This is a genomic window from Streptomyces sp. NPDC107454, from assembly GCF_055582885.1.
On sequence record NZ_JBVJPA010000025.1, the window covers coordinates 1 to 115,343 of the forward strand.

96 protein-coding genes and 2 pseudogenes (1 of these 98 running past the window's edge) are annotated in these 115,343 nt (G+C 71.0%); 47 read left to right on the forward strand and 51 right to left on the reverse strand.

Annotation, left to right across the window (positions count from 1 at the left end; translation table 11 throughout):
- The 4 genes from ACZ69M_RS44440 to ACZ69M_RS44455 all read right to left on the reverse strand — a co-directional run.
- Window positions 1-200, reverse strand: a 200-nt coding sequence (locus ACZ69M_RS44440) for a phosphoadenosine phosphosulfate reductase domain-containing protein (RefSeq protein WP_470059241.1), incomplete at its 3' end; no start/stop codon positions are given.
- Window positions 197-748 (reverse strand): adenylyl-sulfate kinase, encoded by a 552-nt coding sequence (cysC, locus tag ACZ69M_RS44445; RefSeq protein ID WP_266629758.1) that lies wholly within the window; start codon window positions 746-748, stop codon window positions 197-199. The genes cysC and ACZ69M_RS44440, both read right to left, overlap by 4 nt.
- Window positions 749-861: 113 nt before the next feature.
- Complete coding sequence (locus tag ACZ69M_RS44450; RefSeq protein WP_470059243.1) at window positions 862-1,683, reverse strand: PaaX family transcriptional regulator; 822 nt, start codon at window positions 1,681-1,683, stop codon at window positions 862-864.
- Window positions 1,684-1,698: 15 nt separating this feature from the next.
- Window positions 1,699-3,381 carry an AMP-binding protein gene (locus ACZ69M_RS44455; protein ID WP_470059245.1) on the reverse strand — a complete coding sequence of 561 codons (1,683 nt, stop codon included), beginning with the start codon at window positions 3,379-3,381 and terminating at the stop codon, window positions 1,699-1,701.
- A 193-nt stretch (window positions 3,382-3,574) separates the two neighbouring features.
- Between ACZ69M_RS44455 and ACZ69M_RS44460 the strand changes: the two genes are divergently transcribed.
- Entirely contained in the window at window positions 3,575-5,017 is a 1,443-nt protein-coding gene (locus ACZ69M_RS44460) for an acyl-CoA dehydrogenase family protein (RefSeq protein ID WP_470059247.1), read from the forward strand.
- Window positions 5,018-5,039: 22 nt separating this feature from the next.
- On the forward strand, window positions 5,040-5,438 hold the full coding sequence (locus ACZ69M_RS44465) for a RidA family protein (RefSeq protein ID WP_470059248.1): 399 nt from the start codon (window positions 5,040-5,042) through the stop codon (window positions 5,436-5,438).
- A gap of 46 nt (window positions 5,439-5,484) precedes the next feature.
- Here the strand turns inward: ACZ69M_RS44465 and ACZ69M_RS44470 are convergent, their stop codons facing one another.
- A complete protein-coding gene (locus ACZ69M_RS44470) occupies window positions 5,485-5,679 on the reverse strand; it encodes a DUF5999 family protein (protein ID WP_054234032.1) in 195 nt (64 codons plus the stop codon).
- A gap of 289 nt (window positions 5,680-5,968) precedes the next feature.
- On the opposite strand from ACZ69M_RS44470, the gene ACZ69M_RS44475 reads away from it, so the two are divergent.
- Window positions 5,969-6,415: a DUF6299 family protein gene (locus tag ACZ69M_RS44475; RefSeq protein ID WP_470059250.1), complete on the forward strand. Its 447-nt coding sequence runs from the start codon at window positions 5,969-5,971 to the stop codon at window positions 6,413-6,415.
- Window positions 6,416-6,509: 94 nt separating this feature from the next.
- Here the strand turns inward: ACZ69M_RS44475 and ACZ69M_RS44480 are convergent, their stop codons facing one another.
- Complete coding sequence (locus tag ACZ69M_RS44480; RefSeq protein ID WP_352048029.1) at window positions 6,510-8,039, reverse strand: helix-turn-helix domain-containing protein; 1,530 nt, start codon at window positions 8,037-8,039, stop codon at window positions 6,510-6,512.
- A gap of 393 nt (window positions 8,040-8,432) precedes the next feature.
- The gene (locus ACZ69M_RS44485) at window positions 8,433-9,293 is read right to left on the reverse strand and encodes a helix-turn-helix transcriptional regulator (RefSeq protein ID WP_470059251.1); all 861 of its coding nucleotides are present in this window, start codon (window positions 9,291-9,293) and stop codon (window positions 8,433-8,435) included.
- A 163-nt stretch (window positions 9,294-9,456) separates the two neighbouring features.
- Here ACZ69M_RS44485 and ACZ69M_RS44490 point away from each other — a divergent pair, with 163 nt between their 5' ends.
- Both ACZ69M_RS44490 and acnA read left to right on the forward strand, forming a co-directional pair.
- Window positions 9,457-9,960, forward strand: a complete 504-nt coding sequence (locus ACZ69M_RS44490) for a GNAT family N-acetyltransferase (protein WP_470059449.1) — start codon at window positions 9,457-9,459, stop codon at window positions 9,958-9,960.
- A 214-nt stretch (window positions 9,961-10,174) separates the two neighbouring features.
- Window positions 10,175-12,889, forward strand: a complete 2,715-nt coding sequence (gene acnA / locus ACZ69M_RS44495) for an aconitate hydratase AcnA (protein WP_470059252.1) — start codon at window positions 10,175-10,177, stop codon at window positions 12,887-12,889.
- Here the strand turns inward: acnA and ACZ69M_RS44500 are convergent.
- Window positions 12,835-13,959: a helix-turn-helix transcriptional regulator gene (locus ACZ69M_RS44500; protein ID WP_470059253.1), complete on the reverse strand. Its 1,125-nt coding sequence runs from the start codon at window positions 13,957-13,959 to the stop codon at window positions 12,835-12,837. The two genes, acnA and ACZ69M_RS44500, sit on opposite strands and share 55 nt — an antisense overlap.
- Before the next feature lie 45 nt (window positions 13,960-14,004).
- Here ACZ69M_RS44500 and ACZ69M_RS44505 point away from each other — a divergent pair, with 45 nt between their 5' ends.
- The 5 genes from ACZ69M_RS44505 (at window position 14,005) to ACZ69M_RS44525 (ending at window position 23,048) form a co-directional block, all read left to right on the forward strand.
- Entirely contained in the window at window positions 14,005-14,691 is a 687-nt protein-coding gene (locus tag ACZ69M_RS44505) for a response regulator transcription factor (RefSeq protein WP_470059255.1), read from the forward strand.
- A complete protein-coding gene (locus tag ACZ69M_RS44510) occupies window positions 14,688-16,250 on the forward strand; it encodes a sensor histidine kinase (RefSeq protein ID WP_470059256.1) in 1,563 nt (520 codons plus the stop codon). Before ACZ69M_RS44505 ends, ACZ69M_RS44510 begins: the two co-directional genes overlap by 4 nt.
- A gap of 483 nt (window positions 16,251-16,733) precedes the next feature.
- Window positions 16,734-18,092 (forward strand): DUF3500 domain-containing protein, encoded by a 1,359-nt coding sequence (locus ACZ69M_RS44515; RefSeq protein WP_470059257.1) that lies wholly within the window; start codon window positions 16,734-16,736, stop codon window positions 18,090-18,092.
- Between the two features lie 263 nt (window positions 18,093-18,355).
- Window positions 18,356-19,426: a lytic polysaccharide monooxygenase auxiliary activity family 9 protein gene (locus ACZ69M_RS44520; RefSeq protein ID WP_470059259.1), complete on the forward strand. Its 1,071-nt coding sequence runs from the start codon at window positions 18,356-18,358 to the stop codon at window positions 19,424-19,426.
- 337 nt (window positions 19,427-19,763) lie between these two features.
- Window positions 19,764-23,048, forward strand: coding sequence for a GH92 family glycosyl hydrolase (locus tag ACZ69M_RS44525; RefSeq protein WP_470059260.1), 3,285 nt, complete (start codon window positions 19,764-19,766; stop codon window positions 23,046-23,048).
- Between the two features lie 68 nt (window positions 23,049-23,116).
- On the opposite strand, the gene ACZ69M_RS44530 is transcribed toward ACZ69M_RS44525, so the two are convergent.
- The gene (locus tag ACZ69M_RS44530) at window positions 23,117-26,878 is read right to left on the reverse strand and encodes a GH92 family glycosyl hydrolase (RefSeq protein ID WP_470059262.1); all 3,762 of its coding nucleotides are present in this window, start codon (window positions 26,876-26,878) and stop codon (window positions 23,117-23,119) included.
- Window positions 26,879-27,428: 550 nt separating this feature from the next.
- On the opposite strand from ACZ69M_RS44530, the gene ngcE reads away from it, so the two are divergent.
- The 10 genes from ngcE (at window position 27,429) to ACZ69M_RS44580 (ending at window position 41,327) form a co-directional block, all read left to right on the forward strand.
- Window positions 27,429-28,880, forward strand: coding sequence for an N-acetylglucosamine/diacetylchitobiose ABC transporter substrate-binding protein (ngcE, locus tag ACZ69M_RS44535; RefSeq protein ID WP_470059264.1), 1,452 nt, complete (start codon window positions 27,429-27,431; stop codon window positions 28,878-28,880).
- Window positions 28,881-28,939: 59 nt separating this feature from the next.
- Window positions 28,940-29,863: a carbohydrate ABC transporter permease gene (locus tag ACZ69M_RS44540; protein WP_067375431.1), complete on the forward strand. Its 924-nt coding sequence runs from the start codon at window positions 28,940-28,942 to the stop codon at window positions 29,861-29,863.
- Between the two features lie 2 nt (window positions 29,864-29,865).
- On the forward strand, window positions 29,866-30,786 hold the full coding sequence (locus ACZ69M_RS44545) for a carbohydrate ABC transporter permease (RefSeq protein WP_352048042.1): 921 nt from the start codon (window positions 29,866-29,868) through the stop codon (window positions 30,784-30,786).
- 537 nt (window positions 30,787-31,323) lie between these two features.
- The gene (locus ACZ69M_RS44550; protein ID WP_352048043.1) at window positions 31,324-32,523 is read left to right on the forward strand and encodes an ROK family transcriptional regulator; all 1,200 of its coding nucleotides are present in this window, start codon (window positions 31,324-31,326) and stop codon (window positions 32,521-32,523) included.
- Window positions 32,524-32,656: 133 nt separating this feature from the next.
- Complete coding sequence (locus ACZ69M_RS44555) at window positions 32,657-33,757, forward strand: sugar ABC transporter substrate-binding protein (RefSeq protein ID WP_470059451.1); 1,101 nt, start codon at window positions 32,657-32,659, stop codon at window positions 33,755-33,757.
- A 202-nt stretch (window positions 33,758-33,959) separates the two neighbouring features.
- The gene (locus ACZ69M_RS44560; RefSeq protein ID WP_266629808.1) at window positions 33,960-34,751 is read left to right on the forward strand and encodes an ATP-binding cassette domain-containing protein; all 792 of its coding nucleotides are present in this window, start codon (window positions 33,960-33,962) and stop codon (window positions 34,749-34,751) included.
- Window positions 34,748-36,040 carry a sugar ABC transporter permease gene (locus ACZ69M_RS44565; RefSeq protein WP_470059268.1) on the forward strand — a complete coding sequence of 431 codons (1,293 nt, stop codon included), beginning with the start codon at window positions 34,748-34,750 and terminating at the stop codon, window positions 36,038-36,040. The genes ACZ69M_RS44560 and ACZ69M_RS44565 overlap by 4 nt, the downstream gene beginning before the upstream one ends.
- A gap of 140 nt (window positions 36,041-36,180) precedes the next feature.
- Window positions 36,181-38,112 (forward strand): 1-deoxy-D-xylulose-5-phosphate synthase, encoded by a 1,932-nt coding sequence (gene dxs, locus ACZ69M_RS44570; protein ID WP_470059270.1) that lies wholly within the window; start codon window positions 36,181-36,183, stop codon window positions 38,110-38,112.
- 153 nt (window positions 38,113-38,265) lie between these two features.
- Entirely contained in the window at window positions 38,266-39,786 is a 1,521-nt protein-coding gene (locus tag ACZ69M_RS44575) for an amino acid permease (RefSeq protein WP_470059272.1), read from the forward strand.
- Between the two features lie 74 nt (window positions 39,787-39,860).
- Complete coding sequence (locus ACZ69M_RS44580) at window positions 39,861-41,327, forward strand: ArnT family glycosyltransferase (protein ID WP_470059274.1); 1,467 nt, start codon at window positions 39,861-39,863, stop codon at window positions 41,325-41,327.
- Window positions 41,328-41,430: 103 nt separating this feature from the next.
- On the opposite strand, the gene ACZ69M_RS44585 is transcribed toward ACZ69M_RS44580, so the two are convergent.
- Entirely contained in the window at window positions 41,431-41,805 is a 375-nt protein-coding gene (locus ACZ69M_RS44585) for a PIN domain-containing protein (RefSeq protein WP_470059275.1), read from the reverse strand.
- Window positions 41,806-41,984: 179 nt separating this feature from the next.
- On the opposite strand from ACZ69M_RS44585, the gene ACZ69M_RS44590 reads away from it, so the two are divergent.
- Window positions 41,985-43,109 (forward strand): PLL family lectin, encoded by a 1,125-nt coding sequence (locus ACZ69M_RS44590; protein ID WP_470059276.1) that lies wholly within the window; start codon window positions 41,985-41,987, stop codon window positions 43,107-43,109.
- 433 nt (window positions 43,110-43,542) lie between these two features.
- Here ACZ69M_RS44590 and ACZ69M_RS44595 read toward each other — a convergent pair whose 3' ends face one another.
- Entirely contained in the window at window positions 43,543-44,646 is a 1,104-nt protein-coding gene (locus ACZ69M_RS44595; RefSeq protein WP_470059277.1) for an LCP family protein, read from the reverse strand.
- Between the two features lie 447 nt (window positions 44,647-45,093).
- On the opposite strand from ACZ69M_RS44595, the gene ACZ69M_RS44600 reads away from it, so the two are divergent.
- From ACZ69M_RS44600 to ACZ69M_RS44625, 6 genes are read left to right on the forward strand one after another with little or no spacing between them, the layout of a single operon-like run.
- Window positions 45,094-46,758 (forward strand): stealth family protein, encoded by a 1,665-nt coding sequence (locus tag ACZ69M_RS44600; RefSeq protein WP_470059279.1) that lies wholly within the window; start codon window positions 45,094-45,096, stop codon window positions 46,756-46,758.
- A gap of 15 nt (window positions 46,759-46,773) precedes the next feature.
- Window positions 46,774-48,387, forward strand: coding sequence for a sugar phosphotransferase (locus tag ACZ69M_RS44605; protein ID WP_470059281.1), 1,614 nt, complete (start codon window positions 46,774-46,776; stop codon window positions 48,385-48,387).
- Window positions 48,384-50,147, forward strand: coding sequence for a stealth family protein (locus ACZ69M_RS44610; protein WP_470059283.1), 1,764 nt, complete (start codon window positions 48,384-48,386; stop codon window positions 50,145-50,147). Before ACZ69M_RS44605 ends, ACZ69M_RS44610 begins: the two co-directional genes overlap by 4 nt.
- Window positions 50,144-52,240 (forward strand): glycosyltransferase family 4 protein, encoded by a 2,097-nt coding sequence (locus tag ACZ69M_RS44615; RefSeq protein WP_470059284.1) that lies wholly within the window; start codon window positions 50,144-50,146, stop codon window positions 52,238-52,240. The genes ACZ69M_RS44610 and ACZ69M_RS44615 overlap by 4 nt, the downstream gene beginning before the upstream one ends.
- Entirely contained in the window at window positions 52,237-54,198 is a 1,962-nt protein-coding gene (locus ACZ69M_RS44620; protein ID WP_470059286.1) for a hypothetical protein, read from the forward strand. Before ACZ69M_RS44615 ends, ACZ69M_RS44620 begins: the two co-directional genes overlap by 4 nt.
- A gap of 28 nt (window positions 54,199-54,226) precedes the next feature.
- Window positions 54,227-55,243, forward strand: a complete 1,017-nt coding sequence (locus ACZ69M_RS44625; RefSeq protein ID WP_470059287.1) for a PLL family lectin — start codon at window positions 54,227-54,229, stop codon at window positions 55,241-55,243.
- A 157-nt stretch (window positions 55,244-55,400) separates the two neighbouring features.
- Here the strand turns inward: ACZ69M_RS44625 and ACZ69M_RS44630 are convergent, their stop codons facing one another.
- From ACZ69M_RS44630 to ACZ69M_RS44650, 5 genes are all read right to left on the reverse strand, one after another.
- A complete protein-coding gene (locus tag ACZ69M_RS44630) occupies window positions 55,401-57,527 on the reverse strand; it encodes a 3-hydroxyacyl-CoA dehydrogenase NAD-binding domain-containing protein (RefSeq protein WP_470059288.1) in 2,127 nt (708 codons plus the stop codon).
- Window positions 57,524-58,750 carry a thiolase family protein gene (locus ACZ69M_RS44635; RefSeq protein ID WP_352048059.1) on the reverse strand — a complete coding sequence of 409 codons (1,227 nt, stop codon included), beginning with the start codon at window positions 58,748-58,750 and terminating at the stop codon, window positions 57,524-57,526. The genes ACZ69M_RS44630 and ACZ69M_RS44635 overlap by 4 nt, the downstream gene beginning before the upstream one ends.
- A gap of 255 nt (window positions 58,751-59,005) precedes the next feature.
- Window positions 59,006-60,283: a ribonuclease D gene (locus tag ACZ69M_RS44640; protein ID WP_470059291.1), complete on the reverse strand. Its 1,278-nt coding sequence runs from the start codon at window positions 60,281-60,283 to the stop codon at window positions 59,006-59,008.
- A 122-nt stretch (window positions 60,284-60,405) separates the two neighbouring features.
- Window positions 60,406-61,068 (reverse strand): response regulator transcription factor, encoded by a 663-nt coding sequence (locus ACZ69M_RS44645; RefSeq protein WP_054234007.1) that lies wholly within the window; start codon window positions 61,066-61,068, stop codon window positions 60,406-60,408.
- A 345-nt stretch (window positions 61,069-61,413) separates the two neighbouring features.
- Window positions 61,414-62,040 (reverse strand): DUF3000 domain-containing protein, encoded by a 627-nt coding sequence (locus ACZ69M_RS44650; RefSeq protein ID WP_470059453.1) that lies wholly within the window; start codon window positions 62,038-62,040, stop codon window positions 61,414-61,416.
- A gap of 204 nt (window positions 62,041-62,244) precedes the next feature.
- Here ACZ69M_RS44650 and hemE point away from each other — a divergent pair, with 204 nt between their 5' ends.
- Complete coding sequence (gene hemE, locus ACZ69M_RS44655; RefSeq protein WP_470059293.1) at window positions 62,245-63,315, forward strand: uroporphyrinogen decarboxylase; 1,071 nt, start codon at window positions 62,245-62,247, stop codon at window positions 63,313-63,315.
- 54 nt (window positions 63,316-63,369) lie between these two features.
- Here the strand turns inward: hemE and ACZ69M_RS44660 are convergent, their stop codons facing one another.
- Window positions 63,370-64,188: a rhomboid family intramembrane serine protease gene (locus ACZ69M_RS44660; RefSeq protein ID WP_470059295.1), complete on the reverse strand. Its 819-nt coding sequence runs from the start codon at window positions 64,186-64,188 to the stop codon at window positions 63,370-63,372.
- 124 nt (window positions 64,189-64,312) lie between these two features.
- On the opposite strand from ACZ69M_RS44660, the gene ACZ69M_RS44665 reads away from it, so the two are divergent.
- Complete coding sequence (locus tag ACZ69M_RS44665; RefSeq protein ID WP_082417462.1) at window positions 64,313-64,648, forward strand: hypothetical protein; 336 nt, start codon at window positions 64,313-64,315, stop codon at window positions 64,646-64,648.
- A 21-nt stretch (window positions 64,649-64,669) separates the two neighbouring features.
- On the opposite strand, the gene ACZ69M_RS44670 is transcribed toward ACZ69M_RS44665, so the two are convergent.
- Together ACZ69M_RS44670 and ACZ69M_RS44675 are read right to left on the reverse strand one after the other, a co-directional pair.
- Window positions 64,670-66,058, reverse strand: coding sequence for an FAD-dependent oxidoreductase (locus tag ACZ69M_RS44670; protein WP_470059297.1), 1,389 nt, complete (start codon window positions 66,056-66,058; stop codon window positions 64,670-64,672).
- A gap of 27 nt (window positions 66,059-66,085) precedes the next feature.
- Complete coding sequence (locus ACZ69M_RS44675) at window positions 66,086-67,072, reverse strand: DUF4349 domain-containing protein (protein ID WP_470059299.1); 987 nt, start codon at window positions 67,070-67,072, stop codon at window positions 66,086-66,088.
- Window positions 67,073-67,251: 179 nt separating this feature from the next.
- On the opposite strand from ACZ69M_RS44675, the gene hemG reads away from it, so the two are divergent.
- A complete protein-coding gene (gene hemG, locus ACZ69M_RS44680) occupies window positions 67,252-68,712 on the forward strand; it encodes a protoporphyrinogen oxidase (RefSeq protein WP_470059301.1) in 1,461 nt (486 codons plus the stop codon).
- A gap of 4 nt (window positions 68,713-68,716) precedes the next feature.
- Window positions 68,717-69,448: a hydrogen peroxide-dependent heme synthase gene (gene hemQ / locus ACZ69M_RS44685; RefSeq protein WP_470059303.1), complete on the forward strand. Its 732-nt coding sequence runs from the start codon at window positions 68,717-68,719 to the stop codon at window positions 69,446-69,448.
- Here hemQ and ACZ69M_RS44690 read toward each other — a convergent pair whose 3' ends face one another.
- The 10 genes from ACZ69M_RS44690 to ACZ69M_RS44735 form a co-directional block, all read right to left on the reverse strand.
- The gene (locus ACZ69M_RS44690) at window positions 69,449-71,113 is read right to left on the reverse strand and encodes an alpha/beta hydrolase (protein WP_470059305.1); all 1,665 of its coding nucleotides are present in this window, start codon (window positions 71,111-71,113) and stop codon (window positions 69,449-69,451) included. It abuts the gene before it with no gap.
- A gap of 120 nt (window positions 71,114-71,233) precedes the next feature.
- Window positions 71,234-72,022, reverse strand: coding sequence for a TIGR04222 domain-containing membrane protein (locus ACZ69M_RS44695; protein ID WP_470059307.1), 789 nt, complete (start codon window positions 72,020-72,022; stop codon window positions 71,234-71,236).
- Between the two features lie 121 nt (window positions 72,023-72,143).
- Window positions 72,144-72,899 carry a DUF4142 domain-containing protein gene (locus tag ACZ69M_RS44700; protein WP_470059309.1) on the reverse strand — a complete coding sequence of 252 codons (756 nt, stop codon included), beginning with the start codon at window positions 72,897-72,899 and terminating at the stop codon, window positions 72,144-72,146.
- 282 nt (window positions 72,900-73,181) lie between these two features.
- On the reverse strand, window positions 73,182-74,543 hold the full coding sequence (locus ACZ69M_RS44705) for an MbnB/TglH/ChrH family RiPP precursor modification enzyme (protein WP_470059311.1): 1,362 nt from the start codon (window positions 74,541-74,543) through the stop codon (window positions 73,182-73,184).
- Between the two features lie 187 nt (window positions 74,544-74,730).
- A complete protein-coding gene (locus ACZ69M_RS44710) occupies window positions 74,731-75,519 on the reverse strand; it encodes a DUF4142 domain-containing protein (protein ID WP_470059313.1) in 789 nt (262 codons plus the stop codon).
- A gap of 118 nt (window positions 75,520-75,637) precedes the next feature.
- Window positions 75,638-76,276: a TIGR03086 family metal-binding protein gene (locus ACZ69M_RS44715; RefSeq protein ID WP_470059315.1), complete on the reverse strand. Its 639-nt coding sequence runs from the start codon at window positions 76,274-76,276 to the stop codon at window positions 75,638-75,640.
- An 80-nt stretch (window positions 76,277-76,356) separates the two neighbouring features.
- Entirely contained in the window at window positions 76,357-77,001 is a 645-nt protein-coding gene (locus ACZ69M_RS44720) for a TetR/AcrR family transcriptional regulator (protein WP_470059316.1), read from the reverse strand.
- A 36-nt stretch (window positions 77,002-77,037) separates the two neighbouring features.
- Complete coding sequence (locus ACZ69M_RS44725; protein WP_470059318.1) at window positions 77,038-77,793, reverse strand: peptidyl-tRNA hydrolase; 756 nt, start codon at window positions 77,791-77,793, stop codon at window positions 77,038-77,040.
- A 73-nt stretch (window positions 77,794-77,866) separates the two neighbouring features.
- A complete protein-coding gene (locus tag ACZ69M_RS44730; protein WP_352048076.1) occupies window positions 77,867-78,055 on the reverse strand; it encodes a hypothetical protein in 189 nt (62 codons plus the stop codon).
- Between the two features lie 31 nt (window positions 78,056-78,086).
- The gene (locus tag ACZ69M_RS44735) at window positions 78,087-78,968 is read right to left on the reverse strand and encodes a polysaccharide deacetylase family protein (RefSeq protein ID WP_470059320.1); all 882 of its coding nucleotides are present in this window, start codon (window positions 78,966-78,968) and stop codon (window positions 78,087-78,089) included.
- Window positions 78,969-79,212: 244 nt separating this feature from the next.
- Between ACZ69M_RS44735 and ACZ69M_RS44740 the strand changes: the two genes are divergently transcribed.
- Entirely contained in the window at window positions 79,213-79,746 is a 534-nt protein-coding gene (locus ACZ69M_RS44740) for a hypothetical protein (protein WP_470059322.1), read from the forward strand.
- Window positions 79,747-79,777: 31 nt separating this feature from the next.
- On the opposite strand, the gene ACZ69M_RS44745 is transcribed toward ACZ69M_RS44740, so the two are convergent.
- From ACZ69M_RS44745 to zapE, 7 genes are all read right to left on the reverse strand, one after another.
- Entirely contained in the window at window positions 79,778-80,611 is an 834-nt protein-coding gene (locus ACZ69M_RS44745; protein ID WP_470059455.1) for a PPK2 family polyphosphate kinase, read from the reverse strand.
- A 513-nt stretch (window positions 80,612-81,124) separates the two neighbouring features.
- On the reverse strand, window positions 81,125-82,390 hold the full coding sequence (gene thrS / locus ACZ69M_RS44750; RefSeq protein WP_470059324.1) for a threonine--tRNA ligase: 1,266 nt from the start codon (window positions 82,388-82,390) through the stop codon (window positions 81,125-81,127).
- Window positions 82,391-82,593: 203 nt separating this feature from the next.
- On the reverse strand, window positions 82,594-83,529 hold the full coding sequence (locus ACZ69M_RS44755; RefSeq protein ID WP_470059326.1) for a slipin family protein: 936 nt from the start codon (window positions 83,527-83,529) through the stop codon (window positions 82,594-82,596).
- Window positions 83,530-83,628: 99 nt separating this feature from the next.
- On the reverse strand, window positions 83,629-85,083 hold the full coding sequence (locus ACZ69M_RS44760) for a SulP family inorganic anion transporter (RefSeq protein WP_470059327.1): 1,455 nt from the start codon (window positions 85,081-85,083) through the stop codon (window positions 83,629-83,631).
- 26 nt (window positions 85,084-85,109) lie between these two features.
- Window positions 85,110-85,688 (reverse strand): carbonic anhydrase, encoded by a 579-nt coding sequence (locus ACZ69M_RS44765; protein WP_470059329.1) that lies wholly within the window; start codon window positions 85,686-85,688, stop codon window positions 85,110-85,112.
- A 70-nt stretch (window positions 85,689-85,758) separates the two neighbouring features.
- A complete protein-coding gene (locus ACZ69M_RS44770) occupies window positions 85,759-86,097 on the reverse strand; it encodes a hypothetical protein (protein ID WP_470059331.1) in 339 nt (112 codons plus the stop codon).
- Between the two features lie 123 nt (window positions 86,098-86,220).
- Window positions 86,221-87,363: a cell division protein ZapE gene (zapE, locus tag ACZ69M_RS44775; protein WP_470059333.1), complete on the reverse strand. Its 1,143-nt coding sequence runs from the start codon at window positions 87,361-87,363 to the stop codon at window positions 86,221-86,223.
- Between zapE and ACZ69M_RS44780 the strand changes: the two genes are divergently transcribed.
- From ACZ69M_RS44780 to msrB, 4 genes are all read left to right on the forward strand, one after another.
- Window positions 87,362-88,198: a pyrimidine reductase family protein gene (locus tag ACZ69M_RS44780; protein ID WP_470059335.1), complete on the forward strand. Its 837-nt coding sequence runs from the start codon at window positions 87,362-87,364 to the stop codon at window positions 88,196-88,198. The genes zapE and ACZ69M_RS44780 overlap by 2 nt on opposite strands.
- 162 nt (window positions 88,199-88,360) lie before the next feature.
- Window positions 88,361-88,834: an indole-3-glycerol phosphate synthase gene (locus ACZ69M_RS44785; protein WP_403701088.1), complete on the forward strand. Its 474-nt coding sequence runs from the start codon at window positions 88,361-88,363 to the stop codon at window positions 88,832-88,834.
- 213 nt (window positions 88,835-89,047) lie between these two features.
- Window positions 89,048-90,433, forward strand: coding sequence for a UDP-N-acetylmuramate--L-alanine ligase (gene murC / locus ACZ69M_RS44790; RefSeq protein ID WP_470059337.1), 1,386 nt, complete (start codon window positions 89,048-89,050; stop codon window positions 90,431-90,433).
- 28 nt (window positions 90,434-90,461) lie between these two features.
- Window positions 90,462-90,869 carry a peptide-methionine (R)-S-oxide reductase MsrB gene (gene msrB / locus ACZ69M_RS44795; protein WP_470059339.1) on the forward strand — a complete coding sequence of 136 codons (408 nt, stop codon included), beginning with the start codon at window positions 90,462-90,464 and terminating at the stop codon, window positions 90,867-90,869.
- A gap of 371 nt (window positions 90,870-91,240) precedes the next feature.
- Here the strand turns inward: msrB and ACZ69M_RS44800 are convergent, their stop codons facing one another.
- The 4 genes from ACZ69M_RS44800 to ACZ69M_RS44815 form a co-directional block, all read right to left on the reverse strand.
- Complete coding sequence (locus tag ACZ69M_RS44800; RefSeq protein ID WP_470059341.1) at window positions 91,241-93,694, reverse strand: ABC transporter permease; 2,454 nt, start codon at window positions 93,692-93,694, stop codon at window positions 91,241-91,243.
- Window positions 93,688-94,425 carry an ABC transporter ATP-binding protein gene (locus ACZ69M_RS44805; RefSeq protein WP_470059343.1) on the reverse strand — a complete coding sequence of 246 codons (738 nt, stop codon included), beginning with the start codon at window positions 94,423-94,425 and terminating at the stop codon, window positions 93,688-93,690. The genes ACZ69M_RS44800 and ACZ69M_RS44805 overlap by 7 nt, the downstream gene beginning before the upstream one ends.
- A 14-nt stretch (window positions 94,426-94,439) precedes the next feature.
- Window positions 94,440-94,730 carry a hypothetical protein gene (locus tag ACZ69M_RS44810; protein WP_470059345.1) on the reverse strand — a complete coding sequence of 97 codons (291 nt, stop codon included), beginning with the start codon at window positions 94,728-94,730 and terminating at the stop codon, window positions 94,440-94,442.
- A 123-nt stretch (window positions 94,731-94,853) separates the two neighbouring features.
- Window positions 94,854-95,033, reverse strand: coding sequence for a hypothetical protein (locus tag ACZ69M_RS44815; RefSeq protein ID WP_470059347.1), 180 nt, complete (start codon window positions 95,031-95,033; stop codon window positions 94,854-94,856).
- A gap of 173 nt (window positions 95,034-95,206) precedes the next feature.
- Here ACZ69M_RS44815 and ACZ69M_RS44820 point away from each other — a divergent pair.
- Window positions 95,207-95,335 (forward strand): annotated as a pseudogene (locus ACZ69M_RS44820) (AfsR/SARP family transcriptional regulator); the annotation flags it as partial.
- A 42-nt stretch (window positions 95,336-95,377) separates the two neighbouring features.
- On the opposite strand, the pseudogene ACZ69M_RS44825 reads toward ACZ69M_RS44820, so the two are convergent.
- Window positions 95,378-95,524 (reverse strand): annotated as a pseudogene (locus tag ACZ69M_RS44825) (BTAD domain-containing putative transcriptional regulator); the annotation flags it as partial.
- A 196-nt stretch (window positions 95,525-95,720) separates the two neighbouring features.
- Here ACZ69M_RS44825 and ACZ69M_RS44830 point away from each other — a divergent pair.
- Both ACZ69M_RS44830 and ACZ69M_RS44835 read left to right on the forward strand, forming a co-directional pair.
- Window positions 95,721-96,992, forward strand: a complete 1,272-nt coding sequence (locus ACZ69M_RS44830; protein WP_470059457.1) for a sensor histidine kinase — start codon at window positions 95,721-95,723, stop codon at window positions 96,990-96,992.
- A complete protein-coding gene (locus ACZ69M_RS44835) occupies window positions 96,965-97,624 on the forward strand; it encodes a response regulator (RefSeq protein ID WP_470059459.1) in 660 nt (219 codons plus the stop codon). Before ACZ69M_RS44830 ends, ACZ69M_RS44835 begins: the two co-directional genes overlap by 28 nt.
- A gap of 165 nt (window positions 97,625-97,789) precedes the next feature.
- Here ACZ69M_RS44835 and ACZ69M_RS44840 read toward each other — a convergent pair whose 3' ends face one another.
- The gene (locus tag ACZ69M_RS44840) at window positions 97,790-98,803 is read right to left on the reverse strand and encodes a lysylphosphatidylglycerol synthase transmembrane domain-containing protein (protein WP_470059349.1); all 1,014 of its coding nucleotides are present in this window, start codon (window positions 98,801-98,803) and stop codon (window positions 97,790-97,792) included.
- A gap of 287 nt (window positions 98,804-99,090) precedes the next feature.
- Here ACZ69M_RS44840 and ACZ69M_RS44845 point away from each other — a divergent pair, with 287 nt between their 5' ends.
- Complete coding sequence (locus ACZ69M_RS44845; RefSeq protein WP_470059351.1) at window positions 99,091-99,657, forward strand: cysteine hydrolase family protein; 567 nt, start codon at window positions 99,091-99,093, stop codon at window positions 99,655-99,657.
- Between the two features lie 52 nt (window positions 99,658-99,709).
- Here the strand turns inward: ACZ69M_RS44845 and ACZ69M_RS44850 are convergent, their stop codons facing one another.
- Complete coding sequence (locus tag ACZ69M_RS44850) at window positions 99,710-100,303, reverse strand: TetR/AcrR family transcriptional regulator (RefSeq protein WP_470059353.1); 594 nt, start codon at window positions 100,301-100,303, stop codon at window positions 99,710-99,712.
- A gap of 137 nt (window positions 100,304-100,440) precedes the next feature.
- On the opposite strand from ACZ69M_RS44850, the gene ACZ69M_RS44855 reads away from it, so the two are divergent.
- On the forward strand, window positions 100,441-101,193 hold the full coding sequence (locus ACZ69M_RS44855) for an NADPH-dependent F420 reductase (RefSeq protein WP_470059355.1): 753 nt from the start codon (window positions 100,441-100,443) through the stop codon (window positions 101,191-101,193).
- Here ACZ69M_RS44855 and ACZ69M_RS44860 read toward each other — a convergent pair.
- From ACZ69M_RS44860 to ACZ69M_RS44885, 6 genes are all read right to left on the reverse strand, one after another.
- Window positions 101,123-101,674 carry a mannosyltransferase YkcB-related protein gene (locus tag ACZ69M_RS44860; RefSeq protein WP_470059357.1) on the reverse strand — a complete coding sequence of 184 codons (552 nt, stop codon included), beginning with the start codon at window positions 101,672-101,674 and terminating at the stop codon, window positions 101,123-101,125. The two genes, ACZ69M_RS44855 and ACZ69M_RS44860, sit on opposite strands and share 71 nt — an antisense overlap.
- A 140-nt stretch (window positions 101,675-101,814) precedes the next feature.
- Window positions 101,815-102,417 (reverse strand): GTP-binding protein, encoded by a 603-nt coding sequence (locus ACZ69M_RS44865; RefSeq protein WP_351700811.1) that lies wholly within the window; start codon window positions 102,415-102,417, stop codon window positions 101,815-101,817.
- The gene (locus ACZ69M_RS44870; protein ID WP_099920165.1) at window positions 102,404-102,760 is read right to left on the reverse strand and encodes a DUF742 domain-containing protein; all 357 of its coding nucleotides are present in this window, start codon (window positions 102,758-102,760) and stop codon (window positions 102,404-102,406) included. Before ACZ69M_RS44870 ends, ACZ69M_RS44865 begins: the two co-directional genes overlap by 14 nt.
- A 1-nt stretch (window position 102,761) precedes the next feature.
- Window positions 102,762-103,193: a roadblock/LC7 domain-containing protein gene (locus tag ACZ69M_RS44875; protein WP_352048101.1), complete on the reverse strand. Its 432-nt coding sequence runs from the start codon at window positions 103,191-103,193 to the stop codon at window positions 102,762-102,764.
- Between the two features lie 11 nt (window positions 103,194-103,204).
- The gene (locus ACZ69M_RS44880; protein WP_470059360.1) at window positions 103,205-105,652 is read right to left on the reverse strand and encodes a sensor histidine kinase; all 2,448 of its coding nucleotides are present in this window, start codon (window positions 105,650-105,652) and stop codon (window positions 103,205-103,207) included.
- A 115-nt stretch (window positions 105,653-105,767) separates the two neighbouring features.
- A complete protein-coding gene (locus ACZ69M_RS44885; protein ID WP_470059362.1) occupies window positions 105,768-106,787 on the reverse strand; it encodes a substrate-binding domain-containing protein in 1,020 nt (339 codons plus the stop codon).
- Window positions 106,788-107,099: 312 nt separating this feature from the next.
- On the opposite strand from ACZ69M_RS44885, the gene ACZ69M_RS44890 reads away from it, so the two are divergent.
- Entirely contained in the window at window positions 107,100-107,564 is a 465-nt protein-coding gene (locus tag ACZ69M_RS44890; RefSeq protein WP_470059363.1) for a cupin domain-containing protein, read from the forward strand.
- Window positions 107,565-107,588: 24 nt separating this feature from the next.
- On the opposite strand, the gene ACZ69M_RS44895 is transcribed toward ACZ69M_RS44890, so the two are convergent.
- Together ACZ69M_RS44895 and ACZ69M_RS44900 are read right to left on the reverse strand one after the other, a co-directional pair.
- On the reverse strand, window positions 107,589-109,979 hold the full coding sequence (locus ACZ69M_RS44895; protein WP_470059365.1) for a SpoIIE family protein phosphatase: 2,391 nt from the start codon (window positions 109,977-109,979) through the stop codon (window positions 107,589-107,591).
- A 167-nt stretch (window positions 109,980-110,146) separates the two neighbouring features.
- The gene (locus tag ACZ69M_RS44900; RefSeq protein WP_470059367.1) at window positions 110,147-111,115 is read right to left on the reverse strand and encodes an AraC family transcriptional regulator; all 969 of its coding nucleotides are present in this window, start codon (window positions 111,113-111,115) and stop codon (window positions 110,147-110,149) included.
- A 161-nt stretch (window positions 111,116-111,276) separates the two neighbouring features.
- Here ACZ69M_RS44900 and ACZ69M_RS44905 point away from each other — a divergent pair, with 161 nt between their 5' ends.
- The 5 genes in view from ACZ69M_RS44905 to ACZ69M_RS44925 are tightly spaced (each overlapping or abutting the next) and all read left to right on the forward strand, a layout consistent with a single transcriptional unit that may run on beyond the window.
- Window positions 111,277-112,731: an ATP-binding protein gene (locus ACZ69M_RS44905; RefSeq protein ID WP_470059369.1), complete on the forward strand. Its 1,455-nt coding sequence runs from the start codon at window positions 111,277-111,279 to the stop codon at window positions 112,729-112,731.
- Entirely contained in the window at window positions 112,728-113,141 is a 414-nt protein-coding gene (locus ACZ69M_RS44910; RefSeq protein ID WP_067375890.1) for a roadblock/LC7 domain-containing protein, read from the forward strand. Before ACZ69M_RS44905 ends, ACZ69M_RS44910 begins: the two co-directional genes overlap by 4 nt.
- Window positions 113,138-113,497, forward strand: coding sequence for a DUF742 domain-containing protein (locus ACZ69M_RS44915; RefSeq protein WP_470059371.1), 360 nt, complete (start codon window positions 113,138-113,140; stop codon window positions 113,495-113,497). Before ACZ69M_RS44910 ends, ACZ69M_RS44915 begins: the two co-directional genes overlap by 4 nt.
- Window positions 113,475-114,080, forward strand: a complete 606-nt coding sequence (locus ACZ69M_RS44920; RefSeq protein WP_120985597.1) for a GTP-binding protein — start codon at window positions 113,475-113,477, stop codon at window positions 114,078-114,080. Before ACZ69M_RS44915 ends, ACZ69M_RS44920 begins: the two co-directional genes overlap by 23 nt.
- Window positions 114,077-115,343 carry the 5' portion of a cytochrome P450 gene (locus tag ACZ69M_RS44925; protein ID WP_470059373.1) on the forward strand. It continues 131 nt past the right edge of the window, so only the first 1,267 of its 1,398 coding nucleotides appear in the window; it begins with the start codon at window positions 114,077-114,079; the stop codon falls past the right edge of the window. Before ACZ69M_RS44920 ends, ACZ69M_RS44925 begins: the two co-directional genes overlap by 4 nt.

Below are 115,343 nucleotides of genomic sequence, written 5' to 3' on the forward strand. Positions count from 1 at the left end.
AGCAGGGTGAAGGGGATCGTGGCGGGGGCGAAGGCCTTCAGGGCGAGGTGCAGCATGACGATGGAGTCCTTGCCGCCGGAGAAGAGGATCACCGGCCGTTCGAACTCGCCCGCGACCTCACGGAAGATGTGGACGGCCTCCGACTCCAGGGCGTCCAGGTGCGACAGCGTGAAGGCCTGTTCGACCGTCGCGGAGGTCATACGAGCCCCCTCGCCGCGAGCACCGCGTGCACCGAGTCCGCGGACTCCTCCGGGGTCTGCAGATGCGTCTCCAGCGTGAGCGCCGGGTCCAGCGGCGGCTCGTAGGGGTCGTCGACGCCGGTGAGCCCGGTCAGCCGGCCCGCGGCCTGCCGGGCGTACAGCCCCTTCACATCGCGCTCGCTGCACACCTCGACCGGGGTGGCGACATGCACCTCGATGTACGGCGTCCCGCTCGCCTCGTGCCGCTCCCGGACGGCGTCACGGCTGTCGGCGTACGGCGCGATGACGGGCACCACGGCGAGGACGCCGTTGCGCGCGAGCACCTCGGCGACCAGGCCGATGCGCTGCACGTTGGTGTTGCGGTCCTCGCGCGAGAAGCCGAGACCCGCGGAGAGGAACCGGCGGACCTCGTCGCCGTCGAGGACCTCCACCCGGTGCCCCTCCGCCTTCAGACGGGTCCCGAGTATCCGGGCGATGGTCGTCTTGCCCGCGCTCGGCAGGCCCGTGAGCCAGACGGTGGCTCCCTGAGCCCTTGCCGTGGTGGTCATACGTGCGGTCCTCTTCCTGTCCTGGCGTGCGGCTCACGACGCTAGGTAAGAAACATGAGAAGAGGGACGGAAGAGGCTGAGGGTTCCCTTAGCGCCTCATGATGTAACCGAGATCACACGCCGGTGGGTTCGGTGAAGCTCGCCCCCGTGTCCCGCAGCCGCGCGTGCAGCGCCCGGAACACGGCGGCCGAGCGGACGCCCGGCCAGTCCTCGGGCAGCAGCGCGGCGGGCAGCCCCGGGTCGGCGTACGGGAGGTGGCGCCAGGTGTCCAGGGCGAGCAGATAGTCGCGGTACGCCTCCTCGGGCGGGGTGTCCGCGCGCCGCCGCCAGTCGCGCAGCACGGTCGCGTGCTGGTCGAGGAAGGCCTCGTGCTGCTTGGCGATCGCCGCCAGGTCCCACCAGCGCGCGACCGCGTCCGCCGTCGCCGCGAAGCCCAGGTGCTCCCCGCGGAACAGCTCCACGTAAGGGTCGAGCCGCAGCCGCGCCAGGGTGTGCCGGGTCTCCTCGTAGAGCCGCGCGGGGGCGAGCCAGACGCCGGGGGCCGCCGTCCCGAAGCCGAGACCGGCGAGGCGTGAGCGCAGTACGTGCCGCTTCTGCCGCTCGGACTCCGGCACGGAGAAGACGGCGAGCACCCAGCCCTCGTCCTCGGGGGGCGCCGTCGCGTACACCCGCCGATCGCCGTCCTCCAGCAGTTGGCGGGCGTCGGGCGACAGCGCGTACCCCGCGCCGCCCGCCGCCGTACGGGCCGGTTCGAGCAGCCCGCGGCGCTTGAGCCGGGACACCGACGAGCGTACGGAGGGCGCGTCGACGCCGACCGCGGCGAGGAGCCGGATCAGCTCGGCCACCGGCACGGGGCCGGGCATGAAACGGCCGTACGCGCCGTAGAACGTGACGATGAGGGACCGGGGGGCGTGCTGCTCTGACACGTTGATCACTCTAGTGCGCGAAGATCACTTGGGACCGCCGCCGGTGGACAACTCACCCTCCGGCGCGGGCGGCGACAGGGTCTCCCCGCTCGTCGGCGCAGCGTCCGCGCGCAGCCGGAAGCGCTGCAGCTTTCCCGTCGCCGTGCGCGGCAGCGAGTCCAGGAAGACGAACTCGCGAGGGCATTTGTACGGCGCCAGCTCGGACTTGAGGAAGGCGCGCAGCGGCTCGGCGTCCTTGCGTGCCCCCTCTCTGAGGACCGCGTACGCCACCACCACCTGCCCGCGCGCCTCGTCGGGCCGCCCCACGACCGCCGTCTCGACCACGTCCGGGTGGCGCAGCAGAGCGTCCTCGACCTCGGGCCCGGCGATGTTGTACCCCGCCGAGACGATCATGTCGTCGGCGCGGGCGACATAGCGGAAGTAGCCGTCGGGGTCGCGCACATAGGTGTCGCCGGTGATGTTCCAGCCGCCGCGCACGTACTCCCGCTGCCGTGGGTCGGCGAGATAGCGGCAGCCCACCGGGCCGCGCACCGCGAGCAGTCCGGGCTCGCCGTCCGGCACCGGCGTCCCCTCGGCGTCGACCACCCGCGCCTGCCACCCCGGTACGGGGACGCCCGTCGTACCGGGGCGGATGTGCTCGTCGGCCGCGGAGATGAAGATGTGCAGCAGCTCGGTGGCGCCGATGCCGTTGATGATGCGCAGTCCGGTGCGGTGGTGCCAGGCCCGCCAGGTCGCGGCGGGCAGGTTCTCGCCCGCGGACACACAGCGCCGCAGCGAGGTCGTGTCGTGCTCGTCCAGCTCCGCCAGCATCGCCCGGTAGGCGGTCGGCGCGGTGAACAGCACCGAGACGCGGTGCTCGGTGATCGCGGGCAACAGCTGCTTGGGGCCCGCCTGTTCGAGCAGCAGGGAGCAGGCTCCGGCGCGCATCGGGAAGACGACGAGGCCGCCGAGCCCGAAGGTGAAGCCCAGCGGGGGACTGCCGGTGAAGACGTCGTCCTCGTGCGGCCGCAGCACGTGCTTCGAGAAGGTGTCCGCTATGGCCAGCACATCGCGGTGGAAGTGCACACAGCCCTTGGGGCGGCCGGTGGTGCCGGAGGTGAACGCGATCAGCGCGACGTCGTCGGCGGCCGTGTCGACCGCCGTGAACGGTTCGTCCGGGGCGCCCGTGATGCGCAGCAGCAGGTCGTCGGGCGCGTCCCCGCCGTACGTCGTGATCCGCAGCCCCGGGATCTCCGCCTTCGCCAGGTCGCCGACCGACCGTACGTCGCACAGCGCGTGGGTGACGTGGGCGATGGCGCACATGGTGGTCAGCTCGTGCGAGCGCTGCTGGGCGAGCACCGTGACGGCGACCCCGCCCGCCTTCAGGACCGCCAGCCAGCACGCGGCGAGCCAGGGTGTGGTGGGCCCGCGCAGCAGCACCCGGTTGCCGGGCACGACACCCAGTTCGGTGGTCAGGACGTGGGCGATCCGGTCCACCCGGGCGAGGAGGTGCCCGTAGGTCCACAGGTCGCCGGACGGCGTGCGGAAGGCGGGGCGCTGCGGTGGCTTGCCGGCGAGGAGTTCGGCGGCGCAGTTCAGCCGTTCGGGGTAGTGCAGCTCGGGCAGGTCGAAGGGGAGTTCGGGCCACTGATCGGGGGGCGGGAGGTGGTCGCGGGCGAAGGTGTCGACGTGGGCCGAGGTCGTCGGCTCCAGGGTGTCGCCGTCCATGGAGGTTCGCCCCCTTGTCGTGGTGGGCTCGCAGCGCTCAGCTCGTGGCTCTCGGTGTTCTCGGTGCTCGGCTCTCGGTGCTCTCGGCTTGCGTCTCGCGTCTCGCACAAGGAGCGTATCGTGTTGGTGACGACAGTCAACGTCTCGCGATAGCCTGGGGTCCCGCAGTCCGACGGCGGAGAGGGAACCGGCAATGACCGCATTCTCGCTCGATCCGGCACAGACCGCCTGGTGTGCCGAGCTGCGCGCGCTGGCCGAGGAGCGGTTGCGCCCGCTGGCGGAGAAGGGCGAGCCGGGTCACGTCAACCGTGCACTTGTCGCCGAGCTGGGCCGGCTGGGGCTGCTCGCCCGCCTGTTCACCTCGGGCGCGCTCGATCTGTGCCTGATGCGGGAGTCCCTGGCGCGCGGTTGCACCGAGGCCGAGACGGCGCTCGCCCTACAGGGCCTCGGTGCGCATCCGGTGCACGCGTACGGCACCCGGGCGCAGCGCGAGCGCTGGCTGCCCCGGGTCGCGGACGGCAGTGCGGTGGCCGCGTTCGCGCTCAGCGAGCCGGGCGCGGGCTCGGACGCGGCGGCGCTGGCGCTCCGCGCGGACCGGGACGCCCCCGGGGCGCCCGCTTCCGCACCGGCGCCCGGCGAAGCCGCACCCGCGGCCCGCGGGGCCTCGTCCGCGACCTCGGGAGCGGCGCCCGGAGTCCCCGGAGCCGTGCCTGCGGCCCCCGGATCCGTGCCTGCAGTCTCCGGCGCCGTGCCTGCGGTCCCTGGAGTCGTGCCTGCGGCCCCCGGGACCTTGCCTGCGGCCCCCGGAACCTTGTCCGCGGAGCCCGGTGCCTCGCCCGGGGTCCCCGGTTCGTTGCCCGCCGACCCCGTGCCATCAGTCGTCGAGGCGCAGGAGTCGCCCGTTGCCGAACGTGACGGCTCGGGGAGCTGGCGGCTCAGTGGGGAGAAGTGCTGGATCTCCAACGCGCCCGAGGCCGACTTCTATACCGTCTTCGCGCGTACCACCCAGGGCGCCGGAGCCCGTGGCGTCACCGCCTTCCTGGTGCCCGCCGACCGGCCGGGCCTCACCGGCACCCCGCTCGACATGCTCTCCCCGCACCCCATCGGCGCCCTCGTCTTCGACGCCGTACCGGTGACGGCGGACGACGTGCTCGGCGAGCCCGACCGCGGTTTCCGGGTCGCGATGCACACCCTCAACCTCTTCCGCCCGAGCGTCGGCGCCTTCGCGGTCGGCATGGCGGAGGCGGCCCTCTCGGCGACGCTCACGCACACGGCCGGGCGTGAGGCGTTCGGCGGCAGGCTGAAGGACCTGCAGACGGTGGCTCACCAGGTCGCCGAGATGGCGCTGCGTACGGAGGCGGCCCGCCTGATGGTCTACGCGGCGGCGGCGGCGTACGACGAAGGGGCCCCGGACGTGCCCCGGCGCGCGGCGATGGCGAAGCTGCTGGCGACGGAGACGGCCCAGTACGTGGTCGACGCGGCCGTCCAACTGCACGGCGCCCGTGCCCTGCGCCGCGGTCATCTCCTCGAACACCTCTACCGGGAGGTCCGCGCGCCCCGTATCTACGAAGGCGCCAGCGAGGTCCAGCGGGCGGTCATCGCCAAGGAGCTGTACGCGTCGGTGGAGGCCCAGTGAGCGTCGAGAGCCTGGAGGTCCAGTGAGCACCGAGCGCGTCAACCCGCCCGAACTCTCCCCGCCCACCGGCTTCTCGCACGCCGTCGTCGCGACCGGCACCCGCGTGGTCTTCCTGGCGGGCCAGACCGCGCTGGACACGGACGGGAAGGTGGTCGGCGACACCCTCCCGGAGCAGTTCGAGAAGGCGCTGACCAATCTGCTGACGGCACTGCGGGCCGCGGGCGGCACCCCGGCCGACCTCGCGCGGGTCACGGTCTACGCCACCGATGTCGCGGACTACCGTGCGCGGGCCCCCGAACTCGGCCGCGTCTGGCGGCGGTTGGCGGGACGGGACTATCCCGCGATGGCCGTCGTCGGCGCCGCCCGCCTCTGGGACGAACAGGCCCTGGTCGAACTCGACGGTTTCGCGGTGCTGCCGTAGCACCCCGCCCCCGGAACTGCCGGAACTGCCGGAACTCCCGGAGGGACTAGGCGGCGACGGCCAGCCGCTCGGCGAACACCCGGTGCGGAGCGACCACGCTGCCGTCGGGGAGCAGTTCACCGCTGTCGTCGAAGACGATCGCGCCGTTGCACAGCAGGCTCCAGCCCTGCTCGGGGTGGGCCGAGACGATGTGCGGAGCCTTGGAGTCCGCGGACGGGCACAGAGTTTGGTGGGAACACATGACGCACCTCCACGTCGGATGCGATGAGTGTCGACGGCACTGTCGCCGCCTCGCATAGGTAAGACCATGCTCCCGCGGCGAACTCATCGGAACCGCCGGTCGAGAAGCGTGACAACACGCGGACAACTCTCGAACGTTCCCATGACGCACGGACTCGACCCGCGACGGACCGGACCCGCCGTCTACCGAACTCGCCGTACACCGGACTCGCCACCAAAGGGGTGACGATCACCGCCTCGGGCCCGTGCGCCCGGTACCTGTGGAGCCCCCACGTTCCAGGAGGTACCTCATGCCGTTGCGCCAGGTCTTCGGCACGGCGACCGGCGCCGTGCTCCTGCTGCTGTTCGCCCCGTCCGCCGTCGCCGTGTCCGTCGGCGCCCTGTCGGCCCCGTCCGAGACGGTCACCGTCGACCCGACCGGTCACCTCGCCGCCGACGGAACCGTCACCCTCTCCGGCACCTACCGCTGTCTCAGCGGTACGGGGCCGGTGCTCGTCTCCTCGTCGGTGTCGCAGGGCGACCCCCGGTTCCGCTACGGCATCGGCGGCAGCGCGGCGGTCTGCGACGGCGCGGAGCACCGCTGGACCAACTCGGAGAAGCGCACACCCGGCACCCTCGCACCGGGCGCCGCCCATGTCGAGGCCACCCTGATGGAACTGAGCCCCGCCCTGGGCGGTCTGCCGCTGCCGCTGTTCCACGCGCTCCAGGAGCAGGACATCACCCTCATGGAGGGCTGAGCCGGCACACGGGCGGGACGGGACGGCACGCGGCGGGCTCGCCAAGGATGACGCGAAGTCGTCCCCCGGCGAGCCCCACCACCTTCCGGTCGCCCTAGATGTCCCGGAACGTCTCGATCTGCGCTCCGATCGAGTTGAGCCGCTCGGCCAGGTCCTCGTAGCCGCGGTTGATGACGTACACGTTGCGCAGCACGGACGTGCCGTCGGCCGCCATCATCGCCAGCAGCACGACCACGGCGGGGCGCAGTGCGGGCGGGCACATCATCTCGGCGGCGCGCCAGCGGGTCGGGCCCTCGACCAGCACGCGGTGCGGGTCGAGGAGCTGCAGCCGGCCGCCGAGCCGGTTGAGGTCGGTCAGGTAGATGGCCCGGTTGTCGTAGACCCAGTCGTGGATGAGGGTCTTGCCCTGTGCGGAGGCCGCGATGGCCGCGAAGAACGGCACGTTGTCGATGTTCAGGCCCGGGAACGGCATCGGGTGGATCTTGTCGATCGGCGCCTCCAGCTTGGAGGGCCGTACGGTCAGGTCCACCAGCCGCGTACGGCCGTTGTCGGCGAAGTACTCCGGCGTGCGGTCGTGGTCGAGGCCCATCTCCTCCAGTACCGCGAGCTCGATCTCCAGGAACTCGATCGGCACCCGGCGCACCGTCAGCTCCGACTCGGTGACCACCGCGGCGGCGAGCAGGCTCATCGCCTCGACCGGGTCCTCGGAGGGCGAGTAGTCCACGTCCACGTCGATGTTCGGCACGCCGTGGACGGTGAGCGTGGTCGTACCGACGCCCTCCACCCGTACACCGAGCGCCTCCAGGAAGAAGCACAGGTCCTGGACCATGTAGTTGGAGGAGGCGTTGCGGATGACGGTCACGCCGTCGTGGCGGGCGGCGGCGAGCAGCGCGTTCTCGGTGACGGTGTCCCCGCGCTCGGTCAGCACGATGGGCCGGCCGGGGGAGACGGCCCGGTCGACCTGGGCGTGGTAGAGCCCCTCGGTGGCGGCGATGTCGAGCCCGAACCGCCGCAGCGCGATCATGTGCGGCTCGATGGTCCTGGTGCCGAGGTCGCAACCGCCCGCGTACGGCAGCTTGAAGGTGTCCATACGGTGCAGCAGCGGGCCGAGGAACATGATGATCGACCGCGTCCGGCGGGCGGCCTCGGCGTCGATCGCCTCCATGTCCAGCTCGCTCGGGGGCACGATCTCGAGGTCGACCCCGTCGTTGATCCAGCGGGTGCGGACGCCGATCGAACCGAGCACCTCCAGAAGGCGGTAGACCTCTTCGATCCGGGCCACCCGGCGCAGCACCGTGCGCCCCTTGTTCAGAAGCGTCGCGCACAGCAGTGCGACGCACGCGTTCTTACTGGTCTTGACATCGATCGAGCCGGACAGACGACGTCCGCCGACCACGCGCAGATGCATCGGACCCGCGTAGCCCAGAGAGACGATTTCGCTGTCCAGGGCTTCACCGATTCGGGCGATCATCTCAAGGCTGATGTTTTGGTTGCCGCGCTCGATGCGATTGACGGCGCTCTGACTTGTGCCGAGTGCCTCGGCGAGCTGCGACTGTGTCCAGCCCCGGTGTTGCCGGGCGTCACGGATGAGCTTGCCGATGCGTACGAGGTAGTCGTCTGCCATGGCGCGACCGTATATCTGATGTGAGATAAAGAGAAACGGAGCGCACCCGTCCGAGTAGTGGCCTACAGCACACCGCACCCGTAGGGGAGTTCGGGTGCGGGGCCGTAGCGGCACGGCGAGTTCACTCAGCGCTTCCGCCGACGCGTGGTCCGCCGCCAGCCGAAGGGGCCCGGCAGATCCCCCCCACTCTCGACTTCGCTCGAGCGGGGGCACCCCCGTCGTAGTGCGGCGTCCACTGCTGCTGCGGGTGTGGTGCGGCCCGTGCCGGCCGCCCGTGATGGTCCCCCTTGGGGAAGTTCGCGGCGTTTCTGTCGTTTTGCTGCGCCGGCTGTGGCGCGTTCCGTTCCCAGTACCCCGAAGCGGGCGATGGTTGCCTGCGAACTCCCGGCGTGTTCAGCCTCGTTCGGCCGTCCCGCGCTCCACGAGCATCTGGGTGCCGATGACCCCGAGGAGGGCGACCTGTTCGGCGTCCCGCGTTCCCGGCTCGGCCGTGTAGACCATGATGTGCAGGTCGCTGCCCGCGACGCTGAGCACGTCGCAGTCGAGCGTCACGGGGCCCAGCTGTGGATGGTCGATGGTCTTGCGCGAGGCCTCGTGGTGGCCCACGGCCTCGGACTTCCACAGCTCGTCGAACCGGTCGCTGTTCGCGCGCAAATCCTCGATCAGGCGCCGCAGCCGCTGGTCCGTCGGATACCTGCGCGCGGTCGCGCGCAGGTCGGCGACCACGGTGGTCTCGAACTCGCGCCGGGCCTCGGGGGTGTGGCGGACGTGGGTGCCCGGGCCCACGAGGTTGCGCCACACCGCGTTGCGCTCGTTGCCGCGCCAGCCGGACGGGTCGCCCATCAGGGCCGCGTACAGCGGGTTGGCCAGCAGCAGGTTCCATGCCGCGTCGAAGACCGCGACGGGCGTTGCGGTCAGCCGGTCCAGCATCCGCTGTACGCCGGGGGTGATGTGGGCGGGCACCGTGCCGCGTCCCGGTGGGGCCAGCCCGGCGAGATGGAAGAGGTGTTCGCGTTCGGTGCCGGACAGCCGCAGGGCCCGGCCGAGCGCCTCGACGATCTGCTCCGAGGGGTTGCTCGCCCGGCCCTGTTCGAGACGGGTGACATAGTCGACCGAGATCCCGGCCAGCAGGGCCAGCTCCTCGCGGCGCAGTCCGGCCGCGCGCCGGTGCCCGCCGACGGGGAGCCCGGCCGCCTCGGGGGAGACCCGGTCCCGCCAGCGCCGGACCGTCCGCCCGAACTCCGTACTCGCCATGCCTCCACTGTGCACCGGTCGGCCCGCCCGTGCCTGGTACTGGCAGTGCCAGGCACGGGCGGCCGGACCCGTGACCGCCCGCCCCGCCCCGCCCCGCTCCGAGCGGGGTGTTCCCCGCCCCGGGCGCCGTCGATAGGGTGTCGCCGTGCCCGCGTATCCGCCGATGCCGTCACTCCTCGAGACCGCCCGGCTGACGCTGCGGCCGTGGTCCGACTCCGACGCCGAGGGTCACAGCGCGCTCTTCGCGGAACGGGGCGACCGGCCGCTCCCGGTCGAACGGAGCCGCGAGATCATCGCGGCCCAGCTCGCCGCGGCGGCGTCGACCGGTATCGCTCTGCTGCCCGTCGACCGCCGCGACACGGGCGCCTTCATCGGCTACTGCGGGCTCCTCGTCGGCCGGGCCTCCCTCGCCGAGCCCGAGATCGCGTACGAGTTGTTCCGGAGCGCGCACGGGCACGGCTATGCGACCGAGGCGGCCTCCGCGGTGCTCGCCGCCGCGGGTGCGACCGGGCGCGGGCGGGTCTGGGCGACCGTGCGCACCTGGAACGCCCCGTCGTTCCGTGTCCTCGAAAAGCTCGGGTTCGAGCGCGACCACGTCTCGGCCGACAACCGCGGCGAGCTGGTGTGGCTCACGCGCGCGCTGCCCCGGGCGCGCCGGAGTGAGTGACGGCAGGTCGACAGCATGCCGGGCATGACCCGGGGGCGCCCATGTACTAGAGTTATCTCGACATCGAGATATCTGCCGAGGTGCACCGTAGCCGCACGGTGTCGTCGGGTCCGACAGTAAGGCTTGCCTAACTTAGCCTTACCTTAGCGGATCGGCCAAGACGTCGTGGCGGCAGGATGCGGTGGGAACGCGCACATCAATGAAGGAGACTGTCGTGTCGGCGAACAGCTTCGACGCCCGCAGCACGCTGCAGGTGGGCGACGAGTCGTACGAGATCTTCCGGCTGGACAAGGTGGAAGGCTCGGCTCGCCTTCCGTACAGCCTGAAGGTGCTGCTGGAGAACCTGCTCCGCACCGAGGACGGCGCGAACATCACCGCCGACCACATCCGGTCCATCGGCAACTGGGACTCCCAGGCGCAGCCCAGCCAGGAGATCCAGTTCACGCCCGCCCGCGTGATCATGCAGGACTTCACCGGCGTGCCCTGTGTCGTCGACCTCGCCACCATGCGTGAGGCCGTCAAGGAGCTCGGCGGCGACCCGGCGAAGATCAACCCGCTGGCCCCGGCCGAGCTGGTCATCGACCACTCCGTCATCGCCGACAAGTTCGGCACCAACGACGCGTTCGCTCAGAACGTCGAGCTGGAGTACGGCCGCAACAAGGAGCGCTACCAGTTCCTGCGCTGGGGCCAGACCGCCTTCGACGAGTTCAAGGTCGTCCCGCCGGGCACCGGCATCGTCCACCAGGTGAACATCGAGCACCTGGCGCGCACGGTCATGGTCCGTAACGGCCAGGCGTACCCCGACACGCTCGTCGGCACCGACTCGCACACCACCATGGTCAACGGCCTCGGTGTGCTCGGCTGGGGCGTCGGCGGCATCGAGGCCGAGGCCGCGATGCTCGGCCAGCCGGTCTCCATGCTCATCCCGCGCGTCGTCGGCTTCAAGCTGACCGGTGAGCTCACCCCGGGCACCACCGCCACCGACCTCGTGCTCACGATCACCGAGATGCTGCGCAAGCACGGCGTCGTCGGCAAGTTCGTCGAGTTCTACGGTGAGGGCGTCGCCGCCACCTCGCTGGCCAACCGCGCCACCATCGGCAACATGTCGCCGGAGTTCGGCTCGACCGCCGCGATCTTCCCGATCGACGCAGAAACGATCAAGTACCTCAAGCTGACCGGCCGCAGCGAGCAGCAGCTCGCGCTCGTCGAGGCGTACGCCAAGGAGCAGGGCCTCTGGCTCGACCCGGCCGCCGAGCCCGACTTCTCCGAGAAGCTGGAGCTGGACCTCTCGACGGTCGTCCCGTCGATCGCAGGACCGAAGCGCCCGCAGGACCGGATCATCCTGGCAGGCGCCGCGCAGCAGTTCGCGCAGGACGTGCGCAACTACGTCGACGAGGACGACGAGGCGGGCAAGGAGTCCTTCCCGGCCTCCGACTCCCCGGCCGCCATCAACGGCGTACCGACCCGTCCGACCACGGTCACCGCCCCCGACGGCTCGACCTACGAGATCGACCACGGCGCGGTGACGGTCGCGGCCATCACCTCCTGCACCAACACCTCGAACCCGTACGTCATGGTCGCCGCCGCGCTGGTGGCCAAGAAGGCGGTCGAGAAGGGCCTGACCCGCAAGCCGTGGGTCAAGACCACCCTCGCCCCCGGCTCCAAGGTCGTCACCGACTACTTCGACAAGGCGGGGCTCACCCCCTACCTCGACAAGGTCGGCTTCAACCTCGTCGGCTACGGCTGCACCACCTGCATCGGCAACTCCGGCCCGCTGCCGGAGGAGGTCTCCAAGGCCGTCAACGACCACGACCTCGCCGTCACCTCGGTCCTCTCCGGCAACCGGAACTTCGAGGGCCGCATCAACCCCGACGTCAAGATGAACTACCTGGCCTCCCCGCCGCTGGTCGTCGCGTACGCGCTCGCGGGCTCCATGAAGGTGGACATCACCAAGGACGCGCTGGGCATCGACCAGGACGGCAAGCCGGTCTACCTGGCCGACATCTGGCCCTCCGAGGCCGAGGTCAACGACGTCGTGGCGAACGCCATCGGCGAGGACATGTTCAACAAGTCCTACCAGGATGTCTTCGCGGGCGACGCCCAGTGGCAGGCGCTGCCGATCCCGACCGGCAACACCTTCGAGTGGGACCCGCAGTCCACCTACGTCCGCAAGCCCCCGTACTTCGAGGGCATGGCGCACGAGCCGTCCCCGGTCACCGACATCGCCGGTGCCCGTGTGCTCGCCAAGCTGGGCGACTCGGTCACCACCGACCACATCTCCCCGGCCGGCGCCATCAAGGCCGACACCCCGGCCGGCAAGTACCTCACCGAGCACGGTGTGGAGCGTCGTGACTTCAACTCCTACGGCTCGCGCCGAGGCAACCACGAGGTCATGATCCGCGGCACGTTCGCCAACATCCGCCTGCGCAACCAGATCGCGCCGGGCACGGAGGGCGGCTACACCCGCGACTTCACCGTCGACGGCGCGCCCGTCGCGTTCATCTACGACGCCTCGCGCAACTACATCGAGCAGGGCACCCCGCTGGTCATCCTGGCCGGCAAGGAGTACGGCTCCGGCTCGTCCCGCGACTGGGCCGCCAAGGGCACCGCGCTCCTCGGCGTCAAGGCCGTCATCGCCGAGTCGTACGAGCGCATCCACCGCTCGAACCTCATCGGCATGGGCGTCCTGCCGCTCCAGTTCCCGGAGGGCGCCACCGCCGAGGCCCTCGGCCTCACCGGCGAGGAGACCTTCTCCTTCACCGGCGTCGAGGAGCTCAACAACGGCACCACCCCGCGCACGGTGAAGGTCACCACCGACACCGGCGTCGAGTTCGACGCGGTCGTCCGCATCGACACCCCCGGCGAGGCGGACTACTACCGCAACGGCGGCATCATGCAGTACGTGCTGCGCAACCTGATCCGCAAGTAGGGATCCGGTACGGCGGTCGGGCCGCGCTCCTCTCCGGAGGGGTGCGGCCCTTCGCATGCGACGGCACGTCCGCATGCCTGCACCCAGCCGCGCTGCGACGCCCGCACCCCCAGCGTGAACCGGCTCGCCGCCCCCTGCCGGTCTTGCAGGTCGCTCACCCGCCGCCGAGGTGTCCTGAGGCTCACGCCCGGATGACGGGCCACCGCCTCGTCCTTCATCCCGGTCGCCAGCAGCCGCGTGAGCGTCCGCTCGCCCTCGGAGAGTTCACCGTCGTCGGCGGACTGCCCGAGCGGAGCCGCCTGCTGCCAGGCCGGCTCGAAGAGCCTCCGCAGGACCTCGGTCACCGCCGAGTGCCACACCACGACGGCGCGGTAGCCGCCCGCCGCGGAGGAGGTCGGCGGGAGTATCGCCCGACACCCGTCCACCACCAGCAGCTTGACCGGCACCGACGGCAACACCCGTGCCTGCTCACCGAGTTCGACCATCCGCCACGCGTGGGACAGGACCTGCGGGTCCTCCCACGAGGCCTTTCGCACGGCTGCGGCAAAGTCGGAACACAGGGTTCTCCCAGCGAACCGGGACAGGATCGTCATATGTCTGGCACCCGAACTGAACGTCTCCACGCCACACGCGCCTCCGGCGACCCCGCCCACGGCGAACGTGCCGCCGGCCACCGCGTCCCCGGCGACGACGCCCACGTGCGCGACGGGGGCGAGTTCGTCCACGGGGCTCGCGTGCGCGGCGAGCGTGACGGTGGCGAGGGGCCCCGGGTCGGACGTGATGGTGGTGAGTCGGTCCACGGGGACCGCCTCCGTGGCGAGCGACTTCGTGGCGGAGGTGACGGTGGCGAGGGGCCCCGGGTCGGACGTGATGGTGGTGAGTTGGTCCACGGGGACCGCCCCGGTGGCGAGCGACCTCGTGGCGGAGGTGACGGTGGCGAGCGGCCCCGGGTCGGACGGGACGGCGGTGAGTACCTCCACGGGGACCGCCTCCGTGGTGAGCGACCTCGTGGCGGAGGTGATGGTGGCGAGCGGCCCCGGGTCGGACGGGACGGCGGCGAGTACCTCCACGGGGACCGCCCCCGCGGCGAGCGGATCCGTGGGGACCGTGTCCGCGTGCTGATCGTCGACGACGAACCCGCACTCACCGAACTGCTCTCCGTGGCCGTCACCGAGGCGGGCTGGCGGCCCTACCCGGTCGCCGACGGGCACAGCGCCCTGCGCGCGGCCCGCGGCTGCGCCCCGCACGCGGTCGTGCTCGACGGGATGCTGCCCGACCTCGACGGAATCCAGGTGCTGCGCAGGCTGCGGTACGAGAATCCGAGACTGCCCGTCCTCATGCTGACCGCGCGCGACGCGCTGGAACACCGCATCGACGGCCTGTCCTCGGGCGCCGACGACTACGTGACCAAGCCCTTCTCCCTGGAGGAGGTCGTCCTGCGGCTGCGCGGACTGCTGCGCAGGGCCGGCGCCGAACCGCTGCGGACCGACGACTCCGTCCTGGTGCTCGGTGATCTCGTCCTGAGCGAGGAGACCCGCGAAGTGCGCCGCGACGGTACGCCGATCCAGCTCACCGCCAAGGAGTTCGACCTGCTCGGCCTACTGCTCGGCCACCCGCGGCAGGTGCTGAGCAAGGCCCAGATCCTCGACCACGTGTGGAGCAGCTCCTTCGACGGCGGCGGCAACCTCGTCGAGGTCTACATCTCCAGCCTGCGCCGGAAGATCGACAAGGGGCGGGCGCCGATGATCCACACCGTACGCGGGGTGGGGTACGCGATCCGCCCGGTGGAGGACGGGAGATGAACCTCCGACGGACCCGGCTCCCCGGACGCTCCCGGCCCACGGCGCGGGCCGGACGTTCGCTGCGCACGCGGCTGCTGCTCTTCATCAGCGCCACCCTCGTCGCCGTCTGCGCCGCGATGGCCCTCACCACCGTCTTCGCCCAACGCTCCTATCTGCTGGGCAACCTGGACCAGCGCGTCACCGACGCCGCCGAGCGCAGCCAGGGCGGCCTCCAGCGCCGCAGCGGCGACGACACGGACCTGGGGTTCCTCAACGAACGGGGACAGGCCGTCGGCACGCTCGCCGCCCGGTTCGACGAGGACGGGGACATCCTCGCCGCCGAGGTCGTCACCCACGACGGCGGCCGGCAGACCCTCACCGCCGTCCAGCGCGCCGCCCTCGACGGCATCACCACCGACGGCTCCCTGCACACCCGGACCGTCCCTGGCCTCGGCAGCTACCGCGTGACCGCCCTCGGCGGCGACGGCGTCCCCGTGCTCACCGGGCTCCCTATGGGCGACGTACAGGACATGATCGGCCGGCTGGTCGCGGTCGAGGGCGTGGTGGCCGCCGTCGGCCTCACCGCCGCGGGCTGCGTCTGCGCGGTCGTCATACGGCGCCAACTGCGCCCCCTCGGACGGGTCGCCGCCACCGCCGTCGAGGTCTCCCGCTCCCCGCTGGGTCACGGCGAGGTCACCGCCCTGACCCGCGTCCCCGAACGCGACACCGACCCCGGCAGCGAGGCCGGCCAGGTCGGTGCCGCCCTCAACCGCATGATCGACCACGTGGAGTCCTCGCTCGCCGAACGCCAGCGCGGCGAGGAGGAGATGCGCCGCAGCGAGGAACGCATGCGCCGCTTCCTCGCCGACGCCAGCCATGAACTCCGTACACCTCTCGCCTCCATCGCCGGATACGCGGAACTGATGAACCGCGGCACCGAGCGGATCGAACCGACCCTGGCCTGGCGCCGGGTCTCCGCCGAGTCGGCCCGGATGACCGGCCTCGTGGAGGATCTGCTGCTGCTCGCCCGGCTGGACGAGGGCCGACCGCTGCACGCGGCCGAGGTGGACCTCGCGGCACTGGTCGCCGAGGCGGTGTGGGACGCGCGGGCCGCCGGTGACACCCACAACTGGCAGCTGGCGCTGCTGCTGGACACCCCGGCCCTGGTCGTCGGCGACGAGGCACGGCTGCACCAGGTGGTGGCCAACCTGTTGGCCAACGCCCGTGTGCACACACCCGTTGGCACGACCGTGATCGCTTCGGTGGAGGCCACGGAAGCGGCCTGCGTGATCCGTGTCCGCGACGACGGTCCCGGTATCCCGCAGCACCTGCTCCCGTCGGTCTTCGAACGCTTCACACGCGGCGATGTCTCGCGCGCCCGCGGCGGCCCCACGGAGGGCGGCTCCGGCCTCGGACTCGCCATCGTCGAGGCGGTCACCGTCGCCCACGGCGGTCGCATCCGCGTGGAGAGCGCCCCGGGCCGTACGGAGTTCACGCTCGAACTGCCCCCGGCCGAAGGCGCCAGGACCCCGGACCCGGCATCCACCCCGGCATCCGCTCCGGCACCCGCGTCGGCCTGATCCCCAGCACCTGCTTCCCAGCACCTGCTTCCCAGCACCCGCTTCCCCGCCCCTGTGTACCCACCATGAAGGTCAACGAAATTGTTGACACTTTTTTCGGTGGCGGCATACGTTCGCAGGCGTCAGACCGAGGCGCGCGCCATGCGCGGGTGACGCGACAGCGGCCCGCCCCGGCGCCCGGAAGGGAGCGGTTCGTTGTCCTCGCGCCGGCCCTTCCCCCGTCGCACCTGCCGGACCCTTCCCCGCCGCACGTGCCGAACCCGTCCCCGTCGCACCTGCAGGACCCTTCCCCGCCGCACGTGCCGGACCCGTCCCCACCGCACGTGCCGGACCCGTCCCCACCGCACCTTCCGGACCTTTTCCCGCCCCACGCGCCTGGCCATTTCCCGACGCACTTCAGGTTCGCCTCAGGTTGTCCCCCCAGAGTCGTGGGCGCCCGGCCGTCCGCCACGGACGTGCCCACGACGAAGGGATCCAGCGACGATGACCGAGCTCGACACCGGAGAGCACGCGGCGCAGTCCGGGACGCCTCCGCAGTCCGGGACGGACTCCCGCGCCCACTCGGACCGGCGCAACTTCATGCGGAGGGTCTTCTTCGCGAGCGGCGCCGCGGCCGTCGCCACGATGGGCGGCGCCGGAGCCTGGACCGCGCTCGCCGACGACACCGCCACCCCCACCGCCGACGCCTCCGCCACACCGAGCGGCGCGCCCAGCGGCGGCCCCAGCGGTGGCCCCGGTGGCGGTGCGGGCGGCCCCGGCAACCAGACCATCACGGAGGACTTCTTCGGCCTCACGACCGACGGCAAGCGGATCGACGACCTGTACGCGATCCACTCCACGGGAGTCGCCACCGCTCCCGTGATCGCCGCCGCGAACGCCTTCCTCGCCGGGCTCACCGACACCCAGAAGACGGCGACGCAGTTCACGGTCCACTCCACCGAGTGGCGCCTGTGGAGCAACATCGACTCGTACGCGCGCCAGGGCGTCACCCTCGCCGACATGACGGATGCTCAGAAGACGCTGGGCACGGCTCTGCTGAAGTCGGCGCTCAGCGCGGACGGCCTGGAGACCACCGAGAAGATCCGCAGGATCAACCAGGCGGCCGGCGAGGCGATCGGCAACACCGCCTCCTTCAACGAGGACGCGTACTACTGGACCTTGATGGGCACCCCGTCGGCCACCGAGCCCTGGGGCTTCCAGTTCGACGGCCACCACCTGGTCATCAACTACTTCGTGCTCGGCGACCAGGTCGTCATGAGCCCCTGTTTCTGGGGTTCCGAGCCGACCTCGATGGAGATCGACGGCGAGACCGTGACGGTCTGCCACGAGGAGGTCGTGGCGAGCCTCGCCTTCGTCAACTCCCTCACGCAGGCGCAGCAGGCGGTCGCCATCGAGTCCGCGACCAAGTCGAACGAGTCCATGAAGGCGGGCGCCTTCTCCGACAACGCCGTGCAGACGTACACCGGCCTGCGCGCCGACGCCCTGAACGGGGCGCAGAAGAAGAAGCTTCTCGGCATCGTCGAGGCCTTCGTCGGCCGCGGGAAGGCCGATGCCGCGAAGGTGCGGATGGCCGAGGTCCGCAAGTACCTCGACCAGACCTATGTGACCTGGGCGGGCGGCACGGCCGACGACTCCGCCTTCTACGTCCGGGTGCACAGCCCGGTCGTCTGGGTCGAGGTCGACTGCCAGGCCCCGGGCCCGCTCGCGGGCGCGTACGGGGCCACGCAGGGCAGCGGCGCGACCCAGAAGCACGTCCACTCCATCATCCGCACACCCAACGGCAACGACTACGGGAGGGAGCTTCTTCGACAGCACTATCTGACGTCACCCCACCATCGGTGACGTGACCGACTCAGGTGGTTTCTCAGTCATAGGAAAATCGGTACCTGAGTGGTTTCTCCGTCATGGCGAGGGCCGCACCCGATGTCAGGGGGTGCGGCCCTCGTGCGTGAAGCGTTTACAGAGGTGGTCGTGCGCGCTAACGTCCGAATGAGGTGGGAGCGCTCCCATGTGGCGGACCGGAACCCGCCGGGAGTTGCTCCCGCCTCACCTCACCATTCCCGCGCCGTCGAGCGAAGGGTCTGTTCGTCATGCCTGGATCTGTCATGAACGTGACAAGGTTGCGATTATCGCGGCCGTCCCGCCACCGCTCCCTCCTCCTCGTCCTGCTCGCTCTCCTCGCCGTCGTCCCCGCCCTCGGCCTGGTCGTCACGACCGGCGGAAGGGCGGCGGCGCACGGCACCCCCATGAAACCCGGCAGCCGCACCTTCCTGTGCTGGCAGGGCGGGCTGACCGACACCGGTGAGATCAAACCGGTGAACCCGGCGTGCAAGGCGGCCCAGCAGGTGAGCGGCACCACGCCGTTCTACAACTGGTTCTCGGTGCTCCGCTCGGACGGCGCGGGCCGCACCCGCGGTTTCGTCCCCGACGGGGAGCTGTGCAGCGGCGGCAACCCCAACTTCACCGGCTTCAACCTGCCCCGGAGCGACTGGCCCCTCACCCATCTCACCTCGGGTGCCACGGTCGACTTCTCCTACAACGCATGGGCCGCGCACCCGGGTTGGTTCTACGTCTACGTCACCAAGGACGGCTTCGACCCGACCAAGGCGCTCACCTGGAACGACATGGAGGACCAGCCGTTCCTGACCGTCGACCACCCGCCGCTCAACGGCAGCCCGGGCACGGTCGAGGCCAACTACTCGTGGACCGGACAGCTCCCCGTGAACAAGTCGGGCCGCCACATCATCTACATGGTCTGGCAGCGCTCGGACAGCACGGAGACCTTCTACTCCTGCTCGGACGTCGTCTTCGACGGCGGCAACGGCGAGGTGACGGGCATTCACGACCCCGGCAACCCCACCGAACCCCCGCCCGGCGTCTGCTCCGCGACCCGCCGGACGACCAACAGCTGGAACGGCGGTTATCAGTCGGAGGTGACCGTCACCAACACCGGAGACGTGCCGATGCTGGGCTGGATGGTCGACTGGACCCTGCCGGGCGGGCAGTCGGTCGTCAGCCTCTGGAACGGCAACGCGACCTACAGCGGCCAGGACGTGATGGTGCACAACGCCGACTGGAACGGTGCGCTGGATCCCGGGCGGAGCGCGACCTTCGGGTACGTCGCCTCGGGCTCCGGCGGTGATCCCGCGACCGCGCTTCCCTGTCAGGTCGGTTGACCGGCTCTGGGCGGACCGGGTGGGTGGTGTGGAACTCACCCGGTCCGCGAGCCCGGGCGGGCGAGGGGGGTGCTGCCCGGGATGGTGCGTGGCTTGTGACGACTGAGGCGGCGACAACGTTGTCTGATGGTCTGTACATGACTTTACCGCCTCAACCGACAACGATGTCAAGCGAGTTGAGGGACCGCCGGGGGGCGCGTTGCGCCATAGGGGTGTGCGCCGAGCGTGCCTGAGGGGTCGCACGCGGTCTTCCGTGGTACCCGTGGCGCACGTTACTGTCCCTGCGGCTTGTGCGACCTGTGGTGCGCGACCCGTCCGAAGGAGGAGGGGCCGCGTCATGCGTTTCCGTCCGTCATCCGTCCTGCTCGCCGTCGCTTTGGCGGCCGCCGGGATCACCCCCGCCGTCACCCCCGCGGCGGCCGCCACCGCCGCACCCCCCGACCTCGTCCGGGACCCCACCACCTACGTCGACCCGCTCATCGGCACCAAGAACGGCGGCAACGTCTTCCCCGGCGCCGTCGTCCCCTTCGGCATGCTCTCCTGGAGCCCCGAGAACACCCGCGGCGACGCCACCCGTACGGCCGCGCCCGGTGGTTACCAGTACGACGCCACCCGTATCAGGGGCTTCAGCCTCACCCACATGTCCGGCACGGGCTGCGCGGGCGGCAGCGGCGACATCCCCTTCTTCCCGTACGCCGGTGAGGTCACGTCCTCCCCGGCGAGCGACACCAAGGATGCGGTGTACGCGGCCGACTTCGCGCACACCGACGAGACGGCCGAGCCCGGCCACTACAAGGTCGGCCTCGCCTCCGGCGTCACCGCCGACCTCACCGCGACCGCGCGCACCGGCTCGGGCCGCTTCACCTTCCCCGCCGACAAGCCCGCCTCGCTCCTGGTCCGCAGTGCGGGCTCCGAGGTCGGGTCGACCGATTCGACCCTGAAGATCGACCCGGCGACCCGTACGGTCTCCGGGTCCGTCACCTCCGGGAACTTCTGCGGCTACCTCGACCCCGAGGGCCAACGCGCCTACTACACGCTCTACTTCACCGCCCGCTTCGACCGCGACTTCAAGTCGACCGGCACCTGGCAGGACGACAGGCTGAGCCCGGGGTCCACGCAGACGAGCGGCGGTACCGGCGGCTTCGCGAGCGGCGGCCGTCCCGTCGCGGGCAAGGGCGCGGGCGGCTATGTGGAGTTCGAGCCCGGCGCCGACCCCGTGAACGTCAAGGTCGGCATCTCGTACGTCAGCCAGGCGGGCGCCGCCGCCAACCTCGCGGCCGAGAACCCGCCGTCCCGCTCCTTCGCCTCGGTCCAGGACGCCGCCCACCGGGCCTGGCGCGACCGGCTCGGCGTGATCAGGGTCGGCGGTGGCAGCGACAGCGACCGCACCACCTTCTACACCGCGCTCTACCACGCCCTTCTGCACCCGAACGTCATCAGTGACGCCGACCGCAGATACCGGGGCCCCGACGACAAGGTCCATGTCGTCGGCCGCGGCCACCGGGCCCAGTACGGCACCTTCTCCGGCTGGGACGTCTACCGCTCCCAGGTCCAGCTGCTGACCCTGCTCAGCCCGGACACCGGTTCCGACATCGCGCAGTCCCTGCTCGAACTCGCCCGGCAGAACGGCGGCGTCTGGGACCGCTGGCTGCACGGCGCGAGCGGCACCCACGTCATGAACGGCGACCCGTCCCCGACCGCGCTCGCCGGCATCCGGGCCTTCGGCGGCACCGGCTTCGACCTGCGCGGCGCGCTGGACTCGCTGGTCGAGGCGGCGACGGTACCGACCGAGGGCGACCTCTCCTCCTCGGGCAAGCCGGTCCTGTCCGTCGGGCAGCGGCCGTCGCTGGACAAGTACCTCAAGCAGCACTACATGCCGTCCGTGTCCAACGCCTGGGGCGGCGCCGCCGAGACCCTCGAGATGTCCGGCGCGGACTTCGCGCTCTCCCAGCTCGCCACGGCGGCGGGCAGGAAGCAGACGGCCGCCGACTTCGCCCAGCGCTCCCAGTGGTGGCAGAACAACTTCAACGTCGCGGCCGACCCGAGCGGCGGCTACATCGCCAACCGCAAGGCGGACGGCAGCTGGGTCACCGGCTTCACCCCGGCGACCGGCAACGGATTCGTGGAGGGTACGGCCGCCCAGTACACCTGGATGGTGCAGCACAACCCGGCCGGGCTCTTCGCCGCGATGGGCGGCCGGAGCAAGGCGCTCGACCGCCTCGACACCTTCTTCCACAACGCCGACGGCAGCTGGGCCCTCACGGGCAACGGCGGCGACAAGTCGGAGCTGGACAACGAGCCCTCGATCAATGTGCCCTACCTGTACGCCTACGCGGGCGCGCCCTACAAGACGCAGGAGACCGTCCGCGCCGCGATGAACGGGTTGTGGTCCACCCAGCCGGGCGGCATCCCCGGGAACGACGACCTGGGGGAGATGTCGTCCTGGTACGTCTTCTCCGCGCTCGGCATGTATCCGCAGGTTCCCTCCCGCGCCGAACTCGTCCTCGCCTCACCGCTGTTCACACGGGTGGAGATCAACCGGCCCGGCGGCAACGACATCGAGATCCGCGCGAACGGTGCCGCCGCCGACGCCCCGTACGTCCAGTCGTTGAAGGTCGACGGCCGTACCAGCGACCGACCTTGGCTCCCCGCCTCCTTCGTCCGCGACGGCGGCACGCTCGACTACACCCTCTCCGGTACCCCGAACCGCACCTGGGGCAGTGACCCGGCGGCCGCCCCGCCGTCCTTCCGTGAGGGTGAGCAGCCGTACCAGATCGGTGTCGGCCCGACCACGGCGACGCTCGCACCCGGCGGCAGCACGAAGCTCGGCATCCGTGCCCTCGCGCTGAGCGGCGGCACCGGCCCCGAGGTCCGCTTCAAGGTGGACACCCCGGCCGGCGTGACCGCGACCCCCGCCGAGGGCACCGTGACCGACGGCTCCCAGGAGATCACCCTGTCCGCCGGTGACACCGCCCAGCAGGGCTTCTACGACGTCAAGGTCACCGTGACGTCGGCCGCGACCTCCTACGAGCAGCCGGTGGCCCTGACCGTCGCGGCGCCCGGCTCCCTCCTGGCCGCCTACAACAACACCGGTGTCTCCGACGACACCGGCGACCACGACGAGGCCGACTACGACGGCGGCGGCTGGAGCTACTCCCGTCAGGCCCTCGCCGCCGCCGGCCTGACCCCCGGCGCCCAGGGCACCGTGGACGGCCTCACCTACACCTGGCCCGACTCGCCCACCGGCCGTCCCGACAACGCCTCGGCGACCGCCCAGACCATCGAACTCGCCCACCCGGCCGACCGGTTGTCCTTCATCGGCAGCGCGGTCAACGGCAACCAGCAGACCCACGCGACCGTCACCTACACCGACGGCAGCACGGACTCCGTCGACCTCTCCTTCACCGACTGGACCGTCGGCGGCGGAGGCGGCACCGTCCAGTACGGCAACGAGACCGTCGCCAGGACCGCGTACCGCAATGTCGCGGGCGCCGACAAGGACCCGGTGGCCACGTACATCTTCGCCACCAAGCCCTTCCAGGCCTCGTCCGGCAAGACCGTCAGGAGCGTGCGGCTGCCGGACAACGCGGATCTGCACGTGTTCACCCTCGCGGTGGGCTGAGACGCCGGCCGCACAGCAGAGCGGGCGCGGAGAGTGATCTCCGCGCCCGCCCCGCCTGTGTGAGGGTGTCAGCCCAGCAGTTCCACCTCCGCGAGCGTCGCCTCGCTGTCGAGGACCAGGCGGTAGTGCGCGTACGAGCCCGGATGCGCGACCGAGAACACCCGGGTCTGCTTGTCCCAGGTGAAGGACTCGCCGGAGCGCTTGTCGAGGTCGGCCCACGTGGTGCCGTCGGAGGAGCCCTGAAGGACCCAGCCCCCCGGGGCCTTGGTGTGGTCCGCGGACGAGGTCAGGGTGTACTGAACTCCCTCGGCCGCGGCGGACGTCGGCAGGTCGACCGAGGTGACCGTGGCGTCCGTCGCCGAGGTGTTGTCGAAGAGCGCGCCGTCACCCTTGAGGACGTCCGCGCGGGGCGCGGGCACCTTGTCGTCCTGGGTGATCGACACGGGCGCCGCGTCCTGGCCCGTGCCCCACGACGACGGCTTGGAGCCCATGTCGAACTCCAGGACGCCACCCCGGGAGATGAGCGAGTGGGGGAGCGAAGTCGACGTCCAGCGCTTGCCGTTGAACTTCACGCCCTGCACGTACACGTTCTTCGCACTGTTCTTCGGCGCCTTGACGACCAGGTCCTTGCCGTTCTCCAGGTGCACGGTCGCCTTGGTGAACAGCGGGGAGCCGATGGCGTATTCGCCGCTGCCCATCACCAGCGGGTAGAAGCCGAGCGAGGAGAAGAGGTACCAGGCGGACTGCTCGCCGTTGTCCTCGTCGCCGTGGTAACCCTGTCCGATCTCGCTGCCGGTGTAGAGGCGGGAGAGGACCTCGCGGACGTTCTTCTGCGTCTTCCAGGGCTGACCCGCCGCGTCGTACATGTAGTTCACGTGGTGGGCCACCTGGTTGGAGTGCCCGTACATGCCCATCCGTACGTCACGGGCCTCGGTCATCTCATGGATGACCCCGCCGTAGGAGCCCACGAAGTCCGGCGAGGCCGTCTCGGGGGTGGCGAAGTACGCGTCGAGCTTCTGGGCCAGCCCGCTCCGGCCGCCGTACAGGTTGGCGAGGCCCCGAGAGTCCTGCGGCGCGGTGAAGGCGTACCCCCAGCCGTTCGTCTCGGTGTAGTCGTAGCCCCACACACGCGGGTCGTACTTCGAGGAGTCGAGGCGCCAGTTGCCCTGCGCGTCGCGGCCCTGGAAGAACCCGGCCTTCGAGTCGAAGAGGTTCACATAGTCCTGGGCCCGGTTGAGGAAGTACGCGGACTCCTCCTTGTAGCGCTTCTTGCCGGTCTTCTTGTAGAGGGCCTGGCCCATCTCGGCGATGCCGTAGTCGTTGACGTATCCCTCCATCGCCCACGAGAGGCCCTCGCCGGTGGCGGTGCTGGTGTAACCGAGGAAGGGGGACGTCGACATGCCCTTGCGGCCCACGCCGGAGGCCGGCGGGACGACGGTCGCGTTCTTCAGGGCGGCGTCGTAGGCCGCTTCCGCGTCGAAGTCCACGCCCTTGACGTACGCGTCCGCGAACGCCACGTCCGAGGAGGTACCGGTCATCAGGTCCGCGTACCCGGGGGAGGACCAGCGCGAGGTCCAGCCGCCGTCCTTGTACTGCTGTACGAACCCGTCGACCATCTCGCCCGCCTGAGAGGGCGTCAGGAAGGAGTAGGCGGGCCAGGTCGTCCGATACGTGTCCCAGAAACCGTTGTTGACGTACACCTTGCCGTCGACGATCTTCGCGCCGGTGTGGGTGGGGGTGTCGGGTCCGGGCATCGCGGAGAACGGCGAGGCGTACTGGTACTTCGAACCGACCTTCTCGAAGCCGGAGTTGGGATACAGGTACAGCCGGTACATGCTGGAGTACAGCGTGGTCAGCTGGTCCGGTGTCGCCCCCTCGACCTCGACCTTGCCGAACAGCTTGTCCCACGTCTTGCGCGCCCGCTCCTTGACGGTCCCGAACGAGGTGCCGTCGGGGATCTCCTGGCGCAGGTTGTCCTTGGCCTGGTCGATGCTGATGAGGGAGGTCGCCAGGCGCAGGGTGACCGTGTGGTCGGCGCCGGGCTTGAACTTCAGGTATCCCTTGACGCCGGACGAGCCGCCGTCCGTCACCGGCGCGTCGAACACCCCGTAGACGAAGAGCCGGGTCGCACCAGTCGACAGCCCGGACTTCACGTCCGAGTACCCGGTGACGATCCCGTTGTCCTTGTCCAGCGTGAGGCCCGCCTGCTCGGTCACGTTGTCGAAGAGCACGCTCGCGTCCTCACCCGGATAGGTGAAGCGCAGGGCCGCGGCATGGTCGGTGGGCGCCATCTCCGCCTTGAGACCGTTCTCGAAGGTCACCCCGTAGTAGTACGGGCGCGCGGTCTCGTTCTCGTGCCGGAAGGCGAGCGCGCGGGCGGTGCGGCCGGTGTCGGGCGTGCCCGAGGCGGCCGAGGGCATCACCTGGAAGGTCTGCCGGTCACCCATCCAGGGGCTCGGCTCATGACTCGCGCTGAACGCCTCGATGGTCGGCAGGTTGTCCGCGTTGTTGGCGCGCGCGTAGTCGTACAGCCAGCTCAGCGAGCCCGCGTTGGTCACCGGCGTCCAGAAGTTGAAGCCATGGGGCAGAGCCGTCGCCGGGAAGTTGTTGCCGCGCGAGAAGCCCCCGCTGGAGTTGGTGCCGCGGGTCGTCAGCGCGTAGTCGGCCAGATGCGCCTTGGGCTTCTCGGGAGCCACGGTCTTCAGCGCCACGTCGTCCAGCCAGCCGCGGAACTTCGCCGGGCCCTGGGGGGAGTCGTACGCGAGGAGTATCCGGTCGACGGTCTTCCCTGCCGCGACCGAACCGATCCGCGAGGCGACGTTGTTCCACTGGTTGACGTACAGCACCTTGGCCGCGCCCTGGCCCTGCGGCGTCAGCCCGAACCCGTGCTGGTCGACCGCGTTCAGGTCACTCAGATAGGTGCCGTCCGTGAACGCCAGGTCCACCGACACGTTCGTGGCGTCGTAGTCCCGGTCGCCGTCCGCCATCGCGGGGAAGATCCGGTACGACAGCTCGGTGTCGCGCCCGACGCCCACGTTCACGTCGAAGACCTTGTTGTACGAGTACGCCCGGCCGTCCGCCTTGTGCGTACCGGCGTAGCGCAGGGCCCGCTTGCCCGTGAAGCCCGCGCCGGCCTTCGCGGTGGGGGAGCCGCTCGGGCCCCGGTCCACCAGCGAGAGCATGTCCTTGGGCGTCGGGTCGTCGCTCTTGCCCGTGGAGAACTGGACGTCGGCGAGCTGGAGGATGTCGCCGCCGTTGTTCTTGGTGACGTCGAGCCGGAAGTGCTGGTACTCGACGGGGCTCGCGATGTCGTACGACTTCGTCTGGAACCGCTCGCCGAAGGACTCGCCGGAACGGGTGTCGAGGGTCTTCCAGTCCTTGCCGTCCGTGGAGCCCTGGAGGGTCCAGTCCTGGGGGTCGCGCTCGTCGTGGTCGTTGGCCGACGTCAGCGCGTACGTGACGACCTTGACCGGGGCGTCGAAGTCGAACTCCGCCCAGCCGGTCGGCTCGAAGGTCAGCCACTTGGTGCTCGACTCGTCGTCGACGAGGTTCTCCTTCACCTCGCCGCCACCGGTGTTCTCGCCGCTCGCGCGGACGTCCGTGACGTGGTCGGTGACATTGCCGGGGATGCCGCTGCTGTAGCCGCCGTCGACACCCGACGCGCGCTTTGCGCCGTCTGCTCCGGTGTCCACCGTGTTGAGCCAGGTCGGTGCCGGATCGCCTGATTCGAACGAGGAGGCGAACTCGCGATCGGTGGACGCCGTTTGGGCCGGAAGGGCAATCGCGGTGCCCTGCGAGGCCACTACCAGAGAAAGCGCTACCACCCCCATTATCGTCGAGGAACCCCATCTGAGCCGAGCCGAAGAACTCCGTCTGTACCGGGCTCTGTCCTGCATGCGCGAGCACCCTCCCTGGCCTTGGACAACGTTGTCAGATTAGCTGCGCAAGGACCAGTAGGGAGTCAAGTTGTCAGTGGTGTCAAGGGTGTTGGATGTGGCGTCCGGGATGAATATCGTGCGACGAGCTGCGCATTACTCCCATGGTGGGAGATTGGTGCCCTGTCGATCTTCCCCCGGGGAAGCCGCGGACGCCCCACATTTCCGCGAGGTCTCAACTCGGAAAAGACCCGCGGGTAAACCCGCTTTCGATCTTGCTCCGCTGACGGGAAGTGGACTATACCTGTCGGCACCCGCCCAGCCGGTCGACGGCCGCGGGCAGGCACGTCCCGGGGGGAATCGGGCGTCGGCGGCCAGTGTGACGGGCAGGGATCGCCGCGTTGACCGACTGAATCCCTCACGCACGACCCCAGCTTGACCTAACCGCGGTGCCGGGGAGGATCCGGTTCACCGCCTGAGTCCTGGAGAAGGCGAGGACTTGAGCATGGGATCCACTTCCGCCGAGAACAGCAACACCGAGGGTGTCGGCCGCCGTGACCTGATCAAGCGGTCCGCGGCACTCGGCCTGATTTCCGTACCGACGATGAGCTTTTTGTCCGCTTGTGCGAGCAGCGACAGCGGCTCCGGTGACAAGGCCAAGGCCGGCAAGAAGACCACGAAGAACCCGCTGGGCGTCAACGAGACGGCCCCGCTCGCCGTCGTCATCTTCGACGGCGGATTCGGTACGAAGTACGCGACCGACGCCAACGTCCTGTACAAGACGGCCTACCCGAAGGCCAAGGTCGACTTCCATGCGACCCAGAAGATCCAGTCCGAACTGCAGCCCAAGTTCAACGGCGGCACCCCGCCGGACCTGATCGACAACTCCGGTGCCCAGCAGATGGACATGGGCGTGCTCGTCGGCAAGAAGCAGCTCACCGACCTGACCCCGCTCCTCGACGCGCCGTCCATCGACGACCCGTCGAAGAAGGTCCGCGACACGCTGCGTCCCGGCATCGTGGAGATGGGCCAGTTCGACGGCGCGCCGGTCTGGATCATGTACTACGCGTACACCGTCTACGGTGTCTGGTACTCGCAGACCGCCCTCGACAAGCTCGACGCGACGTACCCCGAGACCTGGGACGCGATGCTCGCGCTGTGCGAGAAGGCGAAGAAGAAGGGCATGGCCGGCTGGACGTACGCGGGCAAGTACCCGTACTACCTGCCGTTCTCGCTCTACCCCTTCATCGCCAAGATCGGCGGCCGGGAGGTTCTCGACAAGATCGACAACCTGGAGCCCAACGCCTGGAAGGACCCGGCCGTCAAGTCGGCGTTCGAGGCGTACTACGAGCTCTACAAGAAGGGTTACATCCTCCAGGGCACCCCGGGCATCGACCACATCCAGTCGCAGACCGCCTGGGCCAAGGGCAAGGCCCTCTTCATCCCGAACGGCTCCTGGGTGGAGAACGAGTCCGCGAACGTCATCCCGAAGGACTTCAACCTGGCTGTCAGCGGCCCGACCGGTCTGGACAGCTCCGACAAGATGCCGTTCGGCACCATCTGGGCCTCCGGCGGCGAGCCCTTCATCGTGCCGGCCAAGGCGAACAACCCCGAGGGAGGCATGGAGCAGCTGCGCATCATGCTCAGCGAGGCCTCGTCGAAGAACTTCACCAGCCAGGTGAAGTCGCTGACCGCCTACAACGGCGGTACCGACGGCATCACGCTGACCCCGGGCCTCAAGTCCGGTGTCGCGGCCCTGCAGAAGGCCGGGACCAACGTGGTCAACCCGCGGCTCCAGGACTGGTACGTGAAGCTTCAGAAGGAGCAGATCGGTGTCGCCGGTCTCGGCGAGATGATGGCAGGGCGGCTGACCCCGGCCGAGGCCATCAAGAAGATCCAGGGTTACGCGGACGCGGCGGCCAAGGACCAGTCCATCAAGCACTACAAGCACCAGTAGCGGCGCGTGTCCACGCGTCACCGGCGGTGGCAACCGCGATTCGATCGGGGTCGGTAACCATGCAGCACGGCAAGTACCGGTTCATCGTGGGGTTCTTGGTGGCCCCCTTGGCGTTGTACGCGATCTTCGTGATCTGGCCCTTCGTCCAGGCCATCTACTACTCGTTCACGGACTGGACCGGTCTGAGCCCCGACTTCAAGATGGTCGGTTTCGCCAACTACACCAGAATGCTGCACGACGACATCTTCTGGAAGTCGTTGCAGCACAGTCTGCTGTTCGCGTTGCTGCTGCCGCTGGTGACGCTGGGCCTCGCGCTCTTCTTCGCCTTCATGCTCAATGTCGGTGGGCGGCGCCGAAAAGGCGCCGCCATCACCGGAGTGCGCGGTTCGGGTTTCTACAAAATCGCCTACTTCTTCCCGCAGGTGCTGTCGATCGCGATCGTCTCCCTGCTTTTCCAATTCGCCTACAACCCCAACGACGGCGTCATCAACGGAACGTTGAAGGCCATCGGCCTCGGCAGTGTCCAGCCGGACTGGCTGGGCGACCCGAACCTCGCCCTGTGGTGTGTGATGGCGGTGCTGCTGTGGAGCACGGTCGGGTTCTTCGTCGTGCTGTTCTCGGCGGGCATGGCGTCGATTCCGAAGGACTTCTACGAGGCCGCGCTGCTCGACGGCGCGAGCCGCGCCACCACCTTCTTCAAGATCACCCTTCCGCTGCTGTGGGACACCGTGCAGTCGGGATGGGTGTACATGGGGATCCTGGCGCTCGGCGCCGAGGCGTTCGCCGCCGTACAGATCATGACCGTGGGTCCCGGCGGCCCCGACTACTCGACCACGGTCCTTCCGCTGTACGTGTACCAATCGGCGTTCCGTGACGCGAACGCCGCCTACGCCACCACGATCGGTGTCGCGCTGCTCATCGTCACGCTGCTGTTCGCGGCGATCGTGATGCGACTGGGCCGGCGCGAGCGGTTGGAGTTCTAGAGATGAAGACCACTGACACCCCGCCGCCCTTGGAGCCGGTCGAGGACCGTCCTCAGGTGGCCAAGGAGAAGGCGCCGCCGGAAAAGGCGAAGAGCAGCGAGGGCGGCATCCTCAACGCCTTCTCGCACGGCATTCTCATCATCTGGGCGATCATGGTCGTACTGCCCCTGCTGTGGGCGGTGATGACGTCTTTCAAGGACGACGACTCCATTTTCAGCTCGCCCTGGTCGCTGCCGGACAAACTGCACTTCGACAACTGGTCGCGCGCGTGGTCGCAGGCCCACATGAGCGACTACTTCGGCAACACGCTCATCGTGGTGGGATTCTCGCTGCTCGGTACGCTCGTGCTCGGCTCGATGGCGGCGTACGTCCTCGCCCGATTCGAGTTCCCGGGCAACCGCTTCATCTACTTCCTCTTCGTCGGAGGAATGAGTTTCCCGATCATGCTGGCCCTGGTGCCGTTGTTCTACGTCCTGAACAACATGAGTCTGCTGAACACGCTGCCGGGTCTGATCCTCGTCTACATCGCCTACTCGCTGCCGTTCACGGTCTTCTTCCTGACCTCGTTCTTCAGGACGCTGCCGACCTCGATCGCCGAGGCGGCCTTCGTCGACGGTGCCTCGCACACCAGGACCTTCTTCCAGATCATGCTGCCGATGGCCAAGCCGGGTCTGGTCAGCGTCGGGATCTTCAACTTCCTGGGCCAGTGGAACCAGTACATGCTCCCCACCGTGCTGAACACCGACCCCGACAAGAAGGTCCTCTCCCAGGGCCTCGTCGAGCTGGCGACCAGCCAGGGCTACAAGGGCGACTGGTCGGGCCTCTTCGCGGGCCTGGTGATGGCCATGCTCCCGGTGCTGGCCGCGTACATCATCTTCCAGCGACAGGTGGTCCAGGGGCTGACGGCGGGGGCTCTCAAGTAGGCCGAGCCGGGTAACGGCCGAATCCGTCGACCACCGAGAACTCCCTGGAGTACGTAATCCCCTCCGAATACGCGGAGGGGATTACGCGCATTCGGTCCCGCGCATTCGGTCCCGCACATTCCGCTCCGCACATTCGGTCCCGCACATTCGGTCCCGCACATTCCATTCCGCATATTCAGTCCCGCGCATTCGGTCCCGCCTCCCTGGTCCCGTCCGCCCGGTCCCGCATTCCCCGGCGTCGATCCCCCGAAAACGGCTCCACCCGCCCGGAGGGGTTCCGCGGGAGCCCGCGCCCGGCGGGGCGGCGTCGTGGCCTTGATCTTGTGCGGCGGAGGCGGCGACAACTTGTAATCAGTCGGGGTGTGACCTGGGCCATAGAAGGATCTACGGCCCAGTCTGTCCCGCACACGTGTGCTCATCCGCGCCGGATGCAGCTCAACCTCTTGACGGGAGGTAACCCAAACAGCTCAGCTTAGAGTTCACTAGTTGGACATAGGCGGGGCCTCATCGTGGCGGCCCCGTACGCGGGAGGTCGTCGTGGAGACTCCGGGGTCGCAGTCGTCGCTGCACCGAGCCAATCTGGAGCGCGTCGTACGTGCGGTGCGCCTGGCCGGTTCGCTCACGCAAGCGGAGATCGCGAGGACGACGGGCCTCTCCGCCGCGACCGTTTCCAATATCGTCCGGGAACTCAAGGACGGCGGAACGGTCGAGGTCACCCCCACTTCGGCGGGTGGCCGCAGGGCGCGCAGCGTGTCCCTGAGCGGTGACGCCGGCATCGTCATCGGCGTCGACTTCGGCCATACGCATCTGCGCGTCGCGGTCGGGAACCTCGCCCACCAGGTGCTGGCCGAGGAGTCCGAGCCGCTGGACGTGGACGCGAGCGCCGCACAGGGCTTCGACCGGGCGGAAGAGCTGGTCAACCGCCTGATCGCGGCGACCGGGGTGGACCGGTCCAAGATCGCGGGCGTGGGGCTCGGCGTGCCCGGTCCCATCGACGTGGAGTCGGGGACCCTGGGGTCCACCGCGATCCTGCCGGGCTGGACCGGCGCGAAGCCCGCCGAGGAGCTGCGGGGGCGGCTCGGCGTGCCCGTGTACGTGGACAACGACGCCAACCTGGGCGCGCTCGGCGAGCTGGTCTGGGGCAGCGGGCGCGGGGTCAAGGACCTGGCGTACATCAAGGTCGCGAGCGGTGTCGGCGCCGGGCTGGTGATCGACGGCAAGATCTACCGCGGGCCTGGCGGCACAGCGGGTGAAATCGGGCACATCACGCTCGATGAATCCGGTCCCGTCTGTCGCTGTGGCAATCGGGGCTGCCTGGAGACCTTCGCGGCGGCGCGCTATGTGCTGCCGCTGCTGCAGTCCAGCCACGGCACGGACCTGACCATGGAAGGCGTCGTCAGGCTGGCCCGGGAGGGCGACCCGGGCTGTCGTCGGGTGATCGCCGATGTCGGCCGTCACATCGGGAGCGGAGTGGCGAATCTCTGCAACCTGCTCAACCCGAGTCGGGTGGTCCTCGGCGGCGACCTCGCCGAGGCCGGTGAGCTCGTCCTCGGACCCATCAGGGAGTCGGTCGGCCGGTACGCGATCCCCAGTGCCGCACGTCAACTCTCGGTGCTTCCAGGGGCACTTGGCGGCCGTGCGGAGGTGCTCGGGGCCCTTGCTCTCGCGCTCAGCGAGATGGGCGATTCGACCCTTTTGGACGGATCGCTGTCCGCGGGCGCCCCTGCCTTCACTTAGAGAACGCATGGCACCGTTGCCATCTCGTTAAGTATTTACTTCTTGACGTCGCTCGCGTGGCCGAGTTGACTTCCAGCCACCTCGGCCGCAACGACGCGGCCTCGTCAGGGAGGTTTCTAGAGTGAACACGCGTATGCGTCGTGCCGCGTTTGCCGTCGCCGCTGGTGCGATGGCCGTTTCGCTGGCTGCTTGTGGCAGTGCCAAGGAGTCCGGCGGCAGCAAGAGCGACAGCTCGAGCTCCGCCAAGAAGGGCGACGCGATCAAGGTCGGTCTGCTCCTTCCCGAGAACCAGACCGCGCGTTACGAGAAGTTCGACAAGCCCTTGATCGAGAAGAAGGTCAAGGAGCTGACGAACGGCAAGGGCACGGTCCAGTACGCCAACGCCAAGCAGGACGCCACCACGCAGGCGCAGCAGGTCGAGACGATGATCACCGACAAGGTGGACGTCCTGATCGTCGACGCTGTGGACTCCGCGGCCATCAAGAACTCGGTCCAGAAGGCCAAGGACGCCGGCATCCCCGTCGTCGCCTACGACCGTCTCGCGCAGGGCCCGATCAGCGGTTACACCTCGTTCGACAACACGACCGTCGGCAAGACCCAGGGCCAGGCGCTCCTCACCGCGCTCGGCTCCAAGGCCAAGTCCGGCAAGATCGTGATGATGAACGGTTCGTCCACCGACCCGAACGCCGCCCAGTTCAAGGCCGGAGCCCACTCCGTCCTCGACGGCAAGGTGAACATCGGCAAGGAGTACGACACCAAGGACTGGAAGCCGGAGAACGCCAACGCCAACATGGAGGGCGCCATCACCGCCCTCGGCAAGAAGAACGTCATCGGCGTCTACTCCGCCAACGACGGCATGGCCGGCGGTATCATCACCGCCCTCAAGGCGGCCGGCATCTCCGTCCCGGTCACCGGCCAGGACGCCGAGCTCGCGGGTGTGCAGCGCATCCTCACCGGTGAGCAGTTCATGAGCGTCTACAAGTCCTACCCGCAGGAAGCGAACACCGTCGCCGAGATGGCCGTCGCGATCGCTCAGGGCAAGTCGCTCGACACCATCGCCAAGGACAAGGTCGACAGCCCGACCGACAAGGCGATCCCCTCGGTCATCGTCCCGGTCGTCTCGCTGACCAAGGACAACATCAAGGACACCGTCCTCAAGGACGGCATCTACACGGTCAGCGACATCTGCACCGGCGCCTACAAGGCGAAGTGCGACGCTCTCGGCATCAAGTAGTCCGAGCAGCTGAAGTAGCCGCCGCAAGTCTCTATCCACGTACGGGAATTCGTTCTTGAATTTCCGTACGGGACTTGCGTCATAGAAGCCCCTCCGGCGCCCCGCATCCATCAGCCCCGCAAAGCTAGGGCGGGGCGCCGGACGGAACACCCCCCTCCACAAACTTCTGCACAACCTCCCGCCGGGTCAGGCGGCGAAGGAGATGGTTCACGTGTCCGCTACGCCTGTCCTGGCGTTGCGCGGGGTCTCCAAGCGATTCGGTGCCGTCCAGGCGCTCACCGATGTAGAGCTTGAGGTCCACGCCGGTGAAGTGGTCGCCCTGGTGGGCGACAACGGCGCCGGAAAGTCCACGCTGGTGAAGACGATCGCCGGCGTGCACCCCATCGATGAGGGCGCCATCGAGTGGGACGGCAAGACCGTCCACATCAACAAGCCGCAAGACGCCCAGGGCCTCGGTATCGCGACCGTGTACCAGGACCTGTCGCTGTGCGACAACATCGACGTCGTCGGCAACCTCTACCTGGGCCGGGAGCTGAAGAAGCGCGGCATCCTGGACGAGGTCGAGATGGAGCGCCGCTCCCGCGAGCTGCTGGACACGCTGTCCATCCGTATCCCGAGCGTCCGCATTCCGATCGCCTCGCTCTCCGGCGGTCAGCGCCAGACCGTGGCGATCGCCCGTTCGATGCTCGGCGAGCCCAAGCTCGTCATCCTCGACGAGCCCACCGCGGCCCTCGGTGTCGAGCAGACCGCCCAGGTCCTCGACCTGGTCGAGCGGCTGCGTGAGCGCGGTCACGCGGTCATCCTCATCAGCCACAACATGGCGGACGTGAAGGCCGTGGCCGACAAGGTCGCCGTCCTGCGCCTGGGGCGCAACAACGGCATCTTCGAGGTCAAGTCGACCTCGCAGGAAGAGATCATCTCCGCCATCACGGGCGCCACGGAGAACGCCGTGACCCGTCGTGCGGCGCGCAGCAATGGGGAGGCTCAGAAGTGAGCATCGACAAGACCTCTGAGACCCCCGAGGACCACGTGGTGGAGAACCCCGAGGCGGCCGCCGCGGCGGTCACCGCGGTCGACCCCCGGCTCCTCGTGCGCGAGCAGGGCCTCGCGGGCTACGCCTCCGAGTTCAAGCGCAAGATGAAGGCCGGTGACCTGGGCTCGATCCCGGTCGTCCTCGGCCTGGCCATCATCTGGATCATCTTCCAGAGCCTGAACTCCAACTTCCTCACCGCGGGCAACCTGTCCGACATCTCCGTCGCCATGGTCGGCACGGGCATGATCGCCGTCGGTATCGTCTTCGTGCTGCTGCTCGGTGAGATCGACCTGTCGGTCGGTTCGGTCTCCGGTGTCGCGGGCGCCGCGTTCGCGGTGCTGAACGTCACGCACGGCATGAACGAGTATCTGGCCTTCGTGCTGGCCATCCTCACGGGCACGGTCGCGGGCGCGATCCACGGCTTCGTGTTCGCGCGTATCGGTGTGCCGGCCTTCGCCGTCACCCTGGCGGGTCTGCTCTTCTGGAACGGCTTCATGCTCCGGATCCTGGGCGACAACGGCACCATCAACCTGGACAGCAACGGCCTCGTCGCCAAGCTGACCAGCTACTACTTCACCGATGTCGCCGCCGCCTACGCGCTCGCCATCGGCGTCACCGCCGTGTTCTTCCTCAGCTCCTTCTACGGCAACAAGCGCCGCGAGGCCGCGGGTGTGCCGTCCCGGCCGCTGAGCGAGACCGTCCTGCGCACCGCGCTGCTGGCGATCGTCGCCTTCGCCGTGGCGATCACCTACAACCAGTACAAGGGCCTTCCGCTGGCCGTGGTGATCTTCATCGCGGTGCTGCTGATCACGGACTTCGTGCTGCGCCGGACCGCGTACGGCCGGAAGATCTTCGCGCTCGGTGGCAGCGTCGAGGCCTCCCGGCGTGCCGGTATCAACGTGGAGATGGTGCGGATCTCGGTCTTCGCGATCTCCGGTACGTTCGCCGCCATCGGTGGTCTGTTCATCGCCTCGAAGATCGCCTCCGCCAACCAGGGCGCGGGCGCGGGTGACCTCCTGATGAACGCGATCGCCGCGGCGGTCATCGGTGGCACCAGCCTCTTCGGTGGTCGCGGTCGTACGTGGAACGCGCTGCTGGGTGTGCTGGTGATCGTGTCCATCCAGTACGGTCTGGCGCTGCAGGGCATCGCGTCGCCGATCCAGTACATGATCACCGGTGGTGTGCTTCTCGCCACGGTCGTCATCGACGCCGTCACCCGCAAGACGCAGAAGACGGCCGGTCGCGCGTAGCGGTCGCCGGGGCACTGCCCCACGCCCTTTGAACCTGTGCCCGGTGCCAATGGCGGTGCCGGGCACAGTCATGTCCGGGCGGAACATTAGACTCGACAGGCCCGGCAAAGCTCGAACAGCTCTACTGCAAGGAGGCACGGGTGCCGCTGCTGACCCGCATCAGGGGACCGCGCGATCTGGACCGGCTCAGCCTGGAGCAGCTGGACCAGCTGGCCGGCGAGATCAGGACCTTTCTCGTCGACGCGGTCTCCAAGACAGGCGGCCACCTCGGCCCCAATCTCGGTGTCGTGGAGCTCACCATCGCCCTGCACCGCGTCTTCGAGTCGCCGAAAGACAGGGTGCTGTGGGACACCGGTCACCAGTCCTACGTCCACAAGCTGCTCACCGGCCGTCAGGACTTCTCGAAGCTGAAGATGAAGGGCGGCCTGTCCGGCTATCCCTCGCAGGCCGAGTCCGAGCACGATGTGATCGAGAACTCGCACGCCTCCACGGTCCTCGGCTGGGCCGACGGTCTGGCGAAGGCCAACGAGGTGCTCGACAGGGACGACCACGTGGTCGCCGTCATCGGTGACGGCGCTCTCACCGGCGGCATGGCCTGGGAGGCGCTCAACAACATCGCGGACGCCAAGGACCGCCACCTGGTCATCGTCGTCAACGACAACGAGCGTTCGTACGCCCCCACGATCGGCGGCCTCGCGAACCACCTGGCGACCCTGCGCACCACGGACGGCTACGAGCGCTTCCTCGCCCGGGGGAAGGACCTCCTGGAGCGCACGCCGGTCGTCGGCAGGCCGCTCTACGAGACCCTGCACGGCGCGAAGAAGGGGCTCAAGGACTTCATCGCCCCGCAGGGCATGTTCGAGGACCTGGGCCTGAAGTACGTCGGCCCGATCGACGGCCACGACATCGAGGCCCTGGAGTCGGCGCTGGCCCGCGCCAAGCGCTTCGGCGGCCCGGTCATCGTGCACTGCCTCACCGAGAAGGGCCGCGGCTACCAGCCCGCGCTGCAGGACGAGGCGGACCGCTTCCACGCCGTCGGCAAGATCCACCCCGACACGGGCCTGCCGATCGCCTCCTCCGGCGCCGACTGGACCTCCGTCTTCGGCGAGGAGATGGTCAAGCTCGGCCAGGAGCGCAAGGACGTGGTCGCCATCACGGCCGCGATGCTCCAGCCGGTCGGCCTCGACAAGTTCGCCAAGGTCTTCCCCAAGCGGGTGTACGACGTCGGTATCGCGGAGCAGCACGCCGCCGTGTCCGCGGCGGGCCTGGCGACCGGCGGACTGCACCCCGTCTTCGCCGTCTACGCGACCTTCCTCAACCGCGCCTTCGACCAGGTCCTGATGGACGTGGCCCTGCACAAGTGCGGCGTGACGTTCGTGCTGGACCGCGCGGGTGTCACGGGGACGGACGGCGCCTCGCACAACGGCATGTGGGACATGTCGATCCTTCAGGTCGTGCCGGGTCTCAGGCTCGCCGCGCCGCGTGACGCCGACCAGGTCCGCGCCCAGCTGCGCGAGGCCGTCGACGTGACCGACGCGCCGACCGTGGTCCGCTTCTCCAAGGGCGCGGTCGGTCCGGCGGTGCCCGCGGTGGGCCGGATCGGCGGCATGGACGTGCTGCGTGAGCCGGGCACCGACGCGCCCGACGTGCTCCTCGTCTCCGTCGGCGCCCTCGCGCCGATGTGCCTGGAGATCGCCGGCCTCCTCGACCAGCAGGGCATCTCCACGACCGTCGTCGACCCGCGCTGGGTCAAGCCGGTCGACGAGGCCATGGCCCCGCTCGCCGAGCAGCACCGCGTGGTCGTCACCGTCGAGGACAACTCCCGGGTGGGCGGCGTGGGCTCGACGATCGCGCAGGCCCTGCGCGACGCGGGCGTCGACGTCCCGCTGCGCGACTTCGGCATCCCGCCGCGCTTCCTCGACCACGCCTCGCGCGCCGAGGTCATGGCGGAGATCGGCCTGACCGCACCGGACATCGCCCGTCAGGTCACCGGTCTCGTCTCCAAGCTCGACGGCCGCTTCCCGGGGGCCGCCGAGCAGGCGGTGGACTCGGTGGAGCCCGCCCGCGACTGACGTACCACTATCGAACGCAGGTCCATTGGGCCGGTCTCGCCACCCCGCACGGGTGGCGAAACCGGCCCATTTGCGTGAACCCGACCGCACAGGGGCATGCGCGGTACACGCCCCCTCGATCATGTCGAGGACACCCAGCGTGGAGGTAGGCCCGTGAGCAGCACCCTCTTCAGGACGAAGAAGGTCGAACAGTCGATCTTGGACACTGAGGAGCCGGAGCACGCACTCAAGAAGTCGCTGTCGGCTCTGGATCTCACCGTCTTCGGCGTCGGTGTCATCATCGGGACCGGCATCTTCGTCCTCACCGGCAAGGTCGCCAAGGAGAACGCGGGCCCCGCGGTCTCGCTGGCGTTCGTCGTCGCGGGTGTCGTCTGCGCCCTGGCGGCGCTGTGCTACGCGGAGTTCGCCTCCACGGTCCCGGTGGCGGGGTCCGCGTACACCTTCGCGTACGCCTCGCTCGGTGAGCTGCCCGCCTGGATCATCGGCTGGGACCTGGTGCTGGAGTTCGCGCTCGGTACGGCGGTGGTGGCCGTCGGCTGGTCGGGGTACGTGCGCTCGCTCCTGGACAACGCGGGCTGGCATCTGCCGGGCTATCTCAGCGGGCGTGAGGGGTCCTCCGGGTTCGGCTTCGACATCCTCGCCGCCGCGCTGGTGCTGGTGCTCACCGCGATCCTCGTCATCGGCGTGAAGCTGTCCGCCCGCGTCACCACGGTCGTCGTCGCCGTCAAGGTCACCGTCGTGATGATCGTGATCATCGCGGGCGCCTTCTTCATCGTGGGCGACAACTACACGCCCTTCATCCCCAAGGCGCAGGCCCAGGAGGCGGGCGGCAGTCTCAAAGCCCCGCTCGTCCAGCTCATCTTCGGCTACACACCCACCAACTTCGGCGTGATGGGCATCTTCACCGCCGCCTCCGTCGTCTTCTTCGCCTTCATCGGCTTCGACGTGGTGGCGACGGCCGCCGAGGAGACCAAGAACCCGCAGCGGGACATGCCGCGCGGCATCCTGGGCTCGCTCTTCATCTGCACCGCTCTCTACGTGGCCGTGTCGATCGTCGTCACCGGCATGCAGAGGTACGACCGGCTGTCCATCGACGCCCCGCTCGCCGACGCTTTCAAGGCGACCGGGCACCCCTGGTTCGCGGGCGTCATCAGCTTCGGCGCCGCCGTCGGTCTGACCACGGTCTGCATGATCCTGCTGCTCGGCCAGACCCGGGTCTTCTTCGCGATGAGCCGCGACGGACTGCTGCCGCGGTTCTTCTCCCGGGTCCACCCCAGGTTCCGCACCCCGCACCGGCCGACCATCCTGCTCGGTGTGATCATCGCGATCGTGGCGGGCTTCACCAGCCTCAGCGAACTGGCCGAACTGGTCAACATCGGTACGCTCTTCGCCTTCGTCGTCGTCGCGATCGGCGTCGTCATCCTCCGCCACACCCGCCCCGACCTGCACCGCTCCTTCCGCACCCCGCTGGTCCCGCTCGTCCCGATCGTCTCCGTCCTCGCCTCGCTCTGGCTGATGCTCAACCTGCCGGCCGAGACCTGGCTGCGGTTCGCGGTCTGGATGGTGATCGGCTTCGTCGTCTACTTCCTGTACAGCCGCTCGCACAGCCGTCTCGAGCGGCACGACGGGACGACCGAGGCCGCGGTGCACCCGCCGCGCCCCAACACCGAGTAATCGGCCGCTATTGATGCTCCGGCCCCGTATGTCCCGCTTCGGCGGAGACCGCGGGGCCGGATAGCGTGCACCGTATGCTCGCCGGGCTCCTGGAAACACCACGCTCCGCAGCCGCGTCACGGATGTCGGGCCCCGGCTACTGGAGACGTCTGCTGCCGGTCCTCGGGGTGCTGGTCTGTCTCACCCGGGCCCCCTCCTTCGTACGGCCGCTGTGGAACCCCGACGAGGGCTATCTCGCCGTACAGGCGCGGATACTGGCGGGCGGGGGAGAGCTGTACGAGACCGTCGTGGACCGCAAGCCGCCGCTCGTGCCGTGGCTGTACGAGGCGGCGTTCGCGGTGTTCGGCTCCGGTTCGCTGACCTCCGTGCGCGTCCTCGCGATCGTGGCCCAGTTGTCGACCGCCGTGCTGCTGGCCTCGCTGGCCCGGCGTCGCTGGGGCGATCCGGCCGGGCGCACGGCCGGGGTGCTGTACGTGCTGGTCTCGATCGGGCTCAACCCCGAGGACGCGCAGGCGGCGACCTTCGAGGTGTTCATACTGCCCTGCACGGCGGCCGCGATGTGGTGCGCCGACCGGTGCCGCTGGGGCGCCGCGGGGGTCGCCGTGGCGTGCTCCTTCCTGACCAAGCAGACCGGCGGGGTGGTGCTCGTGCCGGTGCTGTGGATGTTGTGGCGGCAGGAGACGCCGCCTCGAAAAGGCCTGCTGTGGCTGGGAGTCGGCGTGGTCACCCCGGTCCTCGGTGCGGCGCTGCTGACCACCCCGGCGGGTTTCCTGTTCTGGACGGTCACCGGTTCGGGTGCCTACGTCTCCTTCACGGGCTCCGAACTCCGCGTACTGTCAAGGGGGTTGACCAACACGGGGATCCTCGCGGCGGCCTGCGCGGGCCTGATCCCGCCGATCCTGCGGGCGTTGCGCGTGGCTCGCACCGGCGCGACCGAACTCTGGCTGTGGCTCGGCTCGTCGGCGGTGGCGGTCCTGGTCGGCTTCCACTTCTTCGGCCACTACTACCTTCAACTCATCCCGTCCGTAGCCCTGTTGGCGACGGCCGCGCTCCAGGTCCTGCCCCGCGACCGCCTGGTGACCGCCGTCTTCGCCTCGGTCGGCTGCTGCGCGCTGTTCCTGGCCTGGGGTCTGCTCGCGCCGCGGCCCGAGCTCGGCCACGCCCAGCGCCTCGCCGCGGCCCTGGACCACCGCACGGATCCCGGGGACCGCGTCCTCGTGTGGGGCATACACCCGGAGACGTACTGGCTGGCGAACCGGACCCCCGCCAGCCGCTATCTGACCGCCGGGCTCCTCACCAACTACAGCGGGGGCCGCGACGGTCCCCAGGTGGGCGAGAAGTACGCCGTCGAGGGCGCCTGGCCGGTGTTCCGCGAGGAACTGACGGCCCACCCACCGGCCCTCGTCGTCGACGACTCCCGGGGCAAGCCGTACACCCCGGACCGGGTGAGCTCGCTGCGCCGGCTGCTGGCCGCGGGGTACGAGGAGGCGGGCACGGTGGACGGGGCGGTGCTGTACGCCCGCGCGGGGCGGCCGGACTGACGCCGGGGCCGCGCCGCGCACGCGGCTCGCCCCACCCGCTCGCCCCGGGCTCGCCCACCCGCTCGCCCGCTGATCTGTTCGGGCCCAGCGGTCGCGCGCCGGCTCAGGAGGGCCCCCGTACGGTCCGGGGTCCCGCCACCTCCGCGCCCGACTCGGTGACCCTGCGCCGCAGTTCACGGTCCGCCGTGATGACCAGGACGGGGCGGTCACCGGCCTCGGTCACCACCTCCACGATGCGGTCGTCGCCGCTGCCGGTTGCCGCCACGACCCGGACACCGGGGACGGACTCCACACCCTTGGCCGCGCCCTCCACCACGAGGACCAGCTCCACCGGACCCTCGTGCCCGCGCAGTCCGTCCCGGGCGAGCCGGTCCCGCAGCCGCTCCGCGGCACCCCGGCGGTCGCGCCACCAGCCGTCGGGGACGGAGCCGACGACGTTGGCGGCGTCGATGATCACGAGCAGAGGCTGGTCGGTCATCCGGCCAGCATCACACGAGCAGCCTGGGGACATCCGTTGGGACAGTCGTTTGAACGGCCGTCACGCGGGCTTGAGGAAACGTTCATCCTATGATGGGGCGCGCTCGGCCTCCCGCGTGCCCGCACGCGGAGGCGGCAGGGGAGCCGCGCCGAGTGTCATGGGAAAGGGCAGGTCACGTCATGCGGACCAGATCCGGGCGCGCTGCCGTCCGGGGCAGAGCGAGGGTCGACGCCGACGCACCCGGGGGAGCCGGGCGGCACGTGGCGGACACCGTGGTCGGCGGCCCCTGGCTGGTCCTCGGCAAGGACGGCAGACTCAGCGCGTACGCCCACGGCCGTGCGGGGCTGCTGCGCTGGACCGAGGCCCGGCGGGGCGGCTCGCGGTGGACGGGCCCGGACGTCTTCCCGGCGGCCGATCTGACGTGGGTGTCCGTGGCCCAGGGAGCCGACGGTTACGTCCACTTCCTCGGCCGGCGCGAGGTCCGCAAGGGGGACGGACCGCCCGCCGTCGAGATCGTCCACGCCATCCAGTACCAGACCGACCGCCCCGTCACCGAGTGGCGCTCGCTCGGCAATCCGCACAAGGACCGGGACAAGGCGGCGCGGCTCGGCGTGCCGTCCGCAGCGGTGAGCCCGGACGGCACGGTGCATGTCTTCGTGCGCAACGCCGGGGGCGGTGTGATGCTGCGCCGGGAGCTGCCGGGCGGCAAATGGGGCCCCTGGACCGACCTCAAGGGCAGCCGCGTACAGGATCCGGTGGCCGCGGTGGTCCATCCCTCCGGTCGTGTGGAGGCGATGGCCGGGGGTGACGGCTGTGTCATGCGCTGGGTCCAGGAGGAGCCCGGCGGGGACTTCCGGCAGGCCCTCAACATCCCGCTCGCGGTGGCTCCCGGCAGCGCCGTCGCACTGGCGACCGGGCCCGACCGGGCGACGTACTACTGGACCGACCCGGCCACCGGCGGGATCGTCGCGCACCGGCCGGGGAGTTGGGTGATCCCGCTGGGCGGCGCGCCGGCCGGGGAACCCGTGGTGGCACTCCGCGCGGTCCTCGACGGCTACGACTGCACGGTGCTGGCCCATCGCGACTTCGACGGTCAGCTCATGCTGGCCGCCTGCGGCACGGAGAACGAGCAGGCCGGGCTGTGGTGGTCACCCACCGGCGAGCGCGGCGTGGGCGCACCGGCGGCGGCCCTCGACGCCTACGGGCGGGTCGTGCTCGGGATGATCGGCGCGGACGGTGCGATGTGCGTTGCGCGGCAGAACGGTGACGGGGGTCTGGTGATGGCCCCGTCCATCCGCCTCTGACGGCGCCACCGACGGAGTGCCACCGGCGGAGTGCCGCGGGCGGGCTGGGCCCGATCGGCCGGACCTGGCGGAGTGCCGCTGGCGGGCTGGGCGCGATCGATCGGACTTGGCGGAGTGTCACCGGCGGGCTGGGCCTGATCGGCCGGACTTGGCGGAGTGTCACCGGCGGGCTGGGCCTGATCGGCCGGACTTGGCGGAGTGTCACCGGCGGGCTGGATCCGATCGACCGGACCCGACCGACCGCCACCCACGGACCGCCGCCGAAGGACCGGCACCCAAGACCTGGACCGGGCGTGCGCTTCGAGTGGCTCGGGCTGGGCGGGTTCCGCAACGCACCGGGCCCCGCGCAGAGTCCGGCCCGTTGTCCAGCTCCTGGCGTTGTCGCCGCAGGGCGTCGGGAGGGTCGGCCGGTGCGGGGCCCGCACGCCGTCCGTCAGGACTTGGTGCCGCCCGTCGCGGGTGACTGCTTGGCCGACTCGGGGACGGTCTCGTCCTCGCGCAGGGCCTTCCAGAGTCGGCCGGCCTGCGGCTGCGCGGCGACGACCCGGTTGGGGTCCTGGGTGTCGTACTGGACGGGCAGCATGATCGTTTCCATGCTGGCGGGGTCGATGGCCTTCAGGCTGCCCCCGTACTTGGCGAGCTTGGTGAGGGAGCCCAGGCCGGAGTCGGTGGTCAGCGCCTTGGTGGCGGAGCTGGCGATGTCGTACAGCTTCGTCGGGCTGCCCAGCACGTCCTGGCGCTTGACCTCGGCGAGCACGGCGAGCATGAACTTCTGCTGGAGCCCGATGCGGCCGAGGTCGCTGCCGTCGCCGTAGCCGTAACGGGTGCGGACGAGCTTGAGGGAGTCGGTCCCGTCCAGGTGGTGGGTGCCCGCGGTCAGGTCGAGGCCGGTCTTGGAGTCCTTGATCGCCTCGTCGAGCTTGATCGTCACCCCGCCGAGTGCGTCCACGAGGTCCTTGAACCCGGCGAAGTCGATCTCCATGTAGTGGTCCATGCGGATGCCCGAGATCGACTCGACGGTCTTCACCACGCAGGTCGGACCGCCCAACGAGTAGACCGAGTTGAACATCACGCGCTTCGCCGCGGGCAGTTGTCCGCCGGAGGCGGTGGTGCAGGCGGGGCGGCTGACGAGCGTGTCGCGGGGGATGCTCACCGCGGTCGCGCGCGAGCGCCCCTCGGGTATGTGCACCACCAGCGCGGTGTCGGAGCGCGCGCCGCTCACCTTCCCGGTGTTGAGGGAGGCGTTGGCGCCGGACCGGGAGTCCGAGCCGAGCACCAGCAGATTCTGGCCACTGGTCGGCACCTTCTCGGGGCGGTCGTCCCCGAGCGCCTTGTCGATGTCGACGTCGGAGAGGTTCGAGTTGAGGCTCTCGTACATCCACCAGACCGTTCCGCCCGCCCCCAGCAGGACGACGGCCAGGCCCAGGGCGATCCAGCGCCACACCCGGCGGCGCCGCGGCGGCTTGCCGTCGCGCTTCGACGGCGCGCGCCTGGATCTACGGGGGCCCGACTCCGTCTCCGTCAGGGCGTGCGTCATTCCGCGGTGTCCTCTCGCTGCCGGCTCGGTGCCGAAAATCGAACGGGGGAGGGCACGAGTGGGGGGAGAGGCCGAGCCCGAAGCGGCTCACGTGCCGCGATGTGGCTGAACTATAGACCGACTTTCGAACAAGCTCGGCGGCGGTCGATTCATGAGGGCGTTACCGGAGGTTCACGCCGGGCATGGACAGCTGTGTGTCTTCTGTCATTTGTGATCACTGTTGACAGTTGATGATTCACCTAGTGATGATGTGCCAGACCTGTGAAGGTTAAAACTTTGGTGTGAATGGCGCCGTCGCTGTTGACGGTGTGGACGCGGTCGCGGATTCGAGCCGGGGGGCACGAGGGCGGGCGACCGTGAAGGTGCTCGCCGTCGGTTTCCGGCCAGGCGAGGAATGAGGAGGGTGGCTGTGCCGCTGCATGCGTCTGCCCATGAGGGGCAGCGGGTGTGACGACCGTTTCCGACCCCGCCGTCCATCGGGCGGTGGGTGACTCCGGCGGTGCCTCGGGGGCTCGCACCGGTGCCGCCGGGCAGGCCTCCGCCCGGCCGGGGCACACCGCGCCCGACCCCGAACGGGGCGACGTCTACGTCGAGCCCGGCCTGACCCCGCTCGGTGCCCGCGAGGCGAACCGCAGTGCCCTCACCGCGCTGCTCGCCTCCGCCGGCGTCGGGTACTTCGCGGTGCGCGGCATCTCGGACCACGGCACCGTCGTCGCCGTCGCCGAGGAGGACCGCGAGCGGGTGCTCGGTGTGCTGTTCCGGGGACTGAGCCAGTACCCGGGACACCTGAGCGTCACCGATCCCGACAGGCCCCGCCAGGCCCGCCCGGTCTCCTCGCGCGACCCGAAGGCCTGGCGCGAGGTCGCCACCGCGCGCATCCTCCAGGTCAGCTGGTCGCGCACCGACCCCGGCCGCCATCTGCTGCTCGGCCACGAGTACGGCTGCGCGATCGAGTTCTGGCAGCGTCAGGGCACCCATCTCGTGGCGCCCCGCGCCAACCGCGTCACCTGGGCGGTCGCCGCCGACGGCGTGAACGTCCTGGGCGCCGCCCGGCTGTTCAGCCGGTTCGTGTCGGACTGGACCGAGCGCCGCCTCGCGCCCGCGCTCGCCACCCGGCCCGAGTTCCTGGTGAACTGCGCCGACGACATCGCGTTCCCCGTCGACGCCGTCTACACCTGGGTGGACGGCAACGATCCCGCCTGGAAGCAGCGCAAGGCGCAGGCGAAGGGCGAAGTCTACCACGCGGAGTCGGCGAGCGACGCGCGCTTCATCAGCCGCGACGAGCTGCGCTACTCGGTGCGCTCGCTGCATCTGTTCGCGCCCTGGATCCGCAACGTCCACATCGTCACCGACGACCAGGTCCCGGACTGGCTGCGCGAGGACCTGCCGGGTGTGCGCATCGCCACCCATCGTGAGATCTTCCGCAACCCCGCGGACCTGCCCACCTTCAACTCGCACTCGATCGAGAGCCAGCTCCACCACATCGAGGGGCTCGCCGAGCACTTCCTGTACTTCAACGACGACATGTTCATGGGCCGCCCGGTGGCGCCGCACGCCTTCTTCACCCCGAGCGGCACCGCGCGCTACTTCCCCTCCCGCAACCGCATCCCGCAGGGGCCGGTCGTCGCGACCGACACCCCGGTCGACGCGGCCTGCAAGAACAACCGCGCGCTACTGAAAAAACGTTTCGGCAGGGTGATCACCCAGCCCATGGAACACATCCCGTACGCCCTGCGCCGCAGTGCGATGGAGGAGGCCGAACGGGACTTCCCCGAGGCCTGGGCGCGGACTTCCGCGAGCCGCTTCCGCGCGATGACGGACCTCTCACCGACCTCGTCATTCGCGCTCTACTACGCGGCGCTCACCGGACGGGGCCAGCCGGGCTCCATGCCCTTCACCTATCTGCAACTGGCCGTGCCCGACCTGGCCGACCGGCTGCAACGACTGCTCGACGGCAGGGACCAGGACACCTTCTGTCTCAACGACGCCTTCTCCACACCCGAGGACATCGAAGCCCAGCAGGAACTGCTGGACGGATTCCTCAACGCCTACTTCCCCACCCCGAGTCCCCACGAGATCAGCCCAGACCCCACCGGTCCCCACGAGCGATGAAACGGAGTTCATGACGTGTCCGACCCGACGTCGATGAGCTCCGCGGCCCACGTCTACAAGCGACTCGTCCCCCAGCCGCTGCGCTCCGCCGCGGCCGGCACCGTCCCCCTGCGGGTCCGCCGCAAGGTCAAGCGCGGCCTCGCCCGGACCCTCGGCCGCCGCGAGGCACGGCTGCACCGACGTGCCCTGCGCCGGGTGCGCAAGGCGGAGTTCGGGCACTCCGAGCGCCGGATCACCGCCCCCGACGGGCGGGTGGGCCACGTCCACACCGGCCTGACGATCGACCTCGCCCGCCGCCTCGACCACGACCTTGTCACCTTCGCGCTGGACGCAGCCGACATCCCGTGGTTCGCGGTGCCCGCGCTCGACGACCGCCGGATCTGCCTGGCCGTGGAACAAAGCGACAAGGGCGCCGTACGCCGTGCCCTGCGCGCGTTGATGGAGGAGCACACCGGATACGTCGTCTCGGTGTCCCCCGCGAAGAGCGACACCGAGACCGTCCCGGCCAGCCATCTGAAGGCCTGGAAGCACTTCGGCAAGGCCAAGGTGATCCGCCTGACCTGGCTGCGCACCGAGCCCACCGAGAACCTGTGGGTCGGTGAGGACCAGGGCATCGAGATCGAGTTCTGGACCGTCAACACCGACCTGCCCCAGGAACGGCTGGCCGGACCGCGCCCCAACCGGGTCCAGCGCACCGTCCCGAGCGACGCGCTCGGCATCGAGATCGGACTCGACCGGCTCTCCGGGTACTGCGACATCGACGGCGACATGGACCCGACGATCACGCTAGAGACCTTCGACATCCCCCGGCTGGAAGAGATCACCTTCCCCGTCGACGCGGTCCTCCTGTGGCAGGACCCCACCCCCTGGGGCGAGGAACTGCTGCGCGCCGCGCTGCGCTCGCTGCACCAGTACGCGCCCTGGGCCGACGTCGTCCACGTGCTCGCCGAGGCGCCGCTGCCGGGCTGGCTGCGCGCCGACGACCGGCTCGACATCGTCCGTGCGGCGCCGGGCGCCGAACGGGCCCTGCACCAACTGCCGGACCTCGCGGACCACTTCCTGCTGCTGCGCCCGGGCGCCCTGATCGGCCGCCCGGTCCGCCCCTTCGACTACTTCACCCCGCACGGCGCGACCCGCCCCCGGCGCGGCCCCTGGAACGCCGAGGAGTCCTTCGCCCCGTGGACCCGCGCCGCCTACACGGCCACCGGCCGCGTCACCGCGCACGGCTACACCGCGGGCCCCCAGCCCTACCACCGCGACACCCTCGCCCGGCTCGCGGCGGCCGGCACCACCCCGCCCGAACCCGCCGACGGACAGCGGCTGCCCGCCGTACCCGGCACCCACCCCATGGACGGGCTCGTCCACCACTTCGGGTACGTCGCCGGACTCGCCGACCCCTCCGGCGAGGCGTCCGTGCTGCTGCACGCGGCCCTGCCCGGGATCGAGAACCGTCTGGAGCGACTCCTCGTCCGCCGGGACACCCAGCAGATCCACCTCTTCGGCCTGGGCTCCGAAGAGGCACACCATCGGGGCGGCACCGACGCCGTCCACCACTTCCTCCGCCGCTACTTCCCCGTCGCCTCCGCCTTCGAGCACGGGGAACCCGAAGACCCGGACACGCATTCGTGAGCACTGGCAACCCCGAGGCATCCGCCGCGGTCGGGGTGTACCGCACCCTGGTCCCCACCGGCCTCAGACGCCGGATCGCACGGCGCGTGCCGATGCGGCTGCGCATGGCCCTCAAGCAGCTGCTGCGCCGGCTCCAGTCCGTCACCCTGGGAGCCCGGCTCTTCCGGGGTCTGCGGGCCCGCCGCCGCTGGCCGCGGCTGTTCGGCGAGGGCGAGCGGCTCGCGGTGCTCCCCGGCCGGGGAGCGCAGATCGCCCTCGTACGCCCCACGGTGTCGCCGCTCGGACTGCGCGAGGCCAACCTCGAACTGGTGGCGACCCTGCTGGAGGAGGCGGGCGTCGACTACTTCGCGATCCGCGGCAACTCCGACTTCCGCTCCAGCCTGGCCGTCGCCGAGGCCGACCGCGACCGGGTCCGCGGAGCCCTGGACCGCTCCGCGCGCACCGGACCCGTCTACGTGAGCGCCTGCCACGGCGACAAGGCGACGGGCCGTACCGCGCTGTGCGGCTCCAGGCGCGGCCGGCACGTCACCCACGCCTCGCGGGTGCTGCGCGTCGGCATGGTGTGGAGCGACCCGAAGGGCTCCCTCGTCCTCGGCCTGGAGTACGGCTGCGACATCGAGTTCTGGCAGCCGAGCGAAGGGCGTCTGGTGGCCCCCCGCCCCAATCGGGTCACCGAGGACGTCGCCCCCGACGAGCCCCGGGTCACCATCCCGGTCAGCCGGCTCACGGGCTTCGCCGCCCTGCACACCCGCCGCACCCGCGCGGTGCGCACCATCCGGCCGTGCGCCGACGCGCTCCCCGAGGACGTGCGCTTCCCGATCGACGTCGTCTACACCTGGGTGGACGGCAACGACCCCGCCTGGCAGCAGCGGCGCGCCGCGTTCGGACACGGCGGCTATCACACCGAGTCCGCCAACGCGGCCCGCTACATCAGCCGCGACGAACTGCGCTACTCACTGCGCGCGCTGGAGCAGAACGCCCCCTGGGTCCGCCATGTCTACGTGGTGACGGACCGCCAGCGCCCGGCCTGGCTCAACGACCGCCACCCGCGCGTCACCGTCGTCGACCACTCCGAGATCTTCGACGACCCCGGCGCGCTGCCCACCTTCAACTCGCACGCCATCGAGAGCCGGCTGCACCACATCAAGGGCCTGTCCGAGCACTTCCTCTACTTCAACGACGACATGTTCCTGGGCTGCCCCGTCACCCCCCAGGACTTCTTCCTCTCCAACGGCATGACCCGTACGTTCTTCTCGCCGTCCCAGGTGCCCCGCCGGGACCTCAGCCAGGGCGACCGCCCCGTCGACGCCGCGGGCAAGAACAACCGGCGCCTCATCCTGGACAACTTCGGCTCGGCCATCGTCCAGAAGCTGCGGCACGCACCCTACGCCCTGCGGCGCAGCGTCCTTCAGGAGATCGAGCGCGAGTTCGCCGACGCCCACCGGCAGACCTCGCTCAGCCGCTTCCGCAGCGCCACCGACATCTCCATCCCGTCCTCGCTCTACCACTACTACGCCTACTTCACCGGCCGGGCGGTGCCCTCGACCATCGGCTTCGCCTACCTCGACCTGGCGAAACCCGAGATCCAGCGGCGCCTGGGCATCCTGCTGGCCCGCCGCGACCGGCAGGCGTTCTGCATCAACGACACCCTCTCCGACGGCCAGGACACCGAACGCCAGACGGCCATGCTCAGACGATTCCTCGACGCGTACTACCCCGTGCCCAGCCCCTTCGAGCGGAAGGAACCCGAGATCCGGTGAAGATCTCCTTCCTCATCAACAACATCTACGGCATCGGGGGCACCAACCGCACGGTCATCAACCTCGCCGAGGCGCTCGCCGTCCGCCACGACGTGGAGATCGTCTCCGTCTTCCGGCGGGCGACCACCACCAAGTTCGAGATCTCGCCGCGGATCACCGTGCGCGCCCTCGTCGACCTGCGCCCCGGCTCCGCCGACCGCGGCGCCGCCGGCAGCGACGAACCGAGCGAAGTGGTGCCGCGCCAGGAGGAGTTCTACGCGCAGTACAGCAGGTTCACCGACGGGCGCATCATCCGCGACCTGCAGAAGACGGACGCCGACGTCGTCGTCGGCACCCGCCCCAGCCTCAACCTCTTCGTCGCGGCCCACACCCGCGACGGCGCGCTGCGCGTCGCCCAGGAACACATGACCCACCTGGCCATCCCGCCCGCCGTACGCGCGGAGATGGCCCGCGTCTACCCGCGCCTGGACGCCGTCACCACCGTCACGGAGGCGGACGCCCGGTCGTTCCTGGAGAACACCCCCATCCCCGGCATCCCCGTGGTGGGCATCCCCAACAGCGTCCCCCAGCCCGCCGTACCGCCCTCCGACTGCGCGCACAAGGTCGTCGTCAGCGCCGGCCGCATGCACCACATCAAGCGCTACGACCTCCTCATCCGCGCCTTCGGCATGCTTGCCGACGAGTTTCCCGACTGGCAGCTGCGCATCTACGGCGACGGCGGTGAGGCGGGCGAACTCCGCGCCCTGGTACGGGAGCTGGGCCTCGCCGGCCGCGCCCTGCTGATGGGCGGCTTCTCACCGATCGAGTCCGAGTGGGCCAAGGGGTCGATCGCGGCGGTCACCTCCAGCGCCGAATCCTTCGGCATGACCCTCGTCGAGGCCATGCGCTGCGGCCTGCCCGTCGTCTCCACCGACTGCCCGGTGGGCCCCCGGGAGATCCTCCGCGACGGCGAGGACGGCTTCCTCGTCCCGAACGGCGACACGGAGGCGATCGCCCAGGGCCTGCGCCGCCTCATGGCCGACGAGGCACTCCGCCGCGACATGGGCGCCGCCGCACTGCGCAACGCCGCCCGCTACGACCCCGCCGCCGTCGCCGCCCGCTACGTCGACCTCTTCGAGGACGCCGCCCGCCGCCGCGCCGCCGCCGTCCGCGGCTACCGCGCACCGGCGGGCCCCAAGGAGGCCGCCACCGCCCAGGTCACCGTGCCCCCGGTCTCCCTCGGCGCGGCCACCGTGGACGTCACCGCGGACGACGCGGGCTGGCTGCGGTTCGCCGCCGACGGTCCCGGCGAGGGGCGGCAGCGCTGGCAGTTCGTGCTGCGCCACAAACCCTCCGACGACGACCGCCGCCCCGACCTGCCGCTGCGCACCGTCCGCAGAACACTCGACAACGGCGGCACCCGCTACACGGCCGCCCTCACCCCGTCCGCCCTCGACGAACTCGGCGACGGACGCTGGCAGGTGACCATGCGCAGCCCGAAGTCGCCCATCGTGCACATGAAGGCCGGCCTGCGTGACACCCGGGCGCTCATCGACGCCCGCGCCCGCCTCATGGCCCGCCCGACGACCCGTTCCGTCGGCTGGAACCTCCCCTACGCCCAACCCAACGGCCGGCTGATGCTGCGCACCGTGCTGCGCCAGGAACACGCCGAGTGCACCTCGGTCGAGGTGACCGACACCGGCATCACCCTGGCGGGCGTCCTGTGCGGCGAGCGCCGGGTCGAGCCGGGCGCCCTCTTCGTCGTCAGCCGCCGGGGCCGGTACGCGAGGAACCTCACCGTTCCCGTCGAGATCCTGGGCCGCCAGGGGTTCCGCGCCGAGGTCCCCCTCCGCCGGATCGTGGACCTGCGCCTCGCGCGCTGGGAGGACTGGGACTGGTGGCTCCAGCCGAACCCCGCCGACCGCCGCAAGGTCCGCGTCTGCCACCTCCTCGAGGACTTCCCCGACGTCAAGGGCGCCTACGCCTATCCGTCCGTCCCGCTCGTCGGCGACGAGCCCTCCCCGTATGCCGTCGTCCACCCGGCACGCCCGGTGTGGGTACGGCCCTACTGCTCCGCCTCCGGAGCCATGGCCATGAATGTGGTGGACCGATGAACCCGACGACTCGCTCCCTCCTGCACATCGTCGCCCACCAGGACGACGACCTGTACTTCATGAACCCCGACCTCGTCAGATCCCTCCAGGACGGCGACCTCGTCACCACTGTCGTCCTCACCGCCGGCGAGGGCGACGGGATCAACGCCGACACCAACGACCCCGAACACGCCGCACTGCCACCGGACTTCACCGGCTACAGCACCGAGCGCGGCTGCGGACTGCGCTCCGCGTACGCCCGGATGGCGACCGGCGACCGCGACAGCCGCTGGGGCCGCGAACCCGTGGACCTCGTCCCGGGGTTCGCCGCCGAGCGGTTCACGCTCGTCGACCGGGACGGCGTGTGCCTGTACTTCCTCCAGCTCCACCAGGGTGCGCCCACCGACCGCGGCCGCACCCGGATCCACGAGCTGTGGGAGGGCGCCCTGCGCACCCAGGCCACGCTGCCGGTGCGCGGCTGCACGGTCGGCGAGGTGCAGCACGTCACCCGGGAACAGGTCGTCGGCGCGCTGACCGCACTGCTGGCCCACATCCGCCCCACCGTCGTACGGACCATGGACCCCGACCCCGAACACGACGGCGGCAAGGAGGAGTACGTCTGCTCCGACCACGTCGACCACACCGCCACCGCGCACTTCGCGATCGCCGCCCTCACCCGGCACCGCGAGGCGGGCCACACCCCGGTCGTCGAGCACTACCGCGCCTACGCCAACCGTTTCTGGGGCTACAACCTCGACTCGGCGGCGGTCTCGGAGAAGGCCGAGTACCTCGCCACCTACGCGGGCCTCGACGCACCCCAGGCCTGCCCGCACGGCACCTGTGAGCGGTGCGGCGACCGGCAGCTGGGTCCGAACCCCTTCCGCAGCACGCACATGCGAAGCGCCGCCTACCGCTACTCGCCCACGACCGACTGGCTGCGGCTGGGTCCCGACGGCCGGCTGAACGCCTTCGGGGTGCTCGCCGGACGGCTCGCCTTCTGGACGGAGACCGCCCCCGCGAGCGGCGAGTGGAAGGGCCCCTTCGTCCTGGGCGACGGCTGGCTCGCCCCCACCCTCGCCGTCACCGGAGTACCCGGCGGTCCCGCCGAACTCGTCGGCCTGCGCCGCCAGTCGGTGGTCGGCAGCGGGGTCACCGTCGATGTCGTCCACACTGTGCAGGATCGCGACGGCAACGGCTTCAGCGGCTGGCGGACCCTGGAGAACCCGGACTGGTCCCACGGCGACGGCCGCCGTCAGCGCGAGGTGGGCGTGCCGTCCGCCGCCGTCGACGGCATGGGCCGACTCCACGTGTTCGTGCGCGACTTCGCCCAGGGCATCAGCCTGCGACGCCGCGACACCACGGGCGCCTGGGCCCCCTGGGAGAGCCTCGGCGGTTCCTTCGTCCAGGACGCGGGTACGGCCCTGACCAGCGAGAACGGCACGGTGGAGCTGTACGTCCCCGGCAAGAACACCGTATGGCGCTGGTACCAGCCCGAACCCGGCGGCCCCTTCACCCTCGACGACACCCTCAAGACCGGCCGCCCCGCGACCGGTGGCGTCACCGCCGTCGACTCGGGCGCGGGCCGCACCTGCCTGTACTACCGGGAGGCCGGCACCCAGCAGGTCATGGCCTACCGCCGGCACGCCGACGGCCGGTGGCCCGGATCCGGCGCCGGGCTGGGCGGCCACGGAGGTACGGGCGCCGTGGCCGCGCTGTGGGCACCCGAACGCGGTGCGCGGGAGGCGTACCTGGCCCACCGGGGCAGCCGTGGCCGCCCCGTCGTGTCGCTGCCCGACCGCGACAAGGACATCTCCGGCACCCACTGGCGCGAGTCGGGCGACATGTTCACCCACGCCCCCGCGATGGCACGGGACGCCGCGGGCGCCGTCGTCCTGGCGGTCATCGGCACCGACGGGCGCCTGCACGTCCGCCGCCAGCTGTCGCCGGCCGCGGGCAGCCCCCTGGGCCCCTGGCGATGACGCGAGGGTCCCGGATTAAAGTGAACCGGTGAACGGCGAATGGCTCAGACGCGGTCGTGACGGCAGGCTCAGTGTGTACCTGCTGTCGGGCACCGCCGTCCACTGCCGGGCGGAGCGCGGCCCCGGCGGCCCCTGGGACCCACCGCGCACCGTCGGCGGCGAGCAGCGCCTGCACCCGGTCCTGGCCGTCGGCCAGGGCGCCGACGGCTACGCCCATCTCGTCTCCTGGCGCCCCACCGTGCCCGGCGAGTCCGGGCTCGTGCACACCACGCACTACCGGCCGCGGCTCGCCGCGCTCGACTGGCACTCGATCGGGCACCCCAACAAGACGGGGGACCGCACCGGTACGCCGGCCGTCGCGGTCGACGCGCAGGGACGCGCCCACGTCTTCGTGCGCAACAAGGGCGGCGGGGTCAGCATGGTCGCCCAGAAGGAGAAGGGCGGCTGGGATCCGTGGCGCGACCTCAAGGGCAGTGGCGTACGGGAGGATCTGGCGGCCGTGACGGGGGAGTCAGGGCTCGTCGAGCTGTACGCGGTCGTGGCGGACGGGATCGCCCACTGGCGCCAGGAGGAGCCGGGCAAGCAGCCGGTGCTCCAGGAGTCCCTGGAGACACCGGTACGTCCGGGCACCCTCCGCGCCCTCGCCACGTCCCCCTCCGCCACCACCCTGTTCTTCACCGACGAGGCGGGTGACGTGTGCGCGTGGCGCCCGGGCACCAAGCCTGTCGCCGTGCTCGCGTCGGCCGGTCCCGGCCCCGTCTCGGCGATCCGCTGTGAACTCGACGGCTACGACTGCACGTTGCTCGCGCAGCGGTCGGCGAGCGGTCGCGTCGTCTTCGCCGCGTATCCCACCGAGCAGGAGGCGGCGGGGGCGTGGTGGACCGAGTCGGGTCCCGGGCTTCCCGTCGGGGCCGAGGTGTCTCTCGCCGAGGACGAGGACGGGCGCGTGGTGGCGGCGACCCTGGCCCCGGGCAGCGAGGAACTCCTCCTCACCCGACGCAAGGACGAACCGGGCTTGGCCCTGGAGGCCTGGCACCCGCTGTAACAGAAACCGGGGGTGTGCCGGCCGCGCAGTTCCCCGCGCCCGTTTAGGGCGCCGGCGCGCATCTTGCGGCCCGTCCTGCGTTCGAGGACGAGGGAAACGACGGGTGCCCCGTACGCCGCGTTGGCGTACAGGGCACCCGGCGGACACAGCGGAGCGCTTACGCGGGGACGGAAGCCACCCCGGCGTCCAGGAACCGCTTGCCGGTCACTCGCTCGGAGACGCCCTCACGGTCCAGGTACGGAGTGATCCCGCCCAGGTGGAAGGGCCAGCCGGCACCGGTGATCAGGCAGAGGTCGATGTCCTGGGCCTCGGCGACGACACCCTCGTCGAGCATCAGACCGATCTCCTGGGCGACCGCGTCCAGGACACGGGCCCGCACCTGCTCCTCCGTGAGGACCACGTCGCCCTGCTTCAGGAGCGCCGCGACCTCGGGGTCCAGCTCCGGCTTCCCGGAGTCGTACACGTAGAAGCCGCGCTTGCCCGCCTTGACGACGGCCGCGAGGTTCGGGGAGACCGTGAAGCGGTCGGGGAAGGCCCGGTTGAGGGTCTCCGAGACGTGCAGACCGATCGCGGGGCCGACCAGTTCGAGCAGGACCAGCGGAGACATCGGCAGACCCAGCGGCTCCACCGCCTTCTCCGCGACCTCGACCGGCGTGCCCTCGTCGATGACGTTCTGGATCTCGCCCATGAAGCGGGTGAGGATGCGGTTGACGACGAACGCCGGGGCGTCCTTCACCAGCACCGCGGTCTTCTTCAGCTTCTTGGCGACGGCGAAGGCGGTGGCCAGCGAGGCGTCGTCGGTCTGCTCGCCGCGCACGATCTCCAGGAGCGGCAGGATCGCGACCGGGTTGAAGAAGTGGAAGCCGACGACCCGCTCGGGGTTCTTCAGCTTCGACGCCATCTCCGTCACCGAGAGGGAGGAGGTGTTGGTGGCGAGGATCGCGTGCGCCGGGGCGACCGCCTCGACCTCCGCGAACACCTGCTGCTTGACGCCGATCTCCTCGAAGACGGCCTCGATGATGAAGTCGGCGTCGGAGAAGCCCTCGGCCTTGTCCAGGACACCGGTCACCAGCGCCTTGAGGCGGTTGGCCTTGTCCTGGTTGATGCGGGACTTCGCCAGCAGCTTGTCGATCTCGGCGTGGACGTAGCCCACACCCTTGTCGACGCGCTCCTGGTCGATGTCCGTGAGGACGACGGGTACTTCGAGGCGGCGCAGGAAGAGCAGGGCGAGCTGCGAGGCCATCAGGCCCGCGCCCACGACGCCCACCTTGGTGACCGGACGGGCCAGGCTCTTGTCCGGCGCGCCCGCGGGGCGCTTGCCGCGCTTCTGGACCAGGTTGAAGGCGTAGATGCCGGAACGCAGTTCGCCGCCCATGATCAGGTCGGCGAGGGCGATGTCCTCGGCGTCGTAGCCCTTCTGCAGGTCGCCGTCCTTGGCCGCCGCGATGATGTCGAGGGCGCGGTACGCGGCCGGAGCCGCCCCGTGCACCTTGCCGTCGGCGATGAACCGGCCCTTGGCGACGGCCTGGTCCCAGGCCTCGCCGCGGTCGATCTCGGGACGCTCGACCGCGATGTCGCCCTTGAGGACGGACGCGGTCCAGATCAGCGACTGCTCCAGGAAGTCGGCGCCTTCGAAGAGGGCGTCGGCGATGCCGAGGTCGAAGACCTGCTTGCCCTTGAGCTGCTTGTTCTGGTTGAGCGAGTTCTCGATGATGACCGAGACGGCCTTGTCGGCGCCGATCAGGTTCGGGAGCAGTGTGCAGCCGCCCCAGCCCGGGACCAGACCGAGGAAGACCTCGGGGAGGGAGAAGGCCGCGATGGCCTTCGACACCGTGCGGTACTGGCAGTGCAGACCGACCTCGACGCCGCCGCCCATCGCCGCGCCGTTGTAGTAGGCGAAGGTCGGGACCGCGATGCCCGCGAGGCGCTTGAAGACCTCGTGGCCGCCCTTGCCGATGGCGAGCGCGTCGTCGTGGTTCTTGAGGAGCTCGACGCCCTTCAGGTCCGCGCCGACCGCGAAGATGAACGGCTTGCCGGTGACGCCGACACCGACGATCTCGCCGGCCGCGGCCTCCGCCTCCACCTGGTCGATGGCGGTGTTGAGGTTCGCCAGCGACGCCGGGCCGAAGGTGGTCGGCTTGGTGTGGTCGAAGCCGTTGTCAAGGGTGATGAGCGCGAAGCGCCCGGCACCGAACGGCAGGTCGAGGTGGCGTACGTGCGCGGACGTCACGACCTCGTCGGGGAACAGCTCGGCCGCACCCTTCAGGAGTTCAGCGGTGCTCACTTGTTGCCTCCGGCGTCCTTGTGGTGCGGGTTCTCCCAGATCACCGTGGCGCCCATGCCGAAGCCGACGCACATGGTGGTGAGGCCGTAACGGACCTCCGGCTGCTCCTCGAACTGGCGGGCCAGCTGCGTCATCAGACGTACGCCGGAGGAGGCGAGCGGGTGACCGAAGGCGATGGCGCCGCCGTACTGGTTGACGCGCGCGTCGTCGTCCGCGATGCCGTAGTGGTCGAGGAAGGCCAGCACCTGGACGGCGAAGGCCTCGTTGACCTCGAAGAGGTTGATGTCCTCGATGGACAGACCCGCCTTGGCGAGGGCCTTCTCCGTCGCCGGGATCGGGCCGTAGCCCATGACCTCCGGCTCGACGCCCGCGAAGGCGTACGAGACGAGCCGCATCTTCACCGGCAGGTTGTGCTCGCGGGCGAAGTCCTCGCTCGCGATGATCGAGGCGGTGGCGCCGTCGTTCAGACCGGCCGCGTTGCCGGCGGTGACCCGGCCGTGCACGCGGAACGGCGTCTTGAGCCCGGCCAGGTTCTCCAGCGTGGTGCCCGGACGCATCGGCTCGTCGGCGGTGACCAGGCCCCAGCCGGTCTCACCGACCTCCGCGTTGGTGTTGCGCACCGAGATCGGCACCAGGTCCTGCTGGATCTTGCCGTTGGCGTACGCCTTGGCGGCCTTCTCCTGCGAGCGCACGGCGTACTCGTCGGCGCGCTGCTTGGTGATGTGCGGGTAGCGGTCGTGCAGGTTCTCGGCGGTCATGCCCATGAACAGGGCGGACTCGTCGACCAGCTTCTCGCTGACGAACCGCGGGTTCGGGTCCACGCCCTCGCCCATCGGGTGGCGGCCCATGTGCTCGACACCACCGGCGATGACGGCGTCGTACGCACCGAAGGCGATGGAGCCCGCGGTGGTGGTGACGGCGGTCAGCGCGCCCGCGCACATGCGGTCGATGGAGTAGCCGGGGACCGACTGCGGCAGCCCGGCGAGGATGCCCGCGGTCCGCCCCAGGGTCAGACCCTGGTCACCGATCTGCGTGGTCGCGGCGATGGCGACCTCGTCGATCTTCTTCGGGTCGAGGCCCGGGTTGCGGCGCAGCAGCTCCCGGATGGCCTTCACGACGAGGTCGTCGGCGCGGGTCTCGTGGTAGATGCCCTTCGGGCCCGCCTTGCCGAACGGGGTGCGGACGCCGTCGACGAAGACGACGTCCCTGACGGTACGAGGCACGATGGCTCTCCTCCAGATGCGGGATGGCACTGCTGCGCGTCGCACGCGACTGAGCGCGCGCTCACCCCGTCATGCTACTTGCGAGTAACCACCCTGCCCAGTCCCGACGACGGGAGCGGCGAACGTCACATCCGCCGATCGTCCCCGCTCGGGCACGGACATCGTCTCGATCTCCGGCCCGTTCCTCTGTGCGCCATCCGGGGATCTTGGCGTGATCTCGCCGTCGCTCTTCCCTTCAAGAACCCCTTCAGGCGACTACGCACCCTTAACGGCCAGCGCATCCACCAGTACCGGTGTGACCAACTCCACCTGCCACGCCCGAGCCCCGTACCCGGCGAGCGCGGCCGAAACCGACTCGGCGTCGGCGCCGGCCGGCGGCTCCCAGCACACCCGCCGCACCGTGTCCGGAGTGATCAGGTTCTCCTGCGGCATGTTGAGCTGCTCGGCCAGCGCCGACACGGCGGCCCGCGCCGCGGAGAGCCGGGCGGCGGCGGCCGGGTCCTTGTCGGCCCAGGCGCGCGGCGGCGGAGGCCCGGTGACGGGCTGCCCCGGCTGCGGCAGCTCGGCGTCCGGCACTGCCTTCGCGCGGTCCACGGCGGCCTGCCACTGCTCCAGCTGGCGCCGCCCCATCCGGTGCCCGAACCCGTTCAGCGCGGCGAGCGCGTGCACATTGGCCGGAAGGGAGAGCGCGGCCTCCACGATGGCCCCGTCCCCCAGCACCTTGCCGGGCGAGATGTCCCGGCGCTGGGCGATCCGGTCCCGGGCCTCCCACAGCTCCCGTACGACCGCCATCTGCCGACGGCGGCGCACCTTGTGCATCCCGGATGTCCGGCGCCAGGGGTCCTTGCGCGGCGGCGCGGGCTCGGCCTGCGCGATCGCGTCGAACTCCTGTCGGGCCCAGTCCAGCTTGCCCTGCCGGTCGAGCTCCTTCTCCAGGGCGTCGCGCAGGTCGACGAGCAGTTCCACGTCGAGCGCGGCGTAGCGCAGCCACGGCTCCGGGAGCGGGCGCGTGGACCAGTCGACCGCGGAGTGCCCCTTCTCCAGTACGAAGCCGAGCACGCTCTCGACCATCGCGCCCAGGCCCACTCGGGGGAACCCGGCCAGGCGTCCGGCCAGCTCGGTGTCGAAGAGCCGCGTCGGCACCATGCCTATCTCCCGCAGACACGGCAGGTCCTGGGTGGCGGCGTGCAGCACCCATTCGACGCCGGAGATGGCCTCGCCGAGCCCGGAGAGGTCGGGACAGGCGACGGGGTCGATCAGCGCGGAGCCGGCGCCCTCGCGGCGCAGCTGCACCAGATAGGCGCGCTGGCCGTATCGGTACCCGGACGCGCGTTCGGCGTCCACGGCCACGGGGCCGGAGCCGGCGGCGAAGGCCGCGATCACCTCGGCGAGCGCGGTCTCGTCGGCGACGACGGGCGGAATGCCCTCTCGGGGCTCAAGCAAAGGGATCGGCGCCGATTCGACGTCGTCCGGAGGGCCGCCTCCGGTGGTTCGCAGTGAGCTGTCTTCTGCGGTCTCTTGGGCGTCGGTCACCTGTCAAGGGTATCTGTGTATGGACCACGCCCGCCGACGGAACGTTCCGTCGGCGGGCGTAGGAGGGTCGTAAACCAGTCAGGTCGGTGAATGTTCCGGTCCGGTGGGGGTGTGTCCCCGTTTCAGTGGATGATCCCCGTCCGCAGGGCGACCGCCACCATCCCGGCGCGGTCGCCCGTGCCGAGCTTGCGGGCGATGCGGGCGAGGTGGCTCTTGACGGTCAGCGCGGACAGGCCCATGGAGACGCCGATGGCCTTGTTCGACTGGCCCTCGGCGACGAGCCGGAGCACCTCGACCTCTCGGCCGGAGAGCTCGCGGTAGCCGCCCGGGTGGCTCGGGGCACCCGGGGGGCGGCGGTGCATACGGGCGGCGGCCGAGCCGATCGGCGCGACACCGGGTCGGGTGGGGAGCCCGACGTTCGTACGGGTGCCGGTGACGACGTAGCCCTTGACGCCGCCCGCGAGGGCGTTGCGCACGGCACCGATGTCGTCGGCGGCGGAGAGGGCGAGGCCGTTGGGCCAGCCCGCGGCTCGGGTCTCGGACAGCAGGGTGAGCCCGCTGCCGTCGGGCAGGTGGACGTCGGCGACACAGATGTCGCGCGGGTTGCCGATTCGGGGACGGGCCTCCGCGACGGACGACGCCTCGATGACGTCGCGCACTCCGAGCGCCCAGAGGTGGCGGGTGACGGTGGATCGGACCCGTGGGTCGGCCACGACCACCATGGCGGTCGGCTTGTTCGGGCGGTAGGCGACCAGGCTTGCGGGCTGCTCGAGGAGAACGGACACCAGGCCTCCTGGGGGTGCGGGACGGGGACCGGCTGTGGGGATGAAGCCGGGGCGAACCGTGCTTTCAAGGTCACAGACGTCTTCGGCATCAAACCCGTCCGCCTTTAGAGAATGATCACGATTTGGTGAGTAATAATCCGTTCAATTCGGACACGCGATCGATCATCCGAAGATCGAACCGAGTCGTTCCCTGTCGCGACACGGCTGAAAGTGGCCGTATCGACAAAACCTCGGCAAGGAACTCGGCAAAGGGCGCGGCGTTCCGCGAGGTCGAAAAGGGCGCCCGTTCGACGTGACACGGGCGCCCCGGAAGACGGAGGAGCGGAAAAACGAAGGAAGCTGCGTTCAGCGGGACTGCGGACCCCGGCGCTGCGGGAGGGTCACCACCGAGCCGTCGCCGGGCCCCGCCGGGGGCAGGCCCGCGATCTGGCAGAGCAGATCGCACCAGGCGGCGAGGTGCGCGGCCGTGTCCGGTACGCCGCCCAGGCCCTCGCGGGGCGTCCAGGAGGCCCGGATCTCGATCTGGGACGCGGCCGGGCGCTCGGCCAGCCCCCCGAAGTAGTGCGAGCTCGCCCGGGTGACGGTGCCGCTCGGTTCGCCGTACGACAGGCCGCGGGCCTGCAACGCGCCGGTCAGCCACGACCAGGAGACGTCGGGGAGCAGTGGGTCGGCCGCCATCTCCGGCTCCAGCTCCGCGCGGACCAGCGTCACCAGCCGGAAGGAGCCCTGCCAGGCGTCGTGCCCCGCCGGGTCGTGCAACAGGATGAGCCGGCCGTCCGCCAGGTCCTCGTCGTCGGCGACGACCGCGGCCTCCAGCGCGTACGCGTAGGGGGCCAGGCGCTGTGGTGGGCGCGTCGGGTCGATCTCGATCTCGGACCGCAGCCGCGCGGCCCTCAGTGCGTCGACGGCAGCCCGGAAGGGTGGCGGATCCGTCTCCCTCGCATCCTGGTCCCCCTCCTTGGCATCGTCCATTTCGCCAGCGCCGTCCGACAGTCGTCCCTGAGCCGCAGCCATGCGGGGAAGATTAAGGGGAACGGAGCCCGCGCGCAGGGAGAGACACCCGTGCGCAGGACCACTGTCCGGATCGTGCCGCGCGAAAGCGCAGGCGGGAGCGCCCCGCTCGCGGCGCCGGAGCCCGGCACTTGCGGGTCCGCGGGGCGTGCGAGACTTTCCGTCGTGAGTGCCAATGACCGCCCCGCCACGGGCCAGCCGCCGACAGCCACGTACGAGTCCGCCTTCCTGAAGGCTTGCAGGCGTGAACCCGTGCCCCACACCCCGGTGTGGTTCATGCGGCAGGCCGGTCGCTCGCTGCCCGAGTACCTCAAGGTGCGCGAGGGCATCGCGATGCTGGACTCCTGCATGCGGCCCGAGCTGGTCACCGAGATCACCCTCCAGCCCGTACGCCGGCACCACGTGGACGCGGCGGTCTACTACAGCGACATCGTCGTCCCGCTGAAGGCCATCGGCGTCGACCTCGACATCAAGCCGGGCGTCGGCCCGGTCGTCCAGAACCCGATCCGCACCCGCGCCGACCTGGCCCAGCTGCGCGATCTGACCCCCGAGGACGTCTGGTACGTCACCGAGGCGATCAAGCTCCTGACGGCCGAGCTCGGCGAGACCCCGCTCATCGGTTTCGCGGGCGCGCCTTTCACCCTCGCGAGTTACCTCGTGGAGGGCGGTCCGTCCAAGAACCACGAGCACACCAAGGCGCTCATGTACGGCGACCCGCAGCTGTGGGCCGACCTGCTCGACCGTCTCGCCGAGATCACCTCCGCCTTCCTGAAGGTGCAGATCGAGGCGGGCGCGAGCGCCATCCAGCTCTTCGACTCCTGGGTCGGCGCCCTGGCACCGGCCGACTACCGGCGCTCGGTGATGCCCGCGTCCGCCAAGGTCTTCGAGTCCGTGGCCGGGTACGGCGTGCCGCGCATCCACTTCGGCGTCGGCACCGGCGAGCTGCTCGGCCTCATGGGCGAGGCCGGCGCGGACGTCGTCGGCGTCGACTGGCGCGTCCCGCTCGACGAGGCCGCGCGCCGCGTCGGCCCCGGCAAGGCGCTCCAGGGCAACCTCGACCCCGCCGTCCTCTTCTCCACCACCGAGGTCGTTGAGACCAAGACCCGCGAGGTGCTGGACGCCGCCGCCGGTCTCGAGGGCCACGTCTTCAACCTCGGCCACGGCGTCCTGCCGAGCATGGACCCGGACGCGCTGACCCGCCTCGTGGAGTACGTCCACCAGCAGACCGCGCGCTGACCTCCTACGGGAGACGGCCCACGGGGGACGACGCACGCTCCGGCGCCGCCCGCCTCACCAGCTGTGCCGCGCCTGTCTGCCGAACAGCAGGCTGCGCGGTTCCGGCGGGGGCGGGGTGCCCGGGCGCAGTGGCCAGGCCAGCAGCATCCCCACGAGGAAGCCGACCACGTGGGCTTCGTACGCCACGGTTCCGGCGGTGGAGACGCCGCCGCCGGACGAGTACACCGCCTGCAACGCGAACCAGAAGCCCAGCACCATCCACGCGGGCAGTCGCAGCGGCAGGAAGACCAGGAACGGGACGAGCACCCAGACCCTGGCCCTCGGATAGAGCACCAGATAGGCGCCGAGGACTCCGGCGATCGCTCCGGAGGCGCCGATCAGCGGGTCGCTCGAGTCGGCGTTGAGGTACGCGAAGCCGTACGCGGCCGCGTAACCGCACGCCACGTAGAACACCGCGAACCGCACATGTCCGAGGCGGTCCTCGATGTTGTTGCCGAAGATCAGCAGGAAGAGCATGTTGCCGAGCAGATGCAGCCAGCTGCCGTGCAGGAACATCGCGGTGAGGACCGAGAGCGGCGGCGACTTGTCGTACGTCGGCGGCCCCACGAGGCACCCGGGGCCGCCTGCTCCGACGCCGACGTCGCCGGTCGGGACCAGGCGGGGCAGTCGGTGGTGGACCAACTCCTGCGGCACCGCGGCGTAGTGCTCCAGGAACGCGTGCAGATGGCACAGCTGGGAGAGCCCGCTGTCACCCGCCACCGATCCCGCGAGGCCGGGCGTGTAGAGGAACACCAGAACATTGGCGGCGATCAGCGCATACGTCACATAGGGCGTGCGGCGCACCGGGTTCACGTCATGGACGGGGATGACCACGAGGAACTAGTGCCCGGGATACGCCGGGTGAATCCGTGAACGGCCCCGCCCCCGTATCCGTATGTCTCCTCAACCGCCCGCGCCGCGACGAAGACGCGACGCGAGAGACGTGAGGACACAGGCGATGAACGACCGAGTTACTCCTCCGATGCATGCCCTGCCCGACGGTGAGGCGGAAATCGCCCTGGTGCTGCACCTCCCCTGGGAGGATGTCGCCGCGCTCGGCCAGGAGGCCGGACGGCTCGCGGCGCGCATGCAGCGGCCGGTGACCCTCGACGAGGCCGTCAGCCACCGACTGCGCTCCGCGCGGTCGGCCGCCCACGCCAAGCCGCCCACCACGCAGCCCGCGGCCGTCACCGCCTCGGCGTCGGTGTCCTCGCTTCCGGCGCGGCCGCCGGCCGAGCAGGCGCGGCAGGCGATAGACCGGATCAACGGGAACGCCGGACACGAATCGGCGTAGGGGCGCCGTGGGGCGCCCCTCTTACGCGGCGTTCTTGCGTACCGCCGTCACCGCCTTGCGTGCCGCCACCAGGACGGGGTCCCACACCGGTGAGAACGGGGGCGCGTAGCCCAGGTCCAGGGATGTCATCTGTTCCACCGTCATGCCCGCGGTCAGCGCCACCGCGGCGATGTCGACCCGCTTCGCCGCGCCTTCCCCGCCGACGATCTGCACGCCGAGCAGCCGCCCTGTGCGGCGCTCGGCGAGCATCTTCACCGTCATGAGTTCCGCGTCCGGGTAGTAGCCCGCGCGGCTGGTCGACTCGATGGTGACGGCCTCGAACCGCAGGCCCGCCCGGTCCGCGTCCTTCTCGCGCAGCCCGGTGCGGGCGATCTCCAGATCGCAGACCTTGCTCACGGCCGTACCGACGACACCGGGGAAGGTCGCGTACCCGCCGCCCACGTTGGAGCCGATGACCTGCCCGTGTTTGTTGGCGTGTGTGCCCAGCGCGATGTGCCGTTCGCGTCCCGAGATCAGGTCGAGCACCTCGACGCAGTCGCCGCCGGCCCAGATGTTCTCGTGCCCGCGCACCCGCATCGCCAGGTCGGTGAGCAGCCCGCCGTGGTCGCCGAGGGGGAGTCCCGCGGCCCGTGCGAGCGTGGTCTCGGGGCGTACGCCGATGCCGAGCACGACCACGTCCGCCGGGTACTCCGCGTCCTCGGTGGCCACCGCGCGGACCCGGCCCGCGTCCCCGGTGAGGAGCTTGGTGATCTCGGCGCCGTTGACCATGGTGATGCCGAGGTTCTCCATGGCCGTGTGCACCAGGCGGCCCATGTCGGGGTCGAGGGTGGACATCGGCTCCTTGCCGCGGTTGACGACCGTCACCTCGTACCCGCGGTTGATGAGCGCCTCGGCCATCTCCACGCCGATGTAGCCCGCGCCGACGACCACCGCGCGACGGCCCTCGGTCGTCGCCAGGGTGTCCAGGAGGGCCTGGCCGTCGTCCAGGGTCTGCACGCCGTGCACGCCCGGAGCGTCGACGCCCGGCAGGTCGGGGCGGATCGGACGGGCGCCGGTGGCGATCACGAGTTTGTCGTACGAGGTCCACTCCTCGGCCCCGGTCTCGAGGTCGAGCGAGCGGACGCGGCCCCCGTCGACATCGATCTCCGTGACCTCGGTGCGCATCCGCAGGTCGATGGCGCGCTCCCGGTGTTCCGCCGGGCTCCGGGCGACCAGCCGGTCCCGGTCGGGGACGTCGCCGCCCACCCAGTACGGGATGCCGCAGGCCGAGTAGGAGCTGAAGTGACCGCGTTCGAACGCCACGATCTCCAGCTCGTCGGGCCCGCGCATCCGGCGTGCCTGCGACGCGGCGGACATGCCCGCCGCGTCACCCCCGATCACGACCAGTCGCTCCATACGGCTCATGCTCATGCGAACACGCTACGGGGACCGGGCATTTCAGTCCTCGTCGTCACCCTCTTCGCGCACCGGCGGCGCCACCGGCAGCGAACCCGCGCCCGCGGGAGCCGCTTCGGCCCCGGGCAGGCGCGGCCGCCCCGTCCGGGCGAGCCGCAGCCACAGGGCCAGCAGGAGCCCGGCGCTCAGCAGGAACGGGAGCACCACGCCGAACACCACGGCGATCCAGCGCAGCATCGTGACGAACGCGTCCCAGCCGCCCGTCAGCGCGTCCACGAAGCCAGGCGTGTCGGACTTCTTCGCGGCGTCCTTCAGCGGGGTCTCGGAGAGGGAGAGCGTGATGGTGGCCAGGCTGGTGCGGTCCTTCAGGGACGCCTGCTGGGCGAGCAGGGCGTCCAGGTCCGACTCACGGGAACTCAACTCGCCTTCCAGGGCGACCACATCGCTGAGCTTGGTGGCCCGGTCCATCAGCTCGCGGACCCGGGCCACGCTGACGCGCTGCGACTTGACGCGGCTCTCCACGTCGACGACCTGGTCGGTGACGTCCTGCGCCTTCGCCGTCCGCTCGACGACCTTCCCGGTGCCCTCCAGAGCGGAGAGCACCGCGTCGTAGCGGTCGGTGGGCACACGCAGTACGGCCCGGGTGCGCTCGCGGCCCCCGCCGTCCCGGGTGGTCGTCTCGTCGCCGACGTAGCCACCCGCGTCGACGGCCGCGGTGCGGGCCGAGTCCAGTGCCTTGGGCACATCCTTGACCCGCAAGGTCAGCGAGGCGGTGCGGATGATGTGGCTGCCGGCCGGCACGGATGTGCCGGTGACCTTGGACGGTTTGGTGGACTGTGCGCCGCCCGCGCCCGAGGCGACGCCGTCCGCCGCGCCCGAGCGGGCGTTCTCGGCGCCCGGCGCGGCCGCCTTGTCGGCGCTGGAGGCGGAGCCACCGCCGGCGGCGCCGCAGCCCGTCACCGCGAGGGCGGCGGCGAGGACCATCCCGGCGAGAACCGGGCCGGTTCGTGCGGAACGTCGAGTGTGCATGTGGGCGTACCCCCGTGGCCGGTGACTGCTGACCTTCCTTCGACGCCGGGGCCGGGCGCGACGTTTGCCGGATCCGATCGCGATGCGGTCACGGTCGGGACTCGCGCAGGACACCGCCGAACGGGCCGACGGCTCCGGGTCCCGGCGGGCCTGTCAGCGGGGTCTGAGAAGGTGGAGGCATGCGCGCACAGGACAGTCGTACGGATTCGGGACAGGTCGTCGTCATCGGGGGTGGCATCGCCGGTCTGGCCGCCGCCCACCGCCTGCTCGACCGCGGCGCGCGGGTGACCGTCCTGGAGGCGTCGGACCGCGTCGGCGGCAAGCTGCTGCCCGGCGAGATCGCGGGCGCGCGCGTCGACCTCGGCGCCGAGTCGATGCTCGCCCGCCGCCCGGAAGCGATCGCGCTCGCCCGCGAGGTGGGCCTCGCCGACCGCCTCCGGCCGCCCGCCACCGCGACCGCCTCCCTGTGGACGCGCGGCGCGCTGCGCCCCATGCCCAAGGGCCACGTCATGGGCGTGCCCGGCACGGCCGCCGCCCTCTGCGGAGTCCTCTCCGACGAAGGCCTGGCCCGCATCGAGCGCGACGCCGAGCTGCCCCGCACGGAAGTCGGCGACGACGTGGCGGTGGGGGAGTACGTGGCGGCACGCCTCGGCCGCGAGGTCGTCGACCGCCTGGTCGAGCCCCTCCTGGGCGGCGTCTACGCGGGCGACGCGTACCGCATCTCGATGCGGCTGGCCGTCCCCCAGCTGTTCGTCGCCCTCGGCACCCATGTCTCCCTGACGGAGGCGGTCCGCGAGATCCAGGCGAAGGCGGCCGCTGCCCAGCAGACCGGACCGGTGTTCATGGGCATCGAGGGCGGAGTGGGCCAACTCCCGCTCGCGGTCGCGCGGTCGGTGCGCGCGCGGGGCGGCGAGATCCTCACCGGCGCCCCGGTGACGGAGCTGCGCCGCGCCGCGGACGGCGGCTGGCGGGTGGTGGCCGGGGGACGTGTCCTGCACGCGGACGGGGTCGTCGTCGCGGTGCCTGCGGGCGCGGCCGCCGCCCTGCTGAGGGCCGAGGCGCCCGCGGCGGCCACCGAGCTGGCCGGTGTCGAGTACGCCTCCATGGCGTTGGTGACGCTTGCCTACCGCCGCGCGGACATCACCCTCCCCGAAGGGAGCGGTTTCCTGGTGCCGCCGGTGGACGGCCACACGATCAAGGCGTCCACCTTCGCCTCCCAGAAGTGGGGCTGGATCGCCGAGGAGAACCCCGACCTGCTCGTCCTGCGGACCTCCGTCGGGCGGTACGGCGAGACGGAGGTGCTGGGCCGCGACGACGCCGACCTGGTGGACGTCTCGCGGCACGACCTGCGCGAGGCGACCGGCCTGGCCGCCGAGCCCGTGGCCACCCGGGTGACCCGGTGGGACGACGGCCTGCCGCAGTACCCGGTCGGGCACCACACGCGTGTGGCCCGCGTCCGCGAGCACGTGGCCAAGCTCCCGGGGCTCGCCGTCTGCGGCGCGGCGTACGACGGGGTCGGCATCCCCGCGTGTGTCGCGAGCGCGTACGCCGCCGTGGACCAGCTGGGCGGCGACCGTGCCGGACTGGAGGCGCTGAGGGCGAACCCGGTGCAGAGTCTGCACGGCGGAGCGGGAGAATAGCCTCATGAGTGACGACGCCCCCACCACCGAGTCCGGCAGGGTCCCGAACAAGGGCAAGCTGGCCAAGGACCTCAACGAGGTCATCCGCTACACCCTGTGGTCCGTGTTCAAGCTGAAGGACGTGCTGCCCGAGGACCGCGCCGGCTTCGCCGAGGAGGTCCAGGAGCTCTTCGACCAGCTCGCCGCGAAGGACATCACCGTCCGCGGCACGTACGACGTGTCGGGGCTGCGCGCCGACGCCGACCTGATGATCTGGTGGCACGCCGAGACCAGCGACCAGCTCCAGGAGGCGTACAACCTCTTCCGCCGCACCAGGCTGGGCCGCGCCCTGGAGCCGGTCTGGTCGAACATGGCGCTGCACCGCCCCGCCGAGTTCAACCGCTCGCACATCCCGGCGTTCCTCGCCGACGAGACGCCGCGCAACTATGTGAGCGTCTACCCCTTCGTGCGCTCCTACGACTGGTACCTGCTGCCCGACGAGGACCGCCGCCGCATGCTCGCCGACCACGGCAAGATGGCCCGCGGCTACCCGGACGTGCGCGCCAACACGGTCGCCTCGTTCTCCCTCGGCGACTACGAGTGGATGCTCGCGTTCGAGGCCGACGAGCTGTACCGCATCGTCGACCTCATGCGCCACCTGCGTGCCTCCGAGGCCCGCATGCACGTCCGCGAGGAGGTCCCGTTCTACACCGGTCGCCGTAAGTCCGTGGCCGAGCTGGTCGCCGGGCTCGCCTGATCAGGGAGCCTGGCGGGTCGTCTTCGCGTCCTCACGGGCCTGTGCGTTGTGCCGGGTGGTCTTGTCACCGCCCGGCGCCGTCGGCTCCGGCTCCGGCTCCGCGTGCGGGGCGCACGCCGCGCGCCGCTCCGGGAGGCGGCCCTCCAGCAGGTAGGCGTCCAGGTAGCCGTTGACGCACTGGTTGGGTCCGCCCGCGATCCCGTGTGTCCCGGCGCCGTTCTCGGTCACCAGGACCGAGCCGGACAGCCGCCGCTGGAGCTCCACCGCACCCTCGTAGGGCGTCGCCGCGTCCCGCTCGGCCGCCAGGATCAGGACCGGCGCCAGCGCCCCGGGCAGCGTCCGCACATCGAGGGGCTTCTGCCGCGACACCGGCCAGTACGCGCACGGCAGGTTCATCCACACGTTGTCCCAGGTCTCGAACGGTGCCACGCGCGCGAGCCGAGTGTTGTCCCGGTCCCAGGTACGCCAGTCCGTCGGCCAGGACGCGTCGTTGCACTCCACGGCCGTGTACACCGCGTTGCCGTTCTCCGCCTCGGCCGACGCCTCCGGATGCGGCCCGGCCTGCTGGATCAGCGGCTTCGGGTCGCCCTTCAGATAGGCGGACAGCGCCAGGGCGCGCTTGGGCCAGTAGTCGTCGAAGTACCCCGCCTCCAGGAACGCGCCCTGCAACTGACGCGGCCCCACCTTGCCGCCCGCGGGCGCCGCGGCGAGCCGCGCCCGCGCCTTCTCGTAGTTGTGCAGCACCGCTTGGGCCGTCGTGCCGAGCGCGTACTCCTTGTCGTGCCTGGCGATCCACGCGCGGAAGTCCGCCCAACGGGCCTCGAACGCGGCCGACTGGTCGAGGTTGTTCCGGTACCAGATCTGCCGGGGGTCGGGGTTCACCGCCGAGTCGAACACCATCCGGCGTACGTGCGAGGGGAAGAGCGTCGCGTACAGGGCGCCGAAGTACGTGCCGTACGAGGCCCCCATGAACGTCAGCTTCCGCTCGCCCAGCGCGGCGCGCAGCACATCGAGGTCGCGGGCGTTGTTGAGCGAGGTGTAGTGCCGGATGCCCTGCCCGGAGCGCTTGAGGCAGCCGCGGGCGTACGCCTGTGCCTCCGCGATGCGCTCCTTCTTGTACGTCTCCGAGGGGTTCGTCGGCGACTGCGCGGGCCCCTTCAGGAAGCGCTTCGGGTCCTCGCAGGACAGCGGGGCCGAGCGGTCCACACCGCGCGGGGCGTAGCCCACGAGGTCGTACGCCGCCGCGATGCGTTTCCACTCGGGGAGGAAGCCGATCAGCGGGAAGTACATGCCGGACGCGCCCGGGCCGCCCGGGTTGTAGACGAGGGAGCCCTGACGCGGCACCTTGTGCTTGGAGTTGCGCAGGTCCTTGCCGGTGGCGCCGGCGCGGCTGACGGTCAGCTCGATCTTCTTGCCGTCGGGTTGCGCGTAGTCCAGCGGCACGGTGACCGTGCCGCAGCGCATCTCGACCGGGAAGTGGTCCGCCTTGGGGCACGTGCCCCAGCGGATGCCGGCCGTCGCGGCGCGGGCGGCGGCGACGACGGTGCCGCGCGCCTCGAGGGCCCCCGCGGGGTCCGGCCAGGCCGCCGCACCGCCCGCGGGGGCGGCGACGAGGCCGCTCAGAAGCAAGGACCCGGTGGTTCCGTACAGGACGGCAGCTCTCATCGCGTATCCCCTTCGGCGCACGGCAGCGACAAAAGGGATGTTTGGTTCGTCAGTTGATGAAGTAAAGCACCTGGTGCCGGTGTCGGCCCCAATGACCCCTATGCGCCCCCTCGGGCGCCGTCAGCGCTGCCGCTCGGGGCTTCGGTCGCGGTGCGCGAAGGCCGCGCGCAGCTCCGGCTCGCCGACCGCGCGGACGCCGCGTACGGCGACCGAGGTGAGGTACGTACGGTCGTCGCCGGTGGCGTCGGGGTGCCGGGCGAGGGTGCCGAGCAGCCGCTGTCCGGCAGGGGAGGCCCAGCGTGTGTACGGGTGGACCTCGATGCGGGCGATGGCGAGGCAGCTCACGGTGAGGATGAGCGGCAGCGAGAACCACACGGCGATCGGCACGTCGTTCTCGCTCACCCGGGACTGGGAGGGCATCAGCACGGCGACGGCGCCGAGCGCGAGGACGGCCGCGGCGGCGGCCTGGACCTGGCGGATGGCGCTCGCGACGGTGGTGCGGGCGCCGTCGGGCACGGCGAGGCCCGCGGCGACGAGACGGTCGGCGAGGCGGTGCACGGAGTCCGCGGCGGCCGTGCTCGCCCGTACGGGCGCTATCCGGGACTGCCCCTGCGGACCGATCGCCCCTATCACCGAGCGCTCCATCTCGTCGCGACCGCGCGGGTCCACGACGGTCGCCCAGCCCGTGTGCGCGAGCAGCAGCCGCCGCTGACGGGCCATCGACACCAGGGTCAGATCGGCGACCCGGGCGGGGCCGCCGGACAGGAACGCCGCCTCGTACAGCGTGAGGTGGTGTCCGCGCGCCGCGTCGGCGTCGACCGCCGCCGCGCGCACGGCGGCCAGGCACAGCCGAGTGCAGGAGATACCGGCCGCGGCCCAGGCCAGGAGCAGGAGAAGGACCCAGAACATGGCGTGTTTCTACGCGAGGAGTCCAGGTCGGCGCCACGGTATGCCCACGATATGGACGGAGCGTTGTGGCTCTGTGACGTTCCGGTGCCCGCCGAGGCGCTCCCCAAGGGGCGCCGCGGTGCTAGCTCTTGGGGCGGGACGCGGCCGGGGGCAGCGGATAGGTTCCGGACGGGGTGACGGGGACGGGGCTGTCCGGGGATTCGGTGGGACCCGGCGGGGCCGGGGAAGCCGTCAGCGGGGGCGGGCTCGCGGTCGCGGCGTCCTGGGCGAGGGCGTCGAAGTCCACGTACCCGGTGGCTTCGAGGACCTTGATGTGGTCGAGCACGGTGGTGTTCGCGTCGTCGGCGAGGTCCCGTACCAAGGAGTTGCGGGTGTTCGCGCGGACCTGGGCGACGACGGAGAAGACCTTGCCGTGCGCCCTGCGCAGGATGTTCGCGAACTTCCGGTCGTAGTCCGTGCCGTGCGCGGCGTCGAGCGTGGCCAGCCAGCCGCGCTGCTGGGCGTTGGGCTGGTTCGGGAGTTCGAGTCCGAGCCGTGCGGCGACGTTCCGGACGCGCGCGTCGAGGAACGTGTGGCCCTCGACGAGGTGCGCGCCGGCCGTCTTCACGGCCTGGGTGGTGCCCCGCTCCTCGGCCTGCTGGCCGGCGGGCAGCTCCCACAGCCCGGCGAGCCGGACCTTGGTGATGAACTCCCGGTCCAGTGCGGACAGCGGACCGAACTGTGTCGACACGGACTGGGCGTTCAGGGTGTCCAGGCCGGTGCCGGCGCGGTCCGCGTACGACCAGATCGGAAAGATCAGGGCGGCGAGGGTCGCGGTGAGGGCCGCGATGATGAGTCCTGTCCCACTGACCAATCCGGTGCGGTTGATGGATCGCATGGTGCCTCCTGTTGCGGCACCGCACGCTAGTGCGCTACGGCTGCGGGTTGGCATATTACTTCGGGCGCTACGCCAACTGCCGTACGGTGAGAAAGGGTTGTGGGGTGGGAGGAAGGCGCCGAATGGGGTAGTTCGACCGGAGTCCAGACCGTCAGGAAACCCTGGAAAACGGACGTGGGATCCGGTCCGGCGGGGACCGGTGTTAACCCCGGCACACTCTGCCGGGGCGAGGCACTACGGCGCGCGTAGGAGTGCGCGTCGGCTCCGGTGACGCGGGCGGGGTCAGCGGCGCAGCAGTACCCGTCGGGTCGCGCGGGCCAGCCGGGCCGTGGGCCGCTGCGAGGGCGGGGTCGGGCCGGACCGCTCCAGCCACCACGCACGCAGGCGCCGCCGTGTCTCCGCGTCCTCGGGGTGCCCCGCGAGCAGCGTGTACTCGGCGAAGTCCAACGCGTCGCGGCGGTACCCACCGCTCATCGGATGCCCGCCCGCGTACGCGAGGAACGCCGGCCGGTACGCGTCCCCGAGGATCGCCGGCAGCTCCACCGCCACCTTCGCGACGACGTCCGCCCGCTTGGCCGCGAGCGCCCGCGCCTGCACACCCAGCCGCCCCCGGTCGAACCCTTCGGGCACGGGGGTACCCGCGACGAGCGCGGACAACAGCGCGGCCTGCCCGAGCGCAAGCCGCTGCCGCGTGCCCAGGGCCACGTCGGCCGCGTGGCTCCCCGCTGCCCCGGGGGTGTCGCTCGCGGTGGCGGCGGCCTCACCGGAGTACGGGCCTGCCGGGGTTTCGGACGGCGTCACGACCCGTGCCCGTGCCTTCGTCAGGGTGACTCCGATCGCCCCGAGCTCCCTCTCCAGTTCGCCCGGGTCCGGGAAGTTCTCGTCGCGTTCCAGGAGGACCCCCGGTGGCATCACACGGGAGGCGAGGTCGGCCAGGATGTCGAGGACCTGCCGGGGGACGGGGTGGGCGTGGCTGTCGTGCCAGACGCCGTCCCGTTCGAAGCCGCCGGCGACATGGACGTAGGCGATGGCCTCGACGGGGAGTTCGTCGAGGGCCTTCGAAGGGTCCTCGCCCCGGTTGACGTGGTTCGTGTGGAGGTTGGCCACGTCGATGAGGAGGCGTACGCCGGTGCGGTCCACCAGGTCGTACAGGAACTGCCCCTCGGTCATCTCCTCCCCGGGCCAGGAGATCAGCGCGGCGATGTTCTCGACCGCGAGCGGGACGGGCAAGGCCTCCTGCGCGATACGGACGTTCTCGCACAGCACGTCGAGGGCGTCCCGGGTGCGGGGGACCGGCAGCAGGTGCCCGGCCTCCAGCGAGGGCGACGCGGTGAGCGCGCCCCCGGCCCGTACGAACGCGATGTGTTCCGTGACGAGCGGCGAGCCCAGCGCCTCGGCCCGCTCCGCGAGGGCGGCGAGCCGGGACTCCTCGGGCCGGTCCGCGCCGCCGAGGCCGAGCGAGACCCCGTGCGGCACCACCGTGACGCCCCGCTCACGCAGCCGCAGCAGCGACTCGGGAAGATGCCCGGGGCACAGGTTCTCCGCGACGGCCTCGACCCAGTCGATGCCGGGCATGCGCTCCACGGCCTCGGCGATCTCCGGCCGCCACCCGATTCCCGTCCCCAGCCGCCTCGGCTGTGTCATGTCGCCTCCTCCGTCACCGCTCGAACCCCGGCTGCTGCGACCCCGGCCGCTGTCTCCTCACGACGGACCCGTGTTCCGGCGTGACGGAGTCATGGCCCCGGGAAGCGGGGCCGAACCCATGTCGCCGGACGTTCAGAGCAACATTTGAGGTTCCGCCGGCGCCCCCAGGCGCCGACGGCCGCACCGGCTACCGCAGCACGTTGTCCGGATCCGAGGGCTCCGGCCGGGCGGTGTTGACCTGTCCCGGCGGCGCGGGCGACGGACTCGACGTGGCGACGACGCCGTCGGCCGGCTGCACCGGCGGCGCGGAGGGCGCCGTGACGCCGGCGGCCGGGGCCGGGGGACCGGTCGGGCTCGCGGTCGACAGGGCGGCCGTGTCGTTGGCGATGGCGTCGAAGTCGACGCTTCCGGTCTTCTCCAGGATGGTGATGTGGTCGAGCACGGTCTGGTTGGCGTCCGTGGCCAGCTGCCGGACCAGCGTGTTGCGGGTGGAGTTACGGACCGCGCCGATCGCCGGGAAGATCTTGCCGTGTGCGGCCCGCAGCAGGTTCACGAACTTCCGTTCGTATTCCGTGCCCGCCGCCGCGGTCATCTCCTGCAGCCAGCCCTGCTGCTGCGCGTTCGGCTGGTTCGGCAACTCGACATTGAGCTGGGCCGCGATGACCCGCACCCGCTTGTCGAGGTCGGTGTGGCCGACGACCAGGTGATCGCCGACCTCCTTGATCGCCTTGTTGGGGGCCCGCTCGAGCGCCTGCTGTCCCGCCGGCAGTTCCCAGAGCCCGGCCAGCCGCACGCGCACGATCAGATCGCGGTCGGCGGCGGACAGGGGTCCCCACTGTGTGTTCACCGTCCCCGCCGCGAGATTCGCCTGCCCCGTGCCGGCGCGGTCGGCGTACGACCACACCGGGAACGCGAGCGCGCCGACAGTGGCGGCGAGCGTCGCGATGACGAAGGCGGAACCATTGATACGCCGCAAAATGAGCCTCCCGGGGAAACCAACTGGTCGTTGGAAACCTGTACTTGGCCAGCGACGTGAAATACGTGCGGGACACCGGGAATGTTCAAGCGCGATTAAAGCGAACCCTCGGTTCAGGTCAAATCAGCTGTGAATCCGTGCCGTCGGCCGACAGCGGCCACTTCTCCGGTGTACGTCCGAGCAGCCGCAGCGCCTCGTCCAGCGGATCCTCGCCCGAAGGCACGTCGACCGGCGGCGCGAACGCGAATCCCGGCCCGCGGCCGGCCGGATCCGTCGGTACGAGGCGGGCGACGGCCAGGGCCGCTCCGCGGACGTGGTCCGGCAGTTCGAGCCAGACGCCGAGCGTGGCGGCGACGTCCCACGCGTGCACCACGTAGTCGACGAAGTGGAAGCCGAGGGCCATCCCGCCGGGGAACCCGCCTCCGTCCCTGATCTCCGGCAGCACGAACTCCCCCTCCGTCACGCCCGGTTCGGCGAACGCGGCCAGCAAGCCCGTCGCCGCTCCCCGGTACGTCCGTTCCGGGTCGCTCATGTCCTGCGGCTCCCGCCAGTACGCCGTCTCGTGCCCCGCTCCCCGGGCGGCGGCCGCGAACCCGTGGTGCTGCGCGACCATGTGCGCCACCAGCCGCCGCAGCGTCCACCCCGCACACGGTGTGTCCCGCTCCCAGTCCGTGCCCCGCGCCAGCCCGACGAGCCGCAGCGACTCGTACACGGCGATCCGGTCGAGCTCGACGATGTCCACTCCGGTCGATGTCATACGGCCGAGCATAAAACTGAGCGAACGATCGTGCTACTTGTTTTCGGCCATGAGGCTTCCCGCGCCGAAGGCTCGGCAGGTCAGGAGGGCTCGGGTACGAGGGACGGGTCGGTCGCCGCCGCGCGCAGCCGGGAAAGGATGGCGACCCGGGCCATGCGGTAGACGTCCGTCTCGTCGCGCAGCACCGACACCGCGTTCGCCGTCTCCATCAACGCGATGAGCTCGAAGGCGAGTTGCGCGGCATCCGTGTCGGAGCGCAGCTCACCCAGGTCCCGGGCCTCGGTGACAGTGTGCTCCACATGGGCCGCCCAGTCCCGCTGGGCCTTCGCGACGGCGTCGTGCACGGGCCCCGACCGGGCGTCGAACTCGGCGATGACCTCGTAGAAGAAACAGCCGCCGGGGAAGACCCGGCCCCGGGAGTAGTCCAGCCAGAGTTCGCACAGCCGCCAGGTCCGGGCGACACCGGCGGGGGTCTCGGACGCGGGCCGGGTCACCTGCTCGACGTAGATGCGCGCCGCTTCCCGCACGGTGGCCAGCTGCAGTTCCTGCTTGGAGCCGAAGAGCGCGAAGACCCCGCTCTTGCTGAGCTGGAGCTCGGTGGCGAGACGGCCCACGGACAGTGCCTCCAGTCCTTCGACCGAGGCGATGTCGACCGTGCGGCTGAGCACCAACTGCCGTGTGCGGTTGCCGCGTTCGAGCCTGCCGTCCAGCCGGGTCCCGGCCATCGCGCCTCCTCGGGTCCGTAGTTCACTCAGGGTCGGTCAGGAGCGCAGCGCCGGGTGGTCGGCCACCACCGTGCACGACCCCGGCGCGATCTCCGTGAACCCGGCGTCGCGCACCAACGGCAGCCCGGAGGTGGTGAGTCCGCTCCAGCGGGCCGGGTCGGCGGTGCGGACGGCGAGGGGGAAACCGGCGTCGCGCCAGGCCGCCCGCTCCTCGTCCGACAGTTCCCACCAGGCCAGCTGCGCGCCGTGCCCGGCCTGCGCCATCGTCTTGCCGGCCGACATGTCGAGGTCGGGGTTGAGCCACAGCACGGGCGCCGTCGGGTCCGCGTCCACCGGCGGTTCCGGGTCGTCGAGGTCGGTGCCGGACACCTGGAGCTTGACCAGGTCCTTCGGCCAGCCGTCCAGGGGGACCGGCGGGAAGACGCGCACCTCGGCGGACTTCCCGGTCACCGTGATGCCGGGCAGAGCCTCGGCCCGCCGCCACTCGGCGCCGCGCGCCCGGCGTACGACCTTGCGGATCCGCGCGTCCTGCCAGTCCCGCACTGCCTGCGCCCAGTCGCCGTCCCTGAGGGCCCGCTCATCGCTGAGGATCGTCAGCACGGCGCGGGCCGCGGTCTCCAGCGCGTCCGTGCGTGCCGGGGGAGCGGCCTTCTCGATGCGCACGACCAGCGGCAGCACGAACTGCGGGGCCTCGTCGCGCACGGTGCGCTCGGATCGGAAGGGGCTGTCCTCGGCCGAGCCGGGTACGTCGGGTCGGCCGGGTGCGTCGGCTACGGTCGGGTCGCTGCTCACGCCCTCCAGTGTGCCAGGCGGAAGATCGGTTCTTCGGCGAGCGGTCGTGCCGCCGTCACCGTCACCGTCACCCTCACCCGGAACAGGCGGTCCGCTGTGCCTCCTGCCACTCGCAGACGGGGCACAGCGTGATCCCCTTGTACGACTCCGGGTACTCGGTCGGCTTCCGGCACAGCACGCACTCGGCGAACGGCGGCCCGGCGTCGGTCGGGTCCGGTGCCGGGACGGGGGCCGCCGGGGTGGCGCAGTAGTCGTCGCTCATGGTCCCAGCGTAGGCCGGGACCGGAGCGCGCCTACGTGGTGCCGTGCCGCTCGCTCCGCGTCGCCGAGCCGATCATCTCGGAGACCTTCACGAAGCGGAAGCCCTGCTTGCGCAGCTCGGGGACGATCGTTCGCAGGGCCTGTTCGGTCACCGGAGCCGCGCTGCGCGTGCAGTGCATGACGACGACGGATCCGGGCTTCACGCCCTCCAGCACCTGCCGGGCCACGGCGTCGGCGTCGGTCGCGAAGGCGTCCCCGCTGACGACGTCCCACTGCACGGCGGTCACGCCCACGGCGCTCAGTGTGCGCAGGGCCTGCTGGTCGTAGCACCCGCCGGGGAACCGGAAGTAGGGCATCGCGTGCGGCACGCCCGCCTTCTTGAGGGCGGTGTAGGTCTCCTCCACCTCGGCCCGCATCCGCTCCTGGGGCACGGTGGGCAGGCCGTAGCAGTTGTCGGTGAAGGCGTAGTGGCTGTACGAGTGGTTGGCGACCTCGAACAGCGGGTCCTGCCCGATGTCCTTGGCCTCCTTGGGGTACTCGTCGGCCCAGCGTCCGGTCATGAACAGGGTCGCCGGCACCTTGAACGCGCGCAGCGTGGCGATCAGTTCGGGATTGTCGAAGTGCTCCCCGGCCGCGGCGCGTGGCCCCTCGTCGGCGGTCATGTCCGCGTCGAAGGTCAGCGCGACGGTCTTGTCCTGCGTGCGCGGACCGTTGGTGAAGACGGGGGTGATACCGCTGGAGCCGGGGGCGAGTGTGGGGGGTCGCGAGGGCTGGGCGGTTGTGCTGCCCGAGGCCGACGCGGGGTGCCCTGGGCGGGCGGCGTGCGGGGTTCCTGGGGTCCCGCAGGCGGCGAGCGCGACCCCGAGTGCGCCGAGGGCGCAGGTCGCGGCGAATCGTCGTACTGGAATGATCACCCGATGAAGATATGTGCGCAATGCTTACTATTCGCCCATTGTTCGCCCGTGCCCGGGGGCCGGGGCGCGGAAGTCACCCGGCTGGACCCGGCGAAACGCTCGCCGTCTCTCCCGCCGCCTCGTGAGTCGGTCTCCTGCGCCGGTCTCGTACGCAGGTTCCCTTTCTCCGTGTCCGCGTGCAGGATCGAACCCCTGTCGCGACCGATCCGAACGGCAGGACCGACGCGAGACGGGACGGGTACCGGTGCCGAACCGGCGACGGGCTGCTCCATCGGTCCTCCTCTTCACCGCGATCGCCCTGCCGGCGAGCGGATGCTTCCTGGGGCCCTCGGATCCGGCGGACACGGCGGTGGCCGGGGCCAGGGTCGAAGGGGGGACGATCGTCGTCAAGATCCCGCTCTGTCCCTCCGACGTGCTGCGGCGAGTGGAGGTCACGGACTGGGACAGGGCCGAGGACACGAACCCGCCGATCGTCTGGTGGGCCTCCGGTCCGCGGACGGCCTCGGCGAAGAGCGGCGTCGTCAGGCTCTGGTCCGCCGAGGGGTTCGACCGTCATGCGGCCGAGCCCGCCCCGGTGCCGCGCACCCTCGATGTGGCGTACCTGGACCCCTCGGGTGAGGGGCTCGACCACGTCGTGAGCCTGCGTACGGTCGCCGCCGCAAAACTGAAGCCCGGTCAGTACTGGACCGACGACGGCCCGCGGACCGCCGCCCGGATCGACGCCCGACTCGGCTGCCGCACGGCGCCGGCCACACGCACGCCGCCTCGGTCGCCGTAGAGGTCCGGGACGGGCAGCCCGAGGCCGCAGGTCAGCTGTCCTCCAGTAGGCGCTGTCTGGCCTCCGCCACGTCGAAGTCGGCCTTCGGGTACTGCGGGGCCAGTGCCTCGAGGTGCTCCAGGAGCAGGGTGCTGATCGCCCAGTTCCGGTACCACTTGCGGTCGGCGGGGACGAGGAACCAGGGGGCCTCCGGTGTGGAGCAGCGCTCCAGGGCGATCTCGTACGCCTTTTGGTACGCGGGCCACAGCTCACGGTCGGTGATGTCGTCGGGGCTGAACTTCCAGTGCTTGTCGGGGTTGTCGAGCCGTTGGAGGAGCCGGCGGCGCTGCTGGTCGTAGGAGATGTGCAGGAAGCACTTCACCACGGTGACGCCGTCGTCGGCGAGGGACTTCTCGAAGCGGTTGATCTCGCCGTAGCGGTGGGCGATCTCCTTGCGGGGAGCCAGTTCGCGGACGCGGGCGATCAGGACGTCCTCGTAGTGCGAGCGGTCGAAGATGCCGATCTCGCCGGGTTCGGGAAGAGCCCGTCTGATCCGCCAGAGGAAGGAGTGCCCGCGCTCCTCGGCGGTCGGTGCCTTGAAGTCCCGGATGCGGCAGCCCGCGGGGTTGAAATGCCCGGTGACGTGTTTGACCGTGCCGCCCTTGCCGCTGGTGTCCATGCCCTGGAGGATCAGCAGGACCCGGCGCCGGTCACCTGCCGTGCTCGCGGCCCACAGGCGTTCTTGCAGGCTGTCGAGGCGTTCGACCATCTGGGCGACGGCGGCAAGCCCGGCGGCCTTGTCGCGCGGACCGGCGGGCGTGGCCCTGGCATCGTACGAGGAGAGGTCGACGTCCTCGCCGCCGGGAACGCGCAGCAGCCGGCGCAGCGGGGCCGGGGTCTCGCCCTCGCGCTGTTCGCCGTCCTTCGGGCCCTCGCCTTCCTTCCTTCGTACCCTTGCCGTCCCTCTTGGCCACCGCGTACCCCTTCCGGCCGTGTCCTTCGATGGTGCGACGGGAGCCGGGCACCCGCGAGTCGTGCTCAGGCCTCTTCGAGAGGTGGCCAGGACGGCCGGTCGCGGACGGCTGTCGGGTTCGATGTTCACGATGAGACGCAGCCCGTACGGGGTCCCGGTCCGCGGGCGCAGACGGGCGGTGTCGTAGCGCAGGTCCGTCACCTGCTCGGGCAGCGTCAGCGCGGCCGCGTCGGCCTGCTCCGCCGGTGGCACGGTGCTGTCGGAGCGCGCCCGCGCGTCCGTCCGAGGGAACGCCGGGCGGAGTTGCGCGTGCAGCGCCCCGCCCCCGGCCGACGCGAGGACCGCTCCCGGCACGGCCACCGACCGGCCGCCACCGCCGCCTCAACCACCCCTGGTGTACCGGCAGTTAGTCCACGGCGCGGGAATCTAGTCGATCAGCTCGGTGGTGTGGGCGCGGACGAGACGGGTGATGCGGTCCAGTGCCACGGCGGCGGGCTGCGGGGCGAGGCGGCGGCCGTCGCGCAGGCGCAGGGCGATCTCGTCGGCCGCGGCCTCCCGGGGGCCGATCACCGCCTGGTACGGGACCAGGCGGGCGGCGCGGATCCGGGCGCCCAGGGTGCCCTGGTCGGGGGTGATGAGCCGGGCCCGGAGGCCCCGGTCCAGGCAGCGGCGTACGAGATCGGCAGCCTGTTCGACCTCGGCCGGCGCGTCGGAGACGGGCAGGGCCACCAGCTGGGTCGGGGCGAGCCAGGGCGGGAAGGCACCGCCGTGCGCCTCGATGAGGTGGGCGACGGCTCGCTCCAGGCTGCCGATGACACTGCGGTGGACCATGACCGGCCGGTGTTTCGCCCCGTCGGCGCCGATGTAGTGCAGGTCGAAGCGTTCGGGCTGGTGGAAGTCGATCTGGACGGTGGAGAGGGTGGACTCCCGGCCCGCCGGATCGGCGATCTGGACGTCGATCTTGGGGCCGTAGAACGCGGCCTCGCCCTCGACGGCCTCGTACGCCACCCCGGAGCGGTCGAGGACCTCGCGCAGCAGCGCCGCCGAGCGCCGCCACAGCTCGGGGTCGGCGACGTACTTGCCGCCGGGGCCCGGCAGGGAGAGCCGGTGGCGGGCCGCGCGGATGCCCATCGCCTCGTACGCCCGGTGGATCAACTCCAGTGCGGCCGACGCCTCTTCGGCGACCTGCTCCAGGGTGCAGAAGAGGTGCGCGTCGTTGAGCTGGATGGCACGTACGCGGGTGAGGCCGCCGAGGACACCGGACGGCTCGGAGCGGTACATGCCGCCCAACTCGGCCATGCGAAGCGGGAGTTCACGGTAACTGTGGGAACGGGCGCGGTAGATGAGCGCGTGGTGGGGACACAGGCTCGGGCGCAGCACCACCTGTTCGCCGCCGAGTTCCATCGGCGGGAACATGTCCTCGCTGTAGTGCGACCAGTGCCCGGAGATCTCGTACAGCTCCCGCTTGCCCAGCACCGGTGAGTACACGTGCCGGTAGCCCGCGCGTCGCTCGGCTTCGCGGACGTACTCCTCCAGGGCGTGGCGCACGGCCGCGCCGTCGGGCAGCCAGTAGGGCAGGCCCGCGCCCATCAGAGGATCGGTGTCGAACAGGTCCAGTTCACGGCCGAGGCGGTGGTGGTCGGGAAGGGCGGTCATGGTGGTCTCCTCGCTTCTCGAGGGGCGAGTGACCACACGGCGAAGCCCCGGGGCACTCGCCCCGGGGCTTCGGACTCGTCAGCAGTCAGCGCGCCGGGACACTCTCCGGCGTCGTCGTCTTCACAGCGGCACGCTTCATGGGAGGGACGCTAGCAGGCAGTCGGCGGGCGGTCGCGGCAATTAGTGGGGGCAATCAGTGGAGGCGATCAGGGGCGATCAGGGGTGATCAGTGGGGGCGATCAGTCGGAGCCGGGGAGAGGGCTCGCGCCGGGGTTGTCGAGCGGGAACTCGTCGTCCTCCGCCTCGCCGCGCCTGAACTTGTCACCCTTGGGTTCATCGAGCACGAACTCGTCGTCCCTGTGCTCGTCGGGCCGCGGACGCGTCGGTATCTGCTCCACCGTCGGTGCCCCCGGCTGAGCCTGTGCCCGTTCCAGGAACCGCAGCAGTTCCACCGGGAAGGGGAGCACGAGGGTGGAGTTCTTCTCGGCGGCGACCGCCACCACGGTCTGCAGCAGCCGCAGTTGGAGCGCGGCGGGCTGTTCGGACATCACCCCGGCGGCCTCCGCCAGTTTCTTCGACGCCTGGAGCTCGGCGTCCGCGTTGATGATGCGGGCCCGCCGCTCACGGTCGGCCTCGGCCTGCCGGGCCATCGACCGTTTCATCGTCTCCGGCAGCGACACGTCCTTGATCTCGACCCGGTCGATCTGCACACCCCAGCCCATGGCCGGACTGTCGATCATCAGCTCCAGACCCTGGTTGAGCTTCTCCCGGTTGGACAGCAGATCGTCGAGGTCGCTCTTGCCGATGATCGAGCGCAGTGAGGTCTGCGCCATCTGTGAGACGGCGAAGCGGTAGTCCTCGACCTGGATGACCGCGTCGGCCGCGTCGACCACCTTGAAGTAGATGACCGCGTCGACCCGGACCGTGACGTTGTCCCGCGTGATGCCGTCCTGCGCGGGGACGGGCATCGTCACGATCTGCATGTTGACCTTACGCAGCCGGTCCACACCGGGGATGATCATGGTGAACCCGGGCGGCCTGATGCCACCCCGGAGCCGGCCGAGCCGCAGCACCACGCCCCGCTCGTACTGCTTGACGACCCGGGCCGCCGCGGCGATGTACACCACCCCCGCGGTACCGGCCACCGCGGCCGTGGCCAAGAGCTCCTCAAGCATGACGACCCCCTTTCGAGCCGCCGTATACCACCACTAATCCCACGATATGCCTCACGCGGGCTCGCGGTCGAGGATCCCCCCGACCGCGAGCCCCGGGGGTCAGCCGATGGTCATCTTCACCGGTTCCGTCCCCGCCTCACTGTGCCGCGCCGACCAGTTCTCCAGCGCGGTGCGGCAGGCGTGATCGAGGTGGTGCAGGCCGGAGAGGTCCAGTTCGACCGGGCGGTCCTGGGGCAGCGCCTCCAGGCTGTCGAGGATCTTCGGCAGCCTCAGGAAGGTCGCGTTGCCCGACAGATACGCCTGGACGGGACCCGCGCCCTTGTCTATGACATCCAGGCGCACGTGCGAGGCCTCCCACGCCGTCTTGGCGATCGCCAGGGCGAGCCCGATGAGCACCCCCTCGAACATGCTGACGGCGACGATCGACACCGCCGTGACGACGAGGATCAGCGCCTCGCCCCGGTGCTCGCGCCACAGCGAGACGACCTGGCGCAGCGGGACCAGTTTCCAGCCCGCGTGCACCAGGATGCCGGCGAGGGCGGGCAGCGGGATGACGCCGAGCGCGCCGGGCAGCAGCGCCGCGAACAGCAGCAGCCAGACGCCGTGCAGCACGCGGGACGCCTTCGTCCGCGCGCCCGCCTGGACGTTCGCCGCGCTGCGCACGATCACCGCGGTCATCGGGAGCGCGCCGAGCAGTCCGCAGACCGTGTTGCCCGCGCCCTGCGCCATCAGTTCTTTGTCGTACTCGGTCCGGGGGCCGTCGTGCAGCCGGTCCACGGCCGCCGCGCTGAACAGCGACTCGGCGGAGGCGATCAGTGTGAAGGCGAGCACCGTGCCGAGCACGCCCACGCTCGCGAGCTCCCCGAAGGCCTCCGGGCTCGGCAGCTGGATCGAGCCGACCAGCCCCCGCACCTCGACCTTGGCCACCGGCAGCCCGAACCCCGAGGCCGCCAGGGTGGCCAGCACGACAGCGCCGAGGGCCCCCGGCACCGTACGCACACGGCGCGGCAGCCGTCGCCACAGGACGAGGACGGCGATCGTGCCCGCCCCGAGTCCGACCGAGGCCAGCGCCTCCGTGCTACGGGCCGCGTCGACGACGGCCTCCGGCAGTCCGGCGAGCTTGCCGAGTCCGGAGGCGGGCGCCTTGAGCCCGGCCATCGAGTAGAGCTGGCCCGCGATCAGCACGAGGCCGATCCCGGCGAGCATGCCCTCGACGACGGCCACCGAGATGGCCCGGAAGTAGCGCCCCAGCTTCAGGGCGCCCATGAGGAGTTGGAGCACACCCGTGGCGAGCACGACGACTCCGAGGACGGCGAGCCCGTACTCCCGTACGGCCTCGAAGACCAGCACGGTCAGTCCGGCCGCGGGCCCCGACACCTGAAGGCTGCTGCCGCGCATCAGGCCGGTGACGAGACCCCCCACGATGCCGGTGACCAGGCCGAGTTCCGCCGGGACACCGGAGGCGACGGCGACGCCCACGCACAGCGGCAGGGCGACCAGGAACACGACGATCGAGGCGGCGAAGTCCTGCCGCAGGTGGGGGAGTTTGCTCATCAGGCTCGACCTGTTCCTCGCGCGGCTCACAGGGACTCGAAGGTGTCGGTGTGCGCACGGTGTTCGCGCACGGCCCCGGTGTGGACCTCGTAGTACCAGCCGTGCAGACGCAGCCGGCCCGTCGTCAGGGCCCTTTCCACACAGGGGTATCCGCGGAGCCTGAGCAGTTGTGCGAGGACGTGGTTCTGCACCGCGTCGGCGACGGTGGGGTCGTCGTCCGGTGCGTCGGACGGGCGCTGCGCCTGCGCGAGCCAGTCGCGCACGGCGGGTACGGCCGTCAGGTCCTCGCCGCGCACCAGCGCGCCGACGGCACCGCAGTGCGAATGGCCGCAGACCACGATCTCGGACACGCCGAGCACGTCCACCGCGTACTCGACGGTGGCCGCCTCGGAGGTCGGCCGGCCGAGGACGTACGGCGGGACGATGTTGCCCGCGGTGCGCAGCTCGAAGAGCTCGCCCGGGCGGGCGCCGGTGATCAGGGCCGGAACGACCCGGGAGTCGGAGCAGGTGATGAACAGGACCTGCGGGGACTGGCCGTCGGCGAGCGAGGCGAACTCCTCGGGCCGCCGGCCGAAGGAGCGGGCATGGTCGATGAGGGGCTGCATGTCAGTTCCTCCTGGCGCGCCCTGAGGGCGCGTCGGCTTACAAGACGGAGCGTGGGGGGACACGCTCCGCTCAGCAGCGGAAGACCTGAAGTGCGGCAGGGGAGTGGGCGGCCCGGGATCTCGGCGTGCGCGGGTGCGCCGGGGCGGGCGCGAGCGGCGCGTACGAGGCCGCGGGGTCGCTCGCGAGCAGCGCGCGCGGGGGTGTGTCGGGGACGAGATCCTCGTCGCGGGTCCGCTGACGGGCGCCCAGAGGGGGTGCCACCTTGTGCGGATGCTCCGCTTCGGCGCAGGAGACGACTTCGCCCCTGTGCGCGGACGCGAACGCCTCGGTGGGAGCGAAGAGCTGGAGGCTGATCAGGACGGCGGCGAGTACCACGTACAGGGGTCGGGCCGTCGTACCTCGTAACATGCGCCCCCTCCCGGCGTCTCGTCCTCCATGTCAATACATAGGTTAACGCGGCAAGTTGTTTGCAGGGTTAACTCGACGTTTCACAGTGAAGTGGGCCGAAAACGCTGTGGAGGGGCCGAAAAGCTACGCCTCGACGAGCCCCTTGGCGTCGCGGGCCAGCGCGGTGAGCCGGGATATCGCGCGGAAGTACTTCTTCCGGTAGCCGCCGTTCAGCATCTCCTCGCTGAAGAGCTGGTCGAAGGGCATCCCGGAGGCGAGGACGGGCACCTCGCGGTCGTACAGCCGGTCGGCGAGCACCACGAGCCGCAGCGCCGTCGACTGGTCGGGCACCGGCTGGACGTCGGTGAGGCAGACGGCCTTCAGGTCGTCGGTCAGGGCGCCGTAGCGGCTGGGGTGCACGCGCGCGAGGTGGTCGAGCAGATGCGGGAAGTCGTCGAGGGAGGCCCCGGCCGTGGCGTACGCGGCCTTCGTGACCTGCTCGTCGGTGAACGGCGCCGGGGCCTCGGGCAGCCCGCGGTGGCGGTAGTCCTCGCCGTCGATGCGCAGCGGCCGGAAGTGCGCGGACAGCCCCTGGATCTCGCGCAGGAAGTCGGCGGCCGCGAACCGGCCCTCGCCGAGCTTGCCCGGCAGGGTGTTCGAGGTGGCCGCGAGCGCGACCCCCGCGTCGACCAGCTTGCCGAGCAGGGTGGAGACGAGAACGGTGTCGCCCGGGTCGTCGAGTTCGAACTCGTCGATGCACAGGAGACGGTGCCCGGAGAGCGTCTGCACGGTCTTCTGGAAGCCGAGCGCGCCGACCAGGTTCGTCAGCTCCACGAAGGTGCCGAAGGCCTTGAGCGCGGGCTCGGCGGGGGTGGCGTGCCACAGGGAGGCGAGCAGATGGGTCTTGCCGACGCCGTAGCCGCCGTCCAGGTAGACACCCCGGGGGCCGGCCGGGGTCTTCGGTGCCTTGGCCTTGCCGAAGCCGAAGAAGCCCCGCTTGCCGCCGCCGAGCGCGTGCGCCCCGCCGAGACCGGCCGCGAAGCCGGCGAGGACCTGTACGGCCTCCGTCTGGCTCGGCTGGTTCGGGTCCGGAATGTACGTTTCGAAGCGCACGGAGTCGAAGCGCGGCGGCGGCACCATCTCGGCGACCAGCCGGTCCGCGGGGACGTGCGGCTCGCGGGCGCACAGGGACGTGGGGGCTGCTTCGGGTATCGGTTCGATCCCGGAAGCGGCGGTGGAGGACGACACGGTTCCCCACTCTAAGGGCCGTGCCACACTGCACGACATGCGACGCCTGTTCCCTGTGACCTACGAAACAGCAGCCCAGGCCACCGCCGGGGCCCCCGATGCCCCTGGTGCGGCTGTGACGGATGTGACGGATGCGACGGACCGTGAGTGGGAACTGCTGGAGCTGGCGGAGGCGTACGCCTACCCCGAGCTCCGCCCCGCCGGTGTCCGGGAGCCCTGGCTGCGGGCCAACATGGTCTCCACGCTCGACGGCGCCGCCCAGCACGACGGAAAGTCCCAGGGCATCTCCAGCGCCGCCGACATGCGGATCTTCGGGGTGCTGCGGGCTCTGGCGGACGTCGTGGTCGTCGGCGCGGAGACGGTACGCCAGGAGGGTTACCGTCCGGCACGCGCACGTGCGGAGTTCGCGGGGACCCGGGAGGCGGCCGGACAGGGCCCGGCGCCCGTGATCGCCGTCGTCACCGCGAGCCTCGACCTGGACTTCTCGCTGCCCCTGTTCACCTCGCCCCTGGTGCCCACGCTCGTCCTGACGGGCGCCGCGGCGGCCCCCGAGCGGGTGGCGGCGGCCGAGAAGGCGGGCGCCGGGGTGGTGATCGCCGGGGACGGGACGGGCGTGGATCCGGTACGGGCCGTGCGTGCGCTCGCCGAGCGCGGTATGACCCGGCTGCTGACGGAGGGCGGCCCGCGGCTGCTGGGCCAGATGGTCGCGGCGGGTGTCCTCGACGAACTGTGCCTGACTCTTTCGCCGACGCTCACCGCGGGAGACGCGCAGCGGATCGCCGGGGGGCCCGCGATGGCGGTTCCCGAGCGGCTCGAGCTGGCGTCCCTCCTGGAGGAGGCCGGATTCCTCTTCGCCCGATACCGTCGCCCCTGACGTCGGATAGGGCAAGGCCGTCGGCCAGGGCAAGGTAGCGGAGTAGATCGTTCCGTTTATCTTCCGCTGGGCACACTGAAAATCGCAGTCCCCGTGCGATCACGGGGCAGGATGGTTTCCGCAGGGGGCCAAGGAGGCCCACGGAGGAGAAGGGCGCCTGTCGTGTTCACAAGCGTATTGATGATCGAGAAGGCCCTGACGTCCGCCGACGTGGAGTTCGTCACCACCTTGCACGGTGACGAGGCGGTTGCCTTCCACGTGCTGCTCCAGCCGCGGGGCGACCAGGCGGACCGGCTGCTGCGGGCCATCGACGACGTCGCGCTCGGGGAGCTGGACGAAGCGGCCCACGAGCGTGAGACGCCCGAGGGCGCGGACGCGGCCGGTCAGGGCCAGCAGGCCCTCGACGTGTCGCTGGTGGCGCTGCGCTCGGCCGGCAGCGAGGCCGAGGGGCGGCTCATCGAGAACCACCCGCTCGACGCGCTCAAGGAGCTGGTCGACGAGATCGACGCGGACGAGGTCATCGTGCTGACCGACCCGCACTACGTGGAGGAGTTCTTCCACCGCGACTGGGCCTCGCGGGCCCGCCACAAGGTCGGCGTGCCGGTGCTGAAACTGTTCTCGCACAGCAAGGTGTAGGGCTCCCGCCGGGCGTGCGCGTGGGCGCCGTGGGGCTGCTGGGACCGGTCGGGTGCGGCCGGCACGTGGCTGGCCGCGCCCACGCGGCGGAGCCGCACAGGTCACGGCCCCGCGCCCCTGGGAGGTTGCGGGGGGCCGCACGCAATAGGCTGGGGCGGGTTCCTGTCTGTGGGAGCACGCTGACCGTCGTACCGGATCTTGGGAGATACACGCATGGCACCCGGCCTTCCTACCGCCATGGACCGACCGCACTTCATCGGCATCGGCGGCGCCGGGATGTCGGGCATCGCCAAGATCCTGGCGCAGCGCGGGGCGAAGGTGGCGGGCAGCGACGCGAAGGAGTCCGCCACCGCCGAGGCACTGCGGGCGCTGGGCGCGACCGTGCACATCGGCCACGCGGCGGACCACCTGGCCTCCGACGCCACCTGTGTCGTGGTGTCCTCGGCGATCCGCGCGGACAACCCGGAGCTGGCCCGCGCGGCCGAGCTCGGCATCCCGGTGGTCCACCGCTCGGACGCCCTCGCCCGGCTGATGGACGGCCTGCGCCCGATCGCGGTCGCGGGCACGCACGGCAAGACCACGACCACGTCGATGCTCGCGGTGTCCCTCTCGGCGCTGGGACTGAACCCCTCGTACGCGATCGGCGGCGACCTGGACGCCCCCGGCTCGAACGCCCTGCACGGCGACGGCGAGATCTTCGTCGCCGAGGCCGACGAATCGGACCGCAGCTTCCACAAGTACGCCCCCGAGGTCGCGATCGTCCTCAACGTCGAGCTCGACCACCACGCCAATTACGCCTCCATCGACGAGATCTACGAGTCCTTCGAGACCTTCGCGGCCAAGATCGTGCCGGGCGGCACGCTGGTGATCTCCGCGGACCACGAGGGCGCGCGCGAACTGACCCGGCGCCTGCCGGCGGACGTACGGGTGGTGACGTACGGCGACGCGCCGGACGCGGACGTACGGGTCCTGTCCGTGATCCCCCAGGGCCTCAAGAGCGAGGTGACGGTGCTCCTCGACGGCAAGGAGCTGACCTTCGCCGTCTCCGTCCCAGGCCGCCACTACGCGCACAACGCGGTGGCCGCGCTGGCGGCGGGCGCGGCGCTGGGCATTCCGGCCGCGGAGCTGGCCCCCGCGATCGCCTCCTACACGGGCGTGAAGCGGCGTCTGCAGCTGAAGGGCGAGGAGGCGGGCGTCCAGGTCGTCGACTCGTACGCGCACCACCCGACCGAGATGACGGCCGACCTGGAGGCCATGCGCGCGGGTGCCGAGGGCCGCATCCTGGTGGTCTTCCAGCCCCACCTGTTCTCCCGCACCCAGGAGCTGGCCAAGGAGATGGGCGAGTCCCTGGCCCTGGCCGACGCCTCGATCGTGCTCGACATCTACCCGGCCCGCGAGGACCCGATCCCGGGCGTCACCAGCGAGCTGATCATCGAGGCGGCGCGGGCGGCGGGCGCGGACGTGACACCGGTCCATGACAAGGCGCAGGTGCCCTCGGTCGTCGCGGGAATGGCGAAGCCCGGTGATCTCGTTCTCACCATGGGCGCGGGAGACGTGACGGACCTCGGTCCCGAGATCCTGACCCGCCTGTCGAAGTAGCCGTGACGTTTGTGAGGGGTTGAGCTTCATGTCGTACGACATCGAAAAGCCGGACGAGCAGTGGCGCGCGGAGCTGACCCCGGCCGAGTACACCGTCCTGCGGAAGGCGGGCACCGAGCCCGCCTTCACGGGCGAGTACACCGACACCAAGGCCAAGGGTGTCTACTCCTGCCGCGCGTGCGGCGCCGAACTCTTCACCTCGAACGAGAAGTTCGAGTCCCACTGCGGCTGGCCGTCCTTCTACGACCCGAAGGAATCCGACGCGGTCGAGCTGATCGCGGACCGCTCCCACGGGATGGTCCGCACGGAGGTGCGGTGCGCCCGCTGCGGATCGCACCTCGGCCATGTCTTCGAGGGTGAGGGCTACCCGACGCCGACCGACCAGCGGTACTGCATCAACAGCATCTCGCTGCGGTTGGCACCCGAGGAAGACTGACCGCCGGGTTCGATGGGAAGGGCGGCGTGCCGGACGCGCTGGGTGTCAGGAGACCTGACTCCCACGTGCGCCTGATCGTCTGCCTCCTGGGCTCCGACCCGGGCCTGTGGCCCGGTCGGGGCTCTTGGCGGTGTCTGGGCACTTCCCAGCGCGAGTGGCGATGGGCTGTGCACGGGGAGGACTGCTCGGACAGTCGGCTGACGGCGGTGTGTGGGACACCTTCGAGACCACCAGCCGCGAGGAGGTGGAGGCCTTCCTCGCCCCGACCGGCGCCTCGTGGGAGTGGCGGGCCTACGGCACCGTCCGCGTCTCCTCGCCGCGCCCGGCCACCACCCGGCACCCGGTCACCGGCCCGGCGCGGGGTCAACGGGTCACTCCCGTACGCCGGCCAGCTCCACGGCCCGGCGCCGCAGCGACAGCCCGGCCGGTGCCACGGCGGAGACCACGGCGAGGACCGCGCACGCGCCCACCGCCGAGCCGATCGCCGTCCATGGGATCTCGATGGGGCTCCACACCGACAGCAGGCCCAGGGCGCTCCACATCCCCAGCAGGTTGAGTCCCGCCACCAGCAGTCCCAGCACTCCGCCGACCACCACGACCATCAGCGCCTCGGCGGCGACCAGCCGCAGCACCTGCCAGGTGGTGGCCCCGGCCAGCCGCAGCACCGCCAGGTCCCGCACCCGGTCGGAGGTCGCCATGACCAGGGTGTTGGCGAGGGAGATGCCGGTGTAGAGGAGGGCGATGCCGAGGACCAGCAGGAACCCGATCCGGGTGGTGTCGTTGGTCTCGGGGTAACTGGCCTGCACCCACTGGTTCTTGGTGAACACCTGCCCCCCGGAGGAGCGCAGCGCCGTGCGCAGCCCCGCGGCCACGGCCGCCGTGTCGGCGTCCGCGACCTTGACGTCGATCCGGTCGACGGGGGCGCGCGGGGCGTTGGCCGGGGTGACGTACACGCCGTTGTTGCCGGTGCCGATGGACAGGACGGCGGCGATCCGCAGGGACTTCCTCGTGCCGTCGCCGAGCCATACGCTCACCCGCTGCCCGACGGTGTGCCGCGCCCACTCCTCGTTGACGATGATCGAGTCGTCGTCGAGATCGGTGACCCGGCCGGCCGCGACCGGCAGCCGTACGGTGTCGGCGAGCCGCTTCGGATCGGCCGCGCGCGCCTCGGACCTGATGAGTGCCACGCCGTCCTCCAGGACGTAGACGGCGCTCGACGAGGTGGCCGAGACCTCCGCGCCGGGCACCGCCCGCAGCCGCTCGACGGTCGCCGTGTCGAAGCCCGCGGCGCCGGCCGGCGAGACGACGAAGTCTGCGCGGGTCTGTGCGCGGGTCTCGGTGGCCCTGGCTTCGTTCAGGGTCGCGGTCGCGCCGAGCAGCGAGCCCGCGAGAGCGACCGTGACCAGGACGGGAGCGGCGATGGCGGCGGTACGGCGGACACCGGCGGCGGCGTTCTCCCGCACCAGCATGCCGCCGGCGCCCGGGAGTTGGGCCGGCAACCAGGCGATCAGCCGGGTCAGCGGGCGCACCAGCACCGGCGACAGCAGCGCGACCGCCGTGATCAGCAGCATCGGCCGGCTGACGTACGTCTTGCGGTGCAGCAGGTCGCCCGGTCCGGAGACCAGCGCCAGGGCCGGCGTCACGGCGGCGGTGACCAGCAGGCCTCCGCCGAACAGCCAGCGGCCCCACGTCATGGTCCTGCTGTCCACGGACGCCTCGCGCAGCGCCTGCGCGGGACCGGTCTTCCCGGCCCGCCAGGACGCGGCGACCACTCCGCACAGCGCCACCAACAGCCCTGTCCAGAAGGCCATGTGGTACGGCCAGGTGTGGTCGCCGATGGTGAACCAGCTCGGGGCGAGACCGCCTTCGACCACCCATCGGGCCAGATACGGCGCCGCGTACGCGCCCAGCACACAGCCCGCGGCCGAGGCGAGCACGCCGACGACCAGGGCCTCGGCGAAGACCATCCGGCGGATCTGCCCCGGGGTGGCGCCCGCGGTGCGCAGCAGCCCGAACTCCCGGCGCCGCTGGGCGACCGCGAACGCGAAGGTGGACGCCACCACGAACACCGACACGAAGCCGCTGACCCCGCCGGCCGTGCCGAACATGGCGTTCATCGCGGTCAGGGCCTCGCTGTCCCGGTAGGGGTCGGCGTCCGCGAGCCGCCGCTGGGTGCCGGTGAGGACGCTGACGCCGGAGCTGCCCGCCACCGCCTGCCGTACGGCCGTGGCGTCGGCGTCCACGACCAGCTGGGTGCTCACCGGGGCGAGTCGGGCCGCCTGCGCGTCCGTGTAGAACACGGCGTCCTCGAAGCCGAGCCCGCGCACGGTCCCGACCACCGTCACGGTGCCGAGACCGGTGCGCACCTGCCTCCCCACGGTGGCCCAGTCGCCGCTGACCACGACCTCACCGGCCGCCTCGGGGGCACGGCCCGCGTCGAGCTCGTACGGCGCGCCCGCGGCGGTCGACCACGGGTGGCCCACCAGGTCCCCGGGCGCGTTCCTCGCCCGTACGGCGAAGGAGCGGTCCTCGGTGACGGTGCCGCGTCGCTTCAACGCGGCGAGCGTCTTCGCCGGTACGGCGTTCGGCTGCGTCAGCTTCTGGGTCCGGTCGCCGATCGGGGTGGGCACCCGCAGCGTGTCCTGGCCCTTCACCACGACCGGGGTGGCGGCGAACCGCTCCGGCCGGCGCTCGGGTGCGTTCAGGGACGAGGCCAGGGCCAGCCCCATGACGGCGATCAGCGCGACGCCGAGCGAGAGCGCGACGAAGCTGCCCACGAAGGTGACCCAACGGGTGCGCACGGTGCGCAGGGCGACACTCAGCACGGCACGGCCTCCAGCTTCGTCATCCGGGTGGCGATGTCGCCGGCCGAGGCGCCCACCAGCTCGCCGTTGACGCGCCCGTCGACCAGGAAGACGACACGGTCGGCGTAGGAGGCGGCCACCGGGTCGTGGGTGACCATGATGATCGTCTGGCCCTCCGTGTCGACCATGCCGCGCAGCAGGGACAGCACCTCGCGGCTGGTCTGCGAGTCGAGCGCGCCGGTCGGCTCGTCGCCGAACAGCACCTCCGGGCGGGTGATCAGGGCGCGGGCCAGGGCCACGCGCTGCTGCTGGCCGCCGGACATCTCCGAGGGGCGGTGCCCTGCCCGGTCGCCGAGGCCGACCTGGCGCAGCACCTCACGGACCCGGGCCTTCGGGGGGCGCCGCCCGGCCAGTCGCAGCGGCAGGGCCACGTTCTGCTCGGCGGTCAGCGACGGCAGCAGGTTGAACGCCTGGAACACGAACCCGATGCGCTCGCGGCGCAGCAGCGTCAGCTTCGTCTCGCTCAGCTTCGTCAGCTCGGTGTCCCCGACGGTGACCGAGCCCGCGGTGGGCCGGTCAAGCCCGGCCGCGCACTGCAGCAGGGTCGACTTCCCGGAGCCGGAGGGGCCCATCACGGCGGTGAAGGTGCCCCGGGGGAAGGCGAGCGAGACCTGGTCGAGCGCGGTCACACTGCCGCTGCCCGCCCCGTACTGCCTGCTCACGGAGCGCAGTTGGATCGCATGGTTGGTCATCTGTCCCTAAGTCCCTACTTGTTCGGTGTCGGTCCTCCCGCGCACCAGGGCGGGACGGAATCGGGGTTCAGCGGTGTCGTTCCGCGGGAGAGAGCCGGAGAAAGGCGCGGGCCAGGCACCAGGACGGCGCCGGCGGTCGTGGTGAGCAGCGCGGCCTCGACGGTGATGCTGCCGTGCCGGGCGAGCATCCCGCCCAGTACCACCGCGCTCTGCCCCGGCAGCACCGCGCCGATCACCGGCAGGGCGGCTTCGAGGGCGGGCAGCAGCACCGCGGTCGGAACGCCGACGCTTCCGTACGCCGGCACACGCTCCGCCGGCCAAGCCAACATCCGGGCACCGCCTCTCTCGCAACTGTGGTGACTCCACGAAACCGCGCGACGACACCCCGGCGCAGTGCGGCAGAAGCGACACTTGGGGTAGGGCCAGACCTACCCCGGGGCCTCGGCCTGGCTGTCGGCCCCGGCGCCCGGTCGCCCCGCCCGGGTGAGCGACCGATCCGACTCCCGGTCCCCGCAGCCGACGGCCACCAGGCGCTGCAACTCGCGGAAGCGGTACCGGGGTTCTCCGGCCGCGTCGATGCCCGCCATCTCCAGCACCGCCCCCTCCACCAGCCGCTCCAGCAGTTCCTCCGCCGTGTCCTCCGCCGTGTCCTCCGAGAGGGCGAGGGACCGCGCGGTGGCCGATGCGGTGAACGCTCCGGCGTCGTGCCCGGCGATGGAGGCGATGAACTCACGTTCCTGGAGGGAGAGCTGGCGCAGGGGAGAGGCGAGGGCGCGCCGTACGTCGAGTTCCCGATGCGCGGCTCGGTGACCCGGCCCGCCGGACCGGCCAGCCGTCGGCGCTCGGTCGGCATCAGCCGCACGTCTCCGAACTCACCGGTCTCGTCAGCGAGTTCCCGGTACGCGAGCGACTTCGGGCCCAGGCTCGGCTTCGGCCAGATGGGGGTGACGCTGGCGAGCGCGGGGCCCTGCCACGGGTCGAGCGCCCGCCGCGGCAGCTCCGCGGCATCCGCGAACCGGCGCTCCTTCAGGGCCAGGCGACCCTGCCGGTCCAGCTGTTCGAACTCGACGACATCAATGCGCGCCCCCTCGGTGAGCAGTTGGTAGCCGGGCTGATGATCGCAATGTGCGGAGCGTCAGCCCCTTGGAGAACTTGCATCCGGCAGCCCGTGACCATCCGCCGCGATTGCAGGGGTATGGCCGGCCCTACCCCCGATACGCCACCTGGACCGATGGCACCGTCCATGACGCGCCGTCTACGGTGATCGCATGCATCCCCGGAACGTATGGCAGGCCATGTCCCGGCCGGGTTTCCTGGTGTCCCCGTGGCCGTGGCGTGCCGTCGTGTATCTGCTGTCGGGTGTGGTGGCCGGCATCGCCGTGCTGGTGGCGATCGCGACCCTGGCGGCGGTCGGCGGCGTCCTCGCGATTGTCCTGGTCGGCCTGCCGTTGCTCGCCGTCACGGCTCTCGTCGGGGTGCCCGTGGCCTCGGCCGAGCGGCGCAGACTGCGGCTGATCGACCGTGATCCGGTACCCGGCGCGCATCGCGAGCCCGCCGAGCCGGGACCGTGGAGCTGGTTCACCACCCGGCTGCGGGAGCAGCTCACCTGGCGGGAACTCGGCTACGCGCTGCTGTTCGCGGGCCTGTTGTGGCCGGCCGAGGCCCTCGTGGTCACCGTGGCGCTGGCCTTCCCGCTGTCGATGACGTTCACCCCGCTGCTGATGGCCACGGTGGGCGACGGCCGGGAGGCGAAGGTGCTCAAGCAGTGGACGGTCACCAGCTGGCCGACCGCCTTCGGCGTCGCCGTGCTCGGGGTGATACTGCTGGCCCTCGGCGCGTACGTCCTCGGGGTCGCGGCCGGCGCCAGAGCCGAGCTGACGCGGCTTCTCATCGCCCCGCGTGACGCGGAGCTGGCTGCGCAGGTCATCGAACTGACGCGGTCCCGCGTCCGGCTGGTCGACGCGTTCGAGACGGAGCGGCGCCGGATCGAGCGCGATCTGCACGACGGCGCCCAACAGCGCATGGTCGCCCTGACGATGACACTCGGCCTGGCCCGCCTGGATGCGCCGCCCGGCCCGCTCGCCGACCAACTCGCCAAGGCGCACGAGGAAGCGGGCAAGGCCCTCGCGGAGCTGCGCGAACTCATCCACGGCATCCATCCCAAGGTGCTCGCCGACTACGGCCTGGAAGCCGCCGTCGCTGACGCCGCCGACCGCAGCGCGGTCCCCGTCGACGTCGACCTGGAGCTGCCCGGCCGGTTGCCCCAAGCCGTGGAGGCCGCCGCCTACTTCGTGGTCTGCGAGGCCCTCGCCAACGTCGCCAAGCACAGCGGGGCCGACCGCGCGCGGGTCGCAGGCGGGCACGCCGACGGACGGCTCGCGCTGGAGGTGCGCGACGACGGACGTGGCGGCGCGGCCGCCGGCGGCGGCACCGGGCTGACCGGACTCGCAGACCGGGTCTCGGTCCTGGATGGCAGACTCTCCCTGTCCAGTCCGCCGGGCGGACCGACCCTGTTGCGTGTGGAGATTCCTTGCGATCCTTGCGAGCCGACCGACCGCTCCGCGTAGTCCTGGCCGAGGACAGCGTGCTGCTGCGGGAGGGCCTCATCGGCCTGCTCACCCGCTGCGGACACGAGGTGGTGGCGGCCGTCGGCGACGCGGAGGCGCTGCTCGCCGCCGTGGCCGAACACCGGCCCGACATCGTGGTGACGGACGTACGGATGCCGCCCGGCTTCCAGGACGAGGGCCTGCACGCGGCCGTCCGGCTGCGGGAGGAGCAGCCCACTCTGCCGGTGCTGGTCCTGAGCCAGTACGTGCAGCGGACCTACGCCTCCGAACTCCTGGACTCCGGCGACGGATCGGGCGTGGGCTATCTGCTCAAGGACCGCGTCGGCCAGGTCGAGCAGTTCGTGGACGCGCTGAGCGAGGTCGCGGCCGGCGGCACGGTCGTCGACCCCGAAGTCGTACGGCAGTTGCTGCGCAGGCGCCGCGATCCGCTGGAGCGGCTCACCCCGCGCGAGCGGGAGGTGCTGGCGCTGATCGCGGAGGGCAGGTCGAACGGGGCGATCGCCAAGGCGCTGACGGTGTCCGAGGCGGCCGTCGGCAAGCACATCGGCAGCATCCTCACGAAGCTGGACCTGCCCCCGGCGGACGAGACCCACCGCCGCGTCCTGGCGGTGCTGGCCTACCTCCGGGCGTGAGACGGGCCGTTGCGGTCCGGACCGTATGGACGCCGCATACATCGGCCGTAACTCCGCGGCGAACGCGCGACGTGCGACGCGACCGCCTGGACGTACTACGAGGCGGTCGACAAGCTGGGCCGACCTGACGGGCCCAGGGGCATCCGACTTCGGCGTGGCTGAGGTTCACAGCACCTCGCGATGGACGAGGGCCGAGAGGACGAGGGCGCCCGGGAGCAGGGGGATCCAGACGGTCAGGACGCGGTAGCCGATGACGGTTGCCGTGGCCAGGGACACGGGGGCGCCGTACGCGGCCATGGTGAGGACCATGGCCGCGTCGACCGGGCCGATGCCGCCCGGGGCGGGCACCGCGCCGACGGCGGTACTGGCGAGCAGCAGCGCGAGGACCACCTGGGCCCAGGACAGCGGCAGCCCGAGCGAGAACCCGACCGAGGCGATCACGCTCCCCTGAAGCACCGGGGTGATGGCCGCCCCGCCCCACAGGGCGAGGACGCGGCTGGGCCGGGTGTGCAGGGTCCGCGCCTCGGTCAGGGCGGTGCGTACGAAGCCGAGCGCCGGGCGGCGCAGCGGGCGTACGACCGTCAGGAGCAGGGCGGCGGTGGCGAGACCGAACACCGCGGCCCCGGCGGCCATGAGCAACGTCCAGGTGTCCGGGGTGAGGTCGCCGAGTCGTAGCGCGTCCGGGAAGGCCACGAGGAAGACGACGAGCACCACCGTCTTCGCCAGCGGCTTGACCAGTGAGTACAGGGCGAGCGAGGCGGTGGCGCGGGCCAGGGGTATGCCGTTGCGCTGGAGGAAGCGCAGGGTGACGGCGTGGGCGCCGATGCTCGCCGGAAGGATGTGGTTGGTGGCGCCCGCGGCGAACTGCGAGGCGAGCAGCGGCCCGGGCGGCAGCCGTTCGGGCAGGGCGCCTTGCCGCACGCACGCGGCGGTCACCCAGCCCAGGCAGGTGAAGAAGGCCCCGGCCAGCAGCCACCAGGGATCGGCGGCGGCCAACCGGGCGGCGCCCTCGCTCACCGCCCGCCAGTCGACCGCCGCCCACGTCCCGATCGCCAGGAGCGGCAGCAGGGTCAGCGTCAGACGGGTGAGACGGGTGAGACCGGTCAGGCGCGCGGCGGCGGGGGACCGGACGGGGGCGGGGCGCGCTACGGGGAGATCATCGAGCGGGAGCGGGGACACGGCGCACATCGTCCTTCCACGTCACGCCCGCGGTACCGGCGGACGGACACAAGAAGAGGCTTGAGCGGAGGGGGACGAGGGGAAGGTTCCCGCTCGGTGTGACGGCGCGGTGTCCGGGAGGGGAAGGGGCACCAGCGGCTGGGCGACACGGCCGGGCTCGTCGTCCTGTCGGGCAGGGCAGTTGGCGCTCCCGGCGTCGAAAGGTAGAAAGAGGGGGCGTACTCGGAACGCACCTGCCGAGTGCGATGGACGGGACGGACGAGACGGACGAGACAACGGAGGCCCTCATGACGACTCTGCCCGATCGGCCGAACACCGCGCTGCTCGTCATCGACGTCCAGAACGGGGTGGTGGCGGGCGCGCACCGGCGCGACGAGGTAGTGGCGAACATCGACACCCTGGTCGGCAAGGCTCGCGCGGAGGACGTGCCGGTGGTGTGGGTGCAGCACTCGGACGACCAGCTCAAGCGCGACAGCGAGAGCTGGCAGTACGTGCCGGAACTGGTCCGCCGCGCCGCCGAGCCCCTCGTCCACAAGAACTACGGCGACTCGTTCGAGGACACCGGCCTCGAGGCGCTGCTCGCCGAGCGCGGGGTGGGCCGACTGGTCGTCACGGGCGCGCAGACCGACGCGTGCGTCCGCGCCACCCTGCACGGGGCCTTCGTACGCGGGTACGACGTGACGTTGGTCGGAGACGCGCACACGACGGAGGACCTCAGCGCCTACGGGGCGCCGCCGCCGGAGCAGGTGATCGCGCACACCAACCTCTACTGGAAGTGGGAGAGCGCACCTGGGCGGCGCGGGGGCACCGTCGACACGGCGGACGTGACCTTCGCGGCGGCCGTCGGGGACTGAGCCGCCCCGATCGGCGGCCATCGGCGGCCGGCGCGCCCCCGAGGGAGTGGATCTACCGCGGTGCGAGTGCGGCGAAGGCCTCGTCGATCAGATCGTCGAGGTCGAGGGTGCCGTCGGAGGCGGTCCAGTGGTTGACGGCGATGTTCAGACAGTCGACCGCGGCGGCGGCCCGCACCAGCGGGCCCAGGGCCGAGGGCCGCGAGGAGGCCGCGCGCTCGGCGAGGGCCTCGGCGATGACCGGGCGCCAGCCGTTCTGCTTCTCCATGCTGCGCGCGCACAGTGCGGGGGTCTTCATGATCAGACGGGACAGCGCGAGCGCGCCGGCCGGGTCCTGCCGGTGGTGCTCGACGACCGTGCCCAAGGCGTGTCGTAGCGCCGTCCAGTCGTCCTCGCCGGCCGGGCGGGCGCGCAGCGCGTCGGCGATCCGCCCGCCCTGGGCGTCCACCGCGTCGAGGACGGCGTCCTCCTTGGTGCCGAAGTAGCGCAGGAAGGTGCTGCGGGACACCCCGGCCGCCGCGGCCAGGTCGTTGACGGTGACGTTCTCGAAGCCCTCGCGTCGGAACAGCTCGAAGGCCACCTGGGCCAACTCGGCCCGGATGGCGGCCCGTGCGATGTCCCTCGTGCTCGTACGCGCTGCTCCGTCCACCTCGGGATCGTACCGCTCACCCGCTCCCCGCTCGCCATGGTGAATCACGGACGCTAGTGTGACACTGAGTTCCATAATTGGCATATGGATTCATCCTTGATCGATCACTTCACATCACATCAGCGGGAGAGCGAACCGTGACGAAGACCCTTGGACTCATCGGCAGCGGCATGATCGGCGGCGGGCTGGCCCGCCTCGCCGTGGCGGCCGGAGTGGACGTCGTCCTCAGCAACTCGCGCGGACCGGAGACACTCGCCGGCCTCGTCGCCGAACTCGGCGGGCACGCGCGCGCGGCCACCCCCGAGGAGGCCGCCCGCGCCGCTGACCTGGTGGTGGCGACCGTGCCGCTGAAGGCCTACGACCGGCTGCCCGCGGCGGCTCTCGCGGGCAAGGCCGTGATCGACACCATGAACTACTACCCGGACCGCGACGGCCGCATCGCCGAACTGGACGCGGGCGGGCCGACGTCCAGCGCCCTGGTCCAGCGCCACCTGGCCGACTCCCGGGTGGTCAAGGCGTTCAACAACATCGACTTCCGGCGCCTGTTCCTCTCCGCCCGGCCCTCCGGCGCCGCCGACCGCAGCGCCCTGCCCCTCGCCGGTGACGACGCGGCCGCCAAGGCGAGGGTGGCGGAGCTGCTGAACGTTCTCGGGTACGACGCGGTGGACATCGGCACGCTCGCCGACAGCTGGCGCAGCGAGCCGGGCACCCCGGTCTACGTGCGGCCCTACCTCGCGGCGCAGCCCGAGGGGCTGAGCCAGGAGGAGGCGCAGCGCTGGTTCTTCGAGACCCCGGGCGTCCCGGTGCCCGCCGACCGGGTCAAGGAGCTGACCGACGCGGCCGTACGGCGCCCGGCGGGCGAAGCGCGGGCCACCCTCGCCCGGGACTGAGCGACGGAAGAACGGAAAGGAGGGGCGGGCCACCGGTGCTCGACGCGGAGGAGGTGGAGGATGTGGAAGAAGACGTGGTCGAGGGCGAACCGGCGCTGTACGCCGAGGACTTGACGGCCGTGCCGTGTGCCTTGACCCAGGTGGCGATCTCGGAGTTCGTGCCCTGTCCGCCGTCCCTGCTGACGATGATGTAGTGCAGCTTGCCGGACTTCACCAGGCTCTTGAGCTTGGCGAGGGTCATGGCGTTATCACTGCCGGACCAGCCGCCCATGGAGATGACCGTCGAGTCCGGTCGACAGGTCGACGTCCATGTGGCGTCCGTGCTCGCGTTGTCCGCGACGGTGATCCGGAACGGGAAAGAGGCTTCGAGGTAGGCGTGGAGGCGGCCGATGCTGTCGCCGAGGACGTGTGCCTCGTTGTGGACCGGCACCACGATCTCGACCGACCGCTGCCGGACGCCTCCCGCGTTCGTTTCGTTCATGGCCCCGACGATCCGGGCCGGATCTGGGCCGTCGCTGAGCCCGCGCTGAGGGAAGGACGAGAATCAGGGAACTCACAGCTTTTGCACAGCCGGTCTCTGGCGGGTCACAGGAAGACCGGTGAACAGCCCCTTTCCCTGCGTCAGTTGTGGCTGGACGAAGCGATCAACTCATCGATCAGAGTGATCAGTACGTCCCGGCACGACCCGCGCTCACGGGCGTCACAGAGCAGCACGGGGGTCCGTTTCGGCAGGGCCAGGGCGTCGCGGATCTCCTCGGGGGTGTACGGGTGCTGCCCGTGGAAGCCGTTGACGCCGACGACGAAGGGGATGCCGCGCCGCTCGAAGAAGTCGATGGCGGCGAAGCTGGACTCCGGCCTGCGGACGTCGATGAGGACCACGGCGCCCAGGGCGCCGATCGCGAGGTCGTTCCACATGAACCAGAACCGCTGCTGGCCCGGGGTGCCGAAGAGGTACAGGACGAGTTCGGGGCTGAGGGTGATCCGCCCGAAGTCCAGGGCCACGGTGGTGGCCCGTTTCTCCTCGATGCCGTCGAGGTCGTCGACGTTCAGACCGGCGGAGGTGAGGGGTTCCTCGGTGCGCAGCGGGACGATCTCGCTGACCGCCCCGACCATGGTCGTCTTGCCGACGCCGAACCCCCCGGCGATCAGGATCTTGACCGCGTCGGGAGCGGGGGGTGCGTCGGGTGCCGAAGTCCCGCGCGCGGCGGGGTCAGAGCCGGCCAAGGCCGTCCCTCACTTTCTGCAGCAGGTCCAGGTCCGGGGTACGGGAGACGAGACGCGGAGCCTGGACGGTGATCCGGCCCGCCTCCAGCAGATCGCAGAGCAGGATCACGACCACGCTCACCGGCAGGTCGAGTTCGGCGGCGAGTTCCGCCACCACGATCGGTCTCGCGCACAGCCGCAGGATCCGGGCGTGCTCGGGCTGCGGCCGGGTGGCGCCCTCGGGCGGCGGATCCACCGCGGTCACCGACGTGATGAGGGTGAAGTCGGCGCGGCTGGGCCGGGTGCGGCCTCCGGTCAGCGTGAACGGCCGTACCAGCCGGCCGGCCGCGTCGCCTTCGCTCACCTCACTCGCCGTTGTCGGCCGCGGCGGCGATGCCCGCACGAGGTGCTGCCCTGAGGTGCTCGCCGATCTTCTTGACCAGCATGTTCATCTGGTACGCCACCACGCCGACGTCCGCGCCCTGGTTGGTGAGCACGGCGAGATGGGCGCCGGGGCCCGCGGCGGTGAGGATCAGATAGCTGTCGCGCATCTCGATCAGCGCCTGGCGCACCGGACCGCCGCGGAAGTCCATGCTGACGCCCTTGCTGAGGCTCATCAGGCCGGACGCGGTCGCCGCCAGCCGTTCGGCGTCGTCGCGGACGAACGCCGTGGACTTGCTGACGACGAGTCCGTCCTCGGAGAGCACGACGGCGTGGTTCACATCGGCGACCCGTTCCACCAGTCCGGTGAGCAGCTGGTCGAGCTGGCTGTGTGTGGCGGTGCTGGGGCGTGTCATTTCTCTGTCCTTCACGAGCGGTCGGCGGGCGGAGTCCACGAGCGGTCTGCGGGCTGGGTCGGGGCCGGGTCCTCCCCGTGGTCGTACGACGGTTCCTCGCCCCCGTGGTCGTACGACATCTCCTCGTCGTCGCGGGCCCGGAGCGTCCCGCGCTGGAAGCCCGCGAGTGAGGAGGCGGCGCGTTCCGCGGTGAAGTCGGCGAGGTCGGTGGCGTCCTTGTCGTCGGCGTAGTCGGCGTAGTCGGCGTAGTCGGCCCCGGAGGGCGCCGCCTCCTCCCGCAGCTCCGTCGCCAGGCTGGTCTGCGGCACCCGGCGCGGCAGCGGAGCAAGTCCGTCGCGGCGGGCGGCGCCCTGAGCGGGGCCGGAGCGGGGCGCGGCGGAGTCGGTCGTGCGGGCCCGGGCGGAGGGGGGTGCCTCCTGGGCACGTTCATGGGGCCGGCGCTCCGGGACCGCGTCGTCGGCGGAGCCCTCCGCCGTCACGACCCCCGCCGGTACCGCGACCTCCCCGTCGGTGGCGGGGGAGTCGGAGCTCTCGCGGACCACGATGTCGTGCGGGATCAGCACGATCGCGGTGGTCCCGCCGTACGGCGAGGAGCGCAGGGTGACGGCGATGCCGTGCCGGGTGGCGAGCCGCGCGATCACGAACATGCCGAGCCGCAGGTCGTCGGCGAGTGCCACCACGTCGAACTGCGGGGCCACCGCCAACTGGGCGTTGAACGCGGCGTAGTCCTCCTCGGACAGGCCCAGGCCCCGGTCCTCGATCTCGACGGCCAGTCCCTTGGCCACCATCGCGGCCCGCACCCCCACCGGGCTGGGCGCGGGGGAGTAGGTGGTCGCGTTGTCGATGAGCTCGGCCAGCAGATGGATGACGTCGGCCACCGCGGGCGGGCTCAGGTACACCTCGTCATCGGTGTGCACGTCCACCCGCTGGTACTGGGCGACCTCACCGACGGCGCTGCGCAGGATGTCGATCAGCGCGACCGGTTCGGTCCAGCTGCGCCGGGGCTGCTCGCCACTGATGATGACGAGATTCTCCTCGTAGCGGCGGAGCTGGCTGGCCGTGGAGTCGAGTTCGTACAGGCCCTTGAGGATCCCCGGGTCCTGGTGCTCGCGTTCCAGCGCGTCGAGCTTGCTGAGCTGAAGGTTGACCAGGTTCTGGCTCTGCCGGGCGATGCCGAGGATCACCTTCTGGAAGCCGCGTCGGGTGTCGGCGAGTTCCACCGCGGTGTACACCGCCGTGCGCTGGGCGGTGTTGAACGCCTTGGCCACCTGGCCGAGTTCGTCCTCGCCGTAGTCCAGGGGCGGGGTGGCGGACTCCACGTCGACCTTCTCGCCCCGGTTCAGCCGGGTGACCACGTCGGGCAGCCGTTCCTCGGCGAGGCTGAGCGTCGCCATCCTGAGACCGCGCAGCCGCCGGGAGAGGGAGCGGGTGATGCGCCAGGACATCACGACGCACACCAGCAGGGCGACGAGTCCGCCGGCGCTCAGCGCGGCCGCCTTGATCAGCAGGCTGTGTGCGTTGTCGGCGCTGCGGTCGAGCAGTTGCGTGGTCTGCTGCTGGATCAGGTTCGTGTACTGGTCGGAGATCCTGCCGAGCGCGGTGTTCCAGCGGGCGCGCGCGTCGGGCAGGTCGACCGTCCCGGCCACCCGGCCGTGGGCCGTCCGGGCCGCGATGATCTGGTCCTCGACGGTCTCCAGGGTCTTCCAGTCCTGGCTCTGGAGAACCCGCTCGACCTGGTCCTTCACGGTGCCGTGCAGCGAGTTGAGGACCTGGCTCTGGAAGACCCAGCGGCGCACGTCGACCCGCTGGGCGAACTGCTGCCAAGCCTGCTGGTCGAGCTTTCCCGAGGGCCAGGCCAGCGCCAGCTCGGCGTCCTCCTGGGCGACCAGCTCCGCCGCGTTCCCCATCGTGATCAGGGGCCCCGCCTGCGAGGTGAGGTCGCCGTCGTCGACCTGGGAGAGTTCCTGGAAGGCGTGGATCTGGTCGCCGATGATCGAGGTGTACTGGTCCAGGGCCTGCTGGGCGGTGATGTCGGTGGGGTGGTCCACCTGCCCCCGGTAGTACTCCAGGCTTCCCACCGAGGCGATGACCGAGTACATCCGGTCGCCGATCCGGGCGGGCGCGTGTCTGAAGTCCTCGGACCGGCGGACCAGTTTCGCGACCGCTACGTTCGTACGCCTGCGCTGCCGGTCCAGGGCGGCCCGGGAGCCGTGAGGCGAGGCCATCCAGGCGGCCGACAGACTGCGCTCCTGTTGCAGCGCGAGCGTCGCCTCGGTGCCCATGGCACCCGTCGACCGGCTCAGCCCCGTCTGTTCGCGCAGTCGCAGCCCCTCCGAGAAGATCTGCGTCGTCGTCACACCCCACATGGCGGCGAGGGTGACGCTGGGCACCAGCGCCAGCAGGATCAGGGAGAGACGTATGGAGCCGAGACGGCGCCGGGCACCGGTCCGTGGAGACATCGTCGTCCTAGAGCGATCAGCGATGAGGGGGTGCGCAGGATGCTATCCGTACAAGTGACCGTACGCACCGTGAGGGACGGAAAACCTTGGTGCCGCCTGTGCGGGCGGTGGCCGGTCAGCGGGTGCCGTTCGCCGCGAACTTCGCGACCGAGGACACGTTCTCCTTGGTGACGAACGCGGGTCCGGTGAGCACGGGAGCGGTTCCGCCGCCGCTGAAGTTGCCGTTGGAGTGGTAGAGCCAGAGCGAGTCCACGGCCAGATAGCCCTGGAGATAGGGCTGTTGATCCACCGCGAACTGGACGTCCCCGCTCTGCACGGACTTCACCACGGTGCTGTTGAGGTCGAAGGTGGCGACCTGGGCCTTGCTGCCCGCCGTCTTCACCGACTTCACCGCGGCGAGCGCGAACTGCGCGCCCATCATGACGACTTCGTCGACGCTCGGGTCCTGGCGCAGTCTGGCCGTGACGGCGGTGCCCACGGCGTCCATGTCGGTGCCGTTCACATAGAGCATGTCCGTCTCGCCGCCGAACGCCTTCTTCACTCCGGCGCAGCGGGCCTCCAGGGCGATGTTGCCCTGTTCGTGGATGACACACAGGGCGTGCTTGGCCTTGAGCTCGTCCAGTTTGTCGCCGGTGGCCCGGCCCGCGACGCTCTCGTCCTGGCCGAAGTACTCCAGCAGCCCCTCGGACTTCCAGGCGTCGATCCCGGAGTTGAGACCGACGACGGGTATCCCCGACGCCTTGGCCGCGCTGACCGCGCTCTGCATCGCCTCCGGCTTGGCCAGCGTCAGCGCGATGCCGTCCACCCGGTCGCGGATCGCGTCCCGCACCAGACTGGCCTGGGCGACGGCCTCGGAGTTGCTCGCGTACGTCAGGTCGATGTTGTCCTTGGTGGCCGCCGCCTGTGCGCCCTTGCGCACCAGTTCCCAGAACGCGTCTCCGCGGGCTCCGTGGGTGATCAGGGCGATCTTGATCCGGCCGGTGCCCGCCTTGCCCGCCGAGGCGTCGCTCGTGTCGTTCGAGCCGCCGGAGTCGGAGCAGCCGGCGGCGAGCAGACAGGCCGCGGCGACGGCGGCGACGAGGGCTGCGCGGTGCGGGGATCCGGTGAAGTGGTGAGGTGTGGGGGACATGTTCATGGGTGCGGCACCTCGCTGTGCGGCCCAGCGGCGGGTCGGGGAGAGTGAGATCGGTGCGATGTCGGGATGTTGTGCACCGACTGTCGTACTTTCGTTGGGCCGGAGCCAATCGTGTGTCACACTCGGCCGTCAAGTGAGCGGGCATATGCCGGAGATGGCCGGCGCGGGGGCGTCGTCGCCGCATCGTCACTAGTTGGACGCGTGGCGAGTGAGTTGGGTGGTATCGCACCTTCCGCACGGGGCACGAATGTTCAATGATGGTGCGCGGGCCTGCCGTTGGCGGGCTGTTGCGTTCACACGGGGGAGGACGAGATGACGCGTGAGGTTTCCGCTGTCCGGGCCGGCTTGCGTACGGGAGTGACGGGCGCCGTGGTCGTCGGTCTGTCGGCCATGTCGCTGGTCGCCGGGACCGCGTACGCGACTCCGTCCGGCCCCGGTGTCACCGCGACGGTGCTCTACCGGACCACCGTGGGGAACACGGACTACACGCTCCGGGAGATCACCATCCCGCCCGGCCAGAGCACCGGCTGGCACTACCACGACGGTCCCCTGTACGGCCTCGTGAAGAAGGGCACCCTGAGCCACTTCGACGCCACCTGCGCGCAGGACGGCAGCTACCCGGCCGGCCATGCGATCACCGAGCCCCCGGGTCCCGCCCATGTGCACATCGGCCGCAACGAGGGCTCGGTCCCCGTCGTCCTGGACGTGCTGTACGTCCTGCCGCACGGCTCGCCGTTCTCGGAGGACGCGCCCAACCCCGGCTGCGACTTCCAGTAGCGCCCGGCAGGCTCTGGGCCGCGATCACTCGAACGGCAGTGCCTGTTCGGCCCAGATCGTCTTTCCGGTGCCGGTGGTGCGGGTGCCCCAGCGGTCGGTGAGCTGGGCGACGAGGAGCAGCCCGCGGCCGCCCTCGTCGAAGGTGCGGGCCCTGCGCAGATGGGGTGAGGTGCTGCTGGCGTCGGAGACCTCGCAGATGAGGGTGCGGTCGCGGATGAGCCGGAGCTGGATGGGCGCGCCGCCGTAGCGGATGGCGTTGGTGACCAGTTCACTGACGACGAGCTCGGTGACGAACGCGACGTCGTCGAGCCCCCAGCGGGCCAGCTGCTCGGTCGCGTACTGCCGGGCGGTGGCGACCTCCGCCGGATCGGCGGGCAGGTCCCACACCGCCACCTCGTCGCTGTCCAGGGTGCGGGTGCGGGCCAGCAGCAGGGCCACGTCGTCCTTGGGATGCTGCGGCAGCAGCACCTGGAGCACGTTGTCGCAGGCCTCGTCCAGATTTCCGGCGGGGACCGTCAGCGCGCTGCACAGCACGGCCGTGCCCGCGTCCGCGTCGAGGTGGCGGGCCTCGAAGAGACCGTCGGTGTAGAGGGCGAGGACGGTGCCTTCCGGCAGGTGCAGCTCGGTGGCCTCGAAGGGGAGCCCGCCCACGCCGAGCATCGGTCCCGCGCTCACCTCGACGACCTTCACGGTGCCGTCCGGGAACAGCACGGCGGGCGGCGGGTGCCCGGCCGTGGCGACGGCGCAGTGCCCGGAGACCGGGTCGTACACCGCGTACAGACAGGTGGCGCCGATCTCCGCGCCCGTGGGGCTCTCGTCGGCCGCCAGATGTCCGACCAGGTCGTCGAGGTGGGTGAGCAGCTCCTCCGGGGGCAGGTCAACGTCGGCCAGCGTCCACACCGCCGTACGGAGGCGGCCCATCGTGACGGAGGCGTGGATGCCGTGCCCGACGACATCGCCGACGACGAGCGCCACCCGGGTCCCGGACAGCGGGATCACATCGAACCAGTCGCCGCCGACGCCCGCCCGCGACAGCGCCGGAAGGTATCGGGAGGCGAACTCGACCGCCGCCTGCCCCGCCATCGCCTGGGGCAGCAGACTGCGCTGGAGGGCCAGGGCGGTCGTGCGCTCCTTGGCATACCGGCGGGCGTTGTCCACACAGACGGCCGTGCGGCTGGCCAGCTCCTGGGCCAGCGACACGTCGTCCTGGTCGAAGGGGTCCGGACTCTCGGCGGTGAGCAGCCTCACGAAGACCGCCACCCCCAGCGTCGTACCGCGCGCCACCAGCGGTACCGCCATCAGCGAGAAGTCCCGGCGGTCCGCCTGGTGCGGTTTGGCGGCCTGGGCGCCGCGCCGGCTGAGCCATCCGTCGAGGTCCGGGTCGCCGGTCCTGGTGAGCACCGCGTGCCCGGTGACCAGGGCGCGGACCGGTGGGGAGGAGGACGGGTAGACGTCCGCCGCGCCCAGGTCGATCGCCGCCTCCTGCACCCCGGCGGTACGGGAGTGGTGCGCGACCCGGCGCAGCTCCACATCGGCTTCCACCGGGCCGCCGGTGGGCTCCTCGCCCTCGACCACCGAGTCCAGCAGGTCCACGCTCACGAAGTCGGCCAGCTCGGGCACCGCCAGCTGGGCCAGCTCACGGGCGGTGTGGATCACGTCCAGCGTCGTACCGATGGCGGCGGCGGACTTGCTCAGCAGGGCGAGCCGCTGCCGGGCCCGGTACTGCTCGGTGCTGTCGTAACCGGCAAGCGAGACGCCGAGCAACTGTCCGGAGGGGGCCCGCAGCGGCCACATCTCGATGTTCCAGGCGTGCATGTGCAGTCCGGAGGGAGCCCGGGTCCAGCTCTCGTAGTGGACGGGGCGGCCGGTCTCGACCACCTGGCGCAGATGGTTGAAGAAGCCGCGACTGTGCTCCGCGTTATCGACGGTGTCCGGAAAGTAGCGGTAGAGGACCTCGGCCTCCTGGACGCCCATGATCCGGCAGGCGGTGTCGTTCATCCGCAGGTAGCGCTGTTCCGTGTCGAAGACCGACATCGACACCGACGCCTGCTTGAACGCCAGCTCTCCCAGGTCGCGGCCCCGCCCGTCCGGCGCCGCGGTGATCACGTATCCGGCCGGCGCCCCCTCCAGACCCTGGAGCGGGTACGCCCGCAGGGCCAGCTCGGTCCGCCGCCCGTCCGCGCGCCGTACGGCCACCACACCGTGGCCGCCGTTCTCCCGCAGCGCCCGCCAGGCCTCGTCCGGGTCGCCTTCCAGCAGGTCCGACACCGGGCGGCCGGTGACCTCCGCCGCGGCGTACCCGGTCAGCAGCTGCGCGCCCTCGCTCCAGCCGGTCACGACTCCGTGCGCGTCGACCACCATCATGGCGTCACCGGCCGTGGTTGCCCGCCCAGCATCGCCCGGGATTTTCACCATATGTACAAGGATGATGTGATCCGGCAGTCACATCAACCCGGAGTGGGCCGGAATCCGGTCCGGGAAGGGTCGCTCAGCAGCCGCAGAGGGTCCTCCGGCGCCACGGCCTCCTGCCCGTCGGCGATCCTTTCCGGGGCGCGGCCCGGGGCGGCGGCCGCACCACGGCGTCACGGCCGCCGCCCCCCGGACCGCATCTCCCGGGGACTCACCCCGTACCGCTGCCGAAACGCCGTACTGAGCGCACTCGCCGAGGAGAACCCCGAGGCGAAGGCCAGATCGGTGATGGTCAGGTGCTCGCAGTCGCCGCACTGGAGGCGCTCACGCACCAGCCGCAGCCGCTCCTCGCGGATGAGCTCGCGCGGAGTGGTGCCGGCGCGCTGCAGGGCCAGCTGGATCTGCCGCAGGGACCAGCCGAGCGCGTGCGCCATGGACGTACCGGTGAGACCCGGGTCGGCGGCGTGTTCACGGACGTAGCGGCGTACCATCGTCTCCACGTCGGTGAGTTGGCCCGCCCCGTCGGGGCGGTCGTCGCCGAGGGTGAGCATGCACAGCAGCTCGACGACGCGGTCGGAGACGGCGTTGAAGTGCGGGTCGGTGAGGTGCTCCCGCTCCGCGTGCAGGTCGCCGATCATGGAGCTCACCACCCGGCCGAGCCCTCTGCTCAGATCGATCCCGGTGGCCAGCGGCGACTTGCGGTTCAGCGGGCCGTCCATCTCGCGCGCGGGGATGGTGAGGACGAACGCGTGCGTCGAGGCGTCCTGGAGGCACTCGAAGGGCGCCCCGAAGCTGACGAGGGTGCCGGTGCCCGGTGTCAGCCGGGCCTCCTGGCCGTCCTGCCGCAGCACGATCTCCCCGCTGAGCGGCAGCAGTAATCGGTAGTCCTCGTCGGGGTCCTGGCGGACCTGGCGGGCGGTCCTGCTGTACGCGACCTCGTCCGACCAGAACTTGACGAGCTGATAGCGCTCGGTGCGCTGGCGGACCGTCGCGCCACGGAAGTCGTCGGTGCGCGCGTACCGGTAGCCCATTCTGGACTGGTAGGACCCGACGTGCTCGCTCCAGAAGTCGGCCCGCTCGCGCGGATCCACCTCCGCGGTCGTCCGTGCTTCCACGATGTAGCTTTCCGCGGGCAAAGACACCCTCAACTCCCGTGCAGCGAGCGGTAGTTACTCCACGTCAGCCTAGTGCATACAGTCCGTGCGCCCCACGGCAACTTCCTTGCGCGCGACGGCAAGCGCTTGTACCGGCGGGCGGCTAGGGTCGTGCGACCCGTCAACTTGCATATGCCATTGAGGACTTCATGACCGAACGGATACCGGAGGCGGCGTTCTGGTGCCTGGCCGTCGGGCTGCTCGCCGTCATCGTGCTGCTGGTGCGCCAGCGCGGGATCACGGGACGGCAGCGCGGCCGGAGCGCCGAGCTCGCGGACGCGCTGCGGGCCCGGGACGAGGAGCTGCGCCACCTGGTCGCGGTCCGTCTGCCCGCGCTCGAAAGCGCCCCGCACCAGCCCGCCTCCGCGACGGGGCACCACCTCGCCGTGACGGGTCACCCTCTCTCTGCGCCAGGTCAGACCCTGCCCGCGACCGGCGCGTCCCTGCCCGCACCGGCCCTCCCCGCCGTGGGCCTCCTCGACGCGCGGCTGGCCGACACCGACTTCGCGAAGTGTCTCGACGGCCTCCTGGAGCGGTTCTCCGACGCCGTGCGGCACGCACAGGCCCGCGCCGACCAGTCCGCGAAGGCCGCCCTCAAGGCGTCGATGCGCTCCATCCAGGCTCTCGCCAACGAGCAGCAGGTGTCCATCTCGGAGATGCAGGACCGCCACGACCACCCCGACGTGCTGCGCGACCTGCTCGAGATCGACCACACCAACGCCCAGTTCGGCCGTCGCGCGCAGGCCATCGCCGTACTGTGCGGATCCTGGCCAGGACGCCAACGGGCCACCTCACCGCTCATCGAGGTGGTCCGCGGCGCGACCTCCCGCATCCGCGACTACCGGCGCATCCGTATCAACGGACAGGCCGACATCGCTGTCGAGAGCCGGGCCGTCGAACCGGTCGTCCTCGCCGTCGCCGAACTCCTGGACAACGCCGCGCGCCACTCGCAGCCCAACACCACGGTCGAGGTCGGCGTCCAGGCGGTGCACAACGGTGCCGTCGTGGTCATCGACGACGCGGGCGTCGGCATGGACAGCCGCGGGTCCGAGCACGCCGCCGCGCTGCTGACCGGCCGCCGCGCGGTGGACGTCACCCGCCTCGACGACCCGCCCCAGTTCGGCTTCGCCGTCATCGGCGTCCTCGCCACCCGCTACGGGTTCAGCGTCTCCGTGGACACCCGCTCCCCGTACGGCGGCGTCCGCGCCGTGGTCTTCGTACCGGCCGCGCTGCTCACCCATGCCGACCCGGTCCAGGAACCCCCGCCGCCGAGGGAACCGGCGCGCACGCCCCGTCGTACGGCCCGGACGAGCGGGCCCGCGGAGGCGACGACCGCCGGCGGACTGCCCAAGCGGCGCCGCCGCGCACCCGTGTCCCCGCCGGCCGTCGAACAGCCCTCCGTGGCACCGGGCGAACCAGCCGCACCGGCCGAGGAGAGCGTGGGCCGCTCCGCGGAGGAGAACGCCCGGCGCATGGGCGCGTTCGCGCGCGGCACCCGCTCCGCGCGGGCCGAGCAGGACACCGCGCCCTCCCCGCGTACCACGGCCGGAACCCCCCACGACATCGAAGCCCCCCACGAATCCGAAGGGAACACACAGGGATGATCGCGCCCATGACCAACGAGCTGGGGTGGATGCTCGACGAGGTCCTGAAGGTGCCGGAGGCGCGGCACGCCATCCTGCTGTCCGCCGACGGCATGCTCCGGGCCCACTCCGCGGACATCGGCCGCGACGACGCGGAGCGGCTGGCCGCGGGCCTGTCCGGGGTGCAGTCGATCAGCCGCAGCACCGCCGAGTTCTGCGGCAGCGCCACCGCGCCGTGGCGGCAGACCCTGATCGAGTTCGCGCACGGGTACGTCTTCCTCGTCGCCGCCGGGCAGGGTGCCCACCTCGCGGTGTCCACCGGCGAGAACGTGGACATGGAGGCGGTCACCTACCGCATGCACAAGTTGGTCGACCGGCTCGGCAAGGAGCTGACCAGCCCGGCCCGGCAGGACACCGGCAGCCCGGCATGACGCCCGGGCGCCGGCCGGGCGGGAGGCTGGTGCGGTCGTACGTCGTCACGGACGGCCGCGCCCACCCCTCCCGCAACACCCTCGACCTCGTCACCCTGCTGATCGCCGCCGACGACCTGCCGCTGACGGGGCTGAACCCGGAGAAGCGCCGGCTGATGGAGCTGTGCCGGCCCGGAGCGCTGTCGGTGGCCGAGGTGGCCGGTCATCTGGAACTCCCGGTCAGCGTCACCAAAGTACTGATCGCCGACCTCATGGACAGCGGTCACCTCGTCACCCGGGCGCCGGTACCGGCCGCCCGTCTCTCCGACGCCCACATTCTCCAGGAGGTACTGGATGGGCTCCGCGCCCGCCTCTGACGACGTCCACCTCGGCCCGGGTGTGCGCACCGCGGTCAAACTCCTGATCGTGGGCCACTTCGCGGTCGGCAAGACCACGTTCGTCGGCGCGCTCTCCGAGATCCGGCCGCTGCGCACCGAGGAGGTGATGACCGAGGCGGGCGCACGCGTCGACGACCTCGCCGGTTCGAGGGAGAAGACGACCACCACCGTCGCCCTCGACTTCGGCCGCCTCACCCTCAGCGACGCCCTGGTGCTCTACCTCTTCGGCACGCCCGGACAGCACCGCTTCACCGAACTCTGGAAGGACATGACCAGCGGAGCGCTCGGAGCGCTGGTGCTGGCCGACACGCGGCGGCTGTCCGAGTCCTTCGACGTCATGGGCGTACTGGAGGAGCTGGGCCTGCCGTACGCCGTGGCCCTCAACGACTTCGACGCAGCCTCCGCGGCGCACGACCTGGACGAGGTGCGCGAGGCCCTCGACCTGCTGCCCTCGACCCCGCTCGTGCGCTGCGACGCCCGCGACCGGGTCTCGTCCACCGAGGCGCTGATCGCCCTCGTCGAGTACCTGATGACCCGCAGCGGCGAACTGGAGCCCGTGTGACCTCCGAACCACCACCGCCCGTACCGCCACCGTCCCCGTCACCACCGTCCGGGCCGCCGCCTGGCTGCCCGGCGCACGAGCCCCTGTACGAGCCCCTGTACGGGCCCGGGTTCGCGGCCGACCCCGCCGCCGTCTACCGGCGGCTGCGTACGGCGGGACCGACCGCACCCGTCGAGCTCGCACCCGGCGTCCGAGCCACCCTCGTCACCTCCTACGACGCCGCCCTGCACGTCCTGCGCACTCCGGAGACCTTCTCCAAGGACCCCCGCCGCTGGCGCGACCTCGCCGACGGGACCGTTCCGCCGGACAGCCCGGTCGTGCCGATGATGATGTACCGGCCCAACGCGCTGTTCACCGACGGCGAGCAGCACGAGAGGCTGCGCGGCGCGATCACCGACAGCCTCGCGCTCGTCGATCCGAACACCCTGCGCGGCTATGTGGAACGCAGCGCCGACACCCTCATCGACCGCTTCGCGCCGCTCGGCACCGCGGACCTGCTCGGCGAGTACGCGCAGGTCCTGCCGCTGCTGGTCTTCAACCACCTCTTCGGCTGCCCGGCCGAGTACGGGGTCCGGCTGGTCGAGGGCATGTCCGGGATCTTCGACGGGGTGGACGCGGAGAGGGCCGACGCACTGCTGACCAGCACCCTGCTCGACCTGGTCGCGCTGAAGCGGCGCAGCCCCGGTCAGGACATGACGTCCTGGCTGATGGCGCACCCCGCGGACCTCACCGACGAGGAGATGATCCACACCCTCGTGGTGCTGATGGGCGCCGGCACCGAGCCCCAGCAGAACCTGATCGCGAACAGCCTGCGGCTGCTGCTGTCCGACGAACGGTTCGCGGGCGATCTGTCCGGCGGCAGCCTTCCGGTGGAGGACGCGCTCGACGAGGTGCTGTGGACCGATCCGCCGATCGCCAACTACGCCGTGCACTATCCGCTGCACGACGTCGTCTATGAGGGAGCGGTGCTGCGCGCGGGCGATCCGCTGGTCGTCAGTCTCGCCGCGGCCAACACCGATCCCGCCCTGACGGCCGATCAACGAGCTGGCAACCGGGCCCACTTGGCGTGGAGCGCCGGACCCCACAACTGCCCGGCGCAGAGCCCGGCCCGGCTGATCGCGACGGCCGCGGTGGAGAAGCTCCTCGACCGCCTCCCGGATGTCGAACTGGGTGTGCCGGTGGGGGAGTTGTCCTGGCGACCCGGCCCGTTCCACCGCGCGCCGGCGGCGCTGCCCGTGCGTTTCCCGCCCACCACGACGGTCC

Excerpts from the sequence above, each read along its gene's own strand:
- cysC (WP_266629758.1), bottom strand. The coding sequence starts at position 748 with ATGACCACCACGGCAAGGGCTCAGGGAGCCACCGTCTGGCTCACGGGC.
- ACZ69M_RS44455 (WP_470059245.1), bottom strand. The coding sequence starts at position 3,381 with ATGGACGGCGACACCCTGGAGCCGACGACCTCGGCCCACGTCGACACC.
- ACZ69M_RS44460 (WP_470059247.1), top strand. The coding sequence starts at position 3,575 with ATGACCGCATTCTCGCTCGATCCGGCACAGACCGCCTGGTGTGCCGAG.
- ACZ69M_RS44470 (WP_054234032.1), bottom strand. The coding sequence starts at position 5,679 with ATGTGTTCCCACCAAACTCTGTGCCCGTCCGCGGACTCCAAGGCTCCG.
- ACZ69M_RS44475 (WP_470059250.1), top strand. The coding sequence starts at position 5,969 with ATGCCGTTGCGCCAGGTCTTCGGCACGGCGACCGGCGCCGTGCTCCTG.
- ACZ69M_RS44480 (WP_352048029.1), bottom strand. The coding sequence starts at position 8,039 with ATGGCAGACGACTACCTCGTACGCATCGGCAAGCTCATCCGTGACGCC.
- ACZ69M_RS44485 (WP_470059251.1), bottom strand. The coding sequence starts at position 9,293 with ATGGCGAGTACGGAGTTCGGGCGGACGGTCCGGCGCTGGCGGGACCGG.
- ACZ69M_RS44490 (WP_470059449.1), top strand. The coding sequence starts at position 9,457 with ATGCCGTCACTCCTCGAGACCGCCCGGCTGACGCTGCGGCCGTGGTCC.
- ACZ69M_RS44510 (WP_470059256.1), top strand. The coding sequence starts at position 14,688 with ATGAACCTCCGACGGACCCGGCTCCCCGGACGCTCCCGGCCCACGGCG.
- ACZ69M_RS44515 (WP_470059257.1), top strand. The coding sequence starts at position 16,734 with ATGACCGAGCTCGACACCGGAGAGCACGCGGCGCAGTCCGGGACGCCT.
- ACZ69M_RS44520 (WP_470059259.1), top strand. The coding sequence starts at position 18,356 with ATGAACGTGACAAGGTTGCGATTATCGCGGCCGTCCCGCCACCGCTCC.
- ACZ69M_RS44525 (WP_470059260.1), top strand. The coding sequence starts at position 19,764 with ATGCGTTTCCGTCCGTCATCCGTCCTGCTCGCCGTCGCTTTGGCGGCC.
- ACZ69M_RS44530 (WP_470059262.1), bottom strand. The coding sequence starts at position 26,878 with ATGGGGGTGGTAGCGCTTTCTCTGGTAGTGGCCTCGCAGGGCACCGCG.
- ngcE (WP_470059264.1), top strand. The coding sequence starts at position 27,429 with ATGGGATCCACTTCCGCCGAGAACAGCAACACCGAGGGTGTCGGCCGC.
- ACZ69M_RS44540 (WP_067375431.1), top strand. The coding sequence starts at position 28,940 with ATGCAGCACGGCAAGTACCGGTTCATCGTGGGGTTCTTGGTGGCCCCC.
- ACZ69M_RS44545 (WP_352048042.1), top strand. The coding sequence starts at position 29,866 with ATGAAGACCACTGACACCCCGCCGCCCTTGGAGCCGGTCGAGGACCGT.
- ACZ69M_RS44555 (WP_470059451.1), top strand. The coding sequence starts at position 32,657 with ATGCGTCGTGCCGCGTTTGCCGTCGCCGCTGGTGCGATGGCCGTTTCG.
- ACZ69M_RS44560 (WP_266629808.1), top strand. The coding sequence starts at position 33,960 with ATGGTTCACGTGTCCGCTACGCCTGTCCTGGCGTTGCGCGGGGTCTCC.
- ACZ69M_RS44580 (WP_470059274.1), top strand. The coding sequence starts at position 39,861 with ATGCTCGCCGGGCTCCTGGAAACACCACGCTCCGCAGCCGCGTCACGG.
- ACZ69M_RS44585 (WP_470059275.1), bottom strand. The coding sequence starts at position 41,805 with ATGACCGACCAGCCTCTGCTCGTGATCATCGACGCCGCCAACGTCGTC.
- ACZ69M_RS44590 (WP_470059276.1), top strand. The coding sequence starts at position 41,985 with ATGCGGACCAGATCCGGGCGCGCTGCCGTCCGGGGCAGAGCGAGGGTC.
- ACZ69M_RS44595 (WP_470059277.1), bottom strand. The coding sequence starts at position 44,646 with ATGACGCACGCCCTGACGGAGACGGAGTCGGGCCCCCGTAGATCCAGG.
- ACZ69M_RS44620 (WP_470059286.1), top strand. The coding sequence starts at position 52,237 with ATGAACCCGACGACTCGCTCCCTCCTGCACATCGTCGCCCACCAGGAC.
- ACZ69M_RS44650 (WP_470059453.1), bottom strand. The coding sequence starts at position 62,040 with ATGGACGATGCCAAGGAGGGGGACCAGGATGCGAGGGAGACGGATCCG.
- ACZ69M_RS44665 (WP_082417462.1), top strand. The coding sequence starts at position 64,313 with ATGAACGACCGAGTTACTCCTCCGATGCATGCCCTGCCCGACGGTGAG.
- ACZ69M_RS44670 (WP_470059297.1), bottom strand. The coding sequence starts at position 66,058 with ATGAGCATGAGCCGTATGGAGCGACTGGTCGTGATCGGGGGTGACGCG.
- ACZ69M_RS44675 (WP_470059299.1), bottom strand. The coding sequence starts at position 67,072 with ATGCACACTCGACGTTCCGCACGAACCGGCCCGGTTCTCGCCGGGATG.
- hemG (WP_470059301.1), top strand. The coding sequence starts at position 67,252 with ATGCGCGCACAGGACAGTCGTACGGATTCGGGACAGGTCGTCGTCATC.
- hemQ (WP_470059303.1), top strand. The coding sequence starts at position 68,717 with ATGAGTGACGACGCCCCCACCACCGAGTCCGGCAGGGTCCCGAACAAG.
- ACZ69M_RS44690 (WP_470059305.1), bottom strand. The coding sequence starts at position 71,113 with ATGAGAGCTGCCGTCCTGTACGGAACCACCGGGTCCTTGCTTCTGAGC.
- ACZ69M_RS44695 (WP_470059307.1), bottom strand. The coding sequence starts at position 72,022 with ATGTTCTGGGTCCTTCTCCTGCTCCTGGCCTGGGCCGCGGCCGGTATC.
- ACZ69M_RS44700 (WP_470059309.1), bottom strand. The coding sequence starts at position 72,899 with ATGCGATCCATCAACCGCACCGGATTGGTCAGTGGGACAGGACTCATC.
- ACZ69M_RS44705 (WP_470059311.1), bottom strand. The coding sequence starts at position 74,543 with ATGACACAGCCGAGGCGGCTGGGGACGGGAATCGGGTGGCGGCCGGAG.
- ACZ69M_RS44715 (WP_470059315.1), bottom strand. The coding sequence starts at position 76,276 with ATGACATCGACCGGAGTGGACATCGTCGAGCTCGACCGGATCGCCGTG.
- ACZ69M_RS44720 (WP_470059316.1), bottom strand. The coding sequence starts at position 77,001 with ATGGCCGGGACCCGGCTGGACGGCAGGCTCGAACGCGGCAACCGCACA.
- ACZ69M_RS44730 (WP_352048076.1), bottom strand. The coding sequence starts at position 78,055 with ATGAGCGACGACTACTGCGCCACCCCGGCGGCCCCCGTCCCGGCACCG.
- ACZ69M_RS44755 (WP_470059326.1), bottom strand. The coding sequence starts at position 83,529 with ATGCTTGAGGAGCTCTTGGCCACGGCCGCGGTGGCCGGTACCGCGGGG.
- ACZ69M_RS44760 (WP_470059327.1), bottom strand. The coding sequence starts at position 85,083 with ATGAGCAAACTCCCCCACCTGCGGCAGGACTTCGCCGCCTCGATCGTC.
- ACZ69M_RS44765 (WP_470059329.1), bottom strand. The coding sequence starts at position 85,688 with ATGCAGCCCCTCATCGACCATGCCCGCTCCTTCGGCCGGCGGCCCGAG.
- ACZ69M_RS44770 (WP_470059331.1), bottom strand. The coding sequence starts at position 86,097 with ATGTTACGAGGTACGACGGCCCGACCCCTGTACGTGGTACTCGCCGCC.
- ACZ69M_RS44780 (WP_470059335.1), top strand. The coding sequence starts at position 87,362 with ATGCGACGCCTGTTCCCTGTGACCTACGAAACAGCAGCCCAGGCCACC.
- zapE (WP_470059333.1), bottom strand. The coding sequence starts at position 87,363 with ATGTCGTGCAGTGTGGCACGGCCCTTAGAGTGGGGAACCGTGTCGTCC.
- murC (WP_470059337.1), top strand. The coding sequence starts at position 89,048 with ATGGCACCCGGCCTTCCTACCGCCATGGACCGACCGCACTTCATCGGC.
- msrB (WP_470059339.1), top strand. The coding sequence starts at position 90,462 with ATGTCGTACGACATCGAAAAGCCGGACGAGCAGTGGCGCGCGGAGCTG.
- ACZ69M_RS44805 (WP_470059343.1), bottom strand. The coding sequence starts at position 94,425 with ATGACCAACCATGCGATCCAACTGCGCTCCGTGAGCAGGCAGTACGGG.
- ACZ69M_RS44830 (WP_470059457.1), top strand. The coding sequence starts at position 95,721 with ATGTCCCGGCCGGGTTTCCTGGTGTCCCCGTGGCCGTGGCGTGCCGTC.
- ACZ69M_RS44845 (WP_470059351.1), top strand. The coding sequence starts at position 99,091 with ATGACGACTCTGCCCGATCGGCCGAACACCGCGCTGCTCGTCATCGAC.
- ACZ69M_RS44860 (WP_470059357.1), bottom strand. The coding sequence starts at position 101,674 with ATGAACGAAACGAACGCGGGAGGCGTCCGGCAGCGGTCGGTCGAGATC.
- ACZ69M_RS44875 (WP_352048101.1), bottom strand. The coding sequence starts at position 103,193 with ATGACACGCCCCAGCACCGCCACACACAGCCAGCTCGACCAGCTGCTC.
- ACZ69M_RS44880 (WP_470059360.1), bottom strand. The coding sequence starts at position 105,652 with ATGTCTCCACGGACCGGTGCCCGGCGCCGTCTCGGCTCCATACGTCTC.
- ACZ69M_RS44885 (WP_470059362.1), bottom strand. The coding sequence starts at position 106,787 with ATGAACATGTCCCCCACACCTCACCACTTCACCGGATCCCCGCACCGC.
- ACZ69M_RS44890 (WP_470059363.1), top strand. The coding sequence starts at position 107,100 with ATGACGCGTGAGGTTTCCGCTGTCCGGGCCGGCTTGCGTACGGGAGTG.
- ACZ69M_RS44895 (WP_470059365.1), bottom strand. The coding sequence starts at position 109,979 with ATGGTGAAAATCCCGGGCGATGCTGGGCGGGCAACCACGGCCGGTGAC.
- ACZ69M_RS44905 (WP_470059369.1), top strand. The coding sequence starts at position 111,277 with ATGACCGAACGGATACCGGAGGCGGCGTTCTGGTGCCTGGCCGTCGGG.
- ACZ69M_RS44910 (WP_067375890.1), top strand. The coding sequence starts at position 112,728 with ATGATCGCGCCCATGACCAACGAGCTGGGGTGGATGCTCGACGAGGTC.
- ACZ69M_RS44915 (WP_470059371.1), top strand. The coding sequence starts at position 113,138 with ATGACGCCCGGGCGCCGGCCGGGCGGGAGGCTGGTGCGGTCGTACGTC.
- ACZ69M_RS44920 (WP_120985597.1), top strand. The coding sequence starts at position 113,475 with ATGGGCTCCGCGCCCGCCTCTGACGACGTCCACCTCGGCCCGGGTGTG.